Raw genomic sequence first — 115,343 nt, forward strand, 5'->3', positions numbered from 1 at the left:
GTCATACTCATCGTAGTGCGCTTTGATATCTGCAGCGATATGCTGCCAGTCTTCCGGCGTCATATCTGATGAATCCATCAGCGGGGCATATTCATGGATGGTAAAATCCGGCATCTCCGGGCGGTGGAATTCCGGCATCAGCGCCAGCTGGCGCTGAAGGTGCCCGGACACCGGGATATACCCTTTATCTGAGCGCTGCATACCGATAGTACCGCCGGTATAGGCAACGTAAATTGATTTCTTTTGCATGATAATGTTCAGTCGTGTCGCGAAGGACGTATTAATGATTATCGGATGGCGGCTATGAGCAGACGCCGCCATCCGGTATGGCTATTGATGAAGCATTAGCGAACGTTCGCGCAAGTCAAACAGAACGCATAACGGTTTTGCGGATCGTTAAATGCCGCCAGTTTATCCCCCTCGGCCTTCACCGTGTTGGCGGCGGAAACGAGCGGCGCCGGGAGCATCGCCTGAATGGTCTCCGGCAGCATGGCGCGTACTGATCCGGTCATACTGTCCATGACCATATCAAGGACCGTCGGTTCGTCCTGATAGTAATCAAGATGCCACTGTTTCAGTTTCGCCAGCTCCGCCGCTTTGGCGACGGCGTCGTCAAAGTCGCCGAGACTGTCCACCAGACCATTGGCTTTCGCGTCTTCTCCGGTCCAGACATGGCCTTGCGCGATTTTATCAATCTGCTCCGGCGTACGCTTACGCGCGTCTGCCACCAGTGTGATAAAGCGTTTGTAGCCGTACTCAATACTGAGTTGCATCATCTGCTGCACTTCCGGTGACAGCGCTTTGGTCATCGAAATATCCGCCAACGGCGAGGTGGAAACGCCGTCGCTGTGTACGCCAATCGACGACAGGCTGTTTTCTACCGTATTGATGACGCCGAAGATGCCAATTGAACCCGTCAGCGTGCTGGGGCTGGCCACGATATAGTTTGCCGGCGTAGAGATCCAGTAACCGCCGGAGGCCGCCATGCCGCCCATTGAGACCACCACCGGTTTGCCAGCCGCTTTTGCCGCCGCCAGTTCGGCGCGGATAACTTCGGAGGCGTTGACGCTACCGCCTGGGCTATTGACGCGCAGCACAATCGCTTTCACTTTAGGATCAAGGCGTGCGTCGCGGATCTGCGATGCCGTAGTGTCGCCGCCGACATTCCCTGGCGTTTCTTCGCCATCCATAATCGCGCCATTGGCGAAAATAACCGCAATAGTACCGCCGGTATCCGCAGGCGTTTTCAGCGAATAATCGTAATAGCTGATCGCGCGATAGTTATTTTCGGTTTTGCTCCAGCCAAACTGCTTCGTCAGCGCTTTTTCAACATCTGCGCTGGAGGCGAGGGCGTCCACCAGTTTATGGTCGAGCGCATATTTGGCGGTGTCGCCGCCCACGCTAGTTAACCCGTCGATAATAGCCTGCGCGCCGGGGAAGAGTTGTTGCGGCGAAATCTGGCGATTGGCGGAAACGGTATGCAGGTAGTTCTGCCACAGTTCGCCTATCCAGCGGCTGTCGGCCTCGCGGGCGGCGGGCGACATATCGTCGCGGATAAACGGCTCGACGGCGGATTTATAGGTGCCGACCCGGAAAACGTGGGTAGAGACTTTCAGCTTATCCAGCAGCGTTTTGTAGTACAGGCCATTCGTAGCGAAGCCGTGAAGATCTACCTGACCCTGTGGGGAAAGCCAAATTTTATTAGCGAAACTGGCGAGATAATACTGACCCTGGCTGTAGTTTTCACCCACGGCGAAAACCGGTTTGCCGCTGTCGCGGAATTCGCGCAGCGCTTTACCGATATAGCGCATTGATGGCTGATCGGCGCCGGTGAAGTTTTTCAGATCCAGAACGATACCCGTGATATTACGGTCATCTTTCGCCTGACGAATAGCGTTGACGATGTCAAACAGGGAGTTTTCCTGCAGACGGTCGGAGCTGGCGCCAAATAACTGGCGACCCAGCGCGCCCAGACGATGATTGGTGGAGGGTTTATCCACAATGACGCCGGAAATATCCAGCAGCAGAGCGCCGCGCGCGGTTTGCTCACTGTTGCTGCCGTTACCGATCTGCATCCAGATCCCAACGCCCACCAGGACCAGAAAAATAAAGAACAGGTTGAGTACCATTTCACGGACGAAGTTCAACACTCGCCACGTCCATTTAAAAAATCCGGCAATAAATCGCCACAGGGTTCGCATGTATTCTCCCTATCTGAGTAACAACGCTTGTACCTTGGTGAGGATAAAGCATTAAGATGTGGCTATCGTAATGACCCATCAGGCAGTTGTCAGCAGGAATCACTGCCTGCGCTGTAACAAAATCCGCTCCCGTGTTAATTTTGTGAATAAATATCATTGCTGGAGTTAATCAAATGGATGCACTAGAACTGCTGGTCAACCGTCGTAGCGCCTCTCGTCTCGCAGAACCGGCGCCTGTCGGAGAGCAATTACAGAACATTCTGCGGGCGGGAATGCGTGTTCCCGATCATAAATCTCTACAGCCATGGCGTTTTTTTGTGATTGAAGGAGAGGGGCGCGACCGCTTCAGCGCCGTACTTGAACAAGGCGCTGTCGCTGACGGGGGCGATGAGAAAGCGATCGAAAAAGCGCGTAATGCGCCGTTTCGCGCACCGCTGATTATTACCGTGGTGGCGAAATGCGAAGAAAACCATAAGGTTCCGGTGTGGGAACAGGAGATGTCTGCCGGATGCGCGGTGATGGCGATGCAAATGGCGGCGATTGCGCAAGGGTTTAATGGTATCTGGCGTAGCGGCGCATTAACGGAGAGCGCTATTGTGCGGGAAGCCTTTGAGTGCCGCCCGCAGGATAAAATTGTTGGTTTTCTCTATCTCGGCACGCCGCAGCTCAAAGCGTCAACGACGATCAGTACCCCCGACCCCACGCCGTTTGTGCGTTATTTCTGACGCTGAGGGATAAAACTGTCTGGATTCTGAGCAAAGGCGCGGTAATTCAGACAGTGATACTTACCACATCAGGGAATGAGCGCTACCATAGCGCGAATGCAATGACAGGAGATGTCCATGAGCGAGCAAGCCATTCGTTTAACGCAATACAGCCACGGCGCTGGTTGCGGTTGTAAAATTTCCCCTAAAGTGCTGGAGACTATCCTGCATAGCGAGCAGGCGAAGTTCGTCGACCCGAACCTGCTGGTGGGTAATGAAACCCGCGATGATGCGGCGGTTTACGATCTGGGTAATGGCACCAGTATCATCAGCACCACCGACTTCTTTATGCCGATAGTCGACAACCCGTTTGATTTTGGCCGCATTGCGGCAACAAACGCCATCAGCGATATTTTTGCGATGGGCGGCAAACCGATTATGGCGATCGCGATCCTTGGCTGGCCGATTAACACCCTGTCGCCCGATATTGCGCGTGAAGTGACCGAGGGGGGGCGCTTTGCCTGCCGTCAGGCTGGTATCGCGCTGGCGGGCGGACACTCTATTGACGCCCCGGAGCCGATCTTTGGTCTCGCGGTCACAGGCGTAGTGCCGACCGAACGGGTGAAGAAAAACAGTACCGCGCAGGCGGGATGCAAACTCTTTCTGACCAAACCGTTGGGGATTGGCGTGTTGACCACCGCCGAGAAAAAATCGCTGCTTAAACCTGAACATCAGGGGCTGGCGACGGAAGTCATGTGTCGGATGAACGTTGCTGGCGCGGCGTTTGCCAATATCGACGGCGTAAAAGCTATGACTGACGTTACCGGTTTTGGCCTGCTGGGGCACCTGAGCGAGATGTGCCAGGGCGCAGGCGTGCAGGCGCTGCTTTGCTATCAGGACATCCCTAAACTGCCGGGCGTGGAAGAGTATATTGCTCTGGGCGCCGTACCGGGCGGCACAGAGCGCAACTTCGCCAGCTATGGTCATCTGATGGGCGACATGTCGCGTGAAGTTCGTAGCCTGCTGTGCGATCCGCAAACGTCAGGCGGTCTGCTGTTGGCGGTAACGCCGGACGCCGAAGACGATGTTAAAGCCACCGCGGCGGAATTTGGTATCGATCTGACCGCGATTGGCGAACTGGTCGAGGCCCGCGGCGGTCGCGCTATGATTGAGATTCGTTAACCTGATGCGGTTGTTTATTGCCGAAAAACCGAGTCTGGGGCGCGCCATTGCGGATGTGCTGCCAAAACCGCACCGTAAAGGCGATGGTTTTATTGAGTGCGGAAACGGGCAGGTCGTCACCTGGTGTATTGGTCATTTGCTGGAACAGGCGCAGCCGGATGCGTATGACAGCCGTTATGCGCGCTGGAATCTGGCTGACCTGCCTATCGTGCCGGAAAAATGGCAGCTTCAGCCTCGTCCTTCCGTCACCAAACAGCTCAATGTGATTAAGCGCTTTTTGCATCAAGCCGGTGAAATTATTCACGCCGGCGACCCAGATCGCGAAGGGCAGCTTCTGGTTGATGAAGTGCTGGATTATCTCCAGCTTCCTGCCGAAAAGCGCCAGCAGGTGCGGCGTTGTCTGATAAACGACCTTAACCCGCAGGCGGTCGAGCGTGCTATTGATAGGCTGCGAGCGAACAGCGACTTCGTGCCGCTGTGCGTCTCCGCGCTGGCGCGAGCGCGAGCGGACTGGCTGTATGGCATTAATATGACCCGCGCTTACACGATCCTGGGCCGGAATGCCGGCTATCAGGGCGTGTTATCCGTGGGACGCGTGCAGACGCCGGTACTGGGGCTGGTGGTGCGGCGAGACGAAGAGATTGAGAACTTCGTCGCCAAAGACTTCTTTGAAGTGAAGGCGCACATCGTTACGCCTGCCGACGAGCGTTTTACCGCTATCTGGCAGCCGAGCGAGGCGTGCGAACCTTATCAGGATGAAGAGGGGCGCTTGCTTCATCGTCCGCTGGCGGAGCATGTAGTGAACCGAATCAACGGTCAGCCCGCGCTGGTAACCAGTTATAATGATAAACGGGAATCAGAATCCGCGCCGCTGCCGTTTTCGCTCTCGACGCTACAGATTGAAGCCGCCAAACGCTTTGGCCTGAGCGCGCAAAACGTGCTTGATATTTGTCAGAAGCTATATGAAACCCACAAACTGATTACCTATCCGCGTTCCGACTGCCGTTATCTGCCGGAAGAACACTTTGCCGGACGGCAGGCGGTCATGAACGCGATTAGCGTCCACGCCCCGGATTTACTGCCGCAGCCTGTGGTTAATCCTGATACGCGCAATCGCTGCTGGGATGACAAAAAAGTGGATGCGCACCACGCGATTATTCCGACGGCGCGCAGTTCTTCTGTCCATTTGACGGAAAACGAAGCGAAAGTGTACACCCTGATTGCGCGTCAGTATCTGATGCAGTTCTGCCCGGACGCGGTGTTTCGTAAATGCGTTATTGAACTGGAAATCGCCAAAGGAAAATTTGTCGCCAAAGCGCGTTTTCTGGCGGAGGCCGGTTGGCGGACGTTACTGGGCAGTAAAGAGCGCGACGAGGAAAACGACGGTACGCCGCTGCCGGTTGTCGCCAAAGGTGATGAGTTGCTGTGTGAAAAGGGGGAAGTGGTCGAACGCCAAACCCAGCCGCCGCGTCATTTCACTGATGCGACATTGCTTTCCGCGATGACCGGAATTGCCCGCTTCGTGCAGGATAAAGATCTGAAAAAGATCCTGCGCGCGACCGATGGGCTGGGGACGGAAGCCACGCGCGCCGGGATTATCGAGCTGCTGTTCAAACGTAGCTTTCTGACCAAAAAAGGGCGCTACATTCATTCTACCGATGCTGGCAAAGCGTTAATACATTCGCTGCCGGAAATGGCGGCCCGTCCAGATATGACCGCGCACTGGGAATCTGTTTTGACGCAAATCAGCGAAAAGCAGTGCCGTTACCAGGATTTTATGCAACCGCTGGTCGGCACGTTATATCAGCTGATCGATCAGGCTAAGCGCACGCCGGTGAAGCGCTTCAGAGGGATAGTCGCGCCAGGCGGCGGAGACAAGAAAAAGAGCGCGCCGCGTAAGCGAGCGGGCAAAAAAAGCCCGCCTGCTGAGGAGACAGGCCGTCAGACCGAATAAGCGTAAAGCTATCTGGCCTGACGACGGGATTAAATGACGCCCTGCGCCAGCATGGCGTCGGCGACTTTCACGAAACCGGCGATGTTGGCGCCCTGAACGTAGTTGGTATGCTTATTGTCGCCGCCGTACTCGACACAGGCGTGGTGGATATCCAGCATAATGTGATGCAGACGGGCGTCCACTTTCTCGGCTTTCCAGCTCAACCGCGCGGCGTTCTGCGCCATTTCCAGCCCTGATGTCGCCACGCCGCCCGCGTTGGCGGCTTTACCCGGCGCAAACAGTACGCCCGCTTCAAGGAAGAGATCGGTCGCTTCAATCGTGGTTGGCATATTTGCCCCTTCCGCCACGGCTTTTACGCCATTGGCAATCAGTACGCGCGCGGCGTCAACGTCCAGTTCGTTCTGCGTCGCGCATGGCAGGGCGATATCCACCGGTACGCTCCAGGGCTGCTGGCCTTCCAGATAGGTTAAGCCAAACTCACGGGCGTAGTCAGCGACGCGACCGTCACGGCTGGCTTTAATTTCACACAGACGCGCCAGCTTCTCTGGCGTGAAGCCACTTTCATCGACCACCGTCCCGCTCGAATCCGAAGCGGTAACCACGCGCGCGCCAAAGGCCATCGCTTTCTCAATGGCGTATTGCGCTACGTTGCCGGAGCCGGACACGGCGACGCGCATCCCTTCGAAACCGAGACCATGACGTTTAAGCATCGCTTCGGTGAAGTAGACCAGGCCATAGCCCGTCGCCTCCGGACGAATCAGGCTGCCGCCGAAGGAAAGCCCTTTGCCGGTGAAGACGCAGGCGCTGTTATTGGAAAGCTTGCGCATCATTCCCGCCATAAAGCCCACTTCGCGCCCGCCCACGCCGATATCCCCGGCAGGCACGTCGGTATCCGGCCCTAAATGGCGATACAGTTCAGTCATCAGCGCCTGGCAGAAACGCATCACTTCGCCTTCGCTTTTCCCTTTCGGATCGAAATCGCTGCCGCCTTTACCGCCGCCCATCGGCAACGTGGTGAGGGCATTTTTAAAGGTTTGCTCAAAGCCGAGGAACTTAAGGATGGAAAGGTTTACCGAAGGATGGAAGCGCATACCGCCTTTATAGGGGCCGATAGCAGAGTTGAACTGCACGCGCCAGGCGCGATTTACCTGCACCTGGTTTTTGTCGTCCAGCCACACTACGCGAAACTGAATTACGCGCTCTGGTTCAACCAAACGTTCCAGTAAAGACATGTGGCGGTAACGGGGGTTTTGTTCAAGAAACGGCCACAGGGTGGTCATGACTTCACGGACGGCTTGCGCGAACTCGGTTTGATGCGGGTCGCGCTTTTGAACATGGTTGAGGAACGATTCCAGAGAACATGTCTGATCCATAGATATAAAAACCTCTTATATATTAATGTGGTTGTATTTGCGTTTTATCAGAATATGTATTTGCAGTTTTCGACTATACCATCAGCAATGTGACGGTAAGCAAGAAAAAAATGACGCTGCTAAGTAAATTCATAACGGGGCGAGGGTCATAACTAAAAGCGATGACAAAAGAAGATTAAAGTTTTCACGGCGGCTTACCGTTATACTGAGAATATACTTAGAAAAATAAGGAAATCCTATGTGCCGAAGCCTCGTGGTCGCCGTGATGGCGATAATGCCAATGGTCGGGCTGGCAAACCAGAACAGTCGTCCTGATATTCAGGTGAATGTCCCGCCGGAAGTTTTCAGCACGCGCGGTCAGTCGTCCCAGCCCTGCATTCAGTGCTGCGTTTACCAGGATCAGAATTACTCCGAAGGCGCGGTAATAAAAGTGGAAGGCGTCTTGCTCCAGTGCCAGCGTGACGAAAAAATCATCAGCACGAATCCGTTAGTCTGGCGTCGCGTAAAGCCATAAACGCCTGCAATAGCGGAATATCCGCCGGGGCGAGGGGGTACTCCAGCGCCTCTTCCGGCGTACACCAGGCTAATGCCTGATGTTCCAGCGCACGTATCAGACCGTTAAACGCAGGCACATGCCAGGCGTGCAAATGTATTCGTCGGCCAGACACGTCGCGTTGATGGCTGGCGATATAGACGCCGGGCGTGGCGTCAATCCCTAACTCTTCGCGTAGCTCGCGGATAAGCGCCTGCGGTTGGGTTTCGCCGGGTTCGACTTTACCGCCGGCAAACTCCCATAAACCGGCTTGATCCGCATGAACTGGGCGCTGGGCCAGCAGTATTTTGCCGTCGCGTTCAATGATGGCGGCAACAACATCGAGTTTTTTTATCATTGTCGTTAAGGTCGTTATTCCTGCCGGGAAGCGTCGCGCTATCCCGGCCTTACGGTTAATCAGAAAGCGGAATCAAACACGAAACGTCGCCCAGACCGGCGCATGGTCGGAGGGTTTTTCCATACTGCGAATGTCGTAGTCTATACCGGTTTCTGCGCAACGTTCCGCCAGCGGAGCGCTTGCCAGCAAGAGGTCAATGCGCAGTCCGCGATTATCCACGAAACCTTTTGAGCGGTAATCAAACCACGAAAATTTATCCATCGTTTGCGGATTCGCCTGACGGAACGTGTCCACTAATCCCCACTTCAGTAACCGTGACATCCATTCACGCTCCTCCGGCAGGAAGGAGCATTTACCGGTACGCAGCCAGCGTTTGCGGTTTTCTTCGCCGATGCCAATATCCAGATCGGTCGGGCTGATATTCATGTCGCCCATAATTAATACCGGATTATCGCACTTGAGTTCCGTTTCAAGATAGTTTTGCAAGTTCTGATAAAACTGCGCTTTCGCGGGGAACTTCAACGGATGATCCCGGCTTTCCCCCTGCGGGAAATAGCCGTTAATGACGGTGATATTACCCAGCGGCGAGGGGATTTCCGCCATGATAATGCGGCGTTGCGCCTCTTCGCCATCATCCGGGAAACCGCGTCTGACGGAAATGGGCGTGGCTTTTGTTAGCAGCGCGACGCCGTAATGGCCCTTTTGTCCATGATAGAAAACGTTATAGCCCAGCTTCGCGACCTCTTCGAGCGGGAACATTTCGTCGTGGACTTTTGTCTCCTGTAGACCGATCACATCGGGCTGGTGTTTTTCGACAATCGCTTCAAGCTGATGGGGACGGGCGCGCAGGCCGTTGATATTAAAAGAGACAAATTTCATAGTCACTGCCACTTTGCAAGGTGAATCGTGTTGGGATGGTAACAGAAATTTTACCGGGTGACTGCCACTCATCGTCAGATTCGGCCAATGGAAGCGTATGGTGTTTTCTATAGCGCGAAAATGGCACGGTTTGCGTGCAGATGCGCCAGAACGGGGCGGTAATTTCCAGTAAATTTCGTATAAGATCACAATTCCAGAATTATATTTGGCAACTGAATAATATTTCGCTTTTTCCTCTTTTTAGCCACCGATTATGCGGAAATATTCACTTTTCATGCAGTAAAAGTGAATATCGCTACGCTGTAACCCATTGATTTACCGTTTATCACTTCTGTTTATGCAATGTTAACGCTGGCTGGCACGAATGCTGCAATCTACATTTACAGCGCAAACACTTATATTAATTAACATATAAATAACTTTATTTTTACCAAAAGAGGTCGCTATGTCTCTGTCAGTTACGCGCGAAAACTTTGATGAATGGATGGTGCCGGTATATGTTCCCGCGCCTTTTATTCCTGTACGCGGAGAAGGCTCACGCCTGTGGGATCAGCAGGGGAAAGAGTACATTGATTTTGCTGGCGGGATCGCGGTCAACGCATTGGGACATGCGCATCCGGCGCTGCGCGAGGCGTTAAATGAACAGGCGAATCGCTTCTGGCATACCGGGAACGGTTACACCAATGAACCGGCGCTGCGACTGGCGAAAAAACTGATCGACGCGACCTTCGCCGAACGCGTTTTCTTTTGTAATTCAGGCGCTGAAGCAAATGAAGCTGCATTAAAACTGGCGCGCAAATATGCCCACGATCGTGTCGGCAACCATAAAAGCGGCATTGTGGCCTTTAAAAACGCGTTCCATGGCCGCACGCTCTTTACCGTCAGCGCTGGCGGTCAACCCACCTATTCACAGGACTTTGCGCCGCTGCCGCCGGATATTCGTCATGCAGCCTATAACGATCTGAACTCCGCCAGCGCGCTCATTGATGACAATACCTGCGCCGTGATCGTAGAACCGGTGCAGGGCGAGGGCGGCGTGATCCCCGCCACGAAAGCTTTTTTGCAGGGGCTGCGTGAATTGTGCGACCGGCATCAGGCGTTACTGATTTTTGATGAGGTGCAGACGGGCGTCGGACGTACCGGCGAACTGTATGCATATATGCATTATGGCGTTACGCCCGATATCCTGACGACCGCTAAAGCGTTGGGTGGCGGCTTCCCGATCGGCGCGATGCTGACCACGCAAGACTATGCCAGCGTCATGACGCCAGGCACGCATGGCACCACCTACGGCGGTAATCCGCTGGCGACGGCAGTTGCCGGAAAAGTACTGGATATCATCAATACGCCGGAGATGCAAAACGGCGTCAGACAGCGCCACGATGCGTTTATTGAGCGTCTAAATACCCTTAATGTGCGTTTTGGCATGTTCAGTGAAATTCGCGGGCTGGGGCTACTGCTTGGCTGTGTGCTACAGACGGAGTTTGCCGGAAAAGCCAAACTCATCGCCCAGGAAGCGGCAAAAGCAGGCGTGATGGTGCTCATTGCCGGTGGCGACGTGGTGCGTTTTGCGCCAGCGTTAAATGTGAGCGACGAGGAGATAGCCACCGGGCTTGATCGTTTTGCCATGGCGTGCGAACGCCTTCAGACGGGAGGCGCATCATGCGGGTGATTCGTCCTGTCGAACATGCGGATATCGCCGCGCTGATGCAGCTTGCAGGCAAAACGGGCGGCGGCTTAACCTCGCTACCGGCAAATGAAGCGACGCTGGCGGCCCGCATTGAACGCGCGCTAAAAACCTGGTCCGGCGAGCTGCCAAAAGGCGAACAAGGGTATGTATTCGTTCTCGAAGACAGTGAAACGGGTGAGGTCGGCGGGATCTGCGCCATTGAGGTCGCGGTCGGCCTTAACGACCCCTGGTATAACTATCGTGTCGGTACGCTGGTTCATGCCTCCAAAGAGCTGAATGTATATAACGCGTTGCCAACATTATTCCTGAGTAATGATCACACTGGCAGCAGTGAGCTTTGCACGCTGTTTCTCGATCCCGAATGGCGTAAAGAGGGTAACGGCTACCTGTTGTCAAAATCGCGCTTTATGTTTATGGCCGCGTTTCGCGATAAATTCAATGAGAAAGTGGTGGCGGAAATGCGCGGCGTCATTGACGAGCACGGTTATTCTCCCTTCTGGCAAAGTCTCGGCAAACGCTTTTTTTCTATGGATTTCAGCCGGGCGGATTTTTTATGCGGTACCGGGCAAAAAGCGTTTATCGCCGAGCTGATGCCCAAACATCCTATTTATACCCACTTCTTATCTGAAGAGGCACAGGCCGTGATTGGCGAAGTCCACCCGCAAACGGCGCCAGCCCGCGCGGTGCTGGAAAAGGAAGGTTTTCGCTATCGCCACTATATCGACATCTTCGACGGTGGGCCGACGCTGGAGTGTGATATTGACCGCGTGCGGGCCATTCGTAAAAGCCGACTGGTGGAAGTCGCGGAAGGGCAACCCGCGCCTGGCGACTATCCGGCATGTCTGGTCGCCAATGAAAACTATCACCACTTTCGGGCCGCGCTGGTGCGTGCCGATCCGCAGACTTCACGGCTTGTACTTACCGCCGCGCAGTTGGATGCGCTGAAATGTCGCGCGGGCGACCACGTTCGGCTGGTACGCCTTTGCGCTGAGGAGAAAACCGTATGACGCTATGGATAAACGGCGACTGGATAACCGGTCAGGGCGAACGCCGCCGCAAAACGAACCCGGTGAGCGCGGAGATACTTTGGCAGGGGAATGACGCTAATGCGGCACAGGTCGCCGAGGCCTGTCAGGCGGCGCGCGCGGCGTTTCCTCGTTGGGCCAGACAGCCTTTTGCCGCACGACAGGCTATCGTAGAGAAATTTGCCGCCCTGCTGGAGGCGCATAAAGCCGAGCTCACGGAGGTCATCGCACGTGAAACCGGTAAACCGCGCTGGGAGGCGGCGACGGAAGTGACGGCGATGATCAATAAGATTGCCATCTCGATTAAGGCTTACCACGCCAGAACAGGCGCACAAAAAAGCGAACTTGTCGATGGCGCCGCGACGTTGCGCCATCGTCCTCACGGTGTGCTGGCGGTATTCGGCCCTTATAACTTTCCCGGCCATTTACCGAATGGCCATATTGTGCCCGCGTTGCTGGCAGGCAATGCGCTGATCTTCAAACCTAGCGAGCTAACGCCATGGACCGGGGAAACGGTAATAAAACTCTGGGAACGGGCGGGGCTACCGGCAGGCGTTCTTAATCTGGTGCAGGGCGGCCGGGAGACCGGACAAGCGCTAAGTTCGCTCGACGATCTCGACGGACTGCTGTTTACCGGCAGCGCCAGTACCGGATATCAGCTTCATCGCCAGCTATCCGGCCAGCCGGAAAAAATCCTGGCTCTTGAAATGGGCGGAAACAACCCGCTCATTATTGAGGATGTGGCAAATATAGATGCGGCGGTACATCTGACGCTGCAATCGGCGTTTATTACCGCCGGACAGCGCTGTACCTGCGCGCGACGCCTTCTGGTAAAACAGGGTGCGCAGGGAGATGCATTTCTGGCGCGGCTGGTTGACGTTGCCGGACGTCTGCAGCCCGGCAGATGGGACGACGATCCGCAGCCGTTTATCGGCGGACTGATTTCAGCGCAGGCGGCACAGCATGTGATGGAGGCCTGGCGTCAACGAGAGGCATTAGGCGGGCGCACGTTACTGGCGCCGCGGAAGGTCAAAGAGGGAACCTCTCTGCTGACGCCTGGCATCATTGAGCTGACGGGCGTCGCGGATGTGCCGGATGAAGAGGTGTTTGGTCCGCTGCTGAACGTCTGGCGTTATGCGCATTTCGATGAGGCGATTCGTCTGGCGAATAATACCCGTTTTGGTCTGTCGTGTGGGCTGGTGTCGACGGATCGCGCGCAGTTCGAACAGCTCTTGCTGGAGGCGCGGGCAGGGATCGTTAACTGGAATAAACCGCTCACCGGGGCAGCGAGTACTGCGCCGTTTGGTGGTGTCGGCGCGTCTGGCAACCATCGGCCCAGCGCCTGGTATGCCGCCGATTATTGCGCCTGGCCGATGGCCAGTCTGGAATCTCCCGAACTGACGTTGCCTGCGACATTAAGCCCCGGCCTCGACTTTTCTCGCAGGGAGGCGGTATGACGGCGCATGAAGTTAATTTTGACGGGCTGGTGGGGCTTACGCACCATTATGCCGGGCTATCCTTCGGCAATGAGGCATCGACCCGCCACCGTTTTCAGGTGTCGAATCCTCGTCTGGCGGTAAAGCAGGGGTTGCTAAAGATGAAAGCTCTGGCGGATGCCGGCTTTCCCCAGGCGGTGATCCCGCCGCATGAGCGGCCTTTTATTCCGGCGTTGCGTCAGCTCGGCTTCACGGGTAGCGATGAGCAGATTCTGGATAAGGTTGCGCGTCAGGCGCCACGCTGGCTTTCCAGCGTGAGTTCCGCGTCGCCAATGTGGGTTGCGAATGCGGCGACGGTTTGCCCATCGGCAGACGCGCTGGACGGGAAAGTTCACCTGACGGTGGCGAATTTAAACAATAAATTTCATCGCGCTCTTGAGGCGCCTGTTACCGAAGCGCTGCTACGCGCCATATTTCGCGATGAAAGTCAGTTTTCAGTGCATAGCGCGTTACCGCAGGTCGCATTATTGGGAGATGAAGGCGCGGCGAATCATAACCGTCTTGGCGGCGAGTATGGTTCGGCAGGCGTGCAGCTTTTTATCTATGGGCGCGAAGAGGAGAATGAAATACGACCCGCTCGTTATCCGGCGCGCCAGAGCCGCGAAGCTAGCGAGGCCGTGGCGCGTCTTAATCAGGTGAATCCGCAACAGGTTATCTTCGCTCAGCAAAACCCGGAGGTCATCGATCAAGGCGTATTCCATAATGATGTGATCGCCGTTTCGAATCGACAGGTATTGTTTTGTCACGAAGCGGCGTTTGCCCGGCAGAAAGTGCTCATTAATCAGTTGCGTACGCGCGTTGACGGTTTTATGGCGATAGAGGTGCCCGCCGGCGAGGTTTCTGTATCAGATGCTGTGGCGACCTACCTGTTTAATAGTCAGTTGCTAAGCCGTAACGACGGCTCAATGCTGTTAGTGTTGCCGCGGGAATGTCAGGACCATGTCGGCGTCTGGCGCTATCTGAATAAGCTGGTGGCGGAGGATAACCCCATCAGCGCGATGCAGGTGTTTGATTTGCGAGAAAGTATGGCCAACGGCGGCGGCCCGGCCTGTCTGCGATTACGCGTGGTGTTAACAGAAGAAGAACGAAGGGCGGTGAATCCAGCGGTAATGATGAATGACGCTCTGTTTACGGCCCTTAACGCGTGGGCGGATCGTTATTATCGCGATCGCCTGACCGCTGCCGATCTGGCCGATCCGTTATTATTGCGAGAAGGCCGGGAGGCGCTGGATGTGTTAACGCGTCTGCTGGATTTGGGGTCGGTTTATCCTTTCCAGCAAACGGGGGCGGCTGATGGATAACTTTCTGGCGTTGACGCTAAGCGGCACGACACCACGGGTGACGCAGGGGAAGAGCGCGGGTTTTCGCTGGCGCTGGTTAGGTCATGGTCTGCTTGAACTCACGCCCGATGCGCCGGTCGACCGCGCGTTAATTCTTTCTGCGGGGATACACGGCAATGAAACCGCGCCGGTCGAGATGCTGGATAAGCTGCTGTCGGCGCTGTATTCAGGCAGCTTGACGTTAACGTGGCGAGTGCTGGTGGTACTCGGCAATCCGCAGGCGCTGGCGGCGGGAATACGCTATTGTCACAGCGATATGAACCGTATGTTTGGCGGGCGTTGGCAGTCCTTTGCCGAAAGCGATGAAACGCGGCGGGCGCGTGAGCTGGAGCTCAGTCTGGAGACCTTCTTTTCATCTGGCCATGCGCGGGTACGCTGGCATCTGGATCTGCATACCGCCATTCGTGGCTCGCATCATTTGCGTTTTGGCGTATTGCCGCAGCGCGACCGCCCGTGGGAGACAGGTTTTCTGGCGTGGCTGGGCGCGGCAGGACTGGAGGCGTTGGTATTTCATCAGGCGCCAGGCGGTACGTTTACGCACTTTAGCTCTGAACATTTCGGCGCGCTTTCCTGCACCCTGGAGTTGGGAAAGGCGTTGCCGTTTGGGCAAAACGATCTGACGCAGTTCAGCGTAACCTCGCAGGCGTTGTCGGCGCTGCTGAGCGGTGTCGAAACGTCAACCTCGTCTTCGCCGCCGCTACGCTATCGGGTGGTGTCGCAAATCACGCGTCACAGCGACAAGTTCGCGCTTTATATGGATGCGCAAACGCTGAATTTTACTGCCTTTGCAAAGGGAACGTTGCTGGCCGAGGAGGGGGATAAGCGTGTGACGGTGACGCATGACGTTGAATATGTTCTCTTTCCTAACCCCGCTGTCGCCTGCGGATTGCGGGCTGGATTAATGCTGGAAAGACTGCCCTGATAAACGTCCCTGTAAGCTCACGTTAGGGTTACAGGGATGATTTGGGATACAGTTTCATGCTATTACGGATTATTCCTGGAGAATTGCTTTATTAATAAGCGTTGCTGCGTTATAGTTCTGCATAATTTCTGCTATATCATGCTGTTGTATATTTCTCTTTCAACTCTGCGCAATTTATTCTTTTTTTCTTCACAATTGGCGAAAAAGTGTTTTTTATACTTTCATTGTTTTACCGTTGTTCTGACTAATTGACGCTAAGACGGTTAAAGTTAATCACGACAACACGGCGCTGTTTTAAATATGCCGTAAAAATAACTGAAAGGAAGGATGGAAATATGCGTAAACTGACTGCTCTATTTGTTGCCTCTACCCTGGCGATGGGTGCTGCGAATCTGGCTCATGCCGCTGAGACTACCACCGCCGCGCCAGCGGATGCGAAGCCAATGATGCAGCATAAAGGTAAATTTGGCCCACATCACGATATGATGTTTAAAAACCTGAACCTGACGGACGCGCAGAAGCAACAAATTCGCGACATTATGAGAGCGCAGCGCGAGCAAATGAAACGTCCGCCGCTGGAAGAGCGTCGCGCCATGCATGATATTATTGCCAGCGATACCTTCGATAAAGCCAAAGCCGAAGCGCAAATTACGAAAATGGAAGCGCAGCGCAAGGCCAATATGCTGGCGCATATGGAAACCCAGAATAAAATTTATAACGTTCTGACGCCGGAGCAGAAAAAGCAATATAACGCTAATTTTGAGAAGCGTCTGACAGAACGCCCGGCGCAAGAAGGTAAAATGCCTGCTGCGGCAGAATAACTTTCCGCATAATTTAAGACCGCCGGTCTTGTCGACAACACAATCGTTGAGGTGGACAGGATCGGCGGTTTTCTTTATGACCGACGACAGTCGGTGTGCAGTTCAATGATCTCATATTGACCTGACATTAACGGTTTACAGAGAATTTTATAGCCGTCCTGATCAAAGCCCGCAGGGGTGCGCACCAGCGTGGCGGCCTCATCCAGCGAGGGGACCGCCCCCAGCCATAACCAGTTGTTGATAATGTGGAACTGGGTCATTTGTGGGCGGCTTTCTTTTAACGCGATAGCGCCTTTCCAGGGCCAGCAAACCACACGTAACCGTTCCAGCGAGGCCTGCAGACGAAGAAAATGCGCCTGCGGGGTTTCTTGCCCACAGCACGCGCCAGCGCAGCGCTTCAGAGCGAAACGAAAACAGGCGCGCCCACGGCTTACCGGTTCAAGCCCCAGCAGGCCATAACACAATTTTTGTTCATCGGCGAGGTTCTGTAAGCTTTGCAGCGCCGCCCGACGGTTGGCGAAGAGGCCAAACAGGTTTGGCTCATGGGAAAAATCGACGCTGCGGGCGGAAACGACCTCAATCTTTTGTTCGCTCAACTGTAGCGAGCAAAGCTGGCGATTACGACGTAACCGCTTGTTAAACAGCGGCTGTTGTTCTTTGATCAGCCGTGCCTCCAGCAGCAACGCGCCCATTTCCCCAGCGGTGCAGATCCAGCTTATCCGCCGCGCCTGTCGCAGCATAGTGGCCTCGTCAGGCGTTCGCAGATGTGAAAGCACCCGGCTGCGAATATTCACGCTTTTACCGATATAAAGCGGCAGCGTATCGCTTTCGCTATGAAATACATAGACGCCCGGTAAGGCTGGCAATTCGCTGAGGAAAGGACGTAAATGTTCTGGATATTCGTAAATGGCCGCCGCTTCAAACTCAAGGCGGGGGGCTGATTGACGCCGTACCACAGTGATCTCCGTTAACTGGTTATTCATCCAGTATAACAGCGGATGGGTGATTAAAAAAGAGGCTGGGAAGAGAGGAGGCCGGATAGACGAGCGATATCCGGCACAACAGTAGAAGTACGCTTACTTTTTCCAAAAGTCGTCGAATACCGTAATCGGTAAACGGCGCTTATGTTCAGTTTTTACATACCAGCCTTCGATAGTTTTAGCGATGGCGGGGTCAAGCGTTTTGCCTTCCAGGTAATCGTCAATATTGTCATACGTTACGCCCAGCGCGGCTTCATCAGGCAGTGAAGGGCGGTCGTCTTCCAAATCGGCAGTGGGGACTTTTTTATACAGATGCTCAGGACAGCCCAGCGCTGCGAGAAGCTGTTTGCCCTGGCGTTTGTTAAGGCGATGAAGCGGGTTAATATCGGTACCGCCGTCGCCATATTTGGTGAAGAACCCGGTTATCGCTTCCGCCGCATGGTCGGTGCCTACCACGACGCCGTGAGTCATACCGGCGATGCTATATTGCGCTTTCATTCGCTCACGCGCTTTTTCATTGCCGCGAACAAAATCGCTCAGCTCAATTCCCGCTTCGCGCAGCGCCTGTTCGCTGGCGAGGACGGCGCCTTTAATATTGACGGTGAGTACTCTGTCCGGCTGAATAAAAGCAATAGCGTCCTGGCAATCCTGTTCATCGGCCTGTACGCCATAAGGCAGACGAACGGCGATAAACTGCAGCGCATTATCACCGGTCTCTTCTCGCAATTCGGCGATAGCCATCTGGCTGAGTTTCCCGGCCAGCGTCGAATCCTGCCCGCCGCTGATGCCTAACACCAGCGATTTCAAAAAGGGATAGGTTTTCAGGTACGCTTTAAGAAAATCCACGCTGCGGCGAATTTCTTCTTCAGGGTTGATATGCGGTTTCGCGCCAAGCGCCTGGATTATCTCTTGCTGCAGAGTCATTTAACCCCCTTCGACATTAAAAAAATGAATCTTTACCCTGTTAAAGCTAACCCTTCGCCGCTGAAACAACAAGGTTTGGCGGGCTAAGCGGTGTTTAAAACAACATGTCGCTGCGTTAGAGAATTTTCCGAAAGACTTTTTGTGGCGGGTCGCGGCTTGAAAAATATTCTGATGTATTCCAGGCTTACATAACACGCTGATAAACAAGAGGACGGAAAATGAACAAGAACGTAGCAGGAATTTTAAGCGCAGCGGCGGTAATGACTATGCTGGCAGGCTGTACGGCGTATGATCGTACAAAAGACCAATTTGTTGAGCCTGTCGTTAAAGATGTTAAAAAAGGAATGAGCAGGGCGCAAGTTGCGCAGATTGCGGGCAAACCGTCATCTGAAGTGAGTATGATTCATGCGCGCGGTACCTGTCAGACCTACATCCTGGGTCAACGTGATGGTAAAGCGGAAACCTACTTTGTTGCGCTGGATGATACCGGGCACGTGATTAACTCCGGCTACCAGACCTGTGCGGAGTACGACACTGACCCACAGGCGCCGAAGCAGTAACAACTGTACATTGCCTGAACATTCAAGGAAACCGGCCTGCGAGCCGGTTTTTTTGTGCCTGCCATAACCTTATTTATTATCGCGAATTATTTGCCCGAAATGTGAGGGGGGTCATAACGCTAGGTCAATGAGAGACAATTTAGTGGGTCAAGGAAATACCATCCGGCGGTCCGATCCCGTATACTCATTTCAGCCACCTAAAAAAGTAAATCCGGTTACGCAAGTCGCCCAGAGTATGGATGCAGGTTGAGGCTTGTGGCGTATCTGGTTGACAGATAATCGCACATGAGGAAGGTTTTTATGGAAAAGAAACACATTTATCTGTTTTGTTCTGCGGGCATGTCAACATCGTTACTGGTATCAAAAATGCGCGCTCAGGCTGAAAAATATGAAGTGCCGGTGATTATTGAAGCATTCCCTGAAACCCTGGCCGGTGAAAAAGGCCCGGCAGCGGACGTCGTGTTATTAGGCCCGCAAATTGCTTATATGCTCCCCGAAATTCAGCGTTTATTACCCGGTAAACCGGTAGAAGTCATTGATTCAATGTTGTACGGCAAGGTAGATGGCTTAGGCGTGCTTAAAGCTGCGGTAGCGGCAATTAAAAAAGCCGCCGCGAATTAATTATTTTTTAATTTTTCCCGTCAAAGAGTTATTTCATACACTAACCGCAATATTTTATTGCGGTATTTAAGGGTATTTTTCTATGAGTAACGTTATTGCTTCACTTGAAAAGGTACTCCTTCCTTTTGCTGTAAAAATAGGAAAGCAGCCACACGTTAATGCAATCAAGAACGGCTTTATTCGTTTAATGCCATTAACCCTTGCGGGGGCGATGTTTGTATTAATTAATAACGTTTTCCTGAGCTTTGGGGAGGGGTCGTTTTTTTATTCCATGGGCATTCGGCTTGATGCCTCAACCATTGAAACACTTAATGGATTGAAAGGCATCGGCGGGAACGTCTATAACGGCACATTGGGCATTATGTCGCTCATGGCGCCATTTTTTATCGGCATGGCGCTGGCGGAAGAGCGCAAGGTTGATGCGCTGGCCGCCGGATTGCTTTCCGTGGCGGCATTTATGACCGTAACGCCGTATAGTGTCGGCGAGGCCTATGCCGTAGGCGCTAACTGGCTGGGCGGCGCGAATATTATCTCCGGTATTATTATTGGCCTGGTGGTCGCGGAGATGTTTACATTTATTGTCCGGCGCAACTGGGTGATTAAGCTACCGGACAGCGTACCGGCTTCGGTGTCTCGTTCATTCTCAGCATTAATTCCCGGCTTTATTATTCTCTCTATTATGGGGATTATTGCCTGGGCGCTGTCTAATTACGGTTCTAACTTCCATCAGATTATTATGGACACTATCTCTACGCCGCTGGCATCGCTGGGTAGCGTGGTAGGGTGGGCATATGTCATTTTTGTACCGCTGCTGTGGTTCTTTGGTATTCATGGTTCGCTGGCGCTGACCGCGCTGGATAGCGGCATCATGACGCCCTGGGCGCTGGAAAACATCTCTATTTACCAGCAGTATGGCTCCGTCGATGCGGCACTGGAAGCCGGTAAAACGTTCCATATCTGGGCGAAACCGATGCTGGATTCTTATATCTTCCTCGGTGGTAGCGGCGCAACGCTGGGTCTGATCATCGCTATCTTCCTGGCATCCCGTCGCGCGGACTATCGCCAGGTGGCAAAACTGGCGCTGCCGTCAGGTATCTTCCAGATTAACGAACCCATCCTGTTTGGCCTGCCGATTATTATGAACCCGGTGATGTTTATCCCCTTCATTCTGGTTCAGCCGATTCTGGCGGCGATTACGCTGGTGGCTTACTATTTGGGTATTATTCCGCCGATTACCAATATTGCGCCGTGGACCATGCCAACCGGGTTGGGGGCGTTCTTTAACACCAACGGCAGTGTCGCCGCGTTGCTGGTTGCGCTATTTAACCTGGCGGTCGCTACCCTGATTTATCTCCCCTTCGTGGTGGTGGCTAACAAAGCGCAGAACGCCATCGAGCAGGAAGAAAGCGAAGAAGATATCGCTAACGCACTGAAATTCTAAACTCCGCGCCGGCATGGGATGCCATGCCGGGCTGAATCAGAGGAAAGACTATGTTTGATCTTGAAAATGTTGTAGATAACCAGACAGCGGCTGAGGAACTCGAAGAAGTCGTTATGGGGCTTATCATCAATTCTGGTCAGGCGCGCAGCCTGGCATATGGCGCGCTCAGAAAAGCGAAAGAAGGCGATTTTGAGGCGGCGAAAGCGATGATGGACCAGTCGCGCATAGCGCTCAATGAAGCGCATCTTGTGCAGACAAAACTCATCGAAGGCGATCAGGGCGAAGGCAAAATGAAAGTCAGTCTGGTCCTGGTTCACGCTCAGGATCATTTGATGACATCAATGCTGGCTCGTGAACTGATCGCCGAGTTGATTGAGCTCCATGAGAAACTGAAATAACAGGGGGCGGATGATGCAGCTACAGGTTAACGCAACGGAAATCAAAACGGTTTATGAGCAGCAGCTCTTTAATGGCAAAAATTTCCATGTGTTTATCTATAACAAGACGGAAAGCGTCACCGGGCTGCATCAGCACGACTACTATGAATTTACCCTGGTATTAACCGGACGTTATTACCAGGAGATTAACGGGAAGCGTGTGCTGCTGGAACGTGGAGATTTTGTTTTTATCCCGGTGGGGTCGAATCACCAAAGTTTCTATGAGTTTGGCGCAACGCGTATTCTGAACGTAGGAATTAGTAAACGTTTTTTTGAACAGCATTATCTTCCGTTACTGCCGTTTTGTTTTGTGGCATCGCAGGTATACAGGGCGAATAGCACCTTCCTTACCTATATTGAAACAGTGATTGCGTCGTTGAATTTTCGCGGCAATGGGCTCGACGAATTTATCGAAGTGGTGACATTTTATATTATAAACCGCTTACGTCATTACCGCGAAGAGCAGGTTTATGATGATATTCCACAATGGCTGAAAGCAACCGTGGAGATAATGCATGATAAAACGCAGTTTGGCGAACATGCGCTGGAAAATATGGTGCGCCTGTCGGCAAAATCCCAGGAGTATCTGACGCGCGCCACCCGACGTTATTACAGCAAAACGCCGATGCAAATCATTAATGAGATTCGCATTAATTTTGCCAAGAAACAGTTGGAAATGACCAACTATTCGGTTACGGATATTGCTTATGAAGCCGGGTATAGCAGTCCAAGTCTGTTTATTAAAACGTTTAAGAAGATGACCTCATTCACGCCGAATAGTTATCGGAAGCGATTGACGGAAATTAATGAGTAACGGTTTGCATTGCTCGATTAATTACATTTCACGCTTGCCCCAATAGCGCGGGGAACGTCACGCTATTTCTTACGAGCGGGCATAGCGTAATACATATCAGTGCCATACACTGAAGGGAGATATTATGAGCCAGAAATTAAAAGTCGTCACTATTGGTGGCGGGAGCAGCTACACCCCTGAATTACTTGAAGGCTTTATTAAACGCTACCATGAATTACCTGTCACTGAATTATGGCTGGTTGACGTTGAAGACGGGAAAGAGAAGCTGGGCATTATTTATGATCTCTGCCAGCGAATGATTGATAAAGCAGGCGTTCCGCTAAAATTGTATAAAACGCTGGATCGCCGGGAAGCGCTGAAAGACGCTAATTTTGTTACTACCCAGCTACGCGTTGGTCAACTCAAAGCCCGTGAACTGGACGAGCGTATCCCACTTAGTCACGGCTATCTGGGGCAAGAAACCAACGGCGCTGGCGGTTTATTTAAAGGGTTGCGTACCATTCCGGTTATTTTTGACATCATTAAGGATGTTGAAGAATTATGTCCGAATGCGTGGGTCATTAACTTTACTAATCCGGCAGGGATGGTGACGGAAGCGGTTTATCGTCATACCAACTTTAAAAAGTTCATTGGCGTATGTAATATTCCTGTCGGCATGAAAATGTTTATTCATGACGTGCTGGCGCTGAATGAGAATGACGATCTCTCCATTGACCTGTTTGGTCTAAACCATATGGTCTTTATTAAAGACGTGCTGGTGAATGGCACCTCACGGTTCGCAGAATTACTGGATGGCGTGGCGTCCGGTCAGTTGAAAGCGTCAACCGTAAAAAATATCTTTGATCTGCCGTTTAGTGAAGGATTGATTCGCTCGCTGAACATGCTGCCGTGCTCTTATTTGTTGTATTACTTCAAGCAAAAAGAGATGCTGGCGATTGAAATGGGCGAATATTACAAAGGCGGCGCGCGCGCTCAGGTCGTACAAAAAGTGGAGAAACAACTCTTCGACTTGTACAAAAATCCTGAGCTAAACGTGAAGCCGAAAGAGCTTGAGCAACGCGGCGGCGCTTATTATTCCGATGCCGCTTGTGAAGTCATTAACGCTATTTATAATGACAAGCAGACTGAGCATTACGTTAATATTCCACATCATGGGCATGTCGAGAATATCCCGGCGGACTGGGCGGTGGAAATGACCTGCATTCTGGGACGCAATGGCGCGACGCCGCATCCGCGTATCACCCGTTTTGACGAAAAAGTGCTGGGGCTTATCCACACGATTAAAGGATTTGAGGTCGCGGCCAGCAATGCGGCGCTGAGCGGAAACTTTAATGATGTGCTGCTGGCGCTTAACCTGAGTCCGCTGGTGCATTCCGACCGCGACGCAGAAGTCCTGGCGCGTGAGCTCATTCTGGCGCATGAAAAATGGCTGCCTAATTTTGCCGCTTGCATCGAAGCGCTTAAAGGTAAGCACCACTGACAGAGGTAGGCTATGGAACGCGTGTTGATTGTGAATGCCGATGATTTTGGCCTGAGTAAAGGGCAAAATTACGGCATTGTTGAAGCATATCGCAACGGCGTTGTGACCTCCACGACGGCGCTGGTCAATGGCGAGGCTATTGACCATGCGGCGCAGCTTAGCCGCGAGCTGCCTGCGCTTGGGGTGGGAATGCATTTTGTTTTGACGTTAGGCAAACCGGTGTCAGAGATGCCGGGCCTGACGCGAGACGGCCTGTTGGGGAAATGGATCTGGCAAATGGCGGAGGAGGATACGCTTCCGCTGGATGAAATTGCGCATGAACTGGCGTGTCAGTATCAGCGTTTCATCGACGTATTTGGCCGCGAGCCAACGCATCTCGACAGTCACCATCATGTGCATATGTTCCCGCAAATTTTCCCCATCGTCGCCCGCTTTGCGGCGCAGCGCGGGATTGCGTTACGTATTGACCGCCAGACGGTGTTGAACGCCGACGATCTGCCGTCGGATTTGCGCAGCACTCAAGGATTTAGTAGTGAATTTTACGGCGAGGAGATCACCGAAGCGTGCTTTTTACGCATTCTGGATGCCTCGGCGCATCGAGGAGAGGCCTCTCTGGAGGTGATGTGTCATCCGGCGTTTGTGGACAACATTATTCGCCAGAGCGCCTATTGTTACCCCCGCTTAACTGAACTGGAGGTATTGACGTCTGCGTCACTCAAGGCAGCGATTGCGGAACGTGGATATCGTCCTGGCAGTTTTCTTGATATTTAGCTCCTGAGTTTGCGGCGCAGGAATGCGCCGCATTTTTTGCCGTTTATGCAGGAATCGCGTTAATTTTCCCCGCACGCGACCAGACACGGTGTGCCGCCATCAGCGTCAGCAGAGTGTCCATAAAGTGGTGGTCAACGTTATCTGCCTCAACAAGTCCTTCTTCCCCCTGGCTATCAATGTTTAAAAGCGCCTTAAACCGTCGGGCGTCGCCTGCCAGTGCGATGGGCTTCAGATGTTTGTAGGCTTCCAGAAGGTAGTAACGGGCATCGCCGCAACTCTCGATATCGGCAATATTGCCGCACGGTACTATTACCGCATCGACCGTTAGCGACGGCGCGCCGGCAAAGGTTGCCGCAATAGTTAATGTTGAACCGTCATCAGCCGTTACTTCACCCATCCGTGAATAGAGCAGTTTTGCGTGGACGCCTTTGGCTTTTAAAGCCTGCAAAATGGTCAACAGTTCGGCGGCGTTAACCTTGTCGTTCAGCAGAATAGCGACCACTCGGCCTTTAACATCGCCGTCCGGCACCGCATACAGGCTGAGCGCCGGATCTTTTTTCAGACCGTTGACATCAGGAGGCGGGGCAATTTGCGTTTGCTCATGGGTGAGTGCAAAACCGAGATTATGCGCGACGCCCTGAGCCAGCGTGACATCAATATGCGCTAACTGATCGACCACCCGCTCCCGAATATACGCGCGGGCTACTTTACCCAGCTCAAAGCTGAACGCGTCAATAATATGCTGCTGCTCTATCGGCGTCTGACTGAGCCAGAACAGGCGAGGATGCGAGTAATATTCACCAAAAGAAGGGCTGCGTTCGCGGATTTTATTGCCATCCACGCGTTCCTGGTATGATTCGAAGCCGCCGCGTTTTGGCGCTGGCGGCGTTTCGCGCGGCCAGTTGTCATTAATGGAGTTCGGTTCATAGTTCGCCGGATTGGTGTCGATATCCATCCGGTGCATACCGTCACGCTGGAAGTTATGGTAGGGGCAGGTAGGGCGGTTAATCGGAATTTCGTGGAAGTTTGGCCCGCCCAGACGACTGATTTGCGTGTCGGTATAAGAGAACAGACGCCCCTGTAACAGCGGATCGTTGGTAAAATCAATGCCGGGAACAATATGTCCTGGATGAAATGCCGCCTGTTCGTTTTCAGCGAAAAAGTTATCCGGATTACGGTTTAACACCATTTTGCCGACGCGTTGTACTGGCACCAACTCTTCCGGAATCAGTTTGGTCGGATCGAGCAGATCAAAATCGAATTTAAATTCATCCTCTTCGGCAATGAGTTGTAGGCCCAGCTCGTATTCCGGGAAATCGCCCGCTTCGATGGCCTCCCACAGATCCCGGCGGTGAAAATCCGGATCGCGACCGGTCAGTTTTTGTGACTCATCCCACACCAGCGAGGCTTTACCCGCCAACGGTTTCCAGTGGAAACGGACAAAGGTCGCTTTCCCTTGTGCATTGATCAGACGGAAGGTGTGAATGCCGAACCCTTCCATCGTCCGATAACTGCGTGGAATACCGCGATCCGACATTGCCCACATGACGTTGTGCAGCGTCTCAGGCTGTAAGGAAACATAGTCCCAGAAGGTGTCGTGCGCGCTCTGTCCTTGCGGAATGGCCCAATGTGGTTCGGGCTTAACGGCGTGCACAAAATCCGGAAACTTATGCGCATCCTGGATAAAAAAGATCGGCGTGTTATTACCGACGAGATCGAAAATTCCCTCTTCGGTATAAAATTTGGTCGCAAAACCGCGGATATCACGTACGGTATCAGCAGACCCCGCGCCGCCCTGTACTGTCGAAAAGCGAACAAAGACCGGGGTAATTTTCTGTGGATCGCACAGAAACGCGGCTTTCGTGATGTCGCTCAGGTCTTTATATGGCTGGAAATAGCCGTGCGCTGCAGATCCGCGGGCGTGAACGATCCTCTCCGGGATGCGCTCATGGTCAAAGTGGGTAATTTTCTCGCGCAGGATAAAATCTTCCAACAGCGTAGGGCCACGGCTGCCGGCGCGAAGAGAATTTTGATCGTCGGCGATGCGCACGCCCTGATTGGTGGTCAGCGCATAATTTTCGCTGCCTTTACGAAAGGCGTCGAGGGCAGTGAGCTTATCATTCGCGGTCTCGGGCGCTTTTAAGCTGCCGGGGGCCGTTGGTTGCGCACCCGGCGGTGTCGGTTCTGGCGTGGGGCGATGTGAACCGTCTGACGGCGCCAGGGAGTCCAGGCCGGGCTGTGATTCACGGGTATCATGCACGGGGGACTGATGGGGGGATTTCTCATTATGCGACATTGAACTCGTCTCCTGCTTTCATCACTGAAATGGGCGTGGTAGTAGTCAAAATCACTCTAACTATAGAACATTTCAGCAATTATGCCGGGGGATAGCGGAACGGCAGACAAGGCTCAATAGGGAAATCGCACGCGCGGAACAGGACGTCGGGGGCGAAGATCGGCTAAAATAGTGTTTTTCTGATTTTTAGCCTTAGAGCCTATCCCAGTAGGCGTTATTGGCGCAGCCAGTTTGGACACGGACAGCGCGCAAAAACCGGAGCGTACACGTAGTACGTGAGGATTTTGAGCACTGCCCAGGACCAAAATGGCAAGTAAAATAGCCCTAATGGGATAGGCTCTTAGCCTCTTTTAGTGAAGCATTAATGATGAAACCTCTTCGCCAGCAAAATCGCCAGATTATTAGCTATATTCCGCGTGTTGAACCCGCGCCGCCGGAACATGCGATAAAAATGGATACGTTTCGCGACGTCTGGATACTGCGCGGTAAATATGTTGCCTTTGTTCTGACGGGGGAGTCATTTCAACGGTCGCCCGCCTTTAGCGTGCCAGAATCGGCGCAACGTTGGGCGAATCAGGTTCGCCAGGAAAACGAAATCGCTGACTAAGAAAAAACAAAACGCCGGTACTGGAGACCGGCGTTTTTAGTGACAGACATTTTGAGTTGCTGATCGTCGTGTCTCAGACGATGTGAACGCCCGATAATGTATTATCGATGCGCCAGTTCAGCGTCTTCTTCGCTATCGAGAATGGTTTTATCGGTCTGCTTCAGCCACTGGCTGGTCAGCGTACCAGCGGTCATTGAGCCACTCACGTTCAGCGCGGTACGGCCCATATCAATCAACGGTTCGACGGAGATTAACAGCGCGACCAGCGTGACCGGTAAGCCCATGGCAGGCAGCACAATCAGCGCGGCGAAGGTCGCGCCGCCGCCAACGCCGGCAACACCCGCCGAACTTACAGTAACGATACCCACCAGCGTGGCTATCCATACGGGGTCTAAGGGGTTGATGCCGACCGTCGGCGCAACCATTACCGCCAACATCGCAGGATAAAGACCGGCACAACCGTTTTGGCCGATGGTCGCGCCAAAAGAGGCAGCAAAGCTGGCGATGGACTCCGGCACGCCCAGGCGGCGGGTTTGCGCTTCGACATTGAGTGGAATGGAAGCGGCGCTGGAGCGGCTGGTAAAGGCAAATGTCAGCACCGGCCACACCTTGCGGAAATATTTCAGCGGGCTAATCCCGTTCACGCCCAATAGTATGCCGTGAACCACAAACATTATCGCCAGACCAAGATATGACGCTACCACGAAGCTTCCAAGCTTAATGATGTCCTGCAGATTAGAGCCGGCAACCACTTTCGTCATCAGCGCCAGTACGCCGTAAGGCGTAAGTTGCATTACCAGACGCACCAGCTTCATCACCCAGCTTTGCAGGGTATCGATAGCAACAAGCACACGCTCGCCTTTTGGCGCATCATCTTTCAGCAGTTTAAGCGCGGCCACGCCCAGGAATGCGGCGAAAATCACCACGCTGATAATAGACGTAGGATTTGCGCCAGTCAGATCCGCAAACGGATTTTTCGGTACAAAAGACAGCACCAGTTGCGGCACGCTGAGATCGGCCACTTTGCCGACATAGCTCGTCTCAATGGCATTCAGACGCGCGGTTTCCGCGCCGCCCTGAACCAGACCTTCCGCCGTCAGTCCGAACAGATTGGTGACCAGCACGCCCACCAGCGCTGCGATAAGGGTAGTAAACAGCAGCGTGCCGATAGTCAGAAAACTGATTTTCCCCAATTGAGAGGCGTTATGCAGTCGTGCCACGGCGCTTAAAATAGAGGCGAATACCAGCGGCATCACAATCATTTGTAGCAATTGCACATAGCCGTTGCCGACAATATTGAACCACTGAATGGAGTCTTTTAACACCTGACTGTCAGCGCCATAAATGGTGTGCAGGGCCAGACCAAAGACCACGCCCATCACAAGGCCGACAAGCACTTTTTTAGCCAGACTCCACTGTTTATGACGGGCCTGCGCCAGTACAAACAGCAGAATGACGAACACCGCAATGTTCGCAATTAATGGAAAATTCATCCCCGTTCTCCTGATTTTTTTATTATGAAGCGCTGTGTTTTAGCGATTCTGTTCGCGCAAGATTAGCAGAACTGTGAGCTGGCTCTTATATTCAAATGGAATGGTTTATACCAAAAATGATTTTGGCGTTGATTTACTAATCAATCTGGTGATTTATAAAACGATTGAACTGCATTTGCAGGATAGTAATCATCTGCGAAGACCAGCGTATGACGTTGTTTTCCGGCATGGACTGTGGCATCCACACCGCCCAGGCAAACAACGCCATGCATAAAAATCGCTCCAGTTGATTGCCTTTGCGCGGCGCCAGAATAGGCAGGCGGAAACGCCAGCGGCACGGCCACAGTAAGGGAACGCCTGCGGGGGTGAGCATATCCGCGACGATATGGCTTAAATAGCCAAGTACCATGCCTTGCAGCGCATCCGCCGGGATAATCCACGTATCCGGTACCTTGAGATAAAAGGTCGCCAGTAGGGCAAAGACCGCCAGCAGACTATGGGTAAACCCCCGGTGACCGAACGCGCGGGCGATCGGTTTCGATACCCATTTCAGGCGCTGACCAAGAAAAGATTTGGGGTGGTCGATATCCGGCAGCAGACAGGTCAAAATAGCCGAAGGAATAATATGCCACCAGTCGCCGTGCGCAAGGACGGGCGTTAACTCGGCATTCTTGGCGAAAACCGCGCTGGCTATAGAAAAAAGAAGATGTCCTTCCGCCGTCATGATAAAACCCATTAAACTGTCAATTCATACAGTATAGGGTTTTTATACAGTAGGCGGAAGTGGTGACGTTGTAACTCTTTGTCTCTGTCAAAGCCGCTTGCCGTCTGGCTCAGCGGCTAATTGCCCGTTGACTTTGTTTCGGAAACATCTTAACCGAGTAGATGCGCCGCCGTCAGCTCTGTCAGTGAGTTAAGTTTGACATTCGCCAGCGCAAAGCGCGGATCAGGCTGGTTTTCTTCTGCTGGCACCACAATGGCGCGCATTCGCGCCGCCTTTGCCGCGATTAGACCATTCACCGAATCCTCCAGCGCCACGCAGGTTAATGGATCAACACCTAATTTGGCCGCACAATCCAGATAGACCTGCGGGTGCGGTTTGCTGTAGGGCAATTTTTCTGCAGAAGCCAGCGCGTCAAAACTGTCGCGCAGTTCGAACATGGTGAGCACTTTTTCCAGCATATGCAGCGGCGATGCCGAGGCAAGCCCCACTAATAGCCCCTGCGCTTTACACAGCGCCACAGCTTCGCGCACACCCGGCAAAAGAGGGCGCGTCTCTTCGATAAGCGTAATCGCGCGGGCAATAACACGGTTTGTCACTTCCTGGCGATCGGGGCCGCTCCACGGTTGCTGCGCAAACCAGAGATCGACAACCATATCAATGCGTAGCCCAAGCGTGTCTGGCAGTTCATGGCGCCGAGTAATATCTACGCCTAAACTTGCCATCACGTCCAGTTCAGCGCGATCCCAGAGCGGTTCGGAATCGATCAGTAGTCCATCCATATCGAAAATTGCAGCAAGAATTTGACGTGGGGTTGACATCACAACCTCTCCTGTTGAGATTAAAAAATAACGAATTAAGCGTTCATTATGACCATGTTCTTAGTATATCGCCCTTAAAGATCAGGCGAAAACGGGAATCAACAGGTAGACTTAGGCCAAAACGACGCGTCTTTATCAAGGGGAACTCATGACGTATCAACAAGCTGGACGCATTGCAATCCTAAAAAGAGTTGTTGGGTGGGTTATTTTTATTCCGGCACTGCTTTCCACGCTCATCTCAGTCCTTAAATTTATGTATGCGCACAGTGAAAAGCAGGAGGGGATAAATGCGGTAATGCTGGATTTTACCCACGTAATGATAGACATGATGCGCGTGAATACGCCGTTTCTGAATGTTTTTTGGTACAACTCGCCGACGCCGAATTTTCAGGGAAGCCTGAATATCGGTTTCTGGCTCATTTTTATTCTGATTTTTGTCGGGCTGGCGATGCAGGATTCCGGCGCCAGAATGAGCCGCCAGTCACGTTTTTTGCGTGAAGGCGTGGAAGATCAGTTGATTCTGGAAAAAGCAAAAGGCGCGGAAGGGCTAACGCGTGAGCAGATAGAGTCACGTATCGTGGTGCCGCACCATACCATCTTTTTACAGTTTTTCCCGCTCTATATTTTGCCGGTCATTATTATCGTGCTCGGCTACTTTTTCTTTTCCTTGTTAGGCTTCATGTAAACTGAAAAATGCCGGATAGCCCGTATCCGGCATGGGCTGTACCTATACCGCAAGCAGCCGATCCATCGCTTTTTGCGCAGTAGCCAAGTGCTGACCGCCAAACAGCCTTGCCCGATTAAGCAGGGTGTAGAGCTGGTAAATCGGCTGCCTGTCGAGAAAATCCAGCGGTAGCGGCGAAACGGACTGATAGCCGTCATAAATCTGCGGTGGCTGATCGGTATGCAGCGGCAGCATCGCCAGATCGCATTCTCTGTCGCCCCAATAGCAGGCTGGATCGAAGATATAGGGGCCGTCAGGGCCAAGCGCGCAGTTCGCCGACCATAGATCGCCATGCAAAAGAGAAGGCTGCGGTTGATGCGACGCCAGACGTTGCTGAACATGTTCAACAATGGCGTCAATATTACCAAAGGTAATGCCTTTTTCCGCGGCGAGTTCAAGCTGCCAGCCAATGCGCTGTTCGGCGAAAAAAGTCGACCAACGGCGTTGCCAGGTATTCGGCTGCGGTGTGGTAGAGAGCGCGTTATCAAAATCGAGGCCGAATTGAGGTTGATCGCTCCATTGGTGCAGGCGCGCCAGCTGTTGCCCAAGAATAAACGCATTATGGGCATCCAGCGGGCGGGGCGAGAGGTAGTCCATGACTAAAAAGCTGTAATCCCGATCCGAACCTACCGCCCATACCTTAGGCACAACAACGGTTTTACTGCGGGAGAGCAGCTCCAGCTGATCGGCTTCAGCGGTAAAACCGCGAAGCATTTCTCGTTCATCGCACTTTACGAAAAAATCATGGCCTGCATAACGTAAATGCCATGCGGCATGAACTTCTCCGCCTGGCAGTTCATTACGCAGTTCGATTTCGCCTTCACCGACTTGCTCGCTTAAAAGACGACTGATAGCTTGCCACATATTGTCTCTCCCCACGTTGTCTGCCAGATCATAAGGTTAGCGCAAAAATGCGGTTAAAAAATACGAACTAACGCACATCGCGGACGCGCCGCGGCGGGAATGGCACTTATTGTGCGTTTTTACTCCACGCCTCCCAGGTCGCCACGGTAATGTCGACATCCTTATCTAACGCGCTTTTTGCAAGTCCGGCGACAAGCGCTTTGATTTCATCAGCGCTCTGAGCGCTAACAAAGCCAAACGTATTGGTGCCGAGCTCATGCACATTCCCTTCATCGTCCGTTAATGTCAGCAAAAAACCGCTACGCGTCAGATGGTTATTGAGTTCGTTAATCTCGGTCAGGGAATCTTCATGGAAGGTTACGGTAATAACATAACGGGTAATATCGCCACTGGCCATCGTTCACCTCGTTGGGAGCAACTGTGTTTTTAACAGCGGCGGATGCGCCGCCCGTTAACCGATTTTCCGGTATCCCCCTCGGCGAGGGGGAAACGATTATTGCGCGGAAAGATAGGCGTATATTTTTTGGGTATCGTCACGAGAACACAGACGCGTACCTTGATTGAGCGTAGCAGCGCTGCCTGCCGCCACACCGAAGCGCACCATCTCTTCCAGCGACGCGTCTTGCGCCAGTTTTAACGTCATCGCGCCTACCATACTGTCGCCTGCGCCGACAGTACTTTGACTTTTCACCGGGGGAGGAACAACCTGGATGCAATTCTCACTGTCTATGCCCAGCGCCCCTTGCGGCCCCAGAGAGACCACTACCCGGCGAGCCTTGCCGCTTTGCACTAATTCCTGGGCCGCTTTACGCACATCATCAGGCTGCGTCAGATCGCGATTAACCAACGCGCTCAATTCTTTCAGGTTAGGTTTCACCAGTTCGATATCGCCAAGCGCCAGCGCGGCGGTGAGCGCGTCGCCAGAGCTATCAATAATGCAGCGAATGCCTTGCTTCTGTGCGGCGGAAATCAGTTGCGTGAGTTTCTCGACCTTAACGCCGGGCGGAAGGCTGCCGCTGATAACCAGAATTGCCCCGGATTCAATTTCCAGTACCTGTTCTTCAAGCTGGCGAAATTCGTCATCGTCCAGCGTGGCGCCGGGCATAACAAAACGATACTGTTCGCCGCTGGACTCGACGTGGACGTGCAGGTTCTGACGCGTCCAGTCTTTCGCATCGACGGTAGACACGGGGACATTTTCGTCAGCCAGTAGTGCGACCAGATGTTCGCCGGTAGCGCCGCCAGCCGGGAAAATTGCGGTCGCGGTGCCGCCAAGATGCGCAATGGCGCGAGCGACATTAATACCCCCGCCGCCGGGTTCGAATACCGGCGCGGAGCACCGCAGTTTACCTTCGGGATAAATTTGCGGCGTGATTGTTGCGCTATCGAGAGAGGGCGCAAGCGTCAACGTATAGATACGTACCATCGTTACCTCCTGTTAGGCTGATTTCAGTCTGGCACTTAATCCCCGGAAAGTGAAGGAATTAACAATATGATTTTCCGGATCTTTATTTAAAGAAGTACGATGTAAAGTTATATAAATAAATGAATGCTTCGGGAGGGTTCTTATTCAAAAAATGAAATAGTAATTGATTGCTATGCTATTCGGGGCTTCTTATAATTCGCTACCTTTCCAGGGGCGTTTGTCATTGATCCCTATGAAAGTTTCCGGGACCGTCGTGGTCTCTTTTTTAGTTGTACGGACTCTATATAAATGAAGCTTTTGAAGGCAGTACCCGCTGTAGTTATGCTGGCGGGTGGCGTGTTCGCGTCTCTGTATGCCGCCGCCGATGATTCCGTTTTTACTGTCATGGATGATCCCTCCACCGCGAAAAAACCTTTTGAAGGTAATCTGAATGCGGGCTACCTTGCTCAGTCAGGCAATACTAAAAGTTCTTCCTTAACGGCTGACACGGCGATGACCTGGTATGGACAACGTACCGCCTGGTCATTATGGGGCAATGCCAGCAATACCTCCTCTAATGATGAACGCTCTTCAGAAAAATATGCGGTAGGCGCGCGTAACCGTTTTAATATGACGGATTATGATTATACCTTTGGCCAGGCCAGTTGGCTGACAGACCGTTTCAACGGTTATCGTCAGCGCGACGTACTGACCGCCGGTTACGGGCGGCAGTTCCTTAATGGTCCAGTGCACAGCTTCCGTTTTGAATTCGGTCCAGGGGTTCGCTATGACGAACATACGGACGATACCACTGAAACGCAGCCGTTGGGTTATGCTTCCGGCAGCTATGCCTGGCAGTTAACTGACAATGCTAAGTTTACACAGGGGGTGTCAGTATTTGGCGCAGAAGACACCACACTAAATTCGGAAACAGCCCTCAATGTCGCCATTAACGAACATTTTGGTCTAAAGGTGGGGTATAATTTAACGTGGAACTCGCAGCCGCCTGAATCAGCGCCGGAACATACCGATCGTCGCACTACGGTAACGCTGGGCTATAAGATGTAATATTGCGCCGGGTTACGTTACGTAACCCGGTTATTCTGTGGTGACGCCTCAGAAGAAGAAGGTGATGTCGCCGTTGATATAAGAATAGTCGTCTCCGGTGCGAAATTCCGACGTGACTTTGTTTAAAGAAAGAGAGAATGCGACGGGAGAATAGCCGATGGTAGCACCGACGCGATATTCATCCACGGTTTTATTAATATCCACCGTTTCCATTTTTGTTTGCAGCGTTTTCCCCTGTAACGTGTAGTTTTTATCAACTTCCCTGCGCTCAACGCCAGCAAATACCTTATAGATCAATCCCTCTTTTTGAGTGTGTATTAATCCTCGGCGGGACAGTAACCCAAACCCATTATCAGAGTTAAAGGTCTTATCATTTCCCAGCGCAACGGTTGCGCCGTACCCTAAATACTGGAAGAGATTGCCGCCGACAGCAGAGACTTCTGGATAGAAGCCCACATTGACACCCAGAATATCAATAGCTGGCGTAAGGGAGACCATTCCTTTTGCCGTATAACCATAACGGTTTTCAATTTGATCCTGCCAGGCAGGGTATTTTTCTGCGCCTATTATTCGATGCGCCCGATTCTGAACCTCCTGACCGCCTGCGTCAGGACCAATAACGCCGATATCGGTACCTAAACGATAACGTAACCAATTGGTGGCTAATGAATTCCACTCCAGTCCGGTATGAAGAAAGGCGCTGAACGCGCGGTCGCCTTTGACGGCTTCAGGCTTTCTCTTATTGGCACCTGATGGAGAATAAATATCTTGCGCGATATGAAAAGAGAGTTGACTGGCGTCAGTGAGATCGTGGCTGTAGCCTAAAAAGAGCCCGGCAGTATAATCACCCCGGTCTGCAGCCGGGTGCCCATAAAGGGCATTTAAGGATGGTTGAAATATACCTGCATCATCATTCGCCACTGAAATAGCAAGGCTACTGGCATTGGCCATTGTGGTCGTACTGAGTATGGCGGCAATCATCGTTGCGCAATAGCTGTATTTGTTCACTTTTTACCCCTGAATATGAAAGTGAATACTCTTATTTTTACAAAGTAATAAGCACAGCAGCATGATGCGCAGTGCCTATTAAACCTTTAAATATAACTAAACTCCTGCCAGCAGCGAGTCATTGAGAGGATACGTTGCCTTAATGTTGAAAAATGGTGTTAAAAAACATGCGCCAGATATTATTGAATATCCATTTTTCATTCGCTATCTGAGTGCGAGAAATTATTGGCTTCACGATTATGCATATAATACGATGTTTTTTGGTATCAATATGAATATCACGTTGTATTTTTTTGAGCTCATTTTCTATGATGGCTTCGATGTTTATCTGTTATTAATTTTTACCGTGATAGTGTTGTCTTTAATGATGAGCGCATCTAACGGCTGGCAGGGTAATATAACCAAATTATTGCTACCTGAATTATTAGGGCGGTTATTATTAAGAAAGAAAAAATGAATAAAACCATTAATCTGCTAAAATTACTGCCCGTAGTATTATTAAGCGCATGTACTACATCGTATCCTCCCCAGGATACAACATCGGCACCCGAGTTACCCCATCGTAACGTACTCGTTCAGCAACCTGATAACTGTAGCGTTGGCTGTCCTCAAGGAGGAAGTCAACAAACAATCTATCGCCATGTCTATACGCTCAATAATAATAGCGCCACGAAATTTGCCAACTGGGTTGCCTATAGCGTGACAAAGACCAGCCAGGCAAGCGGTCGCCCGCGGAACTGGGCGCAGGACCCCGATTTACCGCCCTCGGATACGTTGGCCCCTTCGGCCTATAAAAATGCCCATACGCTATTAAAAGTCGACAGGGGACACCAGGCGCCGTTGGCAGGATTGGGCGGCGTTTCGGACTGGCCGTCGTTAAATTATTTATCGAATATTACGCCGCAGAAATCCGCCCTGAACCAGGGAGCATGGGCTGCACTGGAAAACCGGGTGCGCGAACTTGCCAAACAGGCTGATGTATCTGTAGTGCACGTAGTGACCGGCCCCCTTTTTGAGCGGCATATCGCCACATTGCCAGAAGATGCGACGGTAGAAACTCCCAGCGGGTACTGGAAGGTTTTATTCACCGGAACGGCGCCGTCAAAAAGTGAAGGAAATTACGCTGCGTTTATTATGGATCAGAATACACCCCGTTCGGCGAATTTTTGCGACTATCAGGTTACCGTGGAGGCTATCGAACATAAAACGAAGCCAGTGCTGACGCTGTGGTCTGCCTTGCCTGAAGCGGTAGCCAGCGAGGTGAAAACGACAAAGGGGAGTCTGGCGCAGAAGTTAGGTTGTCGATGAGAAGCGCTATACGGCGCGTGGAAAGATAATGGAGAAACTCTGTCAAGGGCCTTGATTTGCTACAGAGTGATGCAATCTCCCTTTTTTTAGTGTTACCATCGTCATGCCGGACGAAAATAGCGATTTTCGTCTGTGTCGAAGGTTGTGCGCCAATTTAGCAATGGTTGGCTAGATGGATACACAACTCACTGTCAATAAATTCATTTTCTCTTTGTATGTGATCTTGCGTATAAGTACTATCCTTCATTCACATCCATTCACGTTCGTTTAAACCTGTTTCACCAGTTCCGCGTCATTACTGGTAATAGCGGATATATATGTTTCATACCGTTTCATATTGTTCCCTTTCGCGCCGTAAGATGTGTGTACCTAATCTAGCTTAAGCAGGGAGCTGTCATTCATAACACAGAGTTTATTGGTATCAATGGTAGATTATATTACGGTGATAATCTCGGGATGATCCGCATATGAGTAGATGTGGATTAGGGCGGAGTAGCGGCAGGACTAATAATAACCGGCGGCGAGAAATACATAATTGAGGGGCTATTCATAAATCATTATTAGGAAACTCAAGCACTATGATGAATGCATCAAAAGTAATTTACGTTGGTAATGCTGTTCAGCAAACCCAACAGGATTTACTCTCCAAAACTAAATAAAACGGCGGCATTGCCGCCGTATAACTTATTTATCGCTTCTTAGTAAAACGAATCTTATATGCGCTGAAAAAACAAAGGAAGATGCAATGTATACCATAAAGGCAATCATCAAATGCTCAGGGAACAACCATCCCATGCTAACAGGAATCACACTTATTCCAATGCAAAATAGGAACATTATGAAATAATGCGCTGACTTTGTTTCCTGAGTTTTATTGGAGAAATACTTAGCCAGGGCGCCTTTAAATACTCCAGATATAACTAACCAAACTGGTGTAAAAAGCCCGAAATCTGCGTATAGTTCACCATACCCGAAAGCAGGAGCGCCCTGATTTCTGTAGAATGCATCAGGGAAAAATACTTTTGCCAGATACAATGCGCCAAAATCTTCAGGCTTATCAGGCCAAATAGCCCTCGGAATCCTCGAGTAAACCTCGCTCTCCATTAGTAATTTTCCGTACATAAAGTCAAAGTTTGAGGAAGCAACAAGAACAGCATTACGGGTATAATCCGAGTAATTCGCCATATTTTCTATCGGATTCCCATCAGTAAACGTATATGCAAAGAATGCCGTTACAATGACTGCTATAACAGCAAACGATTTCACCAGGAACATAAATTTAATTTTTTTATTTTCAATATATGAAAGGTAAAGGATGAATGCTATAAATATACTAAATATTGGTCCTTTGTTACCATGCAAGAAAATAAGTATACAGTTAAATAAAACTATGGAAATACAAAATAACTTTGATTTTTTGTATGTAAAGAACGCGCAAATAGAAGCGACAAGAGAAAACATTAATGAAGGATAGAAGTATATACCATACCCTGTTCTGGTTAATTCGTATATTCTTCTTGGGTTAAGTATGTACTCTCTGAACTCCATCAACACTGGAAGGTAAATGATAAAAGCAAGGAAGGTGAATAACAATGAAGTAAACACATACCTTGGTTTATTTTTTGTGTTCGATTTATTGTATATTGATTTTCTTTGTGTGTAAAGATAAGAAATAACAAATGATGCTATGTATGTTATATAGCAAGTATAGAAAAACAAATATTCCACTGTATACTTCCGCACCTCTGAGAGGTATACAAATATACCTTCAAACACGTACAGTGTAGGCACTGTTATTATCAGGTATGGGACCATTACATTTATTATTTTCCCCTCAATTCTTACGGAAAGAGTATAGAGATAAACTATAAATAATAAGCATAATACAATGTATGAAATTATAAGCATATAGAGCCTTTAGAAAAAATGCTTAGTATTAATAATATTGCCATCAGGCAAACAAGGTGTGGTACGGAAAATCTTCTGGCAAGATATTCTGAATCTGGTAGTCTATAATCATTACTCATCACTATCTTCCCGATATCAAACCGTGTTATTGACATATTAACACTCATTAACACTCCTATCTACTGCACCTCCGATAGCATGAAGCTATCAAGCGTTTGCAGCAAAAACATCAAGCAATGTAAATGCTTTTGATAATTACGCATGATTGTTACTGTGTTTATATACAGTGGCATTCGAAGGTTCATCATGAGTTTCCCGAGTCCTGTAAAAGACTATACAGAGAAAGAGCTATCACTCGACGAGTAATTCATCTCACATCGTGCCGCGACATACTTCAAGCAACACAGACGAATTACAAGTACGGCATCATAAGTGAGACGTTGCTAGTTATAGAAGCTTCATAGCAGCATGTAATGGCTCTTTGCTGGTATGTGCTTTGGAAAGTGGGTTTCGTATTGTGCGTTATTGCATGCTGCCAGGTCCCCATCTGGAGAATATAGATAGCTGTCGTCGTGAAAAGCTATCTGATGTGAATGCCTCATACGGTGGCAGTAAGCCGAGACTCAGAGTGACCATGTACATCATTAACGATACGCGTGCCGGGTAGTGTGTTGGGATTCAGGTTCTGTAGAACAGAAAGATGCAATCTCCCTTTTTTTAGTGTTACCATCGTCATGCCGGACGAAGATAGCGATTTTCGTCTGTGTCGAAGGTTGTGCGCCAATTTAGCAATGGTTGGCTAGATGGATACACAACTCACTGTCAATAAATTCATTTTCTCTTTGTATGTGATCTTGCGTATGGGTCACCACTGCAAATAAGGATATAACATGCCTGTTATTACTCTTCCTGATGGCAGCCAACGCCATTATGACCACCCTGTAAGCCCGATGGATGTTGCTCTGGACATTGGTCCAGGCCTGGCGAAAGCCACTATTGCGGGCCGTGTGAATGGCGAGCTGGTTGATGCTTCCGATCTGATTGAAAATGATGCGACGCTTGCCATCATCACCGCAAAAGATGAAGAGGGTCTGGAGATCATTCGTCACTCTTGCGCGCATCTGTTAGGTCACGCAATCAAGCAACTTTGGCCGCACACGAAAATGGCGATCGGCCCGGTTGTCGACAACGGTTTTTACTATGACGTTGATCTTGACCGCACGCTAACTCAGGAAGATGTCGAAGCGCTCGAAAAGCGGATGCATGAGCTCGCCGAGAAAAATTACGACGTTATCAAGAAAAAGGTGAGCTGGCATGACGCGCGCGAAACCTTCGTGAAGCGCGGCGAGACTTACAAAGTCGCTATTCTTGATGAAAATATCGCCCATGATGATAAGCCAGGCTTGTACCATCATGAAGAATATGTCGACATGTGTCGTGGTCCGCACGTGCCGAATATGCGTTTCTGTCATCACTTTAAACTGATGAAAACTGCCGGCGCATACTGGCGCGGTGACAGCAATAATAAGATGCTGCAGCGTATTTACGGTACGGCATGGGCAGATAAAAAAGCCCTGAACGCTTATCTGCAGCGTCTGGAAGAGGCCGCAAAACGCGACCATCGTAAAATTGGTAAGCAGCTCGACCTGTATCATATGCAGGAAGAAGCGCCGGGCATGGTGTTCTGGCATAACGACGGCTGGACTATCTTCCGCGAGCTGGAGGTCTTTGTTCGTTCTAAACTCAAAGAGTACCAGTATCAAGAAGTTAAAGGCCCGTTCATGATGGACCGTGTGCTGTGGGAAAAAACCGGGCACTGGGACAACTATAAAGATGCGATGTTCACCACGTCCTCAGAAAACCGCGAATATTGCATCAAGCCGATGAACTGCCCAGGCCACGTTCAGATCTTTAACCAGGGTCTGAAATCCTATCGTGATTTGCCGCTGCGTATGGCGGAATTCGGTAGCTGCCACCGTAACGAGCCATCAGGCGCGCTGCATGGTCTGATGCGCGTACGCGGCTTTACGCAGGATGATGCGCATATCTTCTGCACCGAAGAGCAGATCCGCGATGAAGTTAACGCTTGTATTCGTATGGTCTACGATATGTACAGCACCTTTGGCTTCGAGAAGATCGTCGTCAAGCTTTCCACTCGTCCTGATAAGCGTATCGGCAGCGATGAGATGTGGGATCGTGCTGAGGCGGATCTGGCGGTTGCGCTGGAAGAAAATAATATCCCGTTTGAGTATCAACTGGGTGAAGGCGCATTCTACGGTCCGAAAATTGAATTTACCTTATATGACTGCCTCGATCGTGCATGGCAGTGCGGTACAGTACAGCTGGACTTCTCCTTACCGTCTCGTTTGAGCGCCTCCTATGTAGGCGAAGACAACGAGCGTAAGGTGCCGGTAATGATTCACCGTGCGATTCTTGGGTCGATGGAACGCTTCATCGGTATCCTGACCGAAGAGTTCGCTGGTTTCTTCCCGACATGGCTCGCGCCTGTTCAGGTAGTCGTGATGAATATTACCGATTCGCAGTCTGAATACGTTAACGAATTGACGCAGAAACTACAAAATGCGGGCATTCGTGTAAAAGCAGACTTGAGAAATGAGAAGATTGGCTTTAAAATCCGCGAGCACACTTTACGTCGTGTCCCTTATATGTTGGTCTGTGGTGATAAAGAGGTGGAAGCAGGCAAAGTTGCCGTTCGCACCCGCCGCGGTAAAGACCTGGGCAGTCTGGACGTAAATGACGTGATTGAGAAGCTGCAACAAGAGATTCGCAGCCGCAGTCTTCAACAACTGGAGGAATAAAGTATTAAAGGCGGAAAACGAGTTCAAACGGCGCGTCCGAATCGTATTAATAGCGAAATTCGCGCGCAAGAAGTTCGCTTAACAGGTCTGGAAGGCGAGCAGCTTGGTATTGTGAGTCTGAGAGAAGCTCTGGAAAAAGCTGAAGAAGCCGGAGTAGACTTAGTCGAAATCAGCCCTAACGCCGAGCCGCCGGTTTGTCGTATAATGGATTACGGCAAATTCCTCTATGAAAAGAGTAAGTCTTCTAAGGAACAGAAGAAAAAGCAAAAAGTTATCCAGGTGAAGGAAATTAAATTCCGTCCTGGGACAGATGAAGGCGACTATCAGGTAAAACTCCGCAGCCTGATTCGCTTTCTCGAAGAGGGCGATAAGGCCAAAATCACGCTGCGTTTCCGCGGTCGTGAAATGGCCCACCAGCAAATCGGTATGGAAGTGCTTAATCGCGTGAAAGACGATTTGCAAGAACTGGCAGTGGTCGAATCCTTCCCAACGAAGATCGAAGGCCGTCAGATGATCATGGTGCTTGCTCCTAAGAAGAAACAGTAAGGCCTTCAAGTAACAATTCTGTGAAGCCTTCGGGCTTCACAGGCTTTGTTCGCCTATGTTTCGTTTATTAACAATGCGAAGTGGAAGTTATTAAAATGCCAAAAATTAAGACCGTACGCGGTGCTGCTAAGCGCTTCAAAAAAACCGGTAAAGGTGGTTTTAAGCACAAGCACGCTAACCTGCGTCACATTCTGACCAAAAAAGCGACTAAACGTAAACGTCACCTGCGTCCGAAAGCCATGGTTTCTAAAGGCGATCTGGGCCTGGTTATCGCGTGCCTGCCGTACGCATAAGCCGTTAACGTTTTTAACTTTTTAATTAGAATAGATACAGGAGAGCACATATGGCTCGCGTAAAACGTGGTGTAATTGCACGCGCACGTCACAAGAAAATTTTGAAACAAGCCAAAGGCTACTACGGTGCGCGTTCTCGCGTATACCGCGTTGCCTTCCAGGCAGTTATCAAAGCTGGTCAGTATGCTTACCGTGACCGTCGTCAACGTAAGCGTCAGTTCCGTCAACTGTGGATTGCGCGTATCAACGCAGCAGCACGTCAGAACGGTATTTCTTACAGCAAATTCATCAACGGCCTGAAAAAAGCCTCTGTTGAAATCGACCGTAAGATCCTGGCTGATATCGCCGTATTCGACAAAGTCGCGTTCACCGCGCTGGTTGAAAAAGCGAAAGCAGCTCTGGCATAAGCCAGTGAAAAGAGGGAGCCTGGCTCCCTCTCTTTTATTTACTGTTCAGTGAGTTGACAATTGACCTGTAACCCTTTTCAATAAAGGATATTCGGTTTTACCACATAAGGTAACGCAAGCATGAACGCTGCTATTTTCCGTTTCTTTTTTTACTTTAGCACCTGATCCCAGGAGGCTAGCGCGTGAAAAACGAAACGAAAAACAGCGCAAAAAAGCCTCCTGATGGAGGCTTTTTTTGTATCTGAAATCGAGAGATTACGTCCAATGAACCGGTGTCTTCACCGACACAATGAGGAAAACCATGTCACATCTCGCAGAGCTGGTTGCCAATGCAGCGGCCGCCATTAACCAGGCGTCAGATGTTGCCGCGTTAGACAATGTACGCGTCGAATATTTGGGCAAGAAAGGGCATTTAACCCTTCAGATGACGACCCTACGCGATCTGCCGCCGGAAGAGCGTCCGGCAGCCGGGGCAGTCATTAACGCCGCGAAAGAGCAGGTACAACAGGCGCTTAACGCGCGTAAAGCCGAGCTGGAAAGCGCAGCGCTTAACGCCCGTCTGGCCGCTGAAACCATCGATATCTCCCTGCCGGGGCGCCGTATTGAGAACGGCGGTCTGCATCCGGTCACGCGTACCATTGACCGTATTGAAAGTTTCTTCGGCGAGCTTGGTTTTACCGTTGCGACTGGCCCGGAAATTGAAGATGACTACCATAACTTCGATGCGTTAAACATTCCGGGTCATCACCCGGCCCGCGCCGATCATGATACCTTCTGGTTTGACGCGACCCGTCTGCTGCGTACCCAGACGTCTGGCGTCCAGATCCGGACGATGAAAGCGCAGCAACCGCCGATCCGTATTATTGCGCCGGGCCGTGTATACCGTAATGACTACGACCAGACGCATACTCCGATGTTCCATCAGATGGAAGGTCTGATTGTTGATACCAACATCAGCTTCACCAACCTCAAAGGTACGCTGCACGACTTCCTGCGTAATTTCTTTGAGGAGGATCTGCAGATTCGCTTCCGTCCTTCTTATTTTCCGTTCACCGAACCTTCTGCGGAAGTGGATGTGATGGGTAAAAACGGCAAATGGCTGGAAGTGCTGGGCTGCGGGATGGTGCATCCGAATGTGCTGCGTAATGTCGGTATCGATCCGGAAATCTATTCTGGCTTCGCTTTTGGTATGGGGATGGAACGTCTGACCATGTTGCGTTACGGCGTCACCGACCTGCGTTCATTCTTCGAAAACGATCTGCGTTTCCTTAAACAGTTTAAATAAAGGCAGGATAAAACAATGAAATTCAGCGAACTGTGGTTACGCGAGTGGGTTAACCCGGCAATTGATAGCGATGCGTTGGCTAACCAGATTACGATGGCTGGCCTGGAAGTAGACGGCGTTGAGCCGGTCGCGGGAAGCTTCAATGGCGTTGTGGTTGGGGAAGTGGTTGAGTGCGCCCAGCATCCGAACGCTGACAAATTGCGTGTAACGAAAGTCAACGTCGGCGGAGAACGCCTGTTGGATATCGTCTGCGGCGCGCCAAACTGTCGTCAGGGGCTGAAAGTAGCGGTGGCTACTATTGGCGCTATTCTGCCGGGCGATTTCAAAATTAAAGCGGCGAAACTGCGCGGCGAACCGTCTGAAGGGATGCTGTGCTCCTTCTCCGAACTGGGGATTTCCGACGATCACAGCGGCATTATCGAACTGCCGGCGGATGCGCCGCTGGGTACCGATATCCGTGAATACCTGAAGCTTGACGACAATACCATCGAAATTAGCGTCACGCCGAACCGTGCGGATTGCTTAGGTATCATCGGCGTTGCGCGCGATGTGGCGGTACTGAACAAAGCGCCGCTCCAGGAGCCTGAAATGGCGCCGGTTACGGCAACCATCAGCGATACGCTGCCGATTACGGTAGAGGCCGCTGATGCGTGTCCACGCTATCTTGGCCGGGTGGTAAAAGGCATCAATGTTAACGCGCCGACGCCGCTGTGGATGAAAGAGAAACTGCGTCGCTGCGGTATTCGCTCCATCGATGCGGTGGTTGACGTCACGAACTATGTGCTGCTCGAACTGGGTCAGCCAATGCATGCTTTCGATAAAGATCGCATTGATGGCGGTATTGTCGTGCGGATGGCAAAAGAGGGTGAAACCGTCGTCCTGCTGGACGGTAGCGAAGCGACGTTAAATGCGGACACGCTGGTGATCGCCGATCACCATAAGGCGCTGGGGATAGCCGGTATTTTTGGCGGCGAACATTCCGGCGTGAACGGCGAAACGCAAAATGTGCTGCTGGAGTGTGCGTACTTTAATCCGCTGTCTATCACCGGTCGCGCTCGCCGCCACGGTCTGCATACCGATGCGTCTCACCGCTACGAGCGCGGGGTGGACCCAGCGCTGCAATATAAAGCGATAGAGCGCGCTACTCGTCTGCTTCTTGATATCTGTGGCGGTGATGCGGGTCCGATAATTGATGTGAGCAACGAAGCAACGTTGCCGAAACGCGCCACCATTACGCTGCGTCGCAGTAAACTGGATCGCCTGATCGGGCATCATATTGCGGATGAGCAGGTCAGTGATATTCTGCGTCGTCTGGGCTGTGAAGTGACCGAAGGGCAGGACGAGTGGAAAGCCGTAGCGCCGACCTGGCGTTTCGATATGGAAATTGAAGAAGATCTGGTGGAAGAGGTTGCCCGCGTTTACGGCTATAACAATATTCCGGACGAGCCAATCCAGGCCGGTTTAATCATGGGGACGCACCGTGAAGCCGATCTGTCGTTGAAGCGGGTTAAAACCATGCTGAACGACAAAGGCTATCAGGAAGTGATTACCTATAGCTTTGTCGATCCTAAAGTACAACAGCTCATCCATCCAGGCGCAGAAGCGCTGCTGCTGCCAAACCCTATCTCCGTTGAGATGTCGGCGATGCGTCTGTCTCTGTGGAGCGGATTGTTGGCGACGGTGGTCTATAACCAAAACCGTCAGCAGAATCGCGTGCGTATTTTTGAAACCGGTTTACGTTTCGTTCCGGATACACAAGCCAATCTGGGTATTCGACAGGATCTGATGCTGGCTGGCGTGATTTGCGGTAACCGCTATGATGAGCACTGGAACCTGGCAAAAGAGACCGTTGATTTCTATGATTTGAAAGGCGATCTGGAAGCAGTACTGGATTTAACCGGCAAACTGGGTGATATCCAGTTTAAGGCGGAGATGAATCCGGCTCTGCATCCGGGACAGTCTGCGGCGATTTATCTGAAAGATGAACGTATTGGTTTTATTGGGGTTGTTCACCCTGAACTGGAACGTAAACTGGATCTGAATGGTCGTACGCTGGTGTTTGAACTGGAATGGAATAAGCTCGCAGACCGTATCGTGCCGCAGGCGCGGGAGATTTCACGCTTCCCGGCCAACCGTCGCGATATTGCGGTTGTTGTTGCAGAAAACGTTCCCGCAGCGGATATTTTATCCGAATGTAAGAAAGTTGGCGTAAATCAGGTAGTTGGCGTAAACTTATTTGACGTGTACCGCGGTAAGGGTGTTGCGGAGGGTTATAAGAGCCTCGCTATCAGCCTGATCCTTCAGGATACCAACCGTACACTCGAAGAAGAGGAGATTGCCGCTACCGTCGCCAAATGTGTAGAGGCATTAAAAGAGCGATTCCAGGCATCATTGAGGGATTGAACCTATGGCGCTTACAAAAGCTGAAATGTCAGAATATCTGTTTGATAAGCTTGGGCTTAGCAAGCGGGATGCCAAAGAACTGGTTGAACTGTTTTTCGAAGAGATCCGTCGTGCTCTGGAAAACGGTGAGCAGGTGAAACTCTCTGGTTTTGGTAACTTCGATCTGCGTGATAAAAATCAACGTCCGGGGCGTAACCCGAAAACGGGTGAAGATATTCCTATTACAGCACGGCGCGTGGTGACCTTCAGACCCGGGCAGAAGTTAAAGAGCCGGGTCGAAAACGCTTCGCCCAAAGAAGAGTAATCAGATCCAGGCATAACATCCATCAGGGTGTATTGCGGCAGATACGCTGCCATCCCGAAAGTAGATCAGCGGGATGACAGCGTATCTGTCAGCCTGAAAGATGACCCGTATAACTAAAAAGGCCGCATTGCGGCCTTTTTTCTTTCAAGTAAAGGATACCCACCGTAAAATCACGCTACCTCTTTTCAGCTGAATGGATAACATGCTGACTTTTGCCCGCCAACAACAGCGACGAAACGTTCGCTGGCTTCTGAGCCTGTCACTGCTGGTGCTACTGGCTACACTTCTGAGCTTATGCGCAGGCGAACAGTGGATTGCCCCCGGTGACTGGTTAAGCGCCCGGGGGGAACTGTTTGTCTGGCAAATTCGCCTTCCCCGCACGCTTGCGGTATTGCTGGTTGGCGCTGCGCTGGCGCTATCTGGCGCCGTGATGCAGGCGCTGTTTGAAAACCCACTTGCTGAACCGGGTCTGCTCGGCGTTTCGAATGGGGCCGGTGTTGGGCTTATTGCCGCCGTCTTACTGGGGCAGGGGCAACTGCCAGGATGGGCGCTGGGACTGTGCGCTATAGCCGGCGCGCTCATTATTACGTTAATCCTGCTGCGTTTTGCGCGTCGCCATCTCTCTACCAGCCGCTTGTTGTTGGCGGGCGTCGCGCTGGGCATTATCTGTAGCGCGCTGATGACATGGGCTATCTATTTTTCCACCTCTTTCGATCTGCGGCAATTAATGTACTGGATGATGGGAGGATTTGGCGGCGTTGACTGGCAGCAGAGCTGGCTAATGATTGCGCTCATCCCGGTACTGATCTGGATATGTTGCCAGTCGCAACCGCTGAATATGCTGGCGCTAGGGGAAACCTCGGCGCGGCAGCTTGGCCTGCCGCTGTGGTTCTGGCGCAATTTGTTGGTCATCGCCACCGGCTGGATGGTGGGCGTCAGCGTGGCGATGGCGGGGGCGATTGGTTTTATCGGTCTGGTTATTCCGCACATCCTGCGCTTATGTGGTTTAACCGATCACCGGGTTTTACTTCCCGGCTGCGCGCTGGCCGGGGCTATCGCCCTGCTATTGGCTGATGTGGTCGCCCGACTGGCGCTGGCGTCGGCTGAACTGCCTATCGGGGTGGTCACCGCCACATTGGGGGCACCAGTGTTTATCTGGCTGCTACTCAAATCCGCGCGTTAGCGCATCGGTAAACAACTGCTTTCATCATTCGCAGTCTATGATTAAAGGCTAACGATGAAACCCGCTATTCTACCGACATCAGGGAGACACCATGCAAAACTCGCTTCTTAATACTCACGTTACGACGATTGATGGAGAGGTCACTACACTTGAAAAATACGCCGGAAAAGTGCTGCTCATTGTAAACGTCGCCTCCAGATGTGGCCTGACGCCGCAATATGAACAGTTGGAAAATATCCAGAAGGCGTGGGCAGATCAGGGGTTTGTCGTGTTGGGTTTTCCCTGCAACCAGTTTATGGGGCAGGAGCCAGGCAGCGAAGAGGAGATTAAAACCTATTGTGCCAGCACCTGGGGCATCACGTTCCCGATGTTCAGTAAAATTGATGTGAATGGCGACGCGCGCCATCCGCTGTATCAAAAACTGATAGCCGCTGCGCCAACGGCAGTCGCGCCGGAGAAGAGCGGCTTTTACGAACGGATGGTAAGCAAAGGGCGTACGCCACTCTATCCGGATGATATTCTGTGGAATTTTGAAAAATTTTTGGTAGGCCGGGATGGTCAGGTGGTACAGCGTTTTTCGCCGGATATGACGCCTGAAGATCCTATTGTGATGGAAAGCATAAAAATCGCGTTGGCAAAATAATGTCTCAATTGATGCAATTAAAGGATGTCGCCGAGAGCACCCGCCTGGGGCCGCTTTCCGGCGAAGTAAGCGCAGGAGAGATCCTTCATCTTGTCGGGCCGAACGGTGCCGGGAAAAGCACGCTACTGGCGCGTATGGCGGGGTTAACCTCCGGCGAGGGGAGCATCAGGTTTGGCGGAGCGCCGCTGGAGGCATGGGCGACGGCAACGCTTGCCCAACACCGCGCTTATCTTGCGCAACAGCAAAATCCGCCGTTCGCCATGCCGGTCTGGCATTACCTGACATTGCATCAACCTGATAAAACGCGAACCGGGCAGCTTAACGAGGTGGCCGATATGCTTGGATTAGGCGACAAACTGGGGCGAAGCGTGAATCAGCTTTCCGGTGGCGAGTGGCAGCGTGTTCGCCTTGCTGCCGTTGTACTACAAATTCATCCCGACGCTAATCCGGTCGGTCAATTATTGCTGCTTGATGAGCCAATGAACAGTCTCGATGTTGCGCAACAAAACGCTCTGGATCGGGTATTACATCATTTATGTCAGGCAGGAATTGCGATTGTGATGAGTAGCCACGATCTGAACCACACGCTGCGCCATGCGCATAAAGCCTGGTTACTAAAGCGCGGTAAACTCATTGCCTGCGGCCGCCGGGAAGAGGTGCTCACCCCCTCTTATCTGGCGCAAGCCTACGGTCTGCGCTTTCGACGACTCGACGTCGAGGGGCATCCAATGCTCATTTCGGCCACTTAAGTAAAATCGTTTCTTGAAAAGCAGGTAATTTCGACGCTAAATTAATACCAAAATAAAAACAGAGGATTGTTGCGGCATGCGTTTTTGGCTTCTTGTTATCACAGCATTGTTCCTGGCAGGATGCAGTACTCATCGGGCACCGGCGCCAAATGCCAGATTATCAGACTCCATTACCGTCATTGCGGGTCTGAACGATCAGTTGCAGTCCTGGCGCGGTACGCCATACCGTTACGGCGGCATGAGTCGCAGAGGCGTGGACTGTTCCGGCTTTGTGGTAGTCACTATGCGCGACAAGTTTGATTTGCAGTTGCCTCGTGATACGCGTGAACAATCAAAAATCGGCACCAGAATCGATAAAGATGAATTGCTGCCCGGAGATTTGGTTTTCTTTAAAACCGGTTCGGGCGAAAGTGGTTTACATGTTGGTATTTACGATACAAATAATGAGTTTATTCATGCCTCTACCAGTCGTGGCGTGATGCGTTCATCGCTGGATAATGTGTACTGGCGAAAAAACTTCTGGCAGGCACGGCGAATTTAACCTCGCAGACGATATAAATTTTATAGTCTATTTTTAACATATCGCCGGTTGAACTTATGACATCTGTTGTCATCATATATAATGATATAACCGTAGCATTTACAAACGTACTTTTATTAAAAACGGGCGTGTTCACGCCCTGTTAAAAGTACAAGATTGAATATTGGTTTATAATCAGGGTAAGTTAAAAAAAGGAACCGGTTCACCGGTAAACAAGAAAAATGATGACGCTTCAATTAGTATCTGAAGTTACGTCTGTTTCCGTCCGTAGTGACTGGATGGCGAATAGCGCCCTAACCATGGGACTGGCGTAATGATTGCTTCACTTGATGAGCTTTACCATTCCGAACTCTTTTTCCTTCCCGTCATGGATGAAAACGCTCGGCTTGTTGGTTTAGAGATTATTGCAACGTTTGCCGCTGAAGACGGCGCCGTGCGGATGCCGACTGAGTTGGTAGCGCCTCGCCTTTCGGTGGAGGAACAATACTGTCTGTTTGTTGAAAAACTGGCGTTGTTAGAAACCTGTCAGCACTTTTTTATTCAGCATAAACTTATTGCATGGCTTAATTTACCGCCTGCAATTAGTGACTTATTATTATTAGATAGCGAACTTTTTTCCCGGGCAGCGCGCTTTCCGTTTCTTGAATTAGCTATAAATGAGAATTATCCTGGGTTAAACCAGGGCAAAAACAATGAAACGTTAGCTAATCTGGCAATGCATTTCCCATTAATGCTGGCAAATTTTGGGGCAGGCGAGGCGTCGACTAAAGCTATTTTCGATGGGCTTTTCAAACGAGTCATGTTGGATAAAAATTTTATTCAGCAGCGAGCTGAAATGATCTCATTCGAACCATTCATGCACGCTATTGTTGCCCAGATCTCCTCCAGCTGCGAGTCGCTGATGATTGCCGGTATTGATACTGAGACGATGTTTGCGCGCGCAGCGCCATTGGGGTTTAGCGCATTCCAGGGCGGACTATGGCCTCCGGTGCCGGTAAGCCAGCTCATTAAACTCGTTCAGCGATAACCTTTCTGTTTGCCGGTGTTTAACCGGTGATTAACCGTCTACACTGAAGACAGGAGGCCCTATGACCCTGTCTTTTACTGCCCGTTGGCGCGATGAATTGCCAGCAACGTATACCGCGCTTTTACCCACACCGTTAAAAAATGCGCGACTGATTTGGTATAACGACGAACTGGCGCAGCAGTTAGCCATTCCCGCTTCGTTATTTGATGCTACCAATGGCGCTGGCGTTTGGGGCGGCGAAACCTTATTACCCGGTATGTCGCCTGTCGCGCAGGTATATAGCGGGCATCAGTTCGGCGTCTGGGCGGGACAACTCGGCGACGGACGCGGTATTTTGCTGGGCGAACAGCTCCTGGCGGATGGCTCGACGCTCGACTGGCATCTGAAAGGCGCCGGATTAACACCCTATTCGCGAATGGGGGATGGACGCGCCGTCCTGCGTTCAACCATACGAGAAAGCCTTGCCAGCGAAGCCATGCATTATCTGGGTATTCCCACTACGCGCGCGTTATCTATCGTAACCAGCGATACGCCGGTTCAGCGAGAGACGCAGGAAACGGGCGCGATGTTAATGCGTCTGGCACAAAGTCATATGCGTTTTGGTCATTTCGAACATTTCTACTACCGCCGTGAGCCGGAAAAAGTTCAGCAACTGGCTGATTTCGCTATTCGTCATTACTGGCCGCAATGGCAGGATGTCCCGGAAAAATATGCTTTGTGGTTTGAAGAGGTGGCGGCGCGTACCGGAAGACTCATCGCCGAGTGGCAAACCGTCGGTTTTTCGCACGGCGTTATGAATACGGATAACATGTCGATTCTGGGGCTGACCATCGACTATGGTCCCTTTGGTTTTCTCGATGACTACGATCCCGGCTTCATTGGTAACCATTCCGATCATCAGGGACGTTACCGCTTCGATAATCAACCGTCGGTGGCGCTGTGGAATTTACAACGTCTGGCGCAGACGTTAACCCCTTTTATTGAGATCGACGCGTTAAACAGAGCGCTGGATCGCTACCAGGACGCGTTGTTAACGCACTATGGGCAGCGAATGCGCCAGAAGCTGGGCTTCTTTACCGAGCAAAAAGACGATAACGCTTTACTGAATGAATTGTTTAGTCTGATGGCGCGCGAAGGGAGTGACTATACCCGTACATTTCGGATGTTAAGCCATACGGAGCAACAGAGCGCTTCCTCGCCGTTGCGGGATACGTTTATCGATCGCGCGGCGTTCGATGCCTGGTTCGACCGCTACCGGGCGCGATTGCGCACAGAGGCGGTGGATGACGCGCTGCGCCAGCAGCAGATGCAACGCGTGAATCCTGCGATTGTGTTGCGCAACTGGCTGGCGCAACGCGCGATAGATGCGGCTGAACAAGGAGACATGGCGGAACTGCATCGGTTGCATGAAGTTTTACGTCAACCTTTTACCGATCGAGATGATGACTATGCCAGCCGACCGCCGGAGTGGGGAAAGCGGCTGGAGGTCAGTTGTTCAAGTTAGCCAGATGCCAGCAGAATCGTCTGCTGGCGGGAGCGCTATTTGGTTAACAGTAGCTTACCGGCCTGAGTTTTACGCAACAGATACTCCTGACCGTTGTGATCGATAATGACTTTGCCGTCCGGACCTAATAGCGCCTGACTGTTGACGCGCCGTTCAGCGGCAGGGAGAAGCGTTTCATTGTCTATTTCCTTAGGGTGAGGCAGCTCGGTGTTATCCATACGCGACATGTTATTTATTAATAATCAAACTCACAATGATTATTATTATCAATAATTAATGCGATAACAGCAAGTGCTAATTCTGTGGAGTGATATACGCGCGCGTAGAGAAAAGGGTGGGTAACGCATCGAAGAAACGCCCATCCCGGCAGGATGGGCGAGCTATTAAAAGCGGCTGTCTACCGCCGCGGCAAGTTTTTCCAACAGAACTTCCGTATCTTCCCAGTTCAGGCAGGGATCGGTAATGGATTGACCATAGATTAACGGTTGACCGCTGATAATTTTTTGCGTGCCTTCCCGTAAAAAACTCTCTGCCATAATCCCGGCAATTGCCGTGGAGCCATTACGAATCTGCTGGCAAATATCATCACATACCTCCAACTGGCGGCGATGCTGTTTTTGACAGTTGCCGTGGCTGAAGTCGACGACCAGATGCTCCGGCAGATCAAATTCATGCAACGTGTCGCAGGCGGCGGCAATATCTTCAGCGTGGTAGTTCGGTTTTTTACCGCCGCGCATGATGATGTGCCCATACGGGTTGCCACTCGTCTGGTAGATGGTCATCTGTCCGTCTTTATCCGGCGAGAGAAACATATGGCTGGCGCGGGAGGCGCGAATAGCATCAACGGCAATACGGGTATTGCCATCCGTACCATTTTTAAAGCCGACCGGACAAGAGAGCGCAGAAGCCATTTCCCGATGGATTTGGCTTTCGGTGGTACGCGCGCCAATCGCTCCCCAACTGATCAGATCGGCAATAAACTGGCCGGTGACCATATCAAGAAACTCTGTGGCGGTCGGTACTCCCAGTTCGTTCACCTGCAATAGCAAGCGACGCGCCAGTTCAAGCCCATAATTGACGCGGTAACTGCCATTCAAGTCGGGATCGGAAATCAGGCCTTTCCATCCCACGACGGTGCGCGGTTTTTCAAAATAGGTGCGCATGACGATTTCCAGACGCGCCTGATGCTTTTGGCGTTGTGCCTGGAGCTGCGTCGCGTATTCCATGGCAGCATTCAGATCGTGAATCGAACAGGGGCCAATGACGACCAGTAGCCGTGGATCTTCACCATTTAAAATCTTTTCTATCCGGCGTCGGGAGTCGGTAACGTGACTGGCGACGGAGGACGATACAGGATACCGCTGCGCGAGTTCGGTCGGTGTTACCAGGCTGTCGATACGCGCAGTACGGAGTTCGTCGGTTCTGTTCATTACAAGTCTCAGAAATTTGTTGCTTCAACGGCAGGACTACCGGGAAGTGATGGGCATCACGATAAACCAATCCCTGCTGATTTCAAGTGCGAGGCGTGTCACACCTCGCAGGCAGAACGGCATGATAACAAAAACCAATCCATTAAACTAGTTTGCTAGTACATTCTGCGGTTAAGCCCCATAATATCGAGAATCTTGGTGGCTATCTCTTCAACGGAATAATTGGTGCTGTTCAGGCAGGGGATCTGATTTTTACGATACAGCGCTTCGACCTCTGCCACTTCCATGCGGCACTGACGCAACGAGGCATAGCGACTGTTTTCACGGCGTTCTTCGCGAATAGCCGCCAGGCGTTCAGGGTCAATTGTCAGGCCGAACAGTTTATGTTGTAGCGGTTTTAACGATGTGGGCAGCGTCAAATTATCCATATCATCGGCGATGAAAGGGTAGTTAGCCGCACGAATACCGAATTGCATTGCCAGATAGAGGCTGGTGGGCGTTTTTCCACAGCGCGAAACGCCAAGCAAAATGACCTGAGCCTGATCGAGGTTGCGCAATGAAATGCCATCATCATGCGCCAGGGTATAATCGATAGCGGCAATACGGGCGTCATACTTGTTCAGGTTACCCGGATTAAGCCCATGAGTACGATGAGCGATCGGCGTCGGATCCAGTTTCATCTCCTGCTGAAGCGGCGCCACCAGCGCCTGGACGATATCCTGGCAGAAACCTTCGCTCTGTAAGATGATGGCGCGAATTTCAGGTAAAACAATCGAGTAAAACACCAGCGGGCGAACGCCGGTTTGCTGATAAATGGCGTCAATTTGGTCTTTGACGGCGCGGGCGCGACTTTCGTTTTCCACGAATGGCAGCGTGATGCTGCTGATCGTCACCGGAAACTGCGACATAACTGCGTGACCCAGGACCTCGGCGGTGATGGCGGTACCATCAGAAATATAGAAAACATGGCGATCAACAACATTATCCATTCTGTTCATCCTGAAGAGTAAACATAATTATCTGAAAGCATAAATTAAAAGTAACGGGAAACGTATAACTTGTCGCTTATTTTATAAAATGACAGGCGCTTTTTATAATTAATGAAAAGTGTGTTTCATTTCCTGGAAACGCAGTTTATACCGGGGGTTATTCAGGGAATGCCGTGCTATGCGCGGGTTTGCGCAACTACGTAAACAATCTGAAAAAATGAAAAAATAAATTTGCTTGAACGATTCACCGTTTTTTTCGCGGGTTTAAGTATGCCAGGATAAATACGCAACTATGTGTTTCTTAAACTCGTTCATTTATCACAAAAGGATTGTTCGATGTCCAACAATGGCTCGTCACCGCTGGTGCTTTGGTATAACCAACTCGGCATGAATGATGTAGACAGAGTTGGGGGCAAAAATGCCTCCCTGGGTGAAATGATTACTAACCTTTCCGGCATGGGCGTATCCGTTCCGAATGGTTTTGCAACCACTGCCGATGCGTTTAACCAGTTTTTGGATCAAAGCGGCGTAAACCAGCGCATTTATGAGCTGCTGGATAAGACAGATATTGATGATGTCTCCCAGCTGGCGAAAGCGGGCGCGCAGATCCGCCAGTGGATTATCGACACTCCTTTCCAGCCGGAGCTGGAAAACGCCATCCGCGATGCCTATGCGCAGCTTTCGTCGGATGATGAAAATGCCTCTTTTGCCGTGCGTTCCTCCGCCACGGCGGAAGATATGCCAGATGCTTCGTTTGCGGGCCAACAGGAAACGTTTCTTAACGTTCAGGGCTTCGACGCGGTGCTGGTGGCAGTGAAACACGTATTTGCTTCTCTGTTTAACGATCGCGCCATCTCTTATCGCGTTCACCAGGGATATGATCATCGCGGCGTAGCGCTTTCCGCTGGCGTGCAGCGGATGGTTCGCTCCGATCTCGCCTCGTCAGGGGTGATGTTCTCTATCGATACCGAATCCGGCTTTGACCAGGTGGTCTTTATCACCTCGGCATGGGGACTGGGTGAAATGGTGGTGCAGGGCGCGGTTAACCCGGATGAATTTTATGTCCATAAGCCAACCCTGGCGGCAGGCCGTCCGGCCATCGTACGCCGCACCATGGGGTCGAAAAAAATCCGCATGGTTTACGCCGCCACCCAGGAGCACGGCAAGCAAGTGAAGATTGAAGATGTGCCGCAGGAACAGCGCGACATTTTCTCGCTCACCAACGAAGAAGTGCAGGAACTGGCGAAACAAGCGGTGCAGATTGAGCAGCACTATGGTCGTCCGATGGATATCGAATGGGCGAAAGACGGTCATACCGGTAAGCTCTTTATTGTGCAGGCACGTCCGGAAACCGTGCGCTCTCGTGGCCAGGTGATGGAGCGTTATACGCTACATGCGCAGGGGAAAATCATTGCCGAAGGTCGCGCCATTGGTCATCGTATCGGCGCAGGTACGGTAAAAGTTATTCACGATATCGGCGAAATGAACCGTATTGAGCCTGGCGATGTGCTTGTCACCGATATGACCGACCCGGACTGGGAACCGATCATGAAAAAAGCGGCGGCGATTGTCACTAACCGTGGCGGGCGCACCTGTCACGCGGCGATTATCGCCCGCGAATTGGGCATTCCGGCGGTAGTCGGCTGCGGCGACGCCACCGAACGCATGAAAGATGGCGAAAAAGTAACCGTCTCCTGTGCGGAAGGTGATACCGGTTATGTGTATGCCGACATGCTGGATTTCAGCGTAAAAAGCTCCAGCGTAGATACCATGCCAGAGCTACCGCTGAAGGTCATGATGAACGTCGGCAACCCGGACAGGGCATTTGACTTTGCCTGCCTGCCGAATGAAGGCGTAGGTCTGGCGCGACTGGAATTCATCATTAACCGTATGATTGGCGTTCACCCGCGCGCGCTGCTGGAGTTTGACGACCAGGATGCCGCGCTGCAAAACGACATTCGTGAGATGATGAAAGGGTTTGACTCGCCGCGTGAATTTTACGTTGGTCGACTGACGGAAGGGATCGCGACGTTAGGCGCCGCCTTCTACCCGAAACGCGTCATCGTTCGCCTGTCTGACTTTAAGTCCAACGAATACGCCAACTTGGTCGGCGGCGAACGTTATGAGCCGCATGAAGAAAACCCGATGCTGGGCTTCCGCGGCGCGGGTCGTTACGTCGCAGAAAGTTTCCGCGATTGTTTTGCGCTGGAATGCGAAGCGGTGAAACGCGTGCGCAACGATATGGGCCTTACCAACGTCGAAATCATGATCCCGTTCGTGCGGACGGTCGACCAGGCGAAAGCGGTCATCGAAGAGCTGGCGCGCCAGGGGCTTAAACGCGGCGAGAACGGGCTGAAGATCATCATGATGTGCGAGATCCCGTCCAATGCCTTGCTGGCTGAACAGTTCCTCGAGTATTTTGATGGCTTCTCGATTGGTTCTAACGACATGACGCAGCTGGCGCTGGGGCTGGATCGCGATTCCGGCGTGGTGTCTGAACTGTTTGACGAGCGTAACGACGCGGTGAAAGCGCTGCTGTCGATGGCGATCCGCGCGGCGAAAAAACAGGGCAAATATGTTGGAATTTGCGGTCAGGGTCCGTCCGACCATGAAGACTTTGCCGCCTGGCTGATGGAAGAGGGGATCGACAGCCTGTCGCTGAACCCGGACACCGTGGTACAGACCTGGCTGAGTCTGGCGGAACTGAAGAAGTAGTGTGATACCGGATGGCGGCGTTAACGTCGCCATCCGGCAATTTATACCGCGGTGTGCTCCTGGCGCAGCCGCTCAATAATATCCTGCCGCAACAGAAACTTCTGCACTTTGCCAGATGCGGTTCTGGGCAGCTTTTCTACGATGACGATCCGTTCCGGATATTTATACTTCGCTACCCGTTTTCGGCTGAAAAAAGCGATCACCTCTTCCAGCGTCAGCGAAAGGTGCGGCGGTTTTAAGACCACATACGCGCATGAACGTTCGCCTAAGCGTTCATCGGGCATAGCAACGACGCAAGCATCGTGTATGCGAGGGTGCTGTAGCAAAATATCTTCGACTTCGCGACTGCTGATATTTTCACCTCCACGTATAATAATATCCTTTTTGCGCCCGGTAATTTTGATATAACCGTCTTCATCCATGCGGCAGAGGTCGCCGCTGTAATACCAGCCCTCATTATCCAGTGCGCGGGCGGTAAGTTCCGGCTCGTCCAGGTATCCCATAAAAACGTTCGGCCCGCGCGAGGCTTCTTCGCCTTCGTGGCCTGCTGGAAGCGTATTGCGATCTTCATCCACGATTTTAATTTCTACACCGGTGGCGGCATAACCATCGGTGTTCATCATGCGTGAAGTCGAATCACCCAGATTAACCATAGAGTGTGGAGAACTTTCTGTAGAACCGTAAATACTCAATAATTTGATACCGCGCTGCTGGCAGTCGCGGGCAACCTTTTTGGGAATAGTCGTGCCGCCGCATAAGAAGAATCGCAGTGAGGAGAGGTCGGCAGGCTGTTGCTCAACGGCACAAAGCAGATCGTAAATAAACGGCGTCGCGCCTGACATACAGGTACAGCGTTGCTGCGCTAATAAGGTAAGGCAGGCTTCTGGGGTAAAGATGTCCAGCAATACGCTACGCGCCCCGATTAAAAAGGGCGCGGTGACGCCGTGTAAAAATCCGGTGGCGTGGTCCAGTGGCGCAGGCATCAGGAACACATCTTGCCAGGTTAAATTCAACCGCGCGCAATACGCCCGTTCGCTGGCAAGAATATTATTGTGGGTCAACATCACCCCTTTCGGCATTCCTTCTGTGCCGGAGGTAAACAGCACTGCCGCCAGCTCATCACCGTGAATGTTAATGTCTGACTGCAACGGTTCGCTGCGGTCGATGATTTGACTAAGCGCAAGCGCTGTGGTGGCAGGCGCCAGTTTATCCAAGCCGACAATATGCGTCAGATGGCGCAGTTGATTTTGTAGCGGAAGGATAAGATCGACCGGACGATTCTGTTTGAATACGGTGGGGGCGAAGAATATTTTAGCCTGACATTTGTTCAGCACCCAAACCAGCTCTGCTTCTCGCCAGGCGGGAAGTAGCGGGACAGATACCGCGCCCGTTTTCAGGCAGGCCAGATAAATGAGGGTAAACTCACACCAGCCCGGAAGCTGAAAGGCCACGCGATCGCCCGGTTGAATCCCCTGAGACAGTAACCAGTTTGCCAGGCGGCTTGCCGCGTAGTCGAGCGCGGCGTAGGTCCAGGACGCGCCATGATTATCGACCACGGCGATTTTATCGGGTACGGCGCGTGCGGTTTGCCGCCAGTAGTCGCCCAGTGAAGCATCGCCCCAGTAGCCGGACTCGCGATAGGTTTTCCGCCTTGCGGCGTCAAACGTTAATGTAACACTCATTGACTTGTTCTCTATTAATACAAATGACGTAATCTCTGGGGACAAGCCGAATAAGACGCCGTAGCGTCGTTATCCGGTGTTTCAGAGCGTCAGCCGTAGCGAAACTCAACGCCGAACGTTCCCGCCGGGTATTCCCATTTTTCGAGAAGAGTATTGCCGCAGAGAACCCTGCAGGTCCCGCATTCCAGGCAGCCCGCGGAGTCAAAATGAATATTTCCCGCATCGTCCAGCTTATAGAGTCCGGCAGGGCAGGCTTTTATTAATTTATTAAACTCCAGCATGTCAGGCGAGGAGCGCAAAATGATATGTGGGTGTCCTTCATCTACGTAAAATTTATTTACGCCCAATTTGACGTCAACATTCACCTTATTGTCCGAACTCATAATGCCGTAGCCCCTTTTATGCCGTCTTTTAATAGATTCACCAGTCCAATTTTTTTCGCATGTGACAGGATAGTTTTACGCAACGGTGGGACTGGACCGCCATCAACGGTGAACAGATCGCCCACAATGTTTGCCGCCATTCGCGGGTACTCGGTAAAAAGCCGTGGGTTTTCCATTAATCCGGGGAGTTTGCGGAAATGCCGCATATCGCGTAACACGCCGTTTTTCTCCAGCGCGCGTTTGTAACCGGCAAGACTCGCGGCGGAAAAATCTTGCCGCGCTTTAGCGTCAATGGCGGTTTGAGCGGCCGCTTGCGCGGACGCGATGGCTAAATCCATGCCGCGGACGGTATAACCGAGATTCAGGCAAAGACCGGCGGCGTCGCCGACAATCATCACGCCGTCATTTGCCAGCTCCGGCATCATTGCTATGCCGCCTTCGGGCACCATATGAGCGGAGTATTCAAGCAGCGTTCCCCCCTGAATCAAAGGGCGTATTGCCGGATGCTGTTTAAAATCTTCCAGCATTTGCGGTACGCTTTTGGTCGCGTGAGCAATGTCGCCCAGGCCACATACCAGCCCCAGAGAAACCGAATCGCGGTTGGTATAAAGAAACCCGCCGCCCATGAGCCCGTTGGAGGGCGCGCCAGCGAATAGCCAGGCGGCGCCTTCATGGGACGCCAGATTAAAGCGCTCTTCAATAAGTGCCGGAGAGAGCCCAATCAACTCTTTTACGCCGACGGCATAGTGATGCGCAGAAGAGACAGGCACCATGTCCAGCGAACGGCCCAGCATGGAATTCACGCCGTCCGCGAGAATCACAATATTCGCATCCAGAATATCATCCCCGGCCTGAACGCCAGTGACGCGATTGCCTTCACGTACCAGAGCGTCGACCCGTACACCTGGGATAAACTGCGCGCCAGCCTGTTCCGCCTGCGCCATTAGCCACGGGGCCAGTTTGTTGCGCAGTACGGTATATGACGTAAGGGGCGGAGTAGGGGGCGCGCGGTGAAAATCAAGTGTGACGGCGCTTTCTTCGGTTAAAAAGGAGATTTTTTCACGGGTAACGACACGTTCGATGGGGGCGGACGTTGCGAATCCCGGCATAATACTTTCGATACTGTGAGCGTAGAGCCGGCCACCGGTCATATTTTTGCTGCCTGCGCTGTTTCCGCGTTCAATAACCAGTACATCCAGTCCCGCTTTTGCCATCACATACGCGGCGACCGTTCCTGCTACGCCTGCGCCCACCACAATAGCGTCAAATTTATCATCCGACATGCTTTATGCTCCTTTCCCGCCGTATCGACGACGGGAGATGTGCGTTGAAAAAGGAATTAGCGGCTTAACTGGTCGATGAGGGCAGGAACAACCTTATAGATATCGCCCACCAGGCCATAATCGGCATAATTGAAAATGGGCGCGTTTTTATCTTTGTTAATTGCGACAATAATTTTTGCGCCGTTTCCACCCACCATATGTTGAATTTGGCCGGAAATGCCCAGCGTCAGATAGAGATCGGATTTCAACAGAACGCCGGATACGCCAATATAACGCTCACGTTCCATCCAGTTTTCACCTTCCGCAATGGGGCGGGAACAGCCCACTTCTGCGCCGAGGACGGTCGCCAGTTTATGCACCATATCCAGATCGCTTTGCGCCGCCAGACCTCGTCCTACGCCGATGACCCGTTTGGCTTTGCTCAAATCGACGCTGCTTAACGATTTCGCGCGCCGCTGCTGGCACAATACCTCGTGGCGTGGGGCAATATATGCCAGCGTGGTCTGCGGGCAAGTATGACCGGGGAGAGGGGCGGCGGGTTCCAGCACGCCGGGTGCCAGCGTAATAATCGCCTGCGGGCTGTTTAATTTCTCTTTGCCGAAAGCAAGTCCGCCGTACATGCGATGCTCTGCGTGTAGCGTCCCGTCGAGGAGGTCAATAGACGTCGCGTCGTTCACCATCATGGCGTCAAGCTGGATGCTCAGCCGGGCGCCCAGCGCTTTACAGCGCTTGGTCGCCGCCATGAGCAGCAGCCCATTTTGGTCGCCTAATAATGAGGCCAGCGTTTCGGCATAGTTTTCCACGCGCTGCAAATCCGTATGCGATTCAAGAACGACTATCTCATCAGCGCCAAGCGCTTTCACGTAGTCGATCTCCGTGTTTCCTTGCACGATGGCGTAAACTTTTTCTCCCCACTGCCGCGCGCCGGTCATTAATTCGGCATAACGCTCTACGTTATCGCTAAATACCCATACGTTAGCTAAATGATTCATGATAATTTTTCTCCGTTGGGTTTAGTTCAGGGATTTTTTCAAATGGTCGGCCAGTGCGGTAATGGCTTCCGGCGAATCGTTATCGAGAATGATATGCTTGCGTTCTGTCTGCGGCGGTACCGAGATGGCGACCAGTTCCGCCAGTGGCGTGGTTGGGGTCCAGTGGATATCGCTCGCCAGCCACGACGTAACGGCTTTTTTCCCGGCGCCGAGAATGGCTTTCATTGACGGGATGCGTGGAACGTTAATATCTGAGGTCACGCAAAGCACCGCGGGCAGCGTGAGCTCGATAATTTCAACGTCTTCTTCCAGTGTGCGTTCAACGATGATTTTGTCGCCGTCGCGTTGAATATGGCTTACTGCGTTGATGACGGGGAGTTTCAGGAGTTCGCCAGTCAGCAGGCCCACCTGTTGGGCATAAATATCGCCGGAGCCCTCTCCAAAGAGCAACAGGTCAAAGCCGATTTTCTCCGCCGCGGATGCTAGCGCCAGCGCGGTTTCTTTGGGCAGGGCGTGCTCCAGTTGCGCATCCTGAACCATGAAAAGCGCATCTGGCCCGCGGGATAACACATCTTTGCGGACTTTTGAATTTTGTAACAGAGAGCCGCCGACGGTGAGCGCGGCGATCTCGTCGCCACCGCCAGCTAACTGCGCGGCGGCCTCAATTGCATTTAAATCAAACTGGCTGATTTTGGCCTCGGCACGATCAAAATTGAGCGAATGCTCCGGGGTCACGGTAATGTCCTGTTCTTCAGGCACCAACTTAAAGCAGGTTATTATTTTCATTGCATCTCCAGTGAGTCGCGTGCGGATAAGTAACGTAAATCTGACTGAAAATAGTCTGCGGCAGTCTGAAGAGGTTTACGATGGGTCAATCTGTTTTCCTTGCCAACAATCTTGCACAAAAAATCTGCGAACAGAGAATCGTTAGCAACCATCTGAAAAGGGCGTCATAAAAATATAAATACGGTAGTGAGAATAATAAGTGCGAAGCATATCATCATTTTTTAACATGAAACGTGCGATGTTGTTTCTGTGAGGTTAAAAGAAAACATCAAAGATATGTCGGCTATGTATTTTTGTCTGATAATACGCTATCGACAGGTAATCTGAGCTGTCTGCAAAAGAACATAATATCTTGCATTCGGAACGAATAATCTTGTTTTGCTGGTAATCTCCACGGTTGTACAACACTGACGCTCGCTTTATTTTATCCTGGTTATCTTTTTAAACCTGACAGAGGTTATTATGTATCAGCGCTGTTTTGACTCCGCCGCGGAGACGATTTTTGAACAGGACAAGACCCCTCGATTTTCACGTTTTGTCATTAGCGATGATCCAAACTGGGAGTCTGGCCATCATATGCATGATAATGAAACAGAGCTTATTTACGTCAAAAAAGGGATAGCCAGGCTAATTATTGACTCTTCACTCTACGTCGCGCATGCGGACGATATTGTCGTCGTTGAGCGGGGGCGGCTACACGCTGTAGCATCCGACAGCAATTCGCCGGCTACCACCTATACCTGTGCGCTGTATGGGTTTTGTTTTCCAGGTTGGGAAGAAAACCAACTATTGCAGAGTCATTCCTGTCCGGTGGTTTCCGTGGTTCAGGGAAAAGAGGTCATTAAAAGTATCTTTAATGAATTAAGCGTGTTACTTCCGCAGGGGAAAAACGTATTGGCTTCCTCTGTATACGATGCATTTGCTTACACTCTGACCGCACTTTACTATGAAAATTTTAAAAATGCCTATCGTTCTGAACAAGGCTACATTAAAAAAGATGTATTAATTAAGGATGTGCTTGTTTATCTCAATAATAATTATCGTGAAAAAATCACGCTTGACCAGCTATCGAAAAAATTTCGTGCCAGCGTCAGTTATATATGCCATGAATTTGCCAAAGAATATCATATATCCCCTATCAACTATGTTATTCAACGACGTATGACCGAGGCCAAGTTTGCGCTGACAAACACTGAGTCGCCACTGGCAGAAATTTCATGGCGGGTAGGATATGAAAATGTGGACCATTTTGCCAAATTGTTTATGCGGCATGTAGGATGTTCTCCCAACGATTATCGTAAGCAATTTAAAAATAGTCTGGTTGAGCAGGCGTATTTGCTGCCAAATACCTGACGGCGAAATATATCTGATTTATTCGGCCTGATGCCGTAAAGCAGTCAGGCCGAATAAGACGTTCCGGTACGATCCTTACTTGTTCTGATAGTCTTTCAGAATCTGGCGTCCTGCCACATAGATCATAATTTCATCCGTGCCGCCACCGATACGTTCGCAGCGAACATCGCGCCAGAAGCGGGAGACACGGGCTTCGTCAGTATAACCAAGCCCACCCATAATCTGAATCGCATCGTCAATCACTTCCATCGCTGTGCGTGCGCAGTACAGCTTAGCCAGCGCGGCGCTGGTACGCAGTGACTCTTCCCGATCGGCCTGCCAGGCGACTTTCAACACCATATTGCGCATGTTTTCGATTTTGATGGCCATTAACGCCAGCTTTTCCTGGATCATCTGGTTATGGCCGATGGGTTTACCAAAGGCGATACGCTGGTTGGCGTAACGGGCGGCATCTTCAAATGCGCATTCGGCGAAACCTGTACTGCGCGCCGCATTAATCAAACGCTCCATCTCAAAATTGTACATGACATTGAGGAAACCCATGCCTTCTTCACCGACCCGGTCGCTTTCGTCCACCTCGACATTATCGAGATAAACTTCGCATGTACTCAACATGTGCCAGCCAATTTTGTGCAGCGGATTAATCTTTATGCCCGGTTTATTTGAGTCCACCCACCAAAGCGTGAACGCTTTTTTAGGATCTTTTGGCTCCGTATCGCGCGCCAGAACCAGCATGTAAGGATATTCTTTTGCACCGGTGATAAATGTTTTTTGGCCGTTAAGATAAACCTTGCCGTTTTTACGCGTCCAGGTTGTTGTGGCGCTATTATTATCAGAGCCCGCGCCAGGTTCTGTTAAGGCTAGCGCATATGCTGGATCGCCGGTGGCCAGAGTACTTTCTGCTGTTTTACGCAGTTGTTCTGCGGAACCAAAACGGCGCATGCTGTGAATGCATTGGCCGTTGGTAATCAAAAAGGCCGGAGCGCCGCATTTTGAGATTTCCATCAGCGCCAGCATTTGCGTTACATAGTCAGCCGGAATGCCGCCGAATTCTTCCGGGACGCCCAGCATCGAAATACCGTTTTCCGCCAGCGCCTGCATAAATTCTTTGGGATAGGTGCCCGTTTGATCGCAGGTACGGAAATACTCTTCCGGAAAATTGCTGGTGATTAACTCGCGAATACTGGCCAGTAATAGTTCTTGTTCTTCAGTTAATGAAAAATCCATATTTGTACTCCTTTTAATGTGTTGCGTCAGGAAGCGTGAATCCCATAGTGCTATCGGTAAATAATCTTGTGTCCATCAGTTTTAAATCTGGTGAGATAACCGGTGAAAAATCCATCTTGTCAAGAATATCCCGTTGCAGATCGACGCCAGGCGCAATTTCAATTAAATGCAGGCCATCTTGTTTGAGAGTGAAAACCGCACGTTCAGTGATGTAACGCACATCTAACCCGCGCTCAAGCGCAATTTTTCCACTGAACGTAATTTCCGGCAGTTCGCTGACGAATTTTTTCACGCGACCTTCCTGCAGGATATTTAATTTGCCATCGGTAATTTCAGTTTTTAAACTTCCGGCCGTCAGGGTTCCGCAGAAAATAATTTTTTGCGACGTTGCGCTAATATCGATAAACCCGCCGGTGCCCATAATTTTGCCGTTGAATTTATGTACACCGACATTACCGTGTTGATCCACTTCGGCAAAACTTAAATAGCAGACATCGAGCCCACCGCCGTGATAAAAATCAAATTGTGAGGTCATATCGAGGATCGCGCGGGTATTGACATTGGCGCCGAAGGCCACACCCTGAGAGGTAATACCGCCCACCGGGCCAGTTTCTACGGTCAGCACGAAGTCATCGGCGCAGCCTTCCTCGCGAGCGACCAGACCAATGCCGTCGGCAATGCCTACGCCCACATTGCCTACCGCGCCTTTACGCATTTCAAACAGCGCGCGTCGGGCTACCAGCTTGCGCTGATTAAGGGGCAGGGTAAGCTGGGTACTATCATCAAGAGTAAAATCCCCGGAGATAAATCGGTTCACCGGCGCGCCGCCATAGAGTTGCGTCTGGTCGGCGTCGACAACCACAATATCCACCAGATAGCCGGGAATACGCACGGATTTTGGATGCAGCGTGGCTTTTTTTACCATTTTCTGCACCTGCATCATTACAATACCGCCATTATTGTGAACGGCCTGGGCGATCACCAGCGCATCAAGATACATCACCTCATCTTCAAATGATGCATAGCCTTCGCTGTCGCAGGTGGTGGCGCGGATAAAAGCCACATTAGGCGCTATCGCTTTATAATAGAGATATTCTTTATTATCGATCTCTACCAGCTTAATGAGATCTTCTTTAGTCACGTCGTTTAATTTTCCGCCCTGTTGGCGAGGGTCGACAAAGGTACCAATACCGATATCGCTCAGAATACCCGGCTGGTGTGCGGCGCTGGCGCGCAGCGTCTGGGTTAATACGCCTTGTGGGTAGTTATAGGCGGCGATTTTATTTTGTTCAGCCAGTTCAGAAATACGGGGAGATTGCCCCCAATGTCCGCATAGCGCCCATTTTACCAGCCCCTCCTGCGCCAGCGGGCTGATGCCGCGATCGGCGCGGTCACCTAATCCGGTAGGGCTAATAATAGATAAATCTCGTGGTGACTGGGTTGTTTGATATTTATCTGCCAGTGCGGTAATTAATGTTGTCGCTTCGAGAATACCGCCGCCTGCGCCCAGAATACATAAAGTGGCCTCATCTGGAATATAATTTACTGCTTCTTGTGCAGAGAGCACGGGAACGCGGCCATTAATGCGTGATGGCTTATTGATTTTCATATTTACTCCACTATTATCCCTGAAAGCAATATCGATATAACCGTGTTAAGGTAATAAAGACAGCGGCTTTCAATGAATATGGAACATATTCATGTCAGATAACTATTTATTTTATTGTGGCAGAAAGAGAATATTCCGCCACACGATAAAGTATTACGCCTGGTGCAATATAGTTAATACGGTACGCAGATCGGCTACCGATATTTGTCCCGGCGCAGATGCTTTTTTCACCGCGCCAAACGTTGCCGCAGAACCGAACACTTCGCCGGCAAGACGAGATATTACCCCGGTTTTCGACATCGACATGGTAATAATCGGACGATCCGCATAGCGCTCCTGCATTTCTACAGTGGCGGTAAGTAAGGTCAGGACATCGGCTTTAGTCTGTGGCATGACGGCGATCTTCGGAATATCGGCGCCCAGTTCCTGCATTTTACGCAGACGCTGAACAATCTCTTCCGCTGCGGGCGTTTTATGAAAATCATGGTTAGACATGATCACCGCAACATTGTGTTGATGAGCATAGCCGACGGTGGCTTTCACCTCATCGTCGCCGGTAAAAAGCTCAAGATCGATCATATCGACCAGACCGCTGTCAACCGCTGCATGATTCAGAGCGATATACTGTTCGGTGGTTAGTGCCTGTTCGCCGCCTTCTTTCGCGCTGCGGAAGGTAAATAGCAAGGGTTTATCGGTGATAATCTCCCGGATGGCGCCGGCGGCCTCAAGTACGCTTTCCGCCGTTGTCACGTTGGCAAAATGGTCAACGCGCCACTCCAGAATATCGAAATCCGCTTCACGGTAGGCGAGTGCTTCCGATTTCACATCGGTAATGGTTTTTCCCATTAGCGACACAATGATCTTTGGCGCGCCTTCGCCAACCACGAGATCTCTTACAGTTACGGTTTTCATTTGGTACCCTTCATTGTCATTCGTCGCAATTATAATTTTACCGGTCAGGCTGTGAATCCCATCACCTGCTTCACATAGTCCAATGGAAATGCTTTTCCTGTCCACAGTTCAAACTGTTCGGCTCCTTGCCATAACAACATGCCGTAACCATCAATTGTTTTGCAACCAGCTTGTTGCGCCTGCTGCAATAACTTTGTCATATGCGGATTATAAACACATTCGGTGACCAGCAATTCAGGGCGGAGCAGGGAAACATCGCCGATCAGGGATTCGTTCTCCAATGGTTTCATGCCAACTTTGGTGCCGTTCGTCAGAATATCTGCGCTGGCAAGCGCTTCAGTAAAAGCGTGCTGATCGGCAAGATCGGTGACGGTAACGACGCAATCGGTGTTTTCATTCACCCGCTTCGCAAAGGCAACCGCTTTTTCGAAAAAGTCATCTTTACGGTTAAACAGTTTAATTTCCTTAATGCCTTCAATGGCTGCCTGGGCGCCAATGGCGGTAGCCGCGCCTCCCGCGCCGAGCAGCACCATGGTTTTTCCCCGAATATCGAAACCGCTTTCTTTAATTGCCCGAATATGGCCCGTACCATCCGTGTTGTAGCCGCGTAGATAGCCGTCATCGTTAACAATGGTGTTGATAGCGCCAACCAGTTTTGCTGCTGGCGTTAATTCATCGACATACTCACACGCGAGCTGTTTGTTTGGCATGGAGACGCCCGTACCGCGCATTTTTAATGCTTTCAGTCCTTCAATGGCGCTGGCAAACGTCGTGTTATCCACTTCGAAAGCCATATAGGTATACGGTAGCCCCGCTTTTTCTAACGCTTTGTTTTGCATTTCGGGCGATAAGCTATGACGGATAGGATACGCCATAAGACCAATTAATTCATATTTTGCGGTAACATCCATTTTATACTCCTTAATAAGTGGACAGTGCAGAGCAGGGCGCATGCCTGTTGCGCATAGTTAACATTTTTACTGGAAATAACGCTCGCCAAATCGGACATCGTTTTGCGGGATCTTAAATACGCGATAATAGCGAATAAATACAATAATGGCGGTGATAAATGTCAGTAGTGCAAAGGCAAAATCTAACAAAATGATATATTGCAGGCCAATAGTAGAGAGATAACCGGTAATCAGTGGGATAAGAAAGTTAGCTACGCCCCCCATCATCATATATATACTGGTGACTTTAGCTTTACTCTTAGGGAAAAATTCCGACATTACCGATACGCCTAATTGTAAAATACCTCCAGCAGCGGAAAAACCAATCACGAAGGCGCCAGCATTACAGATCAGTGGAGAGGGATACAGGTAAATTGCCGCAGCGGTGAGTGTCGCCAGCCCGGCATTGAAAACATTGGCCCAGATGGGGCGAACCATTTTTTTCAGCAATGCGGCAAAAATAAACACGCAAACCAACGATCCCATACTGTAATAAGAGATGGTTTTCAGCGCGTCGGATTCCGCCATTCCGGCGAAGGCCATCGCATATTTAGGCATCCAGACCACAATCACATAGAAGGTTGAGAACGCGGCGACGCCAAATAAAACGGAAGCTACGCCTTCCAGCCAGACGAGGGGAGTACTGTTCATCTGGGGTAATTCTTTCGCAATACTGGCATCGACAAGTTGGCTGGGAAAACGGCTTTTCAACAGCATCAACGTGATGAGGACGAAAAGGATACCGGGGATTACCACCGCGTAGCCGTACCAGATATGGTTGACTAACAAGGCGCTGACGATAAGGGGATAAATCATTTGCCCAAAAGAGACCATCGCTTTAACCAGAATAACTGCCGAGCCCGATGCTTTGGGAAAACACTCCATTAATGCAGGGTATCCGCCGGTATCCAGCGCGGAGTTCGCCACGCCGACACACACCGCTAATATGAAAGCGATCATCAGGTTAGGACTGGCGGGAATACCGAAGAAAAACAGCATATATAGTACGGCGCCAAGCAGTATTATTGCCCGACGGCCAAATTTATCGGACAGTACGCCAAAGAATAAAATACTGACCAGACGGCCAAGACCAATGCCAGAGATTAAATAGGCGATACCGGCACTATCCGTGGAGAATTTCTGTGCAAGGGAGGTCATGTTCTGGGCTAGTGTAATAACACTCATGCCGTGGAGAAATTAACTAAAATAAATGCAGATAACAGCCAGCAAATATGGCATGTTGCGAGCCTTGTTCTGAGACATTTGTTCACAGCTCCTTGCTGATGGTTTGATTCAATGTCCTGCTTATTACTGCTTTACTACATGCAGCGATTGTTCAGTAACACTATAAGTCGGTATTGTCGTTATATGTACATAACATGGCGTTTAAAATGCCAGGTTTATTGCATTGATAGCATTTTATTTGTTAGCCGGGAAATATAAAAATTGCTGCGAATTTGTTGTTTAACACATATAACTCGTGATGCTCATCGCAATTTTTCTGATAAGTGTGAAGATAATGAATAATAATTAACACGAAAATTACATTTTTTGTTTCCCGGTGATAATGGCTAACGTTTTATTTTGCATAGCAAGGCAATAATATTGCAACTGGCACGCTAACATTTATTGTGCAGTTGACGCTGCTACAGCGTGATGTTGTGATTCAGCCCGACTTCGGTAACCGATGAACAGCGCGAGGAGAAATCCCGCTGCGGCGATACCGGTATCAAACCACATAATATGTGCAATGCTCATTTCTGAAATCCGCGCTGTGATCAACGGAATAGTGAACGTCGCGATACTGCCGGCGCTGTAATAAATGCCGGTCGCTTTACCTTTCTCCTGTGGAAAACGGGCCGCCATCAGCGTCAGGCCGATTTGTACTACGCCACCGGCGGAAGAGAATCCAATGACGAATGCGAAGATCATAACAACATAGGCCTGAGGATGCAGGCAGACCGTCAGAAGCGCAATAAAAGAGATAAAGGTATAAAACATCAATAATGTGGTAGAGCGAATTGTTTTTCTGACCAGCGGGGCAGTAATAAAAACGCACAGTAGCGATCCGCAGGTATAAATACTTAACAGTTTGATGGATTGGGTATACGACATTCCTGCGACGAACTGTCCATACTGCGCCAGCCACTGGCTGATAAGATAAAAGGTTGCCATCGAGATATAGCCATAAAGGGTGTAGCTGATAAGATCGATGAGGGAGCAATGATGTACGCCTGTGACAGGCGCTTGCGAGATTTTGGGCTTCAATATCCGACCAGGATAGGGTGGAAAAGGACAGCGTAATAAAAACAGAGCATTAATAAGCATGATCGCCCCGGCAAGCAGGAAGGACCAGCCAAACCACATATTAGCCCAGACTAATAAACTGATAATAATGGGCAACAAGAATTGCCCGCCAGAGACAAATGCTTTGATCAGAATATTTGCCGTACTGGGGGAGCGAGGGAAGGCTTCCATCAAACTGGGATAGGTACCTGCATCTAAAAAACTGTTGGCCATACCCGCTAAAAAGCCACAGGCATAAGCGACAAAAATCGTCTGAGCATAAAGAATGCCAATGAAAAAAATCAGGTAACAGGCGGTCCCCAGAATGATAAAAGGACGGCGACCAAAGCGATCGGAAAGCATACCGGCGATTAACAAAACGCTTAGCCGGCCAATACCAAGCGAAGAGATCACAATAGATACGCCTGCGGCACTGGTATGCCATTGCTGTTCAAGCGATGACATGTTCAGGCTCATCAGGATAACCCCCATGCCATGTACAAAGTAATTAAAATACAACCCTACAGCGGTAGGGAAATAACGATTTTTCATATTATCTGACTCAGAGATGCCGCCTGAACATTACAGTGGTATACACAGGCAGGAAGCATATTGGATAGGGTGACAAGTCAATGTCGTGATTGTGTGGTTTTCTATCCGGTATCAATACGATGCGGCGATAAAGTTTACGTCTAACACAGCCGCTCCAGATCATGTGCGAAAAGTTCGGCAGCAACAGATTGATAAATTTTCCACTCGATAAAATCCCCCTCTGTATAAATGGACTGAAAAGAAGATAAATCAGGGAAGTAACGCATTGTATTATTGCCGATGCGGTTATTTATTTTGTCAACAATGGCGTTAATTCGTCGCTGTCTCCTGGCTTTCATTTCCTTTAACCTGGCAATGATTTCTGGAGAGATGGGAGTGTCGCCAGCTTCCCATCGTTGCCAGGTTGTCGAATTATTATCCTGGGTGATATAGATTGTGCATTCTTCAATCGTCATATCAAAAATACGCCGTAGTGCTTGTAGTTCTAACGCGTTCATCATTTTTTAGGCTTTTATATGAAAAAAGTGATGCTATAAATAGCACCACCGACACCGTTTCGACTTGAACAGAATCACACTATTTTGTGCAATATTATTTGTTCGTTGCAGATATCGCGGTGTTGAAGGAAAACGGGAGCTGGCTTATGTAACAATGCGGCGAAAAAAGTTAAAAAAAAAGCCCATCGTAGGAGACGGGCAAAGACTACACACAGCAATTCGTTGTTTCACTCAGGGGATTTCCATGCTTATAAATCAATGTGTTGATTTATAACCGTGTGCTAATAGTAGGCATGAGCACTTTTTGCGTCGATCAGATTCGTCTCAATAGTTTAAAAACTGTAACGGATTTGCGACAGAAATGAGATGCGGCGGGGAACAGACGGGCGAATCAAAATGGAGTGTGCGTTGAATTGATAAACGTCGCTAAAGCATCGGGCGGCGATGCCGCCCGACGGGATTATGACTGCTTGTTGGCTTCCTCGATATCATCCAACTCTTCAAGGATCTCCTCTGGTTCATTCGTCGGCGCCGGAACTTCATGTACCCATGCGGAGAACAAACGCCAGGTCACGGCCAGAAGCACCGGTCCAATAAACAGACCAATCATACCGAATGCAATCAGGCCGCCGATTACCCCGGAAAGGATCAGAAGCAGCGGTAAATCGGCGCCCATGCGGATGAGTACCGGGCGAATCACGTTATCCAGAGTGCCGACGACGGCGCTCCAAACCAGCAGCACGGTGCCCCAGGTGGTGTCGCCTGTCCAGTAAAGCCAGATAATGGCTGGAATCAATACCGGCAACGGCCCCAACTGAACCAGACACGAAAGGATCATCACTACCGTCAACAGGGTAGCGTAAGGCACGCCGGAAATCGCCAGACCGACGCCGCCAAGTACCGCCTGTACCAGCGCGGTGACCACCACGCCAAGCGCCACGGCGCGAATCGCCTGGGCAGCCAGCAGAACCGCCGCATCGCCGCGTTTAGCCGCGAGACGACAGGCAAAATGACGTATTCCCATCGCCACTTGTTCGCCGCGCCAGTAAAGCAGGGCGCTAAACAACAGCATCAGGGCGCAGTGCATCATAAAGCGTCCGATATGCGCCGCCTGACCGACAAACCAGGTCGTGGTTGTGCCGATATAAGGCCGCACTTTCGCCATAATAGCGCTACCGCCCATATCCAGCAGGCTATGCCATCCGGCATACAGTTTGGCGCCAACTAACGGAATATTATTTAACCATGCCAGATCGGGTAGCGTCATATCGCCGCCGGTCACTGCATGGATGAGCGGGCCGCTACCGTCGACAATGCTGTTCACCAGCAAGGCGACGGGAATAACGAAGAGCAGCACTAACAGCAGCGTCATGACCAGTACGGCAAGCGAGCGGCGTCCCCACAATATTTTTTGTAATTTCAGCAAAACGGGCCAGGTCGCGATAACAATCGTACCTGCCCATGCAAACCCCAAAATAAAAGGCTGTACTATCCACAAACAGGCCACAATCATGATGGCTAAAAACAGCACCGATAGCAGCACTTGCGCAATATCCCTGGGCTGACGAACATTTACCATAAATACTTTTCACCTTTGTCTTTGCGCCAGAACGTTGGCGCGACGTGAACATGCAAACCACACCCTATAATGATGAGCAATTTCAGCGGTTTTTAACAGGCCGATTCTGCATGTAATTCTGTTGGGCGCACAGGAAAAAAATGTGATACAACAAATAACGCAACACGCAAACGATTAAGCATCCCTTCCTGTGCGTAGACCGCTCGCGCTCGCCGGGTTGGGCGCCACCGTTCACAACATAGACCGCAGGAAAAGGTCAATATAATGATTCCACAAATTTCTCAGGCACCCGGCGTCGTTCAGCTGGTGCTCAATTTTTTGCAGGCGCTGGAGCAGCAAGGGTTTACGGGCGATACGGCAACCAGCTATGCCGACCGTCTGACAATGTCGACCGATAACAGTATCTACCAGCTTCTTCCCGATGCTGTTGTGTTTCCCCGTTCTACGGCGGATGTCGCGCTTCTTGCCCGTCTGGCGGCGGAGCCGCGCTTTACGTCGCTGATATTTACCCCTCGAGGCGGCGGTACTGGCACGAATGGCCAGGCGCTAAACCAGGGCATTATTGTTGATATGTCCCGCTATATGAACCGCATTATTGAAATTAATCCTGAAGAGGGATGGGTGCGGGTAGAGGCGGGGGTGATAAAAGATCAGCTTAATCAGGCGTTAAAGCCGTATGGCTATTTTTTTGCGCCGGAACTTTCCACCAGTAATCGCGCCACGCTTGGCGGTATGATTAATACCGATGCCTCTGGTCAGGGTTCGCTGGTCTATGGGAAAACGTCAGATCACGTCTTAGGCATACGGGCCGTATTGTTGGGGGGCGATATCCTTGACACGCAATCGATGCCCGTAGAGCTTGCCCGGACGCTGGGTGAAAACACGACGATGCCAGGCCGCATCTATCAGACCGTCTATCAGTCCTGCCTGGAAAACCGTCAACTTATCCTCGATAGCTTTCCAAAGCTCAATCGTTTCCTGACAGGCTACGATTTACGCCACGTCTTTAACGATGACATGACCCGCTTCGATCTTACCCGCATCTTAACGGGGTCGGAAGGGACGCTGGCGTTTATTACTGAAGCCCGGCTGGATATTACCCCGATACCCAAAGTCCGCCGTCTGGTAAATGTAAAATACGACTCCTTTGATTCCGCGCTGCGTAACGCCCCTTTTATGGTTGATGCGCGCGCCTTATCCGTCGAGACGGTCGATTCCAAAGTCCTTAACCTCGCGCGGGAAGATATTGTCTGGCACTCCGTTAGCGAATTGATTACCGATGTGCCGGATAAAGAGATGCTTGGCCTGAATATCGTGGAATTTGCGGGTGACGATGAAGCGCTTATTGACGGACAGGTCGAGGCGCTGTGCCACCGGCTGGATGGCCTGATGGCACGTGCGGAAGCGGGCGTGATCGGCTGGCAACTTTGTACCGATTTGACGGGTATTGAGCGTATTTACGCGATGCGTAAAAAAGCGGTAGGGCTGCTGGGTAATGCGAAAGGCGCTGCCAAACCGATTCCTTTCGCGGAAGATACCTGCGTGCCGCCTGAACATCTGGCCGATTACATCGCCGAATTTCGCGCTCTGCTGGATGGTCATGGCTTAAGTTACGGCATGTTCGGCCACGTGGATGCCGGGGTGCTGCATGTGCGTCCGGCGCTGGATATGTGCGATCCGCAGCAGGAACTGTTGATGAAACAGATCTCCGATGAGGTCGTCGCGCTGACCGCCAGATACGGTGGGCTGTTGTGGGGCGAGCATGGAAAAGGTTTCCGTGCGGAATACAGCCCAGCCTTTTTCGGCGAAGTCCTGTATGGCGAGCTGCGCAAAATAAAAGCGGCTTTTGATCCGCATAATCGACTTAACCCGGGTAAAATCTGTCCGCCGCAAGGGATAGAGGCGCCGATGATGAAGGTGGATGCGGTAAAACGCGGCACCTGGGATCGGCAAATCCCGCTGGCGGTACGGCAGACCTGGCGCGGCGCTATGGAGTGTAATGGTAACGGCCTGTGCTTTAATTTCGATGCGAAAAGCCCGATGTGCCCGTCGATGAAAATTAGCCTTAACCGGATCCACTCGCCGAAAGGGCGGGCGACGCTGGTACGGGAATGGCTCCGTCTATTGGCCGATCGCGGCGTCGATCCGCTGAAGCTGGAAAAGGAGTTGCCGGAAAAACGCGCCAGCTTACGCACGCTGATTGCCCGCACCCGGAATAGTTGGCACAAACGCAAAGGCGAGTATGACTTTTCCCATGAAGTTAAAGAGGCCATGTCCGGCTGTCTGGCGTGTAAAGCCTGTACGACCCAGTGTCCGATTAAAATCGATGTTCCGGAGTTTCGTTCACGTTTCTTACAGCTTTACCATACGCGTTATCTGCGTCCGGTACGCGATCATCTGGTGGCGACGGTCGAGACCTACGCGCCGCTGATGGCGCGTGCGCCAAAGACCTTTAACTTTTTTATTAACCAACCGATGGTTCGCAATCTGGCGAAAAAACATATCGGTATGGTGGATTTACCTCTGCTTTCTGCCCCTTCATTGCAACAGCAACTGGTGGGCCATCCGTCTGCCAATATGACGCTTGAGCAACTGGAGCGCATGAGCGCCGAGCAAAAAGCGAAAACGGTACTGGTGGTTCAGGACCCGTTTACCAGCTACTACGACGCTCGGGTCGTAGCGGACTTTATCCGCCTGGCGGAAAAACTGGGCAGGAGGCCGGTATTGTTACCGTTCTCGCCGAATGGTAAGGCGCAGCATATTAAAGGTTTTCTTAATCGCTTTGCGAAAACGGCGAAAAAAACCTCTGAGTTCCTTAATCGGATCGCCGCGTTGGGGATGCCGATGGTGGGTGTCGATCCGGCACTGGTTCTGTGTTATCGCGACGAATACAAACTGGCGCTGGGCGAACAGCGCGGCGATTTTCATGTGTTGCTGGTGAATGAATGGTTGGCGCAGGAAATAAATGCAAGACTGTCCGTCGAGGTGAGCGGCGAACCGTGGTACTTTTTTGGTCATTGTACGGAAGTCACGGCTTTACCCGGCGCGCCTGCGCAGTGGGCCGCCATCTTTGCCCATTTTGGCGCGAAGCTGGAAAATGTCAGCGTAGGCTGCTGCGGTATGGCGGGCACTTATGGACATGAACTCACCAATCATAAAAATTCGCTGGGAATTTATGAGCTATCCTGGCATCAGGCGATGCAACGTCTACCGCGAAACCGTTGCCTGGCAACCGGCTATTCCTGCCGAAGCCAGGTTAAACGCATTGAAGGTACGGGCGTGCGTCACCCGTTGCAGGCATTACTGGAGATTATAGGTTGATCTGGAAACGTGAAGTGACCCTCGATGCGCTTAATGCGATGGGGGAAGGGAATATGGTTGGCCTGCTTGATATCCGCTTTGAGCGTATTGGGGACGATACGCTGGAAGCGACAATGCCCGTCGATCATCGCACCAAACAGCCGTTCGGCTTGCTGCATGGCGGAGCGTCTGTGGTGCTGGCGGAAAGTATCGGCTCGGTCGCAGGCTATCTGTGTACGCAGGGGGAGCAAAAGGTGGTGGGGCTGGAGGTGAATGCCAACCATGTACGGTCGGCGCGTCAGGGGCGCGTACGAGGCGTCTGTAAAGCGTTGCATACCGGGGCTCGCCATCAGGTCTGGCAGATAGAGATCTTTGATGAACAGGGATGTCTGTGCTGTTCTTCGCGTCTTACTACGGCGATTGTGTGACGTTGTCACCATAAAAGTGTGATGCATATTGCTTTTGGTCAAAATGTGCGCAGAAAAAGGTGATATACTGTGCACGTTTACACATAAGCGAGGATGATATGTCTACTGATTTAGACCCGACCCAACTGGCGATTGAATTTTTACGCCGTGATAAAACCGAACTTTCTCCCGCGCAGTATTTGAAGCGTTTAAAACAGCTGGAGTTAGAGTTTGCCGATCTCCTCACCCTCTCTGCAACCGAACTGAAAGAAGAGATCTATTTCGCCTGGCGGTTGGGCGTGCATTAATAAAGTCTGTGTAGGCCGGATAAGGCGTTAGCCGCCATCCGGCTATGTTACCAGGCAATCTCACCAGACACTGTCCCCAGATAATAGATAGCCCCCTTGATTTTGTTTAAAAAAAATACAGATCGCCATTTGTGCTAAAAAGGCGCGCGTTCTTTATGAGATTATTCTTATGCCCCTTCAAGAGCTAAGCCATTAAGAGTGCCGGAGATAAGCGCCGGATGGGGCCGGAACCCTTAAGCCTGTATTGAACAGACTTAAGGGTTTTTCTTTTCCGGGCGCGTAAAAAACTAAGGTCTGTCAATAACCGCTGGCATGTCGTCAGCCGTATGATTATTCAAAATACGGTTAGCCAGCACACCTGACATCATCGATCCGTTAACGTTCAGTGCCGTGCGGGCCATATCAACGATAGGTTCGATGGCAATAAAAATACCGACCAGCGCAACGGGAAAATTCAACGTCGACAGGACAATCAGCGCCGCGAACGTACCACCGCCGCCGACGCCGGCTACGCCAATAGACCCTAGCGCAATGGCAGGCAACATCGCGGCCAGAAAATGCAGCGAGAGCGGATCAATGCCGATGGTGGGCGCAATCATCGCTACCATAATAGCCGGATAAATCCCGGCGCAGCCATTTTGCCCCATACTGGAGCCAAACGAGGCGGAAATATTGGCAATGGTGCTTTGTACGCCAAATTTTTCCTGGGCGGAAATGGCCAGCGGGATAGAGGCTGCGCTGCTGCGGGAAACAAACGCAAAGGTTAAGACGGGCCACACCATTCTGAAATAACGCGCTGGATTATTACCGCTGAGGATCAGCAAGATGGCATGCACGATAAACATCATAAAAATCGCGATGTAACAGGCACCGATAAAACCAAGTAAGCTGGCGAATTGTTCAAAGTGGTATGATGAAAATACGGTAGTCATTAATGCCATGACGCCATAGGGCGTTAATGCAATAACGATACGTACCATCTTCATGACCCATATCTGAATAGCGTTAATGCCTGCGCTTAATTTCTGACCTTCTTCCGGCGCCTCTTTTTTGACCTTTAACAGAGCGATCCCCGCTATTAGCGTGAAGATAACGATGCCGATAACGGAAACACTTCTGGCTCCCGTAAGATCAAGAAAAATATTAGTCGGGATCAGCGATGTCACTAACTGGGGAATCGACACCGCGGCAGTCTTATTGACTTCTTCTGTAGTTAACATTGACGGCATGTGCACAAAAGCGCTGGCGTCAAGCCCCAGCACATGAGCGGTCAGTAATCCGATAAAACCGGCAACCATCACCAGGCATAACATGCATCCGACGATCGTCAGCGACATTTTTCCGATGCCGGCACTATTTTCCAGTTTATTGATGGCGGAAAGAATAGAAATAAAAATTAGCGGTATAGCGACCAGTTTTAGCAGGTGGACGTAACCATTGCCGACGATGCTGTACCATTCGATAATAGTTTTAGTGTGATTTGCTGAAATAAAATGTAGGGATAAACCAATAACAGCCCCTAAAAAGATAGCGATAAAAACGCTTTTCGACAGGGAATCGCTTTTTTGATTAATTCTCAAGATGACCCACGAGAAAACCAAAAAAAGTACGATATACGCGAGCGTAACAACCATATTTTAAGCCTCTTGCCTCATTCAGCACCTGAAATGCCGGAAAGAGTTTACATAAACCTATAGCTCAAACTGAGTTATAGAACCGCAGCGGATTATAAAGAGCGCAACGCCAGGTATCCATACAAAAAATGGGGTTCTGACCTCGCCGCCCGGCAATGTCGACAGCCTATTAATTAAATAGTCATTTTCTATACATCTTTTCGTTTTTGACCTGTCAGAACGGTTAATATCTTATAAACCATTACTTATCAAAAAGTTAAGTTGTTTTTTGTCTGTCGTATGACCTGGCGGACAGGGTCTATGCTTAATAAAAGGCGCTCAATATGACCATTTGTTGGAAAGCCCCTGCGGTTAAGGGGTTGAAGTGATAATCATTATCACTAACATGCTGTTATATCCTGGTGATTTAGAACGCGAGGTAACTCTATGGAATTGCATTCAGACACGTTTAACCCGGAGGACTTCCCCTGGCAAGGGCTGACGCTAACGCCAGCGGCGGCAGCGCACATACGTGAGCTGGCAGAAAAGCAGCCGGGCATGTTGGGCGTGCGGTTAAGCGTAAAACAGACGGGATGTGCCGGATTTGGCTATGTTCTGGATACCGTTCGGGAGCCGGATAAAGACGATCTGGTTTTTGAAGCCGAAGGCGCAAAGCTTTTCGCACCGTTACAGGCGATGCCTTTTATTGACGGAACAGAAGTGGATTACGTACAGGAAGGGCTGAACCAGTTATTTAAATTTCATAACCCCAAAGCCCAGAATGAATGCGGCTGCGGCGAAAGTTTTGGGGTATAGGCGGTACTATGTCTCGTAACACTGAAGCAACGGAAGAGGTCGGCATCTGGACAGGCGGACGCCTTAATTACAAAGAAGGATTTTTCACGCAACTACCCACTGATGAACTGGCAAAAGGCATTAGCGAAGAGGTGGTGCGCGCGATTTCCGCAAAGCGTAACGAACCTGAGTGGATGCTGGAATTTCGTCTCAATGCCTATAGAGCCTGGCTGGACATGGATGAACCGCACTGGCTGAAAGCGCACTACGATAAACTGAACTATCAGGACTACAGCTATTACTCTGCGCCATCATGCGGAAACTGCGACGATAACTGCGTTTCCCAGCCGGGAGCCGTACAGCAAACGGGCGCGAATACCTTTTTGAGTAAAGAGGTTGAAGACGCCTTCGAGCAACTTGGCGTTCCAGTTCGCGAAGGGAAAAAGGTCGCCGTCGATGCGATTTTTGACTCGGTCTCCGTAGCGACCACATACCGTGAAAAACTGGCGGAACAGGGCATTATTTTCTGTTCTTTTGGCGAAGCGATACACGATCACCCTGACCTGGTCAGGAAATATCTTGGCACCGTCGTGCCGGGGAACGATAACTTTTTTGCCGCGCTGAATGCGGCAGTCGCTTCCGATGGGACATTTATCTATGTTCCCAAAGGCGTGCGTTGCCCAATGGAGTTATCCACCTATTTTCGCATTAACGCCGAGAAAACCGGTCAGTTTGAGCGCACGATTCTGGTGGCGGATGAAGGCAGCTATGTGAGTTATATCGAAGGCTGCTCCGCGCCCGTACGCGACAGTTATCAGCTCCACGCCGCGGTAGTGGAAGTCATCATCCATAAAGATGCTGAAGTAAAATATTCCACCGTACAAAACTGGTTCCCGGGCGACAACAACACGGGCGGCATTCTGAACTTTGTGACCAAGCGGGCGTTGTGCGAAGGGGAAAACAGCAAGATGTCGTGGACCCAGTCGGAAACCGGTTCGGCGATTACCTGGAAATACCCGAGCTGTATCCTGCGCGGTGATAATTCTATCGGCGAGTTCTATTCCGTTGCGCTGACCAGTGGACATCAGCAGGCTGACACCGGCACCAAAATGATCCATATCGGTAAAAACACGCGCTCAACCATTATCTCAAAAGGCATTTCCGCCGGCCACAGCCAGAACAGCTACCGTGGGCTGGTAAAAATTATGCCGACGGCAACCAACGCCCGAAATTTCACCCAATGCGACTCCATGTTGATTGGCGCGGACTGCGGCGCGCATACGTTCCCGTATGTTGAATGCCGCAATAACAGCGCGCAGCTGGAGCACGAAGCGACAACATCACGCATCGGTGAAGATCAGCTTTTCTATTGTTTGCAACGCGGTATCAGCGAAGAAGACGCTATTTCGATGATCGTCAACGGTTTCTGTAAAGACGTTTTCTCGGAACTGCCGCTGGAGTTCGCCGTTGAAGCGCAAAAACTGCTGGCGATTAGCCTTGAGCACAGCGTCGGTTAATGATGAAGGAAAAACCATGTTAAGCATTAAAGATTTACAGGTCAGTGTGGAAGAAAAAGCGATTTTGCGTGGCCTGAATCTGGAGATTCGCCCCGGCGAAGTTCATGCCATTATGGGGCCGAACGGTTCCGGGAAAAGCACGCTCTCCGCCACTCTGGCGGGACGTGAAGATTATGAGGTCACCGGCGGCTCGGTTACGTTCAAAGGTAAAGATCTGCTTGAACTGTCGCCGGAGGAACGGGCGGGCGAAGGGATTTTTATGGCCTTCCAGTACCCGGTAGAAATCCCCGGCGTCAGTAACCAGTTTTTCCTGCAAACCGCGCTGAATGCCGTGCGCGCCTACCGCGGGCAGACGTCGTTGGATCGCTTTGATTTTCAGGATCTGATGGAAGAAAAGATCGCATTGCTGAAAATGCCGGAAGATTTGCTGACCCGTTCGGTAAACGTCGGTTTTTCCGGCGGGGAGAAAAAGCGCAATGATATTTTGCAAATGGCGGTGCTGGAGCCGGAACTGTGCATCCTTGATGAGTCGGACTCCGGACTGGATATCGATGCGTTGAAAATTGTGGCGGAAGGCGTCAACGCGTTACGCGACGATAAACGCGCTTTTATTATCGTGACCCACTATCAGCGCATACTGGACTACATCAAGCCCGATTACGTCCACGTCCTCTATCAGGGGCGAATTGTCCGTTCCGGCGATTTTACTCTGGTCAAACAACTGGAGGAGCAGGGTTATGGCTGGCTTACCGAACAGCAGTAAAGCGCTACAGCAATGGCAACATCTCTTTGAAGAAAAAGGAGAAAGTCGAACTGAGCAGGCAAGACAACATTTACAACAGATGTTACGTCTGGGATTGCCGACGCGTAAACATGAAGACTGGAAATACACGCCGCTGGAGGGCTTAACCCATAGCCAGTTTATCCAGCAGTGTGCGACTATCAGCGTCGCACAGCGTGATGCGTTGGCGCTGCAAATCGATGCCGTGCGGCTGGTGTTTGTCGATGGTCGGTTTATGCCAGAGCTCAGTGATAGCACGCAAAACAGCGGATTTGACGTTAGCGTCAGGGATGAGCGCCAGACGCTTGCCGCGCCGGTACATCCCGAGGTTTTTCTGCATCTGACGGAAAGCCTGGCGCAATGTGTCACGTATATACAGGTACGGCGAAATCAGCGTCCGACCAGGCCGCTACTGTTAATGCATATCACGCAGGGCGTGGATGGCGACGAGCTGAACACCGCGCATTATCGCCACCATCTGGCGCTGGCGGAAGGCGCGGAAGCGACGGTTATTGAGCATTATGTCAGCCTTACAGCGGCAAAACATTTTACCGGCGCGCGTCTGACGATGAACGTTGCAGACAATGCGCAACTGCGTCATATCAAACTGGCGTTTGAAAATGCGTCCAGCTATCACTTTGCGCATAACGATCTTCTGCTGGCGACAGACGCCTCGGCGTTTAGCCACAGTTTTCTGCTGGGCGCCGCAGTACTACGTCACCACAGCAGCTCACAACTGAATGGTGAAAACGCGACGCTTCGACTGAATAGTCTGGCGATGCCGGTGAAAAATGAAGTCTGCGATACGCGGACATGGCTGGAACATAACAAAGGCTACTGTAACAGCCGCCAGTTGCACAAGACCATCGTCAGCGACAAAGGACGCGCGGTCTTTAATGGCCTGATTAACGTGGCGCAACACGCCATTAAAACCGACGGCCAGATGACCAATAATAACCTGTTGTTGGGGAAACTGGCCGAAGTCGATACCAAACCGCAATTAGAGATCTATGCCGATGACGTGAAGTGCAGCCACGGCGCGACGATCGGGCGTATTGACGATGAGCAGATGTTTTATCTGCAATCACGCGGCATCAGGCAGCAGGAGGCGCGGCACATGATTCTTTACGCGTTTGCCGCAGAGTTAACGGAAGCTATCCATGATAGCGCCCTTAAACAGCAGGTGCTGGCGCGAATCGGCCAGCGACTGCCCGGAGGCCTGGTATGACATTTCCTGTAGAAAAAATACGGGCGGATTTTCCCATACTGCAGCGTGAAGTTAACGGCCTGCCGCTGGCTTACCTGGACAGCGCAGCCAGCGCTCAAAAACCTAATCAGGTGATTGATGCTGAATCTGCCTTCTACCGTCACGGCTATGCTGCGGTACATCGGGGTATCCATACGTTAAGCGCGCAGGCGACCGAAAGCATGGAGAATGTGCGTAAGCAGGCGTCGCGGTTTATTAACGCCCGCTCCGCAGAAGAACTGGTGTTCGTGCGCGGTACGACGGAGGGCATTAACCTTGTCGCCAACAGTTGGGGAACGGAAAATATTCGCGCCGGGGATAACATTATCATCAGCGAGATGGAGCATCACGCCAACATCGTTCCCTGGCAGATGCTGTGCGAGCGCAAAGGCGCTGAACTGCGCGTGATCCCATTGCATCCTGACGGTACTCTGCGGCTGGAGACCTTAGCTGCGCTGTTCGATGACCGGACCCGACTGCTGGCCATTACCCACGTTTCCAATGTGCTGGGGACGGAAAACCCACTGCCGGACATGATTGCGCTGGCGCGCCAGCATGGGGCGAAAGTGCTGGTGGATGGCGCCCAGGCCGTGATGCACCATGCTGTTGACGTCCAGGCGCTGGACTGCGATTTTTACGTTTTCTCCGGCCATAAACTTTACGGGCCGACCGGCATCGGCATTCTGTATGTTAAAGAGGCGTTGCTGCAAGAAATGCCGCCGTGGGAAGGGGGCGGGTCGATGATCTCGACCGTCAGCCTGACGCAGGGAACGACATGGGCGAAAGCGCCCTGGCGTTTTGAGGCGGGAACGCCGAATACTGGCGGCATCATCGGTCTCGGCGCGGCGATTGATTATGTGACGTCGCTGGGACTGGATAAGATTGGCGATTATGAGCAGATGCTGATGCGCTATGCGCTGGAGCAACTGGCGCAGGTGCCTGATATCACGCTGTATGGCCCGGCGCAGCGGTTGGGCGTCATCGCGTTTAATCTGGGTAAACACCACGCTTACGACGTCGGCAGCTTTCTTGATAATTACGGTATCGCGGTACGAACGGGGCATCACTGCGCAATGCCGCTCATGGCCTGGTATGGCGTGCCGGCAATGTGCCGGGCTTCGCTGGCGATGTATAACACCCATGAAGAAGTGGACCGACTGGTGGCAGGATTAACGCGTATCCACCGCTTATTGGGATAACAGTGAGGTTTTATGGCTGCGCTACCGGATAAAGAAAAATTGCTGCGTAACTTTACGCGTTGCGCTAATTGGGAAGAGAAATATTTATATATTATTGAGTTGGGGCAGCGCCTGGCGGAGTTAAATCCGCAGGATCGCAATCCGCAAAATACGATTCATGGCTGTCAGAGCCAGGTGTGGATCGTGATGCGGCGAAACGCCAACGGCATTATCGAATTGCAGGGCGACAGCGACGCGGCGATCGTTAAGGGCCTTATGGCGGTGGTATTTATTTTGTACCACCAAATGACGGCGCAGGATATTGTGCATTTTGATGTCCGGCCATGGTTCGAAAAAATGGCGCTTACGCAGCACCTCACGCCTTCTCGTTCTCAGGGGCTGGAAGCAATGATTCGCGCAATTCGCGCTAAGGCCGCCACTCTTAGCTAAACTGTACAGACAGCGTTCTACCTGATGTCAAATCCTTTGTCGGACGGCGACGTCGCTTTATCCAGAGTGGACAGAGCGTATATTTTGTTGTTCTGATAAGCGAAGCGCTACCAGTCGTCGCAGAGGGCATCACCAGGAATACAGGAGGTTTGGTATGAAACGTGCGTCTTTCATTACGCTAACTATTATCGGCGCGTATAGCGCGTTACAGGCAGCCTGGGCGGTTGATTATCCATTACCGCCCGAAGGCAGCCGTCTTATTGGTCAGAATCAAACCTATACCGTACAGGAAGGTGATAAAAATCTGCAGGCTATCGCCCGGCGTTTTGATACAGCGGCGATGCTCATTCTTGAAGCGAACAATACGATTGCGCCGGTGCCTAAGCCCGGTACGCTAATTACCATTCCCTCGCAGATGCTATTGCCGGATGCGCCCAGGGAAGGCGTTATCGTCAACCTCGCGGAGCTACGGCTGTATTATTACCCGCCGGGAGAAAACCGCGTTCAGGTGTATCCCATCGGCATCGGTTTGCAGGGACTGGAAACTCCCGTCATGGACACCCGGATAGGGCAAAAGATCCCCAACCCGACGTGGACGCCGACGGCGGGCATACGCCAACGTTCGCTTGAGCGAGGGATCACGCTGCCGCCGGTGATCCCTGCCGGGCCAAATAACCCGCTGGGACGCTATGCGCTGCGTCTGGCGCACGGTAATGGGGAATATCTCATTCATGGCACCAGCGCGCCGGATAGCGTAGGTCTGCGCGTGAGTTCCGGTTGCATTCGCATGAACGCGCCGGACATCAAAGCGTTATTTGCGCAGGTCAGAACGGGGACGCCGGTAAAAGTGATTAACCAGCCGGTGAAATTCTCTGTCGAGCCGAATGGCATTCGTTATGTAGAGGTACACAGGCCGCTATCGCCGGAAGAAGAGCAAAACGTGCAGACGATGCCCTACGTGTTGCCTGCGGAATTTACCGCGTTCAGAAACGCGCAAGGGGTGGATAGTCGCCTGGTCGATAAGGCGCTATACCGGCGAGCCGGGTATCCAGTCAGCGTGAGCGCCGGGCAGACGCCAGCGGTAAATACGACCGCAGTCGAATCCGCTCAGAACGGTTTTGTCGGGGAAGAGGGGCAAACGCGCGCGACGCAGTAGCCTTCGCAGCAAACGACGGACAAAAAAATGGCGCACGATGTGCGCCATTTTATATCGTGCGTCAAATTATTTACAGATGCGGAATACTTTGTTGTCCAGACGTTGGTTCGCGCGAGCAGCATCGTCTTTAGCAGCCTGAACGTCGGAACGCATTGCATTTACGTCATTACTCAGTTGCTCAACTTTAGCGCTCAGCGTCTGTACATCGGAAGACAACTGATCGATTTTAGCGTTGCTTGAACAACCTGCCAGTAACGTGGAACCCAGAACTGCTGCACCTAAGATCAGCTTGTTAGTACGGGTCATAATAATATCCTTATATTATGAGTGGTTATGTGGGTAAAGAAATGGCGCACGATGTGCGCCATTTTATATCGTGCGTCAAATTACTTACGGACGTGGGATACTACTTTGTTGTCCAGACGCTGGTTCGCGCGAGCTGCGTCGTCTTTAGCAGCCTGAACGTCGGAACGCATTGCATTTACGTCATTACTCAGTTGCTCAACTTTAGCGCTCAGCGTCTGTACATCGGAAGACAACTGATCGATTTTAGCGTTGCTTGAACAACCTGCCAGTAACGTGGAACCCAGAACTACTGCACCTAAGATCAGCTGGTTAGTACGGTTCATAACAATAACATTATACTTTGTGTGGTTATGTGGGTAAAAAAAATGGCGCACGATGTGCGCCATTTTTATTACGCAGGTACTATTACTTACGGTATTTAGTAGCCTGGTTGTCCAGACGCTGGTTAGCGCGAGCTGCGTCGTCTTTAGCAGCCTGAACGTCGGAACGCATTGCGTTCACGTCGTTGCTCAGCTGGTCAACTTTAGCGTTCAGAGTCTGAACGTCAGAAGACAGCTGATCGATTTTAGCGTTGCTGGAGCAACCAGCCAGCAGAGTAGAACCCAGGATTACCGCGCCCAGTACCAGTTTAGTACGATTCATTATTAATACCCTCTAGATTGAGTTAATCTCCATGTAGCGTTACAAGTATTACACAAACTTTTTTATGTTGAGAATATTTTTTTGATGGGAATGCACTTATTTTTGATCGTTCGCTCAAAGAAGCATCGAAATGCATGAAAGTCCCTAAAAAACCGAAAGAAAACAGGGGGCTTCCATCGGATTCTTCTTAGATAATCCGCAATTAGATAGTAAAATCCGATTTGATTTTTTTATTAATAGTGGCTATCGATTAAATAAAAAAAGCGCCGGAAGGGCGCTTTTTTAAACAAATTAATTCACACAACAATTATTACAGTACGTGAACAGAGGCGGTGTTAGTGGTGCCGCTTGGAACCAGCGCGCCGGAGACCATCACTACGACGTCGCCTTTCTGGGCGAGGCCGCTTTGCAGGGCGACATCTTTGCCCAGACGGTAGAAATCATCAGTAGAATTGATTTCTTTCACCAGCTGCGATACCACGCCTTTGCTCAGTACTAACTGACGGGCGGTCACTTCATTGGTGGTCAATGCCAGGATGGTGGCGTCCGGGAAGTATTTACGCACGGCGCGAGCGGATTTACCGCCCTGGGTCGCTACCACGATCAGCGGCGCTTCCAGTTTTTCGGCGGTTTCTACCGCGCCGCGGCATACTGCTTCCGTAATGCGCAGTTTACGGCTGTCGTTGTTGTAGTCCAGACGGCTGTTCATGACGCGGTCGGTACGTTCGCAGATGGTCGCCATGATAGAAACGGCTTCCAGCGGGTATTTCCCTTTTGCGGATTCGCCGGACAGCATAACCGCATCCGTACCGTCGAGGATGGCGTTCGCAACGTCGCCTGCTTCTGCGCGGGTCGGACGCGGGTTTTTGATCATAGAATCCAGCATCTGAGTCGCGGTGATCACGACTTTACGTGCGCGGATACATTTTTCGATCATCATTTTCTGCGCAAAAATCACTTCTTCAACCGGGATTTCTACGCCCAGGTCGCCACGCGCAACCATGATGCCGTCGGAAGCTTCGAGAATTTCATCGAAGTTGTTCAGGCCTTCCTGGTTTTCGATCTTAGAGATAATCTGGATATTTTCGCCGCCGTGAGCTTTCAGATGCTCGCGAATTTCGACAACGTCAGAACGTTTACGGATAAAGGACGCCGCAACAAAGTCAACGCCCTGTTCACAACCGAAGATCAGGTCCTGTTTGTCTTTTTCAGCCAGCGCCGGCAGAGCAATAGAAACGCCCGGCAGGTTAACGCCTTTGTTCTCGCCCAGATCGCCGTTGTTCAGCACCTTACAAATGACTTTATTGCCTTCGATGGCGGTCACTTCCATACCGATCAGACCATCGTCAACCAGGACGGTGTTGCCAACGCTCAGGTCGCTGGTGAAGCCTTCATAGGTGACGGCAACGATTTCATTATTACCGACCACGGATTTGTCGGTGGTAAAAGTAAAGGTTTGGCCCGCTTTCAGCGAAACGTCGTTACCGCCTTCCAGTTTAATGGTGCGGATTTCTGGTCCTTTAGTATCAAGCAGAATAGCGGCTTTTTTACCAGTTTTGCTCATCACGTTGCGCAAGTTCTGGATACGCTGACCGTGTTCTGCATAATCGCCATGAGAGAAGTTCAGACGCATCACGTTCATGCCCGCGTCCAGCATTTTGCTTAACATCTCTTCGGATTCGGTTTTCGGACCGATAGTACAAACAATTTTCGTCTTTTTCATGACAGTCTTAGTCTTTAAGTTGAGGAGGATATGGAAATCTGGCTTCGGGCGCGCACGGCCCGGAAGCTAAGCCTGTGTTGCTAAAGTGATGATGCCTCGCTCTAAGGATAGGTGACATCGAAAGAGCGTGCAGAGGAATGTGTGCTCGCGTTTCAGCCCAACGGGAAGGGGATAATTTTAGTCGTTGAGTTTTACAGTCCAATGCGCTGAAACCATTCAAGAGACAATTGGCGCGCATTATACGCTGATATTTACAAAAAAGGAAAATGAAAACCCTGTTTCAAAAGACATCTGTGCAGATCCACAACGGTTTGTTATTACGCTGTTTACGATGTCGCTGGCGATAACGCCGCCCGAACAGGGGCGGCGTTGCGCAACAGCGGGTGTTGTTGCGCATAATGTCAATCGAGCAACTTTTTGCCTTCCAGGTCGATGGCGATGTTTTGGTTGTGTGCTTTTCGATAGCACAGAATCGCTATCCCGATGGCCGCCCAGCTAATTCCGAGTATCAGAGCGTGAATGTTCATGTTTAAACAGACGTAGCCGATGACGATCATCCCCATGATCGGCGAAATGACATGGGCGAAAATGCGCCGCTGGGCTTTCATCCGGAAATTGAACAGGACAAACACACACAGGTTCACGACAAAAAAAGCGAAAAGCGCGCCAAAGTTCACCAGCGTGGAGATAGATTCAATCTTGCCGGAAAACAGGTAGCTGAGCAGCAGGGTGACGCCGCCGGTAAACAGAATGGCATAATCCGGCGTTTTACGCGTGGTATGGACGTGAGCGAGGAAGGCGGGCAACATTCGGTCGCGCCCCATTGAAAATAACACTCTGGACACCGCCGTTTGCGCGGTAATAATGTTGCCGACGGCGCACACAAACGCCACAATGATGGAAAACGCCACTTTGAGCCAGATACCGCCAACGTTGCCGGCAATGGTGAAAAATGCTTCATTCGTCGCATTACCTTCCGCGAAGCGGTCGACGTTACCGGTGGCGAACGCCGCAAACGCCACAACGATAATAAACAGTACCGTCGCCAAAACTAACGCCAACAGCGTTGCTTTACTGACGGCGCGTCCCCCGCCTTCGCTTTCTTCACTTAATGTACTGATAGCGTCAAAGCCGAGAAAATTCAGCGCAGCCACCGAAATCGCCGTCGCGATGAGCCCTGGGGTGAACCACTGTGAATCGAAAAAAGGCCGGAAGGAAAGCGTTATCTGACTACTGTCCAGCAGCATCAGACGGACAATGAGTAGCACGAAAATCGCCAGAATACCGAGTTGAATAAAGACCAGTAACTTATCGAATTTCGCCGTTTGCTGTATCCCGAGATAGTTGACTCCGGTGCCAATAGCCACATAAATCAACGGCCAGACCCAGACCGGGATTTGCGGTAAAATAGCGTGGACCGCGACGCCGCCCAGCACCGCTACGAGCGTAGGGAACAAAAGATAATCCAGCAGTAATATCCATCCGGTCAGAAACCCTACGGCGGGATTAATGCATACGCCAGCATACGCATAGGCCGAACCCGACGAGGAGATATGCTGCGATAAGGTAGAGTAGCTGTACGCGGTAAAAAACATCGCGATCGCGCCAATAATATAAACCAGCGCAACCATACCGTGCGAAAGATTATAAACAACGCCATAAAGAGAGACTGGCGCGATAGGCACCATAAACACCAGACCATAAAGCACTAAATCGGTAAGAGACAATTTTTTGACTTTTTTCATGATAAATACCTTAATGGCTTTTTATGCCAGATCGCGTAAAAACGCGCTTACCGCTGCGAGGCAGGGCGCGATATTTTCTTCATGCGGGTTATGGCTGCTGCCGGGAATAGTGACCGCGCGGCAGTCTGAAATGTGAGAGAGCAGCGGAGAGACGACGCGCTCGGTTGCCTGATCGTTTTCGCCGCGCAGTACCAGAACAGGACAGCGTATCTGGCACAAATGGGGCGTAATATCCCAGTCGGCAAGTTTGCCATTTGCCGCCAGTTCATTGGTTCCCCATAAAATGTGATAACCCGTAGGGTCGGCGGCGAACTGCGCATTAGATCGCTGAACATGAACGGCTTCTTCCGCGAGGGTATAAACGTGCCTGGCATAATAAGCGACCAGCTGTTCCGGTGGGTTTTGATAAATGACGGCGGGCATAATGACGTTTTTGATATCGTCATCGGACATTGGCGTCAGAGCGTTAAAGAGCCGTATGGCTTCCTGTTGCCACAGGGCGATACTGGCCGGCGAACTGGCCAGTATCGTCCCGCGAAGCCCGGCAGGCTGTAAGCAGGCGTGCTCTGCGGCAAGCATTCCGCCCCAGGAATGTCCCAGTATCGAATACCCGTGTCCAATACCCAGGTGATGAATTAATTGGGTTAATTGACGGAGATAACGCGCAATAGTCCAGAAAGACGCGTCGGCATGAGGAAAATGCGTTGAACGACCGCAACCATATTGATCGTAAAATATTACCATGCGCCCGTCATCAGCCAGACGGCGATAATTTAATAAATAATCAAAGCCGCCAGAAGGGCCGCCGTGAAGGATAATGAGCGGCGTGAGCAATGATTTTCTGTCTCCATAAATCCGATAGCTTGTCAATATGTTTTCAGAAAACATTTCGCCATAGAGATAAGTATCATTCATATTCTTAATGACTCAGTGTGTGGCAGGGCAGGCGAAATTTATATTCGCCTGGATAATATTATTTTTTTATTGTGTGTAAAACATTACACCAGAAGGTGGCGTAATGTTCCCATTGCAGAAACTGCGGACTTCCCCAGTGCGGCGAACAATCACTGGCAAAGCAACATACTTTCCCTTTATGGTAAGTACCCATAACTAACAGTGGATCGCCATTAATTTCAGCAAGGACCTGACTATTTTCTTTGGCGATAAGCTTGTTATAGCCCAACAGCGGCGGCCATTCGCTAAATGGCTGGGTAATAACATGCTCTACCGCAGTATTTACTGCTTTACATCCTTGCGGTAGTTCTACGCGGTCATCTACATCCAGCATATCAACCGGCAATACCTCTGCCAGAACCGTATTTTTATAATTGGCTTTTGCTTCTATTCCCGTAAAGGATAAATACCCGCCGATCATCAACAGACCGCCGCCCTCAGCAACATAATCTGCGATAAGTTGTAATGCATCAGGAATAATGTCCATATTATAAAACGTTCTGTTTTGTAACAGGAACGTATTGCTACCGATATCACTGATGACGATCGCATCATAGCAGGCTAATGCTTCGGCAGTTTGTGGAAAACGAGTTTGCACAATATGGGCAGGCATGTAGTCTACATCGATATTACCCTGGCGCAAGCAGGATAATAAATAGTCTGCGCCTTCTTCATATTTGCTCGATGTAAAGCTATCAAAACCTTTAGAGTGAATCATATGAATGTGCCATGATTCGCCAATAAATAAAATTTTCATTATGTCACCTGTTAATTAATGTTAATGACTTTATTAGATTGGGTACGCATTCGATGTAAAACCTGCAAGTGCTGAGGCATACTCGACGCACCGACTTGTTCCACCGCCAGAGAAGCGAAAGCGGAGGCATATTGAATGGCTGCGACCATATCTGCTTGTCGCGCCAGCGCGGCGGCTAAGGCGCCATTAAAAGCGTCACCGGCCCCAGCAGCATCTTTTACCACGGCGCTCCATGCAGGAATATACAACGTGCGGGCGTGCTCACAGAGCAGAGAACCACGGGCGCCAAGGGTAATGATGACTTTTTTCACCCCGGATTGCAGAATAATATTTCCGGCTTTTTTCGCATCATTAATATCAGTAATGGTTACGCCGGATAAAAAAGAGGCTTCAGTTTCATTCGGCGTGATGATGTCAATATCAGATAATAAATGCGTCACTTGTTTCGTATAGGGGGCAGGATTCAGCATGATCATTTTATTTTCTTGTTTGCCCAGACGAATAAATTCAGTCAACGCTTCAATGTTCGTTTCGAGCTGCATTAACATAACGTCAGACTCGGCGATATAACGGTGTTGCTCATTAATCTCTTGCGTGGTGAGCATCATATTGGCGCCAGGGTAGATGGCGATAATATTATCGCCATCCACGGCGGAGACATAGATCAATGCGCTACCGGTGGGCGCTTTATCTGTTTGATACGCGCTGTATGAGGCGATACCTGATTGAATAATATGATTCATAGCAAATGCGCTGAACTGATCTTTGCCCACTTTAAAAATAAAATGTGCCGCAGCGCCGGCATTGTTTGCCGCTAAAGCCTGGTTGGCTCCTTTACCGCCAGGATAGAATCCAAATTGACTGGCCAGAATGGATTCTCCGCTTTGTGGAAACCACGGCACGGTTGCTGAAACATCAATATTGAATGAGCCTAAAACACACACCTTGCCTGCTTTTTTTGTGTTTTCCCGGTGCAGTTTTGCATCCTGATGGATTGGCGTGGCGATAGTGCTGGAGATATCAATCTTATTTTCAGTGATAAGCTTACTCAGCGCGTCACGGTTTAAAATCCCTCCGCCATAGCAACGCTGAAGCATACCTGATTTCTGGAAATAGCGTAGATCGGAACGAATAGTCTCCTGGCTAACCTTATAAAGGTCTGAAAGTTTACTGACGCTAACACTATTATCCTTTATCAGTAAATTAATGATGGCATGACGTCTTTCTTCTTTAAACATATTGCCTCCGGGTAGTGAGTTGAATTGTATTTATGGCAATGTTGTCATGCGGTGAATTCAATCACAGATTATGCGGTCAACCGGAAGTAACCCCAAATGAATGTCAATAATCAGAAGCGCAGCCAATGTGTTAAATATTAATTGCTTACAGAAGGGGAAAATAGTTTTGTGAGTGTTGTCATATATTTTCTATGTAATATGACGGGGTGAACGTAAAATAGTTGGGCTTGCACGATTCAGTGAGTATATGCAGCCGGACAGCGTTCGCTTATCAGTCGCTACCCTCGACGAAATAAGACGATATCGCTCTCCGGCCCGGGGGTTATATACGCTCGATTTTTGCCGGCAGCCCCTGACGTACTGCCGCGCCAGAAACCCAGTCGAGCCAGGTGTTGGTAATGGTTCTTGTCGGATCGGCAAAGCCCAGATCGTTAAGATTTATGCCTGCCCTGATTTGTGGATCATACGGCATAGGCACGCCATCCAGAGAGTGCTGCGTTGCGCCCATCTCGCGGTGGCCATATCCGTGTTCGATGGCGATGACGCCTGGCATCACGCCATTTAACAAACTGATTTGCGCCACGACCTGACCGCCCGGCGTAATGATCCGTACCCGATCGCCATGTTGCAGTCCATAACGCTCGCCGTCTTGCGGATTCAGCGCCACCAGGTTTGCTGGCTTCACATGGTGTAAGCGCGGGATGACGGCTGTTGAGCTGGACATGGTATTTGATTTAAATGAAATCAGTTTCAGCGGCCATTGCCCAATGGGAAACTGGTCGTCAATCGCACGACCATCTGACAAACGCGCCGGATACCAGACCGGGCAACCGCTGAAGCGCTCCCCGGTGATGGCGTGACGGTGGGCGGCGACATCTGCATTCCAGATCTGTAAGGGTTTTTTCCACGCGTTACCTAACCGTTGCTCCGTATAGCCGCTATCCTCGGGCGCAAACCGGCCGCCACGCGAGTAGATAAACGCCACGCGACCGACCTCATCAGCTTTAAGCGTGTGCTGAATTGCTGGCAGAATGCGGCTGACGCCGGTAAGCGAAATATCTTCCTGATTTGCCAGCGCGACCGGCGTCTTGCCCATAAAGGCGATATTAGCGGCTACGCGCAGATAGAAGTCTTCCGCCCGGTTCAGTGGAAAAGTATTGCCCTGCGGATCGGTTATCGCCCGGTCGCCGAAGCCGGGCAGATGGAGCCGTTTTGCTACCGCAATACAAAATGCTTCCATTGAGACAGGTTGCCCGTCCGCCGTGCGGTGAGTGGCGGGGGCGACAATCGGCCAGCGGGCGGTAGTGGCTTTACTGGCTACGCCGCCCCAGGGCGCCGTAAAGCCCCAGCTCTCAAAATTGTGCGTATCCGGCACAATGTAATCCGCCAGCGCCGTCGTTTCATTCATAAAGGCGTCAATCGCGATAAAGAGCGGCAGTCGGCGAGGGTCTTTTAGTTTTTCTTCCGCCACGGCGCGTAGACCGGGAACACCGTAAAACGGGTTGCTCATATTGGAAATCCAGGCTTTAAGCGGATAAGGATAGCCTTCGAGCGCGGAGGTCAACAGTTCGGTAAGCTGGCCTGCCACAAAGGGATACCACGGCGCTTTGGCTGGATAAGGGGATTGCCCACCGGCAATTTTGTCGCGGTATTCTTCCGATGCTTCATAAGCGGTTTTGCTACGGGCAATACTTAACCCGGACGGTTTCACTTTTCCGGCAAAACTATTCATGTTGTAGCGGGGGCCGTCGCTAACGCCGTTGAATTTGCCGCCGCCGACAAAGACGCCGCCGGACAAGCTGAGGTTGCCGATCAGCGCGTTAAGCATCATGACCGACCAGGCGTTATAAAACCCATTGCCGGCCATCATGCCGCCGTGACTGATGACCGCAGCTTTACGTCCGTGACTGGTAAAGGTTTCCGCCAGCGCGATAATTTGCGCTTCCGGCACGCCGCACTGTTCGCTGTATTGCGCCAACGAGAGCTTTTCTGCCGCCTCTTTCAGGCGTTGCAACCCGCTCTTCACCGTGACCCGTTGGCCGTCGGCGAGCGTAACGTACTGCGTCACGAAAAGCCGTGCCTGTCGGCAAGTGGACGCATCGACCAACTCGCCGTCGGTATTCAGCACGACAGGGGTCTCTTCGCCATCGGGCGTAAGATGGCGCAGCGTCAGGTGCTGTCCGGCAAGCGTCGGCAGTTCATCCGCAATGACCAGGTGCGTGGCGTTGGTCCAACTTTGCTCGCCAGCCTGCTGCATCGCCTGTACGCCGGGAATCGCCAGATAATCAGCATTATAACGTTGATTATCCATGATCCAGCGGATCATCCCCATTGCCAGCGCCGAATCGCTGCCGGGCATGACCGGTTGCCAGCGACCGCGAGGATCGGCGAGCACCGTTGATAAGGGGAGGGCGGGGGCGACCACGACGTATTGAAAATTCTCACGCAGCCGGGCGCTCGCCAACTGACGCGCCTGGCGTTTAAACGGATTGCCGGACTGTGCCGGGGAGGTGCCCATAAAGAGCGCAAACTCCACGTTTTCCCAGTCGGGTTTGACATGCGGGTTTTTATCCAGATCGCCCATCAATGCCCCGGAGCCGGCCCGGTAAGCCAGTCCACAGTAGGCGCCATGCGCGCCGAAATTCTTGCTGCCGAAGCTATTTAGCGCAAAACGACGCAGAAACGCATCGCGGCCTTCGTCGCTGGTATTCGTGACCAGTAACTGATTGGTTTTGGGCCCGAAACTGGGGTGCTTTGCGTCAATTGGCGTATCCGGCGCATGAATAGCGCGCAGTCCGTCCACATGACCTTCGCCAAACAGATCGCCGCCTTCCACGACTTCTTCAATAAGTTGCTCAAAGCTGATGCGCTGCCATTTCCCTTCGCCGCGTTTACCCACGCGTTTCATCGGTTCAAGCAGTCGTAGCGGACTGTACAGGCTTTCCAGCAGCGTGGCGCCGCGCGCGCAGGCGGTTGAGCGGGCGTCAAGACCGCTTTCTCCCGCCAGTTGCTCCATGGCTTCGCTAAAAGGGACGGACGAGTCAATCGGGTGTTCCTGCGACAAGGGGTGATAGGGATTGCCGGCGATGCGTATCACTTTGCCATCGGCATTAACCCGGGCGCGGATACCGCACTGTGTCCAACAGCCGAAGCATTGCGTCATGGCGATGGTTTGTTGTGGATTTTGCTGCCAGTGTGTTTGCGCCTGCGCCTCCGGAATTAACGCGTTGCCAAAGATGCGGTCGCGCGTTACCTTGCCGGACGTCCCGTTTAACAGGCCATCAATTGCGCGTTTCGCCACATCACGGTAGCTCAGACCAAAAGTGACCATCCCACCGACGGCGAGACCGACTTTTAGCCACTGACGACGGGTTAAATTAGCCATGTTGTAATCTCCTGGTGAGTCCGTTCAGCGTTTCACGAATAATAATCAGTAGCACTATCCACAGGCCGAAGGTGCCGAGAATAGCCAGCCAGCCATCCGTTCCGCCTGGTAACGAGTAAGGGTTAAATTGCGCGTTGAACTTGGGGACGGTTTGTACCTGAATCAACAATGTCCAGCGCATCAGCCAACATAGCGCCAGCGCGCTGAGAACCAGCAGGACGCGTCTTAGCTGTGATAACGGATGGCGTAGCGCCAGGCTACAGAACAGCAGTGTGCATACCCACAGCGCTACCCAGCCGACAGCGTAATATTTGGCTGACAGGGCGACGGTAATCCACTGACGGATTGCCGTGCCGGAAAGCGTATCGCCGCTAACCCACATGGCCACAACCAGCCCCAGCGCCGCCAGCGTCCAGATTTGTCCCCACAATATTTTTGGCAGCCTTACCGAGTCGCGTCGGGCGGCGACAATCATCAGCGCGAAGAACGCCTGTAAGGCGCTAAGAAACATCGCCACGGGGAAGGCGTAGCTAAACCAGATTGGGCGCGCCAGCACAACGGAGACTTCGCGGCCGGTATAAATCAACAGGCCCACCGCGCAAAGCGCGCTGGCTAACGCCAACCATTTAGTGACGTTGTAACTTTTATTGAATAATCGTTTAATCTGCTGCGCCAGGAACCACAGAGCGAGAAATCCGGTAAACAGCGGCAGGAATAACGCTCCCCAGGGCATCCACGACCAGGGCGTCGGCCAGGCATAGAAATGCCAGACGCGGGCGGTCTGGTGCAGATCCGCCGTCAGCGCCAGCGGTGCGGTAATCGCACAGGTAATGGCAATCAGTAATGCCCGATTTTCTTCTGTTGCGGCGTCTTTTTTCCGCCAGTGAAGATAACAGGCAAACAGTGCGGCGCAGGCGGCAATGCCAATAAAAAAGAAATATTGTACCGCCCACGGCAGCCAGCTAATGTCCTGCGGGTGAGCCAGCACTTCTTCAATGATGAGTGAATGCGTCATTCAGACCTCCTGCCAAAGCGCGGGCTGCGCACGGCCCATTAATGGGGTGACAAAGGCGTCGTCCAGACCCAGGTAGAAAACATGGGGCGACGTGCCGTTTTCCGGCTTTAATACCTTGATAGCGTCGCGATGCTGATGAAGCATGGTGGCGATGCGGCTATGGGGATCTTTGATATCGCCAATAATACGCGCGCCGCCGACGCAGGACTCTACGCAAGCGGGTAACAGTCCGGCTTCCAGACGATGGACGCAAAATGTGCATTTATCGGCAGTTTGCGTTTCATGATTGATAAATCGGGCGTCGTAAGGACACGCCTGGACACAATAGGCGCAGCCGACGCAGCGTTTGTTATCCACCACCACAATGCCATCTTCCCGCTGAAAGGTGGCTTGTACCGGGCAGACCGGCACACAGGGGGGGTTATCGCAATGGTTGCACAGACGCGGCAACAGCACATTCGTGACTTCCTGACTACCTTCACGCTGGACCTGGTATTGGTTCACCGTCGTACGAAACGCGCCCTGCGGCGTTTGGTTTTCAATAGTGCAACTTACGGTACAGGACTGACAGCCGATACAACGCCGCAGGTCGATAAGCATGGCGTAACGGTGTCGGGGAGAGCCTTCATGCCGCTCCGGCGAAAAAGGAAATTTCGCTTCAGCCAGCGGAACCAGCGAGGCGCCAGCGGTCAGGACGCCAAGCTGCTGGAGAAATTGCCGTTTACTGCTGTCCATATTGACTCCCGTCCACATTGCCAACAATGAAACATTTGTCACGATGTTGGTTCATGTGTAATGAATAAAAAATGTCGATGATTTACAGTGTAAAAATCGAGGCGGGGTGCGCTCTATTGTGGTTAACCACATACCCGGCTTGTTGTTGATCTAAAACAACATAATTGACAGGGATATTAGGGTGAGAGGTAAAACCGTAAGGCGCCTGGCAGTGTTGGCGGCAGTAGGGCTACTTTGTCATGGCGTGTGGGCAGGGACGTGGAATATCGGTATTTTGGCCATGCGCGGCGAGGCGTCTACGCGTAGCCACTGGCAACCGTTGGCAAAGACATTAAGCCAACAGCTTCCAGGCGAAACCTTTCACATCCAGCCGCTGGATCTGCATCAAATGCAGGAGGCCGTTAACCAGGGAACCGTGCAGTTTGTGATAACCAACCCGGCGCAATTTGTCCAACTGAACAGCCATGCGCCGCTGCGCTGGTTAGCTTCCCTGCGTTCCACGCGCGATGGGAAAGCGGTGAGTAATGTTATTGGCAGCGTGATTTTGACCCGGCGCGATAGCGGCATCACCACGGCGCATGATCTCATCGGTAAGACCGTCGGCGCGATTGATGCTCAGGCGTTTGGCGGCTATTTATTAGGCTATAAAGCGCTCAGCGACGCGGGCTTACGCCCGGAGCGCGATTTTCATCTTCGTTTTACCGGATTTCCTGGCGATGCCTTAATCTATATGCTGCGCGAAAAAGCGGTGCAGGCGGCAATTGTGCCAGTGTGCCTGTTAGAAAATATGGATCAGGAAGGATTGATTAATAAAAAGGACTTTATCGCGCTGCTTTCCCGACCGACGCCCCTGCCTTGCTTAACCAGTACGCCGTTATATCCTGACTGGTCGTTCGCGGCGCTACCTGCGGTAAGCGATGCGCTGGCGGATCGCGTAACGCGAGCGCTATTCAACGCGCCCGCCGCCGCGTCATTTCACTGGGGCGCGCCAGCGTCGACCAGTCAGGTGGAAGCGTTGCTGCGTGATGTTCGTCAGCACCCTCAGCAGCGTCGACTGTGGCTGGATGTCAAAAGTTGGTTAATCCAGCACCAGCTAATGGTCGGCGGCGTGATTTTGGCGTTCCTGTTGCTCACGCTCAATTATATTTGGGTCATGCTGCTGGTGCGTCGACGTGGAAAGCAACTGGAACGTAATAGCGTAGTTCTTCATCAGCATGAGCGGGCGCTGGAAACCGCCCGGCAAATGAGCGTGTTGGGTGAAATGACCTCCGGGTTTGCCCATGAGCTTAATCAGCCGCTTTCCGCGATTCGACATTATGCCCAGGGGTGCCTGATTCGACTGCGCGCTGCAGATGAACAGCATCCCTTGCTGCCGGCGCTGGAGCAGATTGACCAGCAGGCGCAACGCGGTGCGGATACTCTGCGTAACCTGCGTCACTGGGTCAGCCAGGCGCAGGGCAACCCGGTGCTAACCGAAGCGTGGAAGGCCATAGCCATTCGCGAGGCGATTGATCATGTCTGGCAATTGTTGCGTATGGCGCAACAGTTTCCGACAGTGACTCTGCATACCGAGGTTAGCGCTGCGCTGCGCGTAACGCTGCCGTCAGTGCTGCTGGAACAGGTGCTGGCGAATATCATTCTTAATGCGGCTCAGGCGGGCGCCACCCATTTATGGGTCGTTGCTGAACGCACTGAAAACGGCATCAGTATCGCTTTACAGGATAACGCCGGGGGAATCGATGAGGCGCTATTACGTCAGGCGTTTCAGCCGTTTATGACCACCCGCAAAGAGGGGATGGGCTTAGGGTTGGCGATTTGCCAGCGGCTGGTGCGGTATGGGCGGGGCGATATCAGTATCAGGAACCAGACCGCGCCGGACGGTCTGTCGGGAACGGTGGTCACGATACATTTCTTACATGAAAATGGGGGCAGGGATGGCGACAATTCATCTACTGGATGATGATACGGCGGTCACTAACGCGTGCGCGTTTTTACTGGAAAGTCTGGGATATGACGTAAAATGCTGGACGCAGGGGGCGGATTTTTTGGCGCAGGCCAGTCTGTATCAGGCCGGGGTCGTATTACTGGATATGCGAATGCCGGTACTGGATGGGCAGGGCGTTCATGATGCGTTGCGCCAGTGCGGAAGTACCCTGGCGGTTGTTTTTCTTACCGGGCATGGCGATGTACCGATGGCCGTGGAGCAGATGAAACGCGGCGCCGTCGATTTTCTGCAAAAACCGGTATCGGTAAAACCGCTACAGGCGGCGCTGGAGCGTGCGCTGACGGTTTCATCGGCAGCGGTGGCGCGTCGTGAGATTATACTGTGTTACCAGCAGTTGACGCCGAAAGAGCGTGAGCTGGCCAGCCTGGTGGCAAAAGGATTTATGAACCGTGAAATTGCGGAAGCGATGAATATCGCGGTGCGTACCGTAGAGGTGCACCGCGCCAGAGTCATGGAAAAAATGCAGGCCGGTAGCCTGGCGGAACTGATTAGGCGTTTCGAAAAAATGGCCTCGCCAGAGACCAGAATACGAACAACGTATGAGCCATGAATAATAAACTGCGTTATTTCTTTGATTTGCATCAAATTTTGTTTAATTGAGAAGACTGTTATATTCTGTTGGTTTGAGCTGGCGACGAGTAAAACGTATGACAAAACCGACAAAAGATGACGAACTGTACCGCGAGATGTGCCGGGTGGTGGGCAAGGTCGTGCTGGAAATGCGCGATCTGGGGCAGGAGCCTAAATATATTGTTATTGCGGGCGTGTTAAGAACCGCGCTGGCGAATCAACGCATCCAACGTAGCGCGTTAGAAAAACAGGCGATGGAAACCGTGATTAACGCTCTGGCGCGGTCATAGCCGCTATCAGGGTGGCAATAACGAAATCGCCTTTGAATTGTCGCGATTGTCACCATGGCGGGCGGGTTACCCGCCGTTAGCGATGCGCAGGGTTATCAGGTGATGGCTAAGCGCAGCCCTAATGTATCAGGGTACGGCTCAAAATAATTCTGGCTGCGTAGATAGTCATCCGGATGTTCCGCCAGATAGTGCTTCAGCAGCGTTAACGGTGCCAGGATAGGTAGTCGGCCCGCCCGGTAGCCGAGAATCACCTCGCGTAATTCCGCGCGTTGCCTGCTGTTCAACGCGCGGTGAAAATAGCCCTGGATATGCATCAGCACATTGGTGTGATTTTTACGTGAAGCGGGGTGGCGCAGGATAGCCATCAGTTTTTCTCTGTATCGGACAAAGAAGGCATCCAGATCGTCCCACTCATGCAGACGCGCGACGAAAGGGCCAATTTCGCGGTAGCCGGCCTGGTGGTGGGCGAGAAGCTGAAGTTTGTATCGGCTATGAAACGCGAGCAAACTGTGACGACTCAAGCCCTGCGCGCGTAGCGCATTTAATTCATGTAGCGCGAAGATACGTGCGATGAAATTCTCGCGTAGTACCGGATCGTGCAGGCGACCATCTTCCTCTATCGGCAGCCAGGGATATTTGTCCATCATCGCGGCGGTAAACAGCCCCGTGCCAGCTTTGCGGCCCCTGTTACCCTTTTCATCATACAGGCGAACGCGCTCCATTCCGCAACTGGGCGATTTTGCACACACAATAAACCCCGCCAGTTCGCCTATTGTTGGCAGAAACCGATCGGCAAAGGCATTCATTCGCTCGGTGACGTCATCGTGCGGGGCATGGCTATAGCGCATCCGAATGTCGCCACAGGTCGTCTGGATAAGACGCAGCGCAGGGCGAGGCACGGGCAGGCCGATCGCCACCTCCGGGCAGATCGGTTTGTAGTCCACCCACGGCGCCAGAGAGTTCATGACAAAATCCATACGCTTATGTCCGCCATCAAAGCGTACCGTGGCGCCAGTCAGACATCCGCTAATGCCGACTACGGGTTTGTTATTCATGATTCCCCCCTATTGAAAGTACGACGACTGACGCCAATGGCGCAAAATGTTATCTCACGCTTATTTAAAACTTACACAACTTTGTTTTTTTGTCTAAGTTTTCGCGGAGATTTTTTTGACGTAGTTAAATATCAATAAGATAGAATGAAGGGAAGAAATCTATTTCAGCGCTTATAGCGTGATAACCTCCAGCGAAGCGACCACGTTGCGCCACTGGGCAAGCTGTTTTTTCTGCCCGGCAGTGAGCTTTCCGGTGGTCACCAGGAACCATTTTCTCTGGGCGAACAGCTCGGGCGCCAGCGCGGCTGGTGGAGAGGGAAGCACATTGAGCCGCAGCTCTTGTCCGGTACGAGTCAACGCTTCCAGCCAGATTTCACAGTGATCCGAGAGATGCCATCCGCTAATAAAGGCATTGTTGCCAGGCGCTTTTCTGTCGCCTTCAAGGCAAAAAGAGGTGTAAGCAATAATGATGCCATCCAGTATTTCGCGCAGCGTCATCACGGCGGGAAGGTGCGCGGACACTTTGCTGCGCAACGGACGCAATAAATGGGTCACCAGTTCTGCGCGAGGATATTCCCGGCCACAGTCATAAATCAACTGCCGCAGCGCGTCAATTCGCCCTTCGTGGAGATGTTGGAGCATCGTCTCCTAGATCGTTATCCAGTTATCGCCCAGGCGAATGACCGGACGCGACAGTAAGGGTTTGACCTGGCTTATCGGTACGCCTTTTCTCACCCAGTCGAGGATGCTAAGCGCTTGTCGAATATCGTCATCGCTGTATAAGCGATGCCCGCCATCAGTACGCTGCGGTTTCAATAAACCATAGCGTCGCTGCCATGCCCTTAGCGTGGCGGCATTGATACCGCATAGTCTGGCAAATTCGCCTATAGAATACGACATGGTAAAGCCCGTTAAATAAGGGGATTCTACTATATCATGATCAAATGAAGACTAAGGTAGTGATAAATGGTGCGGCATACCAGGGCATCCGTATGGATTTTGTCGATGATGAGCAATACTGCGTGGCGTAAGGCTCATCAAAATATGACCAATGCTTAATACCATCGGACGCCCCTGGTTAATACTCTATTAACCTCATTCTTCGGGCACAGTTAAGTAACTCTGTCACTTTATGAACCTGTAGCTTTCTCATCATATTCATCCGGTGTGTTTCGACGGTTTTTATACTGATATGTAGCTTTTCGCTGATCCCATGATTGGTATACCCCTCGTCAATAAGTTTAAGAACCTGACGCTCGCGCAAAGTAAGCAGTTGATGATTGGTCGTGTCAGCGTTTAATTCAGCCAGGATAGCTTCCCGATTCAACGTTGGGTCAATGTAACGCTTGTTTACTGCTACTGTTTGCAATGCCGCTAACAGAACTTGCTGACTACTGCTTTTTAAAACATAGCCATTAGCACCTGCGGCTAAAGTTTTAATGGTCATATACTCTTGTTGGTATGCTGTGTAAACCAGAATATTCATTGCTGGCCAACGCTGATGTAATTGAGGAATGATATCCAGGCCATTGATGCCAGGTAAGCTAAGATCAAGGATAAGTATGTCAGGCTCGTATGCGCAACAGGCATTATAAACCTCAAGACCATTTTTAACATGCTCTACAATTTTAAAATGAGGCCAGGGTAATAAGGCATTCATAATGCCGTTAATGATGATTTCATGATCGTCTACTAATAAGATCTTATATTCTTTCATTTTGCTGCCCTCGCGAAAATTAAGATAATATTAAGTAATGGTGTAGTTTTTGAAGATCATACGTATTTTCTGGCGTAAGTCGGTTAGTTCCTCCAGCGCGATGATTTTCCCCATTTTTACGCGATTCTCAATGTCTATGACATAGCATACCAATTCAGTCTGCCCTATTTGACCTAAACAGCCTTTTAATGTGTGAATTAACTGATCGATTTTTTGTCCAGCCGATACGGCATTTTCAATATCAGCCAGCAAGAGGTCCAGTGATTGGAAAATCTTGCTATTAATGACCATATCATCTGTCGCCAGTAGCGCTGAGCAGCGACTTGGATCCTGCTCCTGTAGCTCTATATTTCGTAAAAGTTGGTATTCTGCGGCAATACTGATATAGCGAGCTAAGGTAGCCAATGTCACTGGTTTGGTAATGTAATGATGAATCCCATTTTTTTTACAACGATGAATATCTTCTGTCGCTACGCTAGCGGATAGCGCCACAAACATGCAGTCAGGATCTAAATTATTCGGCTCATCATGCCATAATTGTACACATTCAATACCATCTATTTCTGGCATTCTAATGTCAATCAGTACTAAATCGAATCGCTGCTGTTGTGATAAAGTCAGAGCCTCGTTACTACTGGCGGCAATAGTGACGTGTTGTCCCAGGCTGACAAGCATTTTGCTGATGATATCCCGATTAATATCGGCATCATCAACCAAAAGAATCTGCAACTGCCAGGGAGGTAACAAATTATTTATTACTGGTATATTTGGTGTACACAATATTAACTGTTGCGCCAGGTCGTAGAGTTTTCCGGGGAAATACAAAAGCTCTGCGTTGAGAAGCGCATTTTGCTGGTGGGGTGGTTCGCCGCGTATTCCCCAGCAAGCCAGTTGCCGATGCAGGCAGAACGGCGCTGATAGTGTCCCTTTAATTGGTTGAGGCGGCTGGTATTCTTGTAAGGGTAATACTAGCGAGACACAGGTTCCAACCCCGGGGACACTTTTTAGTGTCAGATTACCGCCCATCATTTTAGCCAGGCTTGACGCAATAGTCAGTCCAATTCCTGTACCTTGCGAATTTGTGTCTGCTTGATAAAAAGCAGTAAAGATTTGAGACTGCTGCTGTATTTCAATCCCTTTACCGCTATCGCTAACCAGAAATATTAATTGTTCCTCATGACGCTTGACCGTCAGACGTATCCCTCCGGTTTCAATAAATTTTACCGCATTCCCGAGTAAATTAACCAAAATTTGCCGTAAACGGATACTGTCGGTATGAAAATAGAGAGGGACATGTTGACCGACAAAAGTACGTAATGACAGTTTTTTGCTTTGCGCTGGCCCCTGGATGGTTTGCATTGCCTGGTCCAGTAACGGCAGTAACGCTGTTTCTTCCATATGTAATGTGAAATGACCAGACTCGATGCGTGAAAAATCCAGCAGATTATTAATAATAGCTAACAAAGACAGTGTACAATTCCTGGCGGTATCAGCTAATCCTTGTTGCTCTATGTTTAAAGGGGTGGTTTGTAATAATTCAATTGCACCGAGTACGCCATTCATCGGAGTACGTAACTCATGACTTATTACCGTAAGATGAATGCTTTTACGTTTGTTAGCTCGCTCAGCGCGTTTTTTTGCTTCATTTAGCGCCTGGGTGCGCTCTGCGACTTTGTTTTCCAGATTGTCGTATTGGACTTGTAGAGTATCAAGCAGTTGGTTAAAAGCACCGGCAATACTATCTAATTCATCCAGTCGTTGTGCTGGTAAACGTGTGCTCAGCGGTGCAGTTGCGGTTTTATTAATGACATCGACAAAACGCCATAACGGTTTGGCCAGTGAGCGATGTAGTAACCAGCAAAAAGCCGACGTCATCAACACCAATGCTGTTAATGTAAAGGGGATTTGTTGAAGGATAATTTTTAAGATGCGATTATGTAGATTACCGTATGGGTACAGCGTAACCAGACTCCATCCGGGGCCATGCAAGGTTGTGCGTAATATCAGAAATCCGGGAATTTGCTGCCATCCATCATGCAGCGTTACATTTTCTAACTGTGTACGTATTTTTTGCGGGATGTATGAAAACGGCAATAAGTGGTTGTTTTGATCCAGCCATACTCGAATACTATCATCTAATGGCAGGTGGCTCTTAGTAATGAGATCGGGAAGTTTAACCTTCACCCCAAAAAATACGCCTTGCTGATCGGCAACCGCAACGGAAGCGTGCCATCCTTTGCCGTTTATGTATTCTGGTTCACTCCAGTAAAACCCGGCATGGGTTGGGTATAAAGGAAAGCTTTTTCGCGTTAAAGGCTGTAGAGTTGAATAATCTGAAGGGTTATCAGTAGATAATAACGAAATCTCATTTTTATGATTAAGAATAAAACTATCGCGACGAAAGCTATTTTCATCGATATCAGAGGACTGCAGAAAGAGACGGTGCTTCTCTCCGTTTAGCGTCGGCGTGCAATTTGAAGGACCGACAGATAGATGCCGGCTCACCTCAGGGAAAATATCGTTATGATGAATCTCAGTCGCTAATGAGCATTGATACATTAAATTTTTAGCGTCACGTTCAGCTTCTTCAAACCGTTGATTGCTTAGTACAATATTCATCTCGGATAGAACGGATAAATCCTCTATTATATGCTGCCGTTTCTGAACCATTGATATATAAGCTGCGGTAAGTACAGATAGCAGCCAAATAATTATTGTTGTTAATAAAAATAAAAAAGTTAGCCTGATTACTAAAGATGTTTGCAGCGTATTCTTGAGATTGAGCAAATTCATAATGCTTCCCTCCAGTTGCCTGTTGCAAAATCTTTGGCACTTGATCACTATCGCAGTACATATAGTTTCATCAGAAGATTAATCGATGGTGTTATCATTAGGAAGATAAATTTCTTCATATATAACCCAGTCGATGACTACAATTACTTTTTAATAAGATGGCGATGTAAAAACATCGTAACAGTTTATTTAATAAATAATTTTTCAAATTGTAAGTTTTTATGTCAATGCTGAAAATGTAATTGTGAATTTATCGGAAAATCCGAATGATAGAATCGCCTGTGACAAGGTATATGTAGACAGCATCCTGATATTGTACAAGAAAAGTATAGTCGAAATAAATGTGAATCAGGCTTTTTACGGATGTGGTTGTGAGCGAATTTGATAGAAACTCCCATTTAGGTCTGAGGAGGGATTCATGCTGGCAGTTTTAAAAGGCATTCCATTAATTCAGGATATCAAGGCCGAAGGTAATAGCCGATCCTGGATAATGACTATTGATGGGCATCCTGCCAGAGGAGAAATTTTCTCAGAAGCATTTTCTATTTCTTTGTTCTTAAATGACCTGGAAAGCTTACCTAAGCCTTGTCTTGCCTATGTGACACTACTGCTTGCAGCACACCCGGACGTCCATGATTATGCTATACAGCTCACAGCGGATGGGGGATGGTTAAACGGTTATTATACCACAAGTAGTAGCTCTGAGCTTATTGCTATTGAGATAGAAAAACACCTGGCTTTAACTTGCATTTTAAAAAATGTAATACGCAATCACCATAAACTTTATTCGGGTGGGGTATAAAATGGTAGTAAATAAACGTTTAATCTTAATTTTACTATTTATACTCAATACAGCAAAGAGTGATGAGTTATCATGGAAAGGTAATGACTTCACCCTTTATGCCAGACAAATGCCATTAGCAGAGGTTTTACATCTGCTCTCAGAGAACTATGATACGGCTATTACTATTAGCCCATTGATAACAGCTACATTTAGTGGAAAAATTCCGCCTGGACCACCGGTCGATATTTTGAATAACCTGGCAGCACAATATGATTTGCTTACCTGGTTTGATGGCAGCATGTTATATGTATATCCTGCATCGTTATTAAAACATCAGGTTATCACTTTCAATATTTTATCTACTGGACGGTTCATTCATTACTTACGCAGCCAGAATATCCTTTCATCACCGGGATGCGAGGTTAAAGAAATTACCGGTACCAAAGCTGTGGAGGTGAGCGGTGTTCCCAGCTGCCTGACTCGTATTAGTCAATTAGCTTCAGTGCTGGATAATGCGTTAATCAAACGAAAAGACAGTGCGGTGAGTGTAAGTATATACACGCTTAAGTATGCCACTGCGATGGATACCCAATACCAATATCGCGATCAGTCCGTCGTGGTTCCAGGGGTCGTGAGTGTATTGCGTGAGATGAGTAAAACCAGCGTACCGGCGTCATCGACGAACAATGGTTCACCCGCTACACAGGCATTGCCCATGTTTGCTGCCGACCCACGCCAGAATGCAGTGATCGTTCGTGATTATGCGGCCAATATGGCCGGGTATCGGAAACTTATCACAGAATTAGATCAACGCCAGCAGATGATAGAGATTTCGGTGAAAATTATCGATGTTAATGCTGGAGATATTAACCAGTTAGGCATCGACTGGGGAACGGCAGTGTCGCTGGGTGGCAAGAAAATTGCGTTCAATACAGGTTTGAATGACGGTGGTGCTAGCGGTTTTTCAACGGTAATCAGCGATACCTCAAACTTTATGGTGCGTTTGAATGCCCTGGAAAAAAGCTCTCAGGCTTATGTACTTTCCCAGCCATCTGTGGTGACTTTAAATAATATCCAGGCTGTGCTGGATAAAAATATTACTTTCTATACCAAACTGCAGGGAGAAAAAGTGGCTAAACTTGAATCCATCACTACGGGTTCTTTGTTGCGCGTTACACCTCGCTTGTTAAATGATAATGGCACGCAAAAAATAATGCTTAATCTTAATATTCAGGATGGACAACAAAGTGATACGCAAAGCGAAACAGACCCGCTGCCCGAAGTGCAAAATTCTGAAATTGCTTCGCAGGCCACATTATTGGCCGGGCAAAGTCTATTGCTGGGAGGATTTAAACAAGGTAAACAAATCCACTCGCAAAATAAAATTCCTTTATTGGGCGATATTCCTGTCGTAGGTCATTTGTTTCGCAATGATACGACTCAAGTGCATAGTGTAATCAGGCTTTTTTTGATTAAAGCCTCAGTAGTAAATAATGGCATATCTCATGGTTAATCCAAAGAGCTCCTGGAAAATACGTTTTTTAGGTCACGTTTTACAAGGCCGGGAAGTATGGCTGAATGAAGGTAACCTGTCACTGGGGGAGAAAGGATGCGATATTTGTATTCCGCTTACTATAAATGAAAAAATTATTCTGAGAGAACAGGCAGATAATTTATTTGTTGATGCCGGGAAAGCCAGAGTTAGAGTTAATGGCCGCAGATTTAATCCAAATAAGCCGCTACCATCCAGTGGGGTTTTGCAGGTTGCGGGAGTGGCTATCGCGTTTGGTAAACAGGATTGTGAACTTGCTGATTATCAAATACCCGTTTCCAGATCAGGCTACTGGTGGTTGGCTGGCGTATTCTTGATTTTTATCGGTGGAATGGGGGTCCTGTTAAGTATTAGTGGTCAGCCTGAAACGGTAAATGACTTACCTTTGCGGGTTAAGTTTTTATTAGACAAAAGCAATATTCATTATGTGCGGGCGCAATGGAAAGAAGATGGCAGCCTGCAGTTGTCCGGTTATTGCTCGTCAAGCGAACAGATGCAAAAGGTGAGAGCGACTCTCGAATCATGGGGGGTCATGTATCGGGATGGTGTAATCTGTGATGACTTATTGGTACGAGAAGTGCAGGATGTTTTGATAAAAATGGGTTACCCGCATGCTGAAGTATCCAGCGAAGGGCCGGGGAGCGTGTTAATTCATGATGATATACAAATGGATCAGCAATGGCGTAAGGTTCAACCATTACTTGCAGATATTCCCGGGTTATTGCACTGGCAGATTAGTCACTCTCATCAGTCTCAGGGGGATGATATTATTTCTGCGATAATAGAGAACGGTTTAGTGGGGCTTGTCAATGTTACGCCAATGCGGCGCTCTTTTGTTATCAGTGGTGTACTGGATGAATCTCATCAACGCATTTTGCAAGAAACGTTAGCAGCATTAAAGAAAAAGGATCCCGCTCTTTCTTTAATTTATCAGGATATTGCGCCTTCCCATGATGAAAGCAAGTATCTGCCTGCGCCAGTGGCTGGCTTTGTACAGAGTCGCCATGGTAATTACTTATTACTGACGAATAAAGAGCGTTTACGTGTAGGGGCATTGTTACCCAATGGGGGAGAAATTGTCCATCTGAGTGCCGATGTGGTAACGATTAAACATTATGATACTTTGATTAACTATCCATTAGATTTTAAGTGAGTGGAAAATGACAACTTTGACCCGGTTAGAAGATTTGCTGCTTCATTCGCGTGAAGAGGCCAAAGGCATAATTTTACAATTAAGGGCTGCCCGGAAACAGTTAGAAGAGAACAACGGCAAGTTACAGGATCCGCAGCAATATCAGCAAAACACCTTATTGCTTGAAGCGATCGAGCAGGCCGAAAATATCATCAACATTATTTATTATCGTTACCATAACAGCGCACTTGTAGTGAGTGAGCAAGAGTAAAGTAAAAATATCTTAGAGCCTATCCCACCAGGCGTTAATTGGCGCAGCCAGTTTGGACACGGATAGCGCGCAAAAACCGCAGCGTACACGTAGTACGTGAGGATTTTGAGCACTGCCCAGGTTCAAAATGGCAAGTAAAATAGCCCTAATGGGATAGGCTCTTAGTTAGCACGTTAATTATCTATCGTGTATATGGAGGGGAATGATGATAAAGAAAAAGGCTGCATTTAGTGAATATCGTGATTTAGAGCAAAGTTACATGCAGCTAAATCACTGTCTTAAAAAATTTCACCAAATCCGGGCTAAGGTGAGTCAACAGCTTGCTGAAAGGGCAGAGAGCCCCAAAAAGAGCAGAGAGACAGAGAGTATTCTTCATAACCTATTTCCACAAGGCGTTGCCGGGGTTAACCAGGAGGCCGAGAAGGATTTAAAGAAAATAGTAAGTTTGTTTAAACAACTTGAAGTACGACTGAAACAACTTAATGCTCAAGCCCCGGTGGAGATACCGTCAGGAAAAACAAAAAGGTAAAGCATAATGTCTTCAGGAAACATCTTATGGGGAAGTCAAAACCCTATTGTGTTTAAAAATAGCTTCGGCGTCAGCAACGCTGATACCGGGAGCCAGGATGACTTATCCCAGCAAAATCCGTTTGCCGAAGGGTATGGTGTTTTGCTTATTCTCCTTATGGTTATTCAGGCTATCGCAAATAATAAATTTATTGAAGTCCAGAAGAACGCTGAACGTGCCAGAAATACCCAGGAAAAGTCAAATGAGATGGATGAGGTGATTGCTAAAGCAGCCAAAGGGGATGCTAAAACCAAAGAGGAGGTGCCTGAGGATGTAATTAAATACATGCGTGATAATGGTATTCTCATCGATGGTATGACCATTGATGATTATATGGCTAAATATGGCGATCATGGGAAGCTGGATAAAGGTGGCCTACAGGCGATCAAAGCGGCTTTGGATAATGACGCCAACCGGAATACCGATCTTATGAGTCAGGGGCAGATAACAATTCAAAAAATGTCTCAGGAGCTTAACGCTGTCCTTACCCAACTGACAGGGCTTATCAGTAAGTGGGGGGAAATTTCCAGTATGATAGCGCAGAAAACGTACTCATGAAAAAAGACCCGACCCTACAACAGGCACATGACACGATGCGGTTTTTCCGGCGTGGCGGCTCGCTGCGTATGTTGTTGGATGACGATGTTACACAGCCGCTTAATACTCTGTATCGCTATGCCATGCAGCTTATGGAGGTAAAAGAGTTCGCCGGCGCAGCGCGACTTTTTCAATTGTTGACGATATATGATGCCTGGTCATTTGACTACTGGTTTAGGTTAGGGGAATGCTGCCAGGCTCAAAAACATTGGGGGGAAGCGATATACGCTTATGGACGCGCGGCACAAATTAAGATTGATGCGCCGCAGGCGCCATGGGCCGCAGCGGAATGCTATCTCGCGTGTGATAACGTCTGTTATGCAATCAAAGCGTTAAAGGCCGTGGTGCGTATTTGCGGCGAGGTCAGTGAACATCAAATTCTCCGACAGCGTGCAGAAAAGATATTACAGCAACTTTCTGACAGGAGCTAAAAATGAATCGAATTCACAGTAATAGCGACAGCGCCGCAGGAGTAACCGCCTTAACACATCATCACTTAAGCAATGTCAGTTGCGTTTCCTCGGGTTCGCTGGGAAAGCGCCAGCATCGTGTGAATTCTACTTTTGGCGATGGCAACGCCGCGTGCCTGTTATCAGGGAAAATTAGTCTTCAGGAGGCAAGCAATGCGTTGAAGCAACTGCTTGATGCCGTACCCGGAAATCATAAGCGTCCATCATTGCCTGACTTTTTGCAGACCAATCCCGCGGTTTTATCAATGTTGATGACGACATTAATACTCAGCGTTTTTGGTAATAACGCTCAATCGTTATGCCAACAGCTTGAGCGGGCAACTGAGGTGCAAAATGCATTACGTGATAAGCAGGTAAAGGAGTATCAGGAGCAGATCCAGAAAGCGATAGAGCAGGAGGATAAAGCGCGTAAAGCGGGCATTTTTGGCGCTATTTTTGACTGGATTACCGGCATATTTGAAACTGTGATTGGCGCCTTAAAAGTTGTGGAGGGTTTTCTGTCCGGTAATCCCGCAGAAATGGCTAGCGGCGTAGCTTATATAGCCGCAGGTTGTGCAGGAATGGTTAAAGCCGGAGCCGAAACGGCAATGATGTGCGGTGCTGACCACGATACCTGTCAGGCAATTATTGACGTGACAAGTAAGATTCAATTTGGTTGTGAAGCCGTCGCGCTGGCACTGGATGTTTTCCAGATTGGCCGTGCTTTTATGGCGACGAGAGGTTTATCTGGCGCAGCTGCAAAAGTGCTTGACTCCGGTTTTGGCGAGGAAGTGGTTGAGCGTATGGTAGGTGCAGGGGAAGCAGAAATAGAGGAGTTGGCTGAAAAGTTTGGCGAAGAAGTGAGCGAAAGTTTTTCCAAACAATTTGAGCCGCTTGAACGTGAAATGGCTATGGCGAATGAGATGGCAGAGGAGGCTGCCGAGTTTTCTCGTAACGTAGAAAATAATATGACGCGAAGCGCGGGAAAAAGCTTTACGAAAGAGGGGGTGAAAGCCATGGCAAAAGAAGCGGCAAAAGAAGCCCTGGAAAAATGTGTGCAAGAAGGTGGAAAGTTCCTGTTAAAAAAATTCCGTAATAAAGTTCTCTTCAATATGTTCAAAAAAATCCTGTATGCCTTACTGAGGGATTGTTCATTTAAAGGCTTACAGGCTATCAGATGTGCAACCGAGGGCGCCAGTCAGATGAATACTGGCATGGTTAACACAGAAAAAGCGAAGATCGAAAAGAAAATAGAGCAATTAATAACTCAGCAACGGTTTCTGGATTTCATAATGCAACAAACAGAAAACCAGAAAAAGATAGAACAAAAACGCTTAGAGGAGCTTTATAAGGGGAGCGGTGCCGCGCTTAGAGATGTATTAGATACCATTGATCACTATAGTAGCGTTCAGGCGAGAATAGCTGGCTATCGCGCTTAATCTGAGGATAAAAATATGGAAGCGAGTAACGTAGCACTGGTATTACCAGCGCCTTCCTTGTTAACACCTTCTTCCACTCCATCTCCCTCCGGGGAGGGAATGGGTACTGAATCAATGCTTCTGTTATTTGATGATATCTGGATGAAGCTAATGGAGCTTGCCAAAAAGCTGCGCGATATCATGCGCAGCTATAACGTAGAAAAACAACGGCTGGCCTGGGAACTGCAAGTCAATGTTTTACAGACGCAAATGAAAACAATTGATGAAGCGTTTAGAGCATCAATGATTACTGCGGGTGGCGCAATGTTGTCGGGTGTACTGACGATAGGATTAGGGGCCGTAGGCGGGGAAACCGGTCTTATAGCGGGTCAAGCCGTAGGCCACACAGCTGGGGGCGTCATGGGCCTGGGGGCTGGTGTAGCGCAACGTCAAAGTGATCAAGATAAAGCGATTGCCGACCTGCAACAAAATGGGGCCCAATCTTATAATAAATCCCTGACGGAAATTATGGAGAAAGCAACTGAAATTATGCAGCAAATCATCGGCGTGGGGTCGTCACTGGTCACGGTTCTTGCTGAAATACTCCGGGCATTAACGAGGTAAACATGGTGCAAGAAATAGAGCAATGGTTGCGTCGGCATCAGGTGTTTACTGAGCCTGCATATTTAGGGGAGACCGCCATATTACTTGGGCAGCAGTTTATATTATCGCCTTACCTGGTGATCTATCGTATTGAGGCAAAAGAAATGATTATTTGTGAGTTCAGGCGCCTGACGCCCGGGCAACCTCGACCACAGCAATTGTTTCACTTACTGGGACTTTTACGCGGGATATTTGTGCATCACCCGCAGTTAACATGTTTAAAGATGTTGATAATCACCGACGTTCTGGATGAAAAAAAAGCCATGCTACGCAGGAAATTATTGCGCATCCTGACAGTAATGGGAGCGACCTTTACACAGCTTGATGGCGATAACTGGACAGTTTTATCCGCCGAGCATCTTATCCAGCGACGTTTTTAAATGACCTTCCTGACGTAAATCATTATCACGTGAAAATAACAATCAATAGGTATGATGATGAAAGAAGATCAGAAAAATAAAATACCCGAAGACATTCTGAAACAGCTATTATCCGTTGATCCGGAAACCGTTTATGCCAGTGGTTACGCCTCATGGCAGGAGGGGGATTATTCGCGCGCCGTAATCGATTT

109 protein-coding genes, 1 other RNA gene, 2 pseudogenes and 1 other annotated feature (2 of these 113 cut by a window edge) are annotated in these 115,343 nt (G+C 50.6%); of the genes and pseudogenes, 63 read left to right on the forward strand and 49 right to left on the reverse strand.

Features of this window, described 5'->3' with window-relative positions; genetic code table 11:
- Both ansA and sppA read right to left on the reverse strand, forming a co-directional pair.
- Positions 1-249, reverse strand: the beginning of a protein-coding gene (ansA, locus tag J4728_RS02265) for an asparaginase (protein WP_001170134.1). It extends 768 nt beyond the left edge of the window; the window shows 249 of its 1,017 coding nt (coding positions 1-249); the start codon lies at positions 247-249; its stop codon lies beyond the left edge, outside the window.
- 95 nt (positions 250-344) lie between these two features.
- A complete protein-coding gene (gene sppA / locus J4728_RS02270) occupies positions 345-2,201 on the reverse strand; it encodes a signal peptide peptidase SppA (RefSeq protein WP_001259871.1) in 1,857 nt (618 codons plus the stop codon).
- A gap of 173 nt (positions 2,202-2,374) precedes the next feature.
- On the opposite strand from sppA, the gene J4728_RS02275 reads away from it, so the two are divergent.
- The 3 genes from J4728_RS02275 (at position 2,375) to topB (ending at position 6,041) form a co-directional block, all read left to right on the forward strand.
- Positions 2,375-2,926, forward strand: coding sequence for an NAD(P)H nitroreductase (locus J4728_RS02275; protein ID WP_208211048.1), 552 nt, complete (start codon positions 2,375-2,377; stop codon positions 2,924-2,926).
- Between the two features lie 117 nt (positions 2,927-3,043).
- The gene (selD, locus tag J4728_RS02280; RefSeq protein ID WP_208211050.1) at positions 3,044-4,087 is read left to right on the forward strand and encodes a selenide, water dikinase SelD; all 1,044 of its coding nucleotides are present in this window, start codon (positions 3,044-3,046) and stop codon (positions 4,085-4,087) included.
- A gap of 4 nt (positions 4,088-4,091) precedes the next feature.
- A complete protein-coding gene (topB, locus tag J4728_RS02285) occupies positions 4,092-6,041 on the forward strand; it encodes a DNA topoisomerase III (protein WP_001235862.1) in 1,950 nt (649 codons plus the stop codon).
- Between the two features lie 29 nt (positions 6,042-6,070).
- Here topB and gdhA read toward each other — a convergent pair whose 3' ends face one another.
- Positions 6,071-7,414 carry an NADP-specific glutamate dehydrogenase gene (gdhA, locus tag J4728_RS02290; protein ID WP_000372865.1) on the reverse strand — a complete coding sequence of 448 codons (1,344 nt, stop codon included), beginning with the start codon at positions 7,412-7,414 and terminating at the stop codon, positions 6,071-6,073.
- 238 nt (positions 7,415-7,652) lie between these two features.
- Here gdhA and J4728_RS02295 point away from each other — a divergent pair, with 238 nt between their 5' ends.
- The gene (locus J4728_RS02295; protein ID WP_000336846.1) at positions 7,653-7,928 is read left to right on the forward strand and encodes a YnjH family protein; all 276 of its coding nucleotides are present in this window, start codon (positions 7,653-7,655) and stop codon (positions 7,926-7,928) included.
- On the opposite strand, the gene J4728_RS02300 is transcribed toward J4728_RS02295, so the two are convergent.
- Both J4728_RS02300 and xthA read right to left on the reverse strand, forming a co-directional pair.
- Complete coding sequence (locus J4728_RS02300) at positions 7,888-8,304, reverse strand: pyrimidine (deoxy)nucleoside triphosphate diphosphatase (RefSeq protein ID WP_000592146.1); 417 nt, start codon at positions 8,302-8,304, stop codon at positions 7,888-7,890. The two genes, J4728_RS02295 and J4728_RS02300, sit on opposite strands and share 41 nt — an antisense overlap.
- Before the next feature lie 72 nt (positions 8,305-8,376).
- Complete coding sequence (gene xthA / locus J4728_RS02305) at positions 8,377-9,183, reverse strand: exodeoxyribonuclease III (protein WP_000673954.1); 807 nt, start codon at positions 9,181-9,183, stop codon at positions 8,377-8,379.
- Positions 9,184-9,628: 445 nt separating this feature from the next.
- Here xthA and J4728_RS02310 point away from each other — a divergent pair, with 445 nt between their 5' ends.
- The 6 genes from J4728_RS02310 to spy all read left to right on the forward strand — a co-directional run bounded on the left by J4728_RS02310 (position 9,629) and on the right by spy (position 16,477).
- On the forward strand, positions 9,629-10,855 hold the full coding sequence (locus tag J4728_RS02310) for an aspartate aminotransferase family protein (RefSeq protein ID WP_023226924.1): 1,227 nt from the start codon (positions 9,629-9,631) through the stop codon (positions 10,853-10,855).
- Positions 10,846-11,880 carry an arginine N-succinyltransferase gene (gene astA / locus J4728_RS02315; protein WP_001263889.1) on the forward strand — a complete coding sequence of 345 codons (1,035 nt, stop codon included), beginning with the start codon at positions 10,846-10,848 and terminating at the stop codon, positions 11,878-11,880. Before J4728_RS02310 ends, astA begins: the two co-directional genes overlap by 10 nt.
- Positions 11,877-13,355 (forward strand): succinylglutamate-semialdehyde dehydrogenase, encoded by a 1,479-nt coding sequence (gene astD / locus J4728_RS02320; protein WP_208211052.1) that lies wholly within the window; start codon positions 11,877-11,879, stop codon positions 13,353-13,355. Before astA ends, astD begins: the two co-directional genes overlap by 4 nt.
- A complete protein-coding gene (gene astB, locus J4728_RS02325) occupies positions 13,352-14,695 on the forward strand; it encodes an N-succinylarginine dihydrolase (RefSeq protein ID WP_050068359.1) in 1,344 nt (447 codons plus the stop codon). The genes astD and astB overlap by 4 nt, the downstream gene beginning before the upstream one ends.
- A complete protein-coding gene (gene astE, locus J4728_RS02330; protein WP_208211055.1) occupies positions 14,688-15,656 on the forward strand; it encodes a succinylglutamate desuccinylase in 969 nt (322 codons plus the stop codon). Before astB ends, astE begins: the two co-directional genes overlap by 8 nt.
- A gap of 335 nt (positions 15,657-15,991) precedes the next feature.
- Positions 15,992-16,477 (forward strand): ATP-independent periplasmic protein-refolding chaperone Spy, encoded by a 486-nt coding sequence (gene spy / locus J4728_RS02335; RefSeq protein WP_001229002.1) that lies wholly within the window; start codon positions 15,992-15,994, stop codon positions 16,475-16,477.
- A gap of 74 nt (positions 16,478-16,551) precedes the next feature.
- On the opposite strand, the gene cho is transcribed toward spy, so the two are convergent.
- Both cho and nadE read right to left on the reverse strand, forming a co-directional pair.
- Positions 16,552-17,433: an excinuclease Cho gene (cho, locus tag J4728_RS02340; RefSeq protein ID WP_058113699.1), complete on the reverse strand. Its 882-nt coding sequence runs from the start codon at positions 17,431-17,433 to the stop codon at positions 16,552-16,554.
- 120 nt (positions 17,434-17,553) lie between these two features.
- Positions 17,554-18,381: an ammonia-dependent NAD(+) synthetase gene (nadE, locus tag J4728_RS02345; protein WP_000174980.1), complete on the reverse strand. Its 828-nt coding sequence runs from the start codon at positions 18,379-18,381 to the stop codon at positions 17,554-17,556.
- 218 nt (positions 18,382-18,599) lie between these two features.
- Between nadE and osmE the strand changes: the two genes are divergently transcribed.
- The 7 genes from osmE (at position 18,600) to chbG (ending at position 24,505) form a co-directional block, all read left to right on the forward strand.
- Positions 18,600-18,941, forward strand: coding sequence for an osmotically-inducible lipoprotein OsmE (osmE, locus tag J4728_RS02350; RefSeq protein WP_001039301.1), 342 nt, complete (start codon positions 18,600-18,602; stop codon positions 18,939-18,941).
- Between the two features lie 300 nt (positions 18,942-19,241).
- The gene (gene chbB / locus J4728_RS02355; RefSeq protein ID WP_000412161.1) at positions 19,242-19,562 is read left to right on the forward strand and encodes a PTS N,N'-diacetylchitobiose transporter subunit IIB; all 321 of its coding nucleotides are present in this window, start codon (positions 19,242-19,244) and stop codon (positions 19,560-19,562) included.
- 82 nt (positions 19,563-19,644) lie between these two features.
- A complete protein-coding gene (chbC, locus tag J4728_RS02360; RefSeq protein WP_000073063.1) occupies positions 19,645-21,003 on the forward strand; it encodes a PTS N,N'-diacetylchitobiose transporter subunit IIC in 1,359 nt (452 codons plus the stop codon).
- A 50-nt stretch (positions 21,004-21,053) separates the two neighbouring features.
- On the forward strand, positions 21,054-21,401 hold the full coding sequence (chbA, locus tag J4728_RS02365) for a PTS N,N'-diacetylchitobiose transporter subunit IIA (RefSeq protein ID WP_000459883.1): 348 nt from the start codon (positions 21,054-21,056) through the stop codon (positions 21,399-21,401).
- Between the two features lie 10 nt (positions 21,402-21,411).
- On the forward strand, positions 21,412-22,254 hold the full coding sequence (gene chbR / locus J4728_RS02370; RefSeq protein WP_000983393.1) for a transcriptional regulator ChbR: 843 nt from the start codon (positions 21,412-21,414) through the stop codon (positions 22,252-22,254).
- A gap of 124 nt (positions 22,255-22,378) precedes the next feature.
- Positions 22,379-23,734, forward strand: coding sequence for a 6-phospho-beta-glucosidase (locus J4728_RS02375; RefSeq protein WP_000078778.1), 1,356 nt, complete (start codon positions 22,379-22,381; stop codon positions 23,732-23,734).
- Between the two features lie 12 nt (positions 23,735-23,746).
- Complete coding sequence (chbG, locus tag J4728_RS02380; RefSeq protein WP_000442730.1) at positions 23,747-24,505, forward strand: chitin disaccharide deacetylase; 759 nt, start codon at positions 23,747-23,749, stop codon at positions 24,503-24,505.
- 43 nt (positions 24,506-24,548) lie between these two features.
- Here the strand turns inward: chbG and katE are convergent, their stop codons facing one another.
- Entirely contained in the window at positions 24,549-26,801 is a 2,253-nt protein-coding gene (gene katE, locus J4728_RS02385) for a catalase HPII (protein ID WP_000019105.1), read from the reverse strand.
- Positions 26,802-27,165: 364 nt separating this feature from the next.
- Between katE and cedA the strand changes: the two genes are divergently transcribed.
- Positions 27,166-27,408: a cell division activator CedA gene (gene cedA / locus J4728_RS02390; protein WP_000977510.1), complete on the forward strand. Its 243-nt coding sequence runs from the start codon at positions 27,166-27,168 to the stop codon at positions 27,406-27,408.
- Positions 27,409-27,509: 101 nt separating this feature from the next.
- On the opposite strand, the gene tcyP is transcribed toward cedA, so the two are convergent.
- The 3 genes from tcyP to hxpB form a co-directional block, all read right to left on the reverse strand.
- Positions 27,510-28,901: a cystine/sulfocysteine:cation symporter gene (gene tcyP, locus J4728_RS02395; protein WP_001010662.1), complete on the reverse strand. Its 1,392-nt coding sequence runs from the start codon at positions 28,899-28,901 to the stop codon at positions 27,510-27,512.
- A gap of 136 nt (positions 28,902-29,037) precedes the next feature.
- Complete coding sequence (locus tag J4728_RS02400) at positions 29,038-29,637, reverse strand: metal-dependent hydrolase (protein WP_000505804.1); 600 nt, start codon at positions 29,635-29,637, stop codon at positions 29,038-29,040.
- A 137-nt stretch (positions 29,638-29,774) separates the two neighbouring features.
- On the reverse strand, positions 29,775-30,443 hold the full coding sequence (hxpB, locus tag J4728_RS02405; protein WP_000106856.1) for a hexitol phosphatase HxpB: 669 nt from the start codon (positions 30,441-30,443) through the stop codon (positions 29,775-29,777).
- Positions 30,444-30,591: 148 nt separating this feature from the next.
- On the opposite strand from hxpB, the gene J4728_RS02410 reads away from it, so the two are divergent.
- Entirely contained in the window at positions 30,592-31,128 is a 537-nt protein-coding gene (locus J4728_RS02410) for a YniB family protein (RefSeq protein ID WP_000222158.1), read from the forward strand.
- A 42-nt stretch (positions 31,129-31,170) separates the two neighbouring features.
- Here the strand turns inward: J4728_RS02410 and J4728_RS02415 are convergent, their stop codons facing one another.
- The 3 genes from J4728_RS02415 to pfkB all read right to left on the reverse strand — a co-directional run bounded on the left by J4728_RS02415 (position 31,171) and on the right by pfkB (position 33,457).
- Entirely contained in the window at positions 31,171-32,031 is an 861-nt protein-coding gene (locus J4728_RS02415; RefSeq protein WP_000267686.1) for a fructosamine kinase family protein, read from the reverse strand.
- A gap of 106 nt (positions 32,032-32,137) precedes the next feature.
- The gene (ghoS, locus tag J4728_RS02420) at positions 32,138-32,428 is read right to left on the reverse strand and encodes a type V toxin-antitoxin system endoribonuclease antitoxin GhoS (protein WP_000146133.1); all 291 of its coding nucleotides are present in this window, start codon (positions 32,426-32,428) and stop codon (positions 32,138-32,140) included.
- Between the two features lie 96 nt (positions 32,429-32,524).
- Complete coding sequence (pfkB, locus tag J4728_RS02425) at positions 32,525-33,457, reverse strand: 6-phosphofructokinase II (RefSeq protein ID WP_000251707.1); 933 nt, start codon at positions 33,455-33,457, stop codon at positions 32,525-32,527.
- A 288-nt stretch (positions 33,458-33,745) separates the two neighbouring features.
- Here pfkB and J4728_RS02430 point away from each other — a divergent pair, with 288 nt between their 5' ends.
- Positions 33,746-34,504, forward strand: a complete 759-nt coding sequence (locus J4728_RS02430) for a YdiY family protein (RefSeq protein ID WP_000770981.1) — start codon at positions 33,746-33,748, stop codon at positions 34,502-34,504.
- A 48-nt stretch (positions 34,505-34,552) separates the two neighbouring features.
- Here J4728_RS02430 and J4728_RS02435 read toward each other — a convergent pair whose 3' ends face one another.
- The gene (locus J4728_RS02435) at positions 34,553-35,512 is read right to left on the reverse strand and encodes a lipid A deacylase LpxR family protein (protein ID WP_001046438.1); all 960 of its coding nucleotides are present in this window, start codon (positions 35,510-35,512) and stop codon (positions 34,553-34,555) included.
- Between the two features lie 142 nt (positions 35,513-35,654).
- Here J4728_RS02435 and J4728_RS02440 point away from each other — a divergent pair, with 142 nt between their 5' ends.
- The 3 genes and pseudogenes from J4728_RS02440 to J4728_RS02450 all read left to right on the forward strand — a co-directional run bounded on the left by J4728_RS02440 (position 35,655) and on the right by J4728_RS02450 (position 37,198).
- Complete coding sequence (locus J4728_RS02440) at positions 35,655-35,969, forward strand: hypothetical protein (RefSeq protein ID WP_208211058.1); 315 nt, start codon at positions 35,655-35,657, stop codon at positions 35,967-35,969.
- Entirely contained in the window at positions 35,966-36,820 is an 855-nt protein-coding gene (locus J4728_RS02445; protein ID WP_208211060.1) for a DNA/RNA non-specific endonuclease, read from the forward strand. The genes J4728_RS02440 and J4728_RS02445 overlap by 4 nt, the downstream gene beginning before the upstream one ends.
- 172 nt (positions 36,821-36,992) lie before the next feature.
- A pseudogene (locus J4728_RS02450) lies at positions 36,993-37,198 on the forward strand (hypothetical protein).
- A 306-nt stretch (positions 37,199-37,504) separates the two neighbouring features.
- Here J4728_RS02450 and rfc read toward each other — a convergent pair.
- Entirely contained in the window at positions 37,505-38,728 is a 1,224-nt protein-coding gene (gene rfc, locus J4728_RS02455) for an O-antigen polymerase Rfc (RefSeq protein ID WP_023226934.1), read from the reverse strand.
- Between the two features lie 890 nt (positions 38,729-39,618).
- Here rfc and thrS point away from each other — a divergent pair.
- The 14 genes from thrS to selO all read left to right on the forward strand — a co-directional run bounded on the left by thrS (position 39,619) and on the right by selO (position 52,432).
- Positions 39,619-41,547 (forward strand): threonine--tRNA ligase, encoded by a 1,929-nt coding sequence (gene thrS / locus J4728_RS02460; RefSeq protein ID WP_001144217.1) that lies wholly within the window; start codon positions 39,619-39,621, stop codon positions 41,545-41,547.
- A gap of 3 nt (positions 41,548-41,550) precedes the next feature.
- On the forward strand, positions 41,551-42,093 hold the full coding sequence (gene infC, locus J4728_RS02465) for a translation initiation factor IF-3 (RefSeq protein ID WP_001574431.1): 543 nt from the start codon (positions 41,551-41,553) through the stop codon (positions 42,091-42,093).
- Positions 42,094-42,188: 95 nt separating this feature from the next.
- Positions 42,189-42,386 (forward strand): 50S ribosomal protein L35, encoded by a 198-nt coding sequence (rpmI, locus tag J4728_RS02470; protein WP_001124225.1) that lies wholly within the window; start codon positions 42,189-42,191, stop codon positions 42,384-42,386.
- Positions 42,387-42,436: 50 nt separating this feature from the next.
- Complete coding sequence (gene rplT, locus J4728_RS02475; protein ID WP_000124850.1) at positions 42,437-42,793, forward strand: 50S ribosomal protein L20; 357 nt, start codon at positions 42,437-42,439, stop codon at positions 42,791-42,793.
- Between the two features lie 115 nt (positions 42,794-42,908).
- Positions 42,909-43,032 (forward strand) — a sequence feature (Phe leader region).
- Entirely contained in the window at positions 42,914-42,958 is a 45-nt protein-coding gene (gene pheM / locus J4728_RS02480) for a pheST operon leader peptide PheM (protein ID WP_001386830.1), read from the forward strand. It overlaps the preceding feature by 45 nt.
- Before the next feature lie 62 nt (positions 43,033-43,094).
- Positions 43,095-44,078, forward strand: coding sequence for a phenylalanine--tRNA ligase subunit alpha (pheS, locus tag J4728_RS02485; protein ID WP_000018570.1), 984 nt, complete (start codon positions 43,095-43,097; stop codon positions 44,076-44,078).
- Positions 44,079-44,093: 15 nt separating this feature from the next.
- Entirely contained in the window at positions 44,094-46,481 is a 2,388-nt protein-coding gene (pheT, locus tag J4728_RS02490; RefSeq protein WP_000672402.1) for a phenylalanine--tRNA ligase subunit beta, read from the forward strand.
- A gap of 4 nt (positions 46,482-46,485) precedes the next feature.
- On the forward strand, positions 46,486-46,785 hold the full coding sequence (gene ihfA, locus J4728_RS02495) for an integration host factor subunit alpha (RefSeq protein ID WP_001229266.1): 300 nt from the start codon (positions 46,486-46,488) through the stop codon (positions 46,783-46,785).
- A 202-nt stretch (positions 46,786-46,987) separates the two neighbouring features.
- On the forward strand, positions 46,988-47,968 hold the full coding sequence (gene btuC / locus J4728_RS02500) for a vitamin B12 ABC transporter permease BtuC (protein ID WP_000954982.1): 981 nt from the start codon (positions 46,988-46,990) through the stop codon (positions 47,966-47,968).
- 91 nt (positions 47,969-48,059) lie between these two features.
- Positions 48,060-48,611 (forward strand): glutathione peroxidase, encoded by a 552-nt coding sequence (locus tag J4728_RS02505; RefSeq protein WP_208211062.1) that lies wholly within the window; start codon positions 48,060-48,062, stop codon positions 48,609-48,611.
- The gene (btuD, locus tag J4728_RS02510; RefSeq protein ID WP_000080607.1) at positions 48,611-49,360 is read left to right on the forward strand and encodes a vitamin B12 ABC transporter ATP-binding protein BtuD; all 750 of its coding nucleotides are present in this window, start codon (positions 48,611-48,613) and stop codon (positions 49,358-49,360) included. The genes J4728_RS02505 and btuD overlap by 1 nt, the downstream gene beginning before the upstream one ends.
- Before the next feature lie 76 nt (positions 49,361-49,436).
- Positions 49,437-49,901: a C40 family peptidase gene (locus J4728_RS02515; protein WP_001213256.1), complete on the forward strand. Its 465-nt coding sequence runs from the start codon at positions 49,437-49,439 to the stop codon at positions 49,899-49,901.
- 313 nt (positions 49,902-50,214) lie between these two features.
- Positions 50,215-50,928 carry an anti-FlhDC factor YdiV gene (ydiV, locus tag J4728_RS02520; RefSeq protein WP_208211065.1) on the forward strand — a complete coding sequence of 238 codons (714 nt, stop codon included), beginning with the start codon at positions 50,215-50,217 and terminating at the stop codon, positions 50,926-50,928.
- 61 nt (positions 50,929-50,989) lie between these two features.
- Positions 50,990-52,432, forward strand: a complete 1,443-nt coding sequence (gene selO, locus J4728_RS02525) for a protein adenylyltransferase SelO (protein WP_138010109.1) — start codon at positions 50,990-50,992, stop codon at positions 52,430-52,432.
- A gap of 35 nt (positions 52,433-52,467) precedes the next feature.
- On the opposite strand, the gene hemP is transcribed toward selO, so the two are convergent.
- The 3 genes from hemP to ppsR all read right to left on the reverse strand — a co-directional run bounded on the left by hemP (position 52,468) and on the right by ppsR (position 54,851).
- Positions 52,468-52,659, reverse strand: coding sequence for a hemin uptake protein HemP (gene hemP, locus J4728_RS02530; RefSeq protein ID WP_000089115.1), 192 nt, complete (start codon positions 52,657-52,659; stop codon positions 52,468-52,470).
- Between the two features lie 156 nt (positions 52,660-52,815).
- A complete protein-coding gene (aroH, locus tag J4728_RS02535) occupies positions 52,816-53,862 on the reverse strand; it encodes a 3-deoxy-7-phosphoheptulonate synthase AroH (RefSeq protein WP_001082196.1) in 1,047 nt (348 codons plus the stop codon).
- 155 nt (positions 53,863-54,017) lie between these two features.
- Positions 54,018-54,851, reverse strand: a complete 834-nt coding sequence (gene ppsR, locus J4728_RS02540) for a posphoenolpyruvate synthetase regulatory kinase/phosphorylase PpsR (RefSeq protein ID WP_000370992.1) — start codon at positions 54,849-54,851, stop codon at positions 54,018-54,020.
- A gap of 336 nt (positions 54,852-55,187) precedes the next feature.
- On the opposite strand from ppsR, the gene ppsA reads away from it, so the two are divergent.
- A complete protein-coding gene (gene ppsA, locus J4728_RS02545; protein ID WP_000069340.1) occupies positions 55,188-57,566 on the forward strand; it encodes a phosphoenolpyruvate synthase in 2,379 nt (792 codons plus the stop codon).
- 41 nt (positions 57,567-57,607) lie between these two features.
- Here ppsA and fadK read toward each other — a convergent pair whose 3' ends face one another.
- The 5 genes from fadK to J4728_RS02570 form a co-directional block, all read right to left on the reverse strand.
- Positions 57,608-59,248: a medium-chain fatty-acid--CoA ligase gene (gene fadK / locus J4728_RS02550; RefSeq protein ID WP_208211067.1), complete on the reverse strand. Its 1,641-nt coding sequence runs from the start codon at positions 59,246-59,248 to the stop codon at positions 57,608-57,610.
- An 89-nt stretch (positions 59,249-59,337) separates the two neighbouring features.
- A complete protein-coding gene (locus J4728_RS02555; RefSeq protein WP_000093359.1) occupies positions 59,338-59,631 on the reverse strand; it encodes a ferredoxin family protein in 294 nt (97 codons plus the stop codon).
- Positions 59,628-60,914: an FAD-dependent oxidoreductase gene (locus J4728_RS02560; protein ID WP_079987631.1), complete on the reverse strand. Its 1,287-nt coding sequence runs from the start codon at positions 60,912-60,914 to the stop codon at positions 59,628-59,630. The genes J4728_RS02555 and J4728_RS02560 overlap by 4 nt, the downstream gene beginning before the upstream one ends.
- Before the next feature lie 56 nt (positions 60,915-60,970).
- The gene (locus J4728_RS02565) at positions 60,971-61,906 is read right to left on the reverse strand and encodes an electron transfer flavoprotein subunit alpha (RefSeq protein WP_001015885.1); all 936 of its coding nucleotides are present in this window, start codon (positions 61,904-61,906) and stop codon (positions 60,971-60,973) included.
- Positions 61,907-61,927: 21 nt separating this feature from the next.
- Positions 61,928-62,692, reverse strand: coding sequence for an electron transfer flavoprotein (locus J4728_RS02570; protein ID WP_000692101.1), 765 nt, complete (start codon positions 62,690-62,692; stop codon positions 61,928-61,930).
- Between the two features lie 462 nt (positions 62,693-63,154).
- On the opposite strand from J4728_RS02570, the gene J4728_RS02575 reads away from it, so the two are divergent.
- Positions 63,155-64,045, forward strand: a complete 891-nt coding sequence (locus J4728_RS02575; protein ID WP_000284832.1) for an AraC family transcriptional regulator — start codon at positions 63,155-63,157, stop codon at positions 64,043-64,045.
- Between the two features lie 75 nt (positions 64,046-64,120).
- Here the strand turns inward: J4728_RS02575 and J4728_RS02580 are convergent, their stop codons facing one another.
- From J4728_RS02580 to ydiK, 9 genes are all read right to left on the reverse strand, one after another.
- Positions 64,121-65,272, reverse strand: coding sequence for an acyl-CoA dehydrogenase (locus tag J4728_RS02580; protein ID WP_000347819.1), 1,152 nt, complete (start codon positions 65,270-65,272; stop codon positions 64,121-64,123).
- Between the two features lie 13 nt (positions 65,273-65,285).
- Positions 65,286-66,881 (reverse strand): acyl CoA:acetate/3-ketoacid CoA transferase, encoded by a 1,596-nt coding sequence (locus tag J4728_RS02585; protein WP_000700599.1) that lies wholly within the window; start codon positions 66,879-66,881, stop codon positions 65,286-65,288.
- A 153-nt stretch (positions 66,882-67,034) separates the two neighbouring features.
- Entirely contained in the window at positions 67,035-67,793 is a 759-nt protein-coding gene (aroD, locus tag J4728_RS02590; RefSeq protein WP_208211069.1) for a type I 3-dehydroquinate dehydratase, read from the reverse strand.
- A 44-nt stretch (positions 67,794-67,837) separates the two neighbouring features.
- On the reverse strand, positions 67,838-68,704 hold the full coding sequence (gene ydiB / locus J4728_RS02595) for a quinate/shikimate dehydrogenase (protein WP_000383488.1): 867 nt from the start codon (positions 68,702-68,704) through the stop codon (positions 67,838-67,840).
- A 66-nt stretch (positions 68,705-68,770) separates the two neighbouring features.
- Positions 68,771-69,928: an MFS transporter gene (locus J4728_RS02600; protein ID WP_001588906.1), complete on the reverse strand. Its 1,158-nt coding sequence runs from the start codon at positions 69,926-69,928 to the stop codon at positions 68,771-68,773.
- A gap of 441 nt (positions 69,929-70,369) precedes the next feature.
- Complete coding sequence (locus J4728_RS02605) at positions 70,370-71,581, reverse strand: MFS transporter (protein WP_000797670.1); 1,212 nt, start codon at positions 71,579-71,581, stop codon at positions 70,370-70,372.
- A gap of 140 nt (positions 71,582-71,721) precedes the next feature.
- Positions 71,722-72,081 (reverse strand): YdiL family protein, encoded by a 360-nt coding sequence (locus tag J4728_RS02610; RefSeq protein WP_000980459.1) that lies wholly within the window; start codon positions 72,079-72,081, stop codon positions 71,722-71,724.
- Positions 72,082-72,248: 167 nt separating this feature from the next.
- An RNA gene (gene rprA, locus J4728_RS02615) (antisense sRNA RprA) lies at positions 72,249-72,356 on the reverse strand.
- Positions 72,357-72,538: 182 nt separating this feature from the next.
- A complete protein-coding gene (gene ydiK, locus J4728_RS02620) occupies positions 72,539-73,657 on the reverse strand; it encodes an AI-2E family transporter YdiK (RefSeq protein ID WP_000248615.1) in 1,119 nt (372 codons plus the stop codon).
- A gap of 264 nt (positions 73,658-73,921) precedes the next feature.
- Here ydiK and J4728_RS02625 point away from each other — a divergent pair, with 264 nt between their 5' ends.
- From J4728_RS02625 to J4728_RS02635, 3 genes are all read left to right on the forward strand, one after another.
- Positions 73,922-76,978, forward strand: coding sequence for an FAD-binding and (Fe-S)-binding domain-containing protein (locus J4728_RS02625; RefSeq protein WP_000612907.1), 3,057 nt, complete (start codon positions 73,922-73,924; stop codon positions 76,976-76,978).
- Positions 76,975-77,385 (forward strand): 1,4-dihydroxy-2-naphthoyl-CoA hydrolase, encoded by a 411-nt coding sequence (gene menI / locus J4728_RS02630; protein ID WP_208211071.1) that lies wholly within the window; start codon positions 76,975-76,977, stop codon positions 77,383-77,385. The genes J4728_RS02625 and menI overlap by 4 nt, the downstream gene beginning before the upstream one ends.
- Positions 77,386-77,483: 98 nt before the next feature.
- A complete protein-coding gene (locus J4728_RS02635; RefSeq protein WP_001537749.1) occupies positions 77,484-77,672 on the forward strand; it encodes a YdiH family protein in 189 nt (62 codons plus the stop codon).
- A 287-nt stretch (positions 77,673-77,959) separates the two neighbouring features.
- On the opposite strand, the gene J4728_RS02640 is transcribed toward J4728_RS02635, so the two are convergent.
- Entirely contained in the window at positions 77,960-79,306 is a 1,347-nt protein-coding gene (locus J4728_RS02640) for an L-cystine transporter (protein ID WP_000261873.1), read from the reverse strand.
- Positions 79,307-79,732: 426 nt separating this feature from the next.
- On the opposite strand from J4728_RS02640, the gene sufA reads away from it, so the two are divergent.
- The 7 genes from sufA (at position 79,733) to J4728_RS02675 (ending at position 86,408) form a co-directional block, all read left to right on the forward strand.
- Positions 79,733-80,101 (forward strand): Fe-S cluster assembly scaffold SufA, encoded by a 369-nt coding sequence (gene sufA / locus J4728_RS02645; RefSeq protein ID WP_000418970.1) that lies wholly within the window; start codon positions 79,733-79,735, stop codon positions 80,099-80,101.
- A gap of 8 nt (positions 80,102-80,109) precedes the next feature.
- Entirely contained in the window at positions 80,110-81,597 is a 1,488-nt protein-coding gene (sufB, locus tag J4728_RS02650) for a Fe-S cluster assembly protein SufB (protein ID WP_000089376.1), read from the forward strand.
- Positions 81,598-81,613: 16 nt separating this feature from the next.
- Entirely contained in the window at positions 81,614-82,360 is a 747-nt protein-coding gene (gene sufC / locus J4728_RS02655; RefSeq protein ID WP_000948904.1) for a Fe-S cluster assembly ATPase SufC, read from the forward strand.
- Positions 82,335-83,606 carry a Fe-S cluster assembly protein SufD gene (gene sufD / locus J4728_RS02660; RefSeq protein WP_080209776.1) on the forward strand — a complete coding sequence of 424 codons (1,272 nt, stop codon included), beginning with the start codon at positions 82,335-82,337 and terminating at the stop codon, positions 83,604-83,606. The genes sufC and sufD overlap by 26 nt, the downstream gene beginning before the upstream one ends.
- Positions 83,603-84,823, forward strand: a complete 1,221-nt coding sequence (gene sufS, locus J4728_RS02665; protein WP_064043041.1) for a cysteine desulfurase SufS — start codon at positions 83,603-83,605, stop codon at positions 84,821-84,823. The genes sufD and sufS overlap by 4 nt, the downstream gene beginning before the upstream one ends.
- A 12-nt stretch (positions 84,824-84,835) precedes the next feature.
- Complete coding sequence (gene sufE / locus J4728_RS02670) at positions 84,836-85,252, forward strand: cysteine desulfuration protein SufE (protein ID WP_000729470.1); 417 nt, start codon at positions 84,836-84,838, stop codon at positions 85,250-85,252.
- Positions 85,253-85,406: 154 nt separating this feature from the next.
- The gene (locus J4728_RS02675) at positions 85,407-86,408 is read left to right on the forward strand and encodes a L,D-transpeptidase family protein (protein WP_000817059.1); all 1,002 of its coding nucleotides are present in this window, start codon (positions 85,407-85,409) and stop codon (positions 86,406-86,408) included.
- A gap of 66 nt (positions 86,409-86,474) precedes the next feature.
- Here the strand turns inward: J4728_RS02675 and J4728_RS02680 are convergent, their stop codons facing one another.
- From J4728_RS02680 to ttrB, 11 genes are all read right to left on the reverse strand, one after another.
- Positions 86,475-86,714 carry a major outer membrane lipoprotein gene (locus J4728_RS02680; RefSeq protein ID WP_017465453.1) on the reverse strand — a complete coding sequence of 80 codons (240 nt, stop codon included), beginning with the start codon at positions 86,712-86,714 and terminating at the stop codon, positions 86,475-86,477.
- A gap of 80 nt (positions 86,715-86,794) precedes the next feature.
- Entirely contained in the window at positions 86,795-87,037 is a 243-nt protein-coding gene (locus tag J4728_RS02685; protein WP_001521603.1) for a major outer membrane lipoprotein, read from the reverse strand.
- 82 nt (positions 87,038-87,119) lie between these two features.
- Positions 87,120-87,356, reverse strand: a complete 237-nt coding sequence (lpp, locus tag J4728_RS02690) for a murein lipoprotein Lpp (RefSeq protein WP_001082307.1) — start codon at positions 87,354-87,356, stop codon at positions 87,120-87,122.
- A gap of 310 nt (positions 87,357-87,666) precedes the next feature.
- Entirely contained in the window at positions 87,667-89,079 is a 1,413-nt protein-coding gene (gene pykF / locus J4728_RS02695) for a pyruvate kinase PykF (RefSeq protein ID WP_000751447.1), read from the reverse strand.
- A gap of 401 nt (positions 89,080-89,480) precedes the next feature.
- Entirely contained in the window at positions 89,481-90,824 is a 1,344-nt protein-coding gene (locus J4728_RS02700; RefSeq protein WP_208211074.1) for an APC family permease, read from the reverse strand.
- Between the two features lie 21 nt (positions 90,825-90,845).
- Entirely contained in the window at positions 90,846-91,739 is an 894-nt protein-coding gene (locus tag J4728_RS02705; RefSeq protein ID WP_001000508.1) for a proline iminopeptidase-family hydrolase, read from the reverse strand.
- Between the two features lie 58 nt (positions 91,740-91,797).
- The gene (locus tag J4728_RS02710) at positions 91,798-92,535 is read right to left on the reverse strand and encodes a glutamine amidotransferase (RefSeq protein WP_000697187.1); all 738 of its coding nucleotides are present in this window, start codon (positions 92,533-92,535) and stop codon (positions 91,798-91,800) included.
- An 11-nt stretch (positions 92,536-92,546) separates the two neighbouring features.
- Positions 92,547-93,773, reverse strand: coding sequence for a PfkB family carbohydrate kinase (locus J4728_RS02715; RefSeq protein WP_208211078.1), 1,227 nt, complete (start codon positions 93,771-93,773; stop codon positions 92,547-92,549).
- Positions 93,774-94,095: 322 nt separating this feature from the next.
- Complete coding sequence (gene ttrA, locus J4728_RS02720) at positions 94,096-97,158, reverse strand: tetrathionate reductase subunit TtrA (protein ID WP_208211081.1); 3,063 nt, start codon at positions 97,156-97,158, stop codon at positions 94,096-94,098.
- Complete coding sequence (ttrC, locus tag J4728_RS02725; RefSeq protein WP_208211084.1) at positions 97,151-98,173, reverse strand: tetrathionate reductase subunit TtrC; 1,023 nt, start codon at positions 98,171-98,173, stop codon at positions 97,151-97,153. Before ttrC ends, ttrA begins: the two co-directional genes overlap by 8 nt.
- Positions 98,174-98,908: a tetrathionate reductase subunit TtrB gene (gene ttrB, locus J4728_RS02730; protein WP_001523928.1), complete on the reverse strand. Its 735-nt coding sequence runs from the start codon at positions 98,906-98,908 to the stop codon at positions 98,174-98,176.
- Positions 98,909-99,089: 181 nt separating this feature from the next.
- On the opposite strand from ttrB, the gene ttrS reads away from it, so the two are divergent.
- The 3 genes from ttrS (at position 99,090) to fumD (ending at position 101,773) form a co-directional block, all read left to right on the forward strand.
- Positions 99,090-100,868, forward strand: coding sequence for a tetrathionate respiration histidine kinase TtrS (gene ttrS / locus J4728_RS02735; RefSeq protein ID WP_208211088.1), 1,779 nt, complete (start codon positions 99,090-99,092; stop codon positions 100,866-100,868).
- A complete protein-coding gene (ttrR, locus tag J4728_RS02740) occupies positions 100,843-101,463 on the forward strand; it encodes a tetrathionate respiration response regulator TtrR (RefSeq protein WP_000190927.1) in 621 nt (206 codons plus the stop codon). Before ttrS ends, ttrR begins: the two co-directional genes overlap by 26 nt.
- Before the next feature lie 97 nt (positions 101,464-101,560).
- Positions 101,561-101,773, forward strand: a complete 213-nt coding sequence (gene fumD, locus J4728_RS02745) for a fumarate hydratase FumD (protein WP_000165779.1) — start codon at positions 101,561-101,563, stop codon at positions 101,771-101,773.
- 95 nt (positions 101,774-101,868) lie between these two features.
- On the opposite strand, the gene mlrB is transcribed toward fumD, so the two are convergent.
- The 4 genes and pseudogenes from mlrB to J4728_RS02770 all read right to left on the reverse strand — a co-directional run bounded on the left by mlrB (position 101,869) and on the right by J4728_RS02770 (position 107,338).
- On the reverse strand, positions 101,869-102,828 hold the full coding sequence (gene mlrB / locus J4728_RS02750; RefSeq protein WP_001060732.1) for a transcriptional regulator MlrB: 960 nt from the start codon (positions 102,826-102,828) through the stop codon (positions 101,869-101,871).
- A gap of 171 nt (positions 102,829-102,999) precedes the next feature.
- Positions 103,000-103,728, reverse strand: a pseudogene (locus J4728_RS23790) (MerR family transcriptional regulator).
- Positions 103,729-103,906: 178 nt separating this feature from the next.
- Positions 103,907-104,545: a two component system response regulator gene (locus J4728_RS02765; protein WP_000666335.1), complete on the reverse strand. Its 639-nt coding sequence runs from the start codon at positions 104,543-104,545 to the stop codon at positions 103,907-103,909.
- Positions 104,546-104,575: 30 nt separating this feature from the next.
- The gene (locus tag J4728_RS02770; RefSeq protein ID WP_208211094.1) at positions 104,576-107,338 is read right to left on the reverse strand and encodes a two component system sensor kinase; all 2,763 of its coding nucleotides are present in this window, start codon (positions 107,336-107,338) and stop codon (positions 104,576-104,578) included.
- A 418-nt stretch (positions 107,339-107,756) separates the two neighbouring features.
- Here J4728_RS02770 and spiC point away from each other — a divergent pair, with 418 nt between their 5' ends.
- The 11 genes from spiC to sscB all read left to right on the forward strand — a co-directional run.
- Positions 107,757-108,140 carry an SPI-2 type III secretion system protein SpiC gene (spiC, locus tag J4728_RS02775; protein WP_000881668.1) on the forward strand — a complete coding sequence of 128 codons (384 nt, stop codon included), beginning with the start codon at positions 107,757-107,759 and terminating at the stop codon, positions 108,138-108,140.
- 1 nt (position 108,141) lies between these two features.
- Entirely contained in the window at positions 108,142-109,635 is a 1,494-nt protein-coding gene (gene spiA / locus J4728_RS02780) for an SPI-2 type III secretion system protein SpiA (RefSeq protein WP_000261279.1), read from the forward strand.
- The gene (gene ssaD, locus J4728_RS02785) at positions 109,616-110,827 is read left to right on the forward strand and encodes a SctD family type III secretion system inner membrane ring subunit SsaD (RefSeq protein WP_000323791.1); all 1,212 of its coding nucleotides are present in this window, start codon (positions 109,616-109,618) and stop codon (positions 110,825-110,827) included. The genes spiA and ssaD overlap by 20 nt, the downstream gene beginning before the upstream one ends.
- Positions 110,828-110,834: 7 nt before the next feature.
- Positions 110,835-111,077 (forward strand): YscE family type III secretion system co-chaperone SsaE, encoded by a 243-nt coding sequence (gene ssaE, locus J4728_RS02790; protein ID WP_000210202.1) that lies wholly within the window; start codon positions 110,835-110,837, stop codon positions 111,075-111,077.
- A 202-nt stretch (positions 111,078-111,279) separates the two neighbouring features.
- Entirely contained in the window at positions 111,280-111,606 is a 327-nt protein-coding gene (gene sseA / locus J4728_RS02795) for an SPI-2 type III secretion system chaperone SseA (RefSeq protein ID WP_000972855.1), read from the forward strand.
- Between the two features lie 6 nt (positions 111,607-111,612).
- Positions 111,613-112,203: an SPI-2 type III secretion system translocon protein SseB gene (gene sseB / locus J4728_RS02800; RefSeq protein WP_000094422.1), complete on the forward strand. Its 591-nt coding sequence runs from the start codon at positions 111,613-111,615 to the stop codon at positions 112,201-112,203.
- Positions 112,200-112,673: a SycD/LcrH family type III secretion system chaperone SscA gene (gene sscA, locus J4728_RS02805; protein WP_000711024.1), complete on the forward strand. Its 474-nt coding sequence runs from the start codon at positions 112,200-112,202 to the stop codon at positions 112,671-112,673. The genes sseB and sscA overlap by 4 nt, the downstream gene beginning before the upstream one ends.
- 2 nt (positions 112,674-112,675) lie before the next feature.
- The gene (gene sseC, locus J4728_RS02810; RefSeq protein ID WP_001079746.1) at positions 112,676-114,130 is read left to right on the forward strand and encodes an SPI-2 type III secretion system translocon protein SseC; all 1,455 of its coding nucleotides are present in this window, start codon (positions 112,676-112,678) and stop codon (positions 114,128-114,130) included.
- 15 nt (positions 114,131-114,145) lie between these two features.
- Positions 114,146-114,733: an SPI-2 type III secretion system translocon protein SseD gene (gene sseD, locus J4728_RS02815; protein ID WP_000388323.1), complete on the forward strand. Its 588-nt coding sequence runs from the start codon at positions 114,146-114,148 to the stop codon at positions 114,731-114,733.
- A 2-nt stretch (positions 114,734-114,735) separates the two neighbouring features.
- A complete protein-coding gene (sseE, locus tag J4728_RS02820) occupies positions 114,736-115,152 on the forward strand; it encodes an LcrR family type III secretion system chaperone SseE (RefSeq protein ID WP_000249606.1) in 417 nt (138 codons plus the stop codon).
- 51 nt (positions 115,153-115,203) lie between these two features.
- A protein-coding gene (sscB, locus tag J4728_RS02825; protein ID WP_000979963.1) for a SycD/LcrH family type III secretion system chaperone SscB crosses the window boundary here: on the forward strand, positions 115,204-115,343 show its beginning. It continues 295 nt past the right edge of the window; 140 of the gene's 435 nt are visible here — the first part of the coding sequence; it begins with the start codon at positions 115,204-115,206; its stop codon lies off the right edge, out of view.

Origin of the sequence: Salmonella sp. 32070601201500089SM (genome assembly GCF_017573605.1) — a bacterium.
In the GTDB taxonomy this organism is placed as follows: Bacteria; Pseudomonadota; Gammaproteobacteria; order Enterobacterales; family Enterobacteriaceae; genus Salmonella; species Salmonella enterica.

Bases quoted from the DNA above. Each gene is read 5' to 3' on its own strand.
- J4728_RS02575 (WP_000284832.1), top strand. From the start codon at position 63,155: ATGTATCAGCGCTGTTTTGACTCCGCCGCGGAGACGATTTTTGAACAG.
- ydiK (WP_000248615.1), bottom strand. From the start codon at position 73,657: ATGGTAAATGTTCGTCAGCCCAGGGATATTGCGCAAGTGCTGCTATCG.
- tcyP (WP_001010662.1), bottom strand. From the start codon at position 28,901: ATGAATTTTCCATTAATTGCGAACATTGCGGTGTTCGTCATTCTGCTG.
- ghoS (WP_000146133.1), bottom strand. From the start codon at position 32,428: ATGGCCAGTGGCGATATTACCCGTTATGTTATTACCGTAACCTTCCAT.
- J4728_RS02410 (WP_000222158.1), top strand. From the start codon at position 30,592: ATGACGTATCAACAAGCTGGACGCATTGCAATCCTAAAAAGAGTTGTT.
- J4728_RS02685 (WP_001521603.1), bottom strand. From the start codon at position 87,037: ATGAACCGTACTAACCAGCTGATCTTAGGTGCAGTAGTTCTGGGTTCC.
- selD (WP_208211050.1), top strand. From the start codon at position 3,044: ATGAGCGAGCAAGCCATTCGTTTAACGCAATACAGCCACGGCGCTGGT.
- pfkB (WP_000251707.1), bottom strand. From the start codon at position 33,457: ATGGTACGTATCTATACGTTGACGCTTGCGCCCTCTCTCGATAGCGCA.
- sufB (WP_000089376.1), top strand. From the start codon at position 80,110: ATGTCTCGTAACACTGAAGCAACGGAAGAGGTCGGCATCTGGACAGGC.
- lpp (WP_001082307.1), bottom strand. From the start codon at position 87,356: ATGAATCGTACTAAACTGGTACTGGGCGCGGTAATCCTGGGTTCTACT.
- J4728_RS02295 (WP_000336846.1), top strand. From the start codon at position 7,653: ATGTGCCGAAGCCTCGTGGTCGCCGTGATGGCGATAATGCCAATGGTC.
- spiA (WP_000261279.1), top strand. From the start codon at position 108,142: ATGGTAGTAAATAAACGTTTAATCTTAATTTTACTATTTATACTCAAT.
- J4728_RS02635 (WP_001537749.1), top strand. From the start codon at position 77,484: ATGTCTACTGATTTAGACCCGACCCAACTGGCGATTGAATTTTTACGC.
- gdhA (WP_000372865.1), bottom strand. From the start codon at position 7,414: ATGGATCAGACATGTTCTCTGGAATCGTTCCTCAACCATGTTCAAAAG.
- J4728_RS02640 (WP_000261873.1), bottom strand. From the start codon at position 79,306: ATGGTTGTTACGCTCGCGTATATCGTACTTTTTTTGGTTTTCTCGTGG.
- J4728_RS02275 (WP_208211048.1), top strand. From the start codon at position 2,375: ATGGATGCACTAGAACTGCTGGTCAACCGTCGTAGCGCCTCTCGTCTC.
- J4728_RS02705 (WP_001000508.1), bottom strand. From the start codon at position 91,739: ATGAATGATACTTATCTCTATGGCGAAATGTTTTCTGAAAACATATTG.
- J4728_RS02610 (WP_000980459.1), bottom strand. From the start codon at position 72,081: ATGATGAACGCGTTAGAACTACAAGCACTACGGCGTATTTTTGATATG.
- J4728_RS02445 (WP_208211060.1), top strand. From the start codon at position 35,966: ATGAATAAAACCATTAATCTGCTAAAATTACTGCCCGTAGTATTATTA.
- katE (WP_000019105.1), bottom strand. From the start codon at position 26,801: ATGTCGCATAATGAGAAATCCCCCCATCAGTCCCCCGTGCATGATACC.
- sseD (WP_000388323.1), top strand. From the start codon at position 114,146: ATGGAAGCGAGTAACGTAGCACTGGTATTACCAGCGCCTTCCTTGTTA.
- J4728_RS02515 (WP_001213256.1), top strand. From the start codon at position 49,437: ATGCGTTTTTGGCTTCTTGTTATCACAGCATTGTTCCTGGCAGGATGC.
- J4728_RS02430 (WP_000770981.1), top strand. From the start codon at position 33,746: ATGAAGCTTTTGAAGGCAGTACCCGCTGTAGTTATGCTGGCGGGTGGC.
- topB (WP_001235862.1), top strand. From the start codon at position 4,092: ATGCGGTTGTTTATTGCCGAAAAACCGAGTCTGGGGCGCGCCATTGCG.
- J4728_RS02565 (WP_001015885.1), bottom strand. From the start codon at position 61,906: ATGAATCATTTAGCTAACGTATGGGTATTTAGCGATAACGTAGAGCGT.
- pykF (WP_000751447.1), bottom strand. From the start codon at position 89,079: ATGAAAAAGACGAAAATTGTTTGTACTATCGGTCCGAAAACCGAATCC.
- aroH (WP_001082196.1), bottom strand. From the start codon at position 53,862: ATGAACAGAACCGACGAACTCCGTACTGCGCGTATCGACAGCCTGGTA.
- astB (WP_050068359.1), top strand. From the start codon at position 13,352: ATGACGGCGCATGAAGTTAATTTTGACGGGCTGGTGGGGCTTACGCAC.
- ttrB (WP_001523928.1), bottom strand. From the start codon at position 98,908: ATGGACAGCAGTAAACGGCAATTTCTCCAGCAGCTTGGCGTCCTGACC.
- J4728_RS02625 (WP_000612907.1), top strand. From the start codon at position 73,922: ATGATTCCACAAATTTCTCAGGCACCCGGCGTCGTTCAGCTGGTGCTC.
- rpmI (WP_001124225.1), top strand. From the start codon at position 42,189: ATGCCAAAAATTAAGACCGTACGCGGTGCTGCTAAGCGCTTCAAAAAA.
- J4728_RS02770 (WP_208211094.1), bottom strand. From the start codon at position 107,338: ATGAATTTGCTCAATCTCAAGAATACGCTGCAAACATCTTTAGTAATC.
- selO (WP_138010109.1), top strand. From the start codon at position 50,990: ATGACCCTGTCTTTTACTGCCCGTTGGCGCGATGAATTGCCAGCAACG.
- sufA (WP_000418970.1), top strand. From the start codon at position 79,733: ATGGAATTGCATTCAGACACGTTTAACCCGGAGGACTTCCCCTGGCAA.
- ydiV (WP_208211065.1), top strand. From the start codon at position 50,215: ATGATTGCTTCACTTGATGAGCTTTACCATTCCGAACTCTTTTTCCTT.
- pheT (WP_000672402.1), top strand. From the start codon at position 44,094: ATGAAATTCAGCGAACTGTGGTTACGCGAGTGGGTTAACCCGGCAATT.
- ppsR (WP_000370992.1), bottom strand. From the start codon at position 54,851: ATGGATAATGTTGTTGATCGCCATGTTTTCTATATTTCTGATGGTACC.
- chbG (WP_000442730.1), top strand. From the start codon at position 23,747: ATGGAACGCGTGTTGATTGTGAATGCCGATGATTTTGGCCTGAGTAAA.
- hemP (WP_000089115.1), bottom strand. From the start codon at position 52,659: ATGTCGCGTATGGATAACACCGAGCTGCCTCACCCTAAGGAAATAGAC.
- btuD (WP_000080607.1), top strand. From the start codon at position 48,611: ATGTCTCAATTGATGCAATTAAAGGATGTCGCCGAGAGCACCCGCCTG.
- chbA (WP_000459883.1), top strand. From the start codon at position 21,054: ATGTTTGATCTTGAAAATGTTGTAGATAACCAGACAGCGGCTGAGGAA.
- J4728_RS02555 (WP_000093359.1), bottom strand. From the start codon at position 59,631: ATGAGTTCGGACAATAAGGTGAATGTTGACGTCAAATTGGGCGTAAAT.
- J4728_RS02375 (WP_000078778.1), top strand. From the start codon at position 22,379: ATGAGCCAGAAATTAAAAGTCGTCACTATTGGTGGCGGGAGCAGCTAC.
- J4728_RS02605 (WP_000797670.1), bottom strand. From the start codon at position 71,581: ATGAAAAATCGTTATTTCCCTACCGCTGTAGGGTTGTATTTTAATTAC.
- J4728_RS02400 (WP_000505804.1), bottom strand. From the start codon at position 29,637: ATGGGTTTTATCATGACGGCGGAAGGACATCTTCTTTTTTCTATAGCC.
- J4728_RS02570 (WP_000692101.1), bottom strand. From the start codon at position 62,692: ATGAAAATAATAACCTGCTTTAAGTTGGTGCCTGAAGAACAGGACATT.
- sufE (WP_000729470.1), top strand. From the start codon at position 84,836: ATGGCTGCGCTACCGGATAAAGAAAAATTGCTGCGTAACTTTACGCGT.
- cedA (WP_000977510.1), top strand. From the start codon at position 27,166: ATGATGAAACCTCTTCGCCAGCAAAATCGCCAGATTATTAGCTATATT.
- rfc (WP_023226934.1), bottom strand. From the start codon at position 38,728: ATGCTTATAATTTCATACATTGTATTATGCTTATTATTTATAGTTTAT.
- J4728_RS02675 (WP_000817059.1), top strand. From the start codon at position 85,407: ATGAAACGTGCGTCTTTCATTACGCTAACTATTATCGGCGCGTATAGC.
- spiC (WP_000881668.1), top strand. From the start codon at position 107,757: ATGCTGGCAGTTTTAAAAGGCATTCCATTAATTCAGGATATCAAGGCC.
- xthA (WP_000673954.1), bottom strand. From the start codon at position 9,183: ATGAAATTTGTCTCTTTTAATATCAACGGCCTGCGCGCCCGTCCCCAT.
- thrS (WP_001144217.1), top strand. From the start codon at position 39,619: ATGCCTGTTATTACTCTTCCTGATGGCAGCCAACGCCATTATGACCAC.
- btuC (WP_000954982.1), top strand. From the start codon at position 46,988: ATGCTGACTTTTGCCCGCCAACAACAGCGACGAAACGTTCGCTGGCTT.
- sseB (WP_000094422.1), top strand. From the start codon at position 111,613: ATGTCTTCAGGAAACATCTTATGGGGAAGTCAAAACCCTATTGTGTTT.
- J4728_RS02505 (WP_208211062.1), top strand. From the start codon at position 48,060: ATGCAAAACTCGCTTCTTAATACTCACGTTACGACGATTGATGGAGAG.
- sppA (WP_001259871.1), bottom strand. From the start codon at position 2,201: ATGCGAACCCTGTGGCGATTTATTGCCGGATTTTTTAAATGGACGTGG.
- aroD (WP_208211069.1), bottom strand. From the start codon at position 67,793: ATGAAAACCGTAACTGTAAGAGATCTCGTGGTTGGCGAAGGCGCGCCA.
- sseA (WP_000972855.1), top strand. From the start codon at position 111,280: ATGATGATAAAGAAAAAGGCTGCATTTAGTGAATATCGTGATTTAGAG.
- J4728_RS02680 (WP_017465453.1), bottom strand. From the start codon at position 86,714: ATGACCCGTACTAACAAGCTGATCTTAGGTGCAGCAGTTCTGGGTTCC.
- chbR (WP_000983393.1), top strand. From the start codon at position 21,412: ATGATGCAGCTACAGGTTAACGCAACGGAAATCAAAACGGTTTATGAG.
- sseE (WP_000249606.1), top strand. From the start codon at position 114,736: ATGGTGCAAGAAATAGAGCAATGGTTGCGTCGGCATCAGGTGTTTACT.
- rplT (WP_000124850.1), top strand. From the start codon at position 42,437: ATGGCTCGCGTAAAACGTGGTGTAATTGCACGCGCACGTCACAAGAAA.
- ttrR (WP_000190927.1), top strand. From the start codon at position 100,843: ATGGCGACAATTCATCTACTGGATGATGATACGGCGGTCACTAACGCG.
- astD (WP_208211052.1), top strand. From the start codon at position 11,877: ATGACGCTATGGATAAACGGCGACTGGATAACCGGTCAGGGCGAACGC.
- ttrA (WP_208211081.1), bottom strand. From the start codon at position 97,158: ATGGCTAATTTAACCCGTCGTCAGTGGCTAAAAGTCGGTCTCGCCGTC.
- J4728_RS02310 (WP_023226924.1), top strand. From the start codon at position 9,629: ATGTCTCTGTCAGTTACGCGCGAAAACTTTGATGAATGGATGGTGCCG.
- sufS (WP_064043041.1), top strand. From the start codon at position 83,603: ATGACATTTCCTGTAGAAAAAATACGGGCGGATTTTCCCATACTGCAG.
- pheS (WP_000018570.1), top strand. From the start codon at position 43,095: ATGTCACATCTCGCAGAGCTGGTTGCCAATGCAGCGGCCGCCATTAAC.
- ihfA (WP_001229266.1), top strand. From the start codon at position 46,486: ATGGCGCTTACAAAAGCTGAAATGTCAGAATATCTGTTTGATAAGCTT.
- nadE (WP_000174980.1), bottom strand. From the start codon at position 18,381: ATGACTCTGCAGCAAGAGATAATCCAGGCGCTTGGCGCGAAACCGCAT.
- ssaD (WP_000323791.1), top strand. From the start codon at position 109,616: ATGGCATATCTCATGGTTAATCCAAAGAGCTCCTGGAAAATACGTTTT.
- chbB (WP_000412161.1), top strand. From the start codon at position 19,242: ATGGAAAAGAAACACATTTATCTGTTTTGTTCTGCGGGCATGTCAACA.
- J4728_RS02560 (WP_079987631.1), bottom strand. From the start codon at position 60,914: ATGTCGGATGATAAATTTGACGCTATTGTGGTGGGCGCAGGCGTAGCA.
- astA (WP_001263889.1), top strand. From the start codon at position 10,846: ATGCGGGTGATTCGTCCTGTCGAACATGCGGATATCGCCGCGCTGATG.
- ttrC (WP_208211084.1), bottom strand. From the start codon at position 98,173: ATGACGCATTCACTCATCATTGAAGAAGTGCTGGCTCACCCGCAGGAC.
- J4728_RS02415 (WP_000267686.1), bottom strand. From the start codon at position 32,031: ATGTGGCAAGCTATCAGTCGTCTTTTAAGCGAGCAAGTCGGTGAAGGC.
- ppsA (WP_000069340.1), top strand. From the start codon at position 55,188: ATGTCCAACAATGGCTCGTCACCGCTGGTGCTTTGGTATAACCAACTC.
- J4728_RS02600 (WP_001588906.1), bottom strand. From the start codon at position 69,928: ATGAGTGTTATTACACTAGCCCAGAACATGACCTCCCTTGCACAGAAA.
- sseC (WP_001079746.1), top strand. From the start codon at position 112,676: ATGAATCGAATTCACAGTAATAGCGACAGCGCCGCAGGAGTAACCGCC.
- ydiB (WP_000383488.1), bottom strand. From the start codon at position 68,704: ATGGATGTTACCGCAAAATATGAATTAATTGGTCTTATGGCGTATCCT.
- J4728_RS02710 (WP_000697187.1), bottom strand. From the start codon at position 92,535: ATGAAAATTTTATTTATTGGCGAATCATGGCACATTCATATGATTCAC.
- J4728_RS02440 (WP_208211058.1), top strand. From the start codon at position 35,655: ATGTTGAAAAATGGTGTTAAAAAACATGCGCCAGATATTATTGAATAT.
- osmE (WP_001039301.1), top strand. From the start codon at position 18,600: ATGAACAAGAACGTAGCAGGAATTTTAAGCGCAGCGGCGGTAATGACT.
- J4728_RS02715 (WP_208211078.1), bottom strand. From the start codon at position 93,773: ATGTTTAAAGAAGAAAGACGTCATGCCATCATTAATTTACTGATAAAG.
- ssaE (WP_000210202.1), top strand. From the start codon at position 110,835: ATGACAACTTTGACCCGGTTAGAAGATTTGCTGCTTCATTCGCGTGAA.
- sufD (WP_080209776.1), top strand. From the start codon at position 82,335: ATGGCTGGCTTACCGAACAGCAGTAAAGCGCTACAGCAATGGCAACAT.
- J4728_RS02765 (WP_000666335.1), bottom strand. From the start codon at position 104,545: ATGAAAGAATATAAGATCTTATTAGTAGACGATCATGAAATCATCATT.
- sufC (WP_000948904.1), top strand. From the start codon at position 81,614: ATGTTAAGCATTAAAGATTTACAGGTCAGTGTGGAAGAAAAAGCGATT.
- hxpB (WP_000106856.1), bottom strand. From the start codon at position 30,443: ATGTCAACCCCACGTCAAATTCTTGCTGCAATTTTCGATATGGATGGA.
- J4728_RS02585 (WP_000700599.1), bottom strand. From the start codon at position 66,881: ATGAAAATCAATAAGCCATCACGCATTAATGGCCGCGTTCCCGTGCTC.
- J4728_RS02300 (WP_000592146.1), bottom strand. From the start codon at position 8,304: ATGATAAAAAAACTCGATGTTGTTGCCGCCATCATTGAACGCGACGGC.
- sscA (WP_000711024.1), top strand. From the start codon at position 112,200: ATGAAAAAAGACCCGACCCTACAACAGGCACATGACACGATGCGGTTT.
- fadK (WP_208211067.1), bottom strand. From the start codon at position 59,248: ATGAGTGTTACATTAACGTTTGACGCCGCAAGGCGGAAAACCTATCGC.
- J4728_RS02580 (WP_000347819.1), bottom strand. From the start codon at position 65,272: ATGGATTTTTCATTAACTGAAGAACAAGAACTATTACTGGCCAGTATT.
- mlrB (WP_001060732.1), bottom strand. From the start codon at position 102,828: ATGAATAACAAACCCGTAGTCGGCATTAGCGGATGTCTGACTGGCGCC.
- chbC (WP_000073063.1), top strand. From the start codon at position 19,645: ATGAGTAACGTTATTGCTTCACTTGAAAAGGTACTCCTTCCTTTTGCT.
- fumD (WP_000165779.1), top strand. From the start codon at position 101,561: ATGACAAAACCGACAAAAGATGACGAACTGTACCGCGAGATGTGCCGG.
- spy (WP_001229002.1), top strand. From the start codon at position 15,992: ATGCGTAAACTGACTGCTCTATTTGTTGCCTCTACCCTGGCGATGGGT.
- astE (WP_208211055.1), top strand. From the start codon at position 14,688: ATGGATAACTTTCTGGCGTTGACGCTAAGCGGCACGACACCACGGGTG.
- J4728_RS02700 (WP_208211074.1), bottom strand. From the start codon at position 90,824: ATGAAAAAAGTCAAAAAATTGTCTCTTACCGATTTAGTGCTTTATGGT.